Below are 99,847 nucleotides of genomic sequence, written 5' to 3' on the forward strand. Positions count from 1 at the left end.
GCTGAAAGCATCTAAGCGTGAAGCCCCCCTCAAGATGAGATTTCCCAGTATGTAAGACCCCTTGAAGACGACGAGGTTGATAGGTTCGAGGTGGAAGCGCAGCAATGCGTGGAGCTGACGAATACTAATCGGTCGAGGGCTTATCCTACAAGTTATCCCGTGGCTCAGCTAAGCAAGACACCTTTCGCAAGGTTCATATCCAGTTTTCAGGGTGTAAGCTGCCCGAGTTACATACCGTTCCCTGATAGCTCAGTTGGTAGAGCACTCGACTGTTAATCGAGTTGTCACAGGTTCGAGTCCTGTTCGGGGAGCCATTTCTGGAGAGCTGTCCGAGTGGTCGAAGGAGCACGATTGGAAATCGTGTATACGCTAACCGCGTATCGAGGGTTCGAATCCCTCGCTCTCCGCCAGATATGGCCCGTTGGTCAAGTGGTTAAGACACCTCCCTTTCACGGAGGTAACAGGGGTTCGAGTCCCCTACGGGTCACCATTTTCTTTAGAAATTCTTCAAAAAAAGACTTGCCATCAGGACAAGAAATAAGTTATATTATTACTTGTCGTTCTAACGCGGAGGCTTAGCTCAGCTGGGAGAGCATCTGCCTTACAAGCAGAGGGTCGGCGGTTCGATCCCGTCAGCCTCCACCATAATTGGATAGCAACATTTCTTAATGACGCGGGGTGGAGCAGCCCGGTAGCTCGTCGGGCTCATAACCCGAAGGCCGCAGGTTCAAATCCTGCCCCCGCAACCAATTACCTTCGGTATCATACCGAGACTATAATGTGGAGCCGTGGTGTAGTGGCCTAACATGCCTGCCTGTCACGCAGGAGACCGCGGGTTCGAATCCCGTCGGCTCCGCCATTATAACCAAGTAAGGCTCGGTAGCTCAGTCGGTAGAGCAGAGGACTGAAAATCCTCGTGTCGGCGGTTCGATTCCGTCCCGAGCCACCATTTCAGTCAAGCAATAGTTGTACAATGTGCCGGTGTAGCTCAGTTGGTAGAGCAACTGACTTGTAATCAGTAGGTCGTGGGTTCGACTCCTATCGCCGGCACCATCATGGAGGATTAGTGAAGTGGCTAAACACGGCAGACTGTAAATCTGCTCTCTCTGAGTTCGGTGGTTCGAATCCATCATCCTCCACCACTTTTTTACCTAGGGGCATAGTTTAAGGGTAGAACAGCGGTCTCCAAAACCGTTAGTGTGGGTTCAATTCCTGCTGCCCCTGCCAATTAAATTAGTTATATGGCGATCGTGGCGAAGTGGTTAACGCACCGGTTTGTGGATCCGGCATTCGTGGGTTCAATTCCCATCGGTCGCCCCATTTAACTAAAACAAACAACTAAATGTTGGGGATTAGCCAAGCGGTAAGGCAACGGACTTTGACTCCGTCATCCCTAGGTTCGAATCCTAGATCCCCAGCCATTTATGCGGAAGTGGCTCAGCGGTAGAGCATCGCCTTGCCAAGGCGAGGGTCGCGGGTTCGATTCCCGTCTTCCGCTCCATATTCAAATGGCGCCATAGCCAAGTGGTAAGGCAGAGCTCTGCAAAAGCTCTACCCCCAGTTCGAGTCTGGGTGGCGCCTCCACAAATTCATTACCTTGTGCCCTTAGCTCAGCTGGATAGAGCATTTGACTACGAATCAAAAGGTCAGGAGTTCGAATCTCTTAGGGCACGCCAAAAAGTTAGCCGGCGTGGCGGAATGGCAGACGCGCGCGACTCAAAATCGTGAGGGAAACCGTGGAGGTTCGAGTCCTCTCGCCGGCACCACAATTAAACATCAGTTCCAACCATATAAAACACTGTCTGGATCTTGTCCAGTCAGTGTTTTTGTCTATAGTCTACTTTGTCTTGAAGAACGAGTAGGATACGAACCGTGGAGAAGCCCGAATGCAGTCATACGACTATATTCGGGCTTTATTGATTAGAGATAGAGGTGTAGACGATACACGAGAACGTCGGATACAGTTGAGATGCGAGGATTTTGTCGCTTGTTCAGTCTTAGGGTCTGTGACTGCCCCGCCTGAGGTCTAGGTTCAAATACCGTCGCGGGTCCGTTTTGAAGAGAGCGAAAACAACCTACAATAAGGACATAAGCAAGAAACGAAACACAGCAAGCAAAAATACGTAATGAACGGTAAGAATGAACTTTAGAGAGGCGGTGACATACATGAACGGGAAAAATGCACTTGGCGCAGCATTGGTTGTTATTGGCGGATTGATGGTGATGAAGTTTCTAGGTATTCATCTTGGTTGGATCGTCGGACTATTGATGCCTTTTATCCTCATTGGTCTTGGCGTTGTTGGAGTTCGGAACAACAGCAAGGTGGTTGGAGCGATTCTGATCGTAGTTGGCGGATTGATGCTGCTTCCAAAACTTTTCGGACTGCTTTCTCTACTGATTGCACTCGCATTGATCGTTGCTGGCGTAGCAATGTTCAAAAATCGTCAGAACCGCGTGTAACGAATTGAAATTGGCAGCAATAAACGTATTCGAATGTTTGGAACGAAGGAGGATCGAGCAATGAGCATTATGCGAAGAGTAAGGGACATGACGGCTGCTACGCTAAACGAGCGGCTGGAGAAGGCCGAGGATCCCGTAAAGCTGATCGATCAGTTTCTGTGGTCGACACGAGAGGAAATCATTCAAGCCGAGAAGCTGTACCAACAATGCTCGGGTCATGGCAATCATCTGAAAATGCAATGGCAGCAAGCGGAGCAACTGAAAGAAAAGCGCGAGCAGCAAGCGATCATCGCGCTCAAAGCCGGCGAGGAGCATGTAGCGCGAATCGCCTTGATGGAGAAAGCATCCAGCGAAGAGCGGGCTGTGCAGTACCGCGAGCTATATGAACAAGCCGCACAAAGCATCAGAGAGCTGGAAGAACAGCTTCGCGAACTGCGCAGCGAGTATCAGAGCGTTTACGATAAGCGGGAGTATTTTGCGGCACGGATGGAGTCGTTACGACTGCAGCAGCGGTTGAACGAGCGATATGCGCAGAACGGCGTATTCAATTCGGCACCAGGCCAGCAATCTTCCGGTATCTTCCGCAGGCTGGATGACCGAATCAGCGACATGGAGCTGGAAGCCCGCAGTCTTCGCGATTTGCGCAAAGCAGGTCAAGAGTGGATTACCGGTGCAGGACAATCGGTGCAAAACGTCATCGAGCGCGAGATGGAGCAACTGAAGCGCAAACTGCAGCAGGAAGGATGGAAATCGCAATGAAGAAGCTGTATCGATCGCGACGCGACAAAAAATTGTTCGGCCTCTGCGGCGGTCTAGCCGAAATGCTGAACGTAGATGCGACGCTGGTTCGAATTCTGCTGATCGTCGTCACGGTCTTTACGAGCGGCGCATTGATTTTGGTTTATATATTGGCAGGGTTGGTCGTGCCGCAAAATCCGTATGATTTTGGCGGCGGCTACGGATCGGGCAAGAACGGTTTCGGCGGCGGATGGAACAACCCTAACAATGGACCGTTCGGCGGCGGCAGCAACTTCGGCGGCGGTCAAGGATTTGGCCCCGGCACTGGCGGGCCCTACGGAAGTTCGTATGGCGGCCAATCGCAGCCGGGTCCAACTTGGCAGAAACCGCCGGCACAAACGACAGCGCAGCCTGCCTCGAATATCGATGCGATGATGGAAGATCTGGAGAAACGCGCGCTGAAGAAGGAAATCGAAGAGCTTCGCGCAAAACTGGCTAAACACGAGAACGAGAAGGGAGATGTTTAAGAATGAGTATTTTCAAACGCATGAAAGACATGACGAAAGCGTCCGTTCACGAACTGCTCGACAAAATGGAAGATCCAGTCGTGATGTTGAATCAATATTTGCGGGACATGGAGGCTGAGATCCATGCGGCGGAACTGACGGTCGCGAAGCAGATGGCGAACGAGCGTCGTATGCTGCAGCGCCTGGAAGAAGCGACGAGAAGCGGCGCGGATCGCGAGGGTAAAGCGGAAACCGCTCTACGGGCCGGGCAAGAAGAGCTGGCACGCAAGCTGCTGGAGGAGAAAATTTTCTTCGATCAGAAGATCGTCGAATACACAGAGCTGCACGTAAATGCCAAAACGCAGGCTGAAGAACTGATGAGCCAATTGCACGGCATGAAGGATGAATACTACCAGCTTCGCAATAAACGCAACGAGCTGGCCGCCCGCGCCCAAATGGCGAAGGCGAAGAAGCAAATGGCGCAGGTTTCCTCGGTGCACACGATCGAAAGCGGCAATGCTTCCCGCGGCTTCAGCCGTATGGAAGAGAAGATCATGCAGTTGGAAGCAGAAGCTGACGTCATGCGCGTACCATTCGGGTCCTATAATGGACCGGCGGCGGCTGCGGGATCGGTCGATCCTTCGAAGCAATTGAAGGTCGAAGAGCAGCTGCAAGCGCTGAAAAGCCGTTTGAACCCGCCTGTCGTTGAATAACGTCGCAAGTTAGAATCATACACTATGCCATGGTCGATGCGCAGCGCTGGCATCGGCCACAGGTATGTTTTTGCGCGTTCATACATAGGGAGGAGGAACGGACTTGAGCGATCCATCGTCTTCGTCAAATCGCGATGAGCCGTTGAAGCCGTCCGAACGTCCGATGCCGCCGTCAGATCGGGGCGGACTACCGGCGGCTTATCGCAACGAAGCGCCGCCGGCGCTTGTCCAAGCTGCCGAGAAACGCAAAAACGCAGCAGAGACGGTTCTATGGCTGTTCGTCATCTTGGGCTTAAGCGTGCTTGTGCTTCAGGGAACCGGGTACGTGAAGCTCTTTGCCCTCCAAAGCAAGGCGGCGCTCATCGGGCTCTCGGTCATTGCTGCTGCATTGGTGCTCGCCGCGGTGTATAGTTATTTGCAAGGGGTAAAGCTGCGCGCCGCGCTCAAGCGGTTGTCCGACCAACAGCGACGCAAACGTCAACGCGTTACGCTGCCGGCGGAAGGGGACGCCCATGAGGCCGAGGAAACGATGTCCGAGGAGGATGAGGCTTGGACCGAGCAGGTTCGCTTTACGGCGGTCATCGAGGAGCGGCAGCGCCTGGCGCGCGAGCTGCATGATGCGGTCAGCCAGCAGTTATTCGCCATCTCCATGACGGCCACGGCGGTCAGCCGGACGATGGAGAAGGACTGGGAGCGCGCCAAACGCCAAGTGCAGCTCATTGAGGAAATGGCTTCGGTGGCGCAATCGGAAATGCGCGCGCTGCTGCTGCATCTGCGGCCGGTGCATTTGGACGGCAAACATTTGAGTCAGGCGCTGCATAGTCTCGTTGACGAGTTGAAGCAAAAGGTGCCGATGGTAATATCGTTAGAAGCCGATGTTACCGTTCAGCTCGGATCGGAGGCGGAAGATCATTTGTTCCGGATCGCGCAGGAGGCGCTCTCCAATTCGCTGCGGCATTCCAAGGCGGACCAGCTTAATATATACTTGCAGCAGGCAGGAGCTTTCGTGCGTTTGACGGTTCAGGATAACGGTGTCGGGTTTCATGCGGAGGAGAAGAAACAAACGTCGTACGGCTTGTTGACGATGGAAGAGCGCGTAAACGAGCTGGGCGGCTCAATGAAGTTGATTACTTCTCCGGGCAACGGGGTCGTCATCGATATTTGGGTGCCTTCGGCAACCCATGATGGGGGAGGAATTTTAGCGAATGGAAGCGATCGAACAAATGGACAGCATCGAACAGCCTATTAAAGTGCTGCTTGTCGACGATCATGAAATGGTGCGTATCGGCTTGGCCGCCGTGCTGAACACGGAAGACGGGATCGAGGTCGTCGGGGAGGCGAGCAACGGCCACGAAGGGATTCGTTTGGCGCAGGCGTATCGGCCGGACGTCGTGTTGATGGACCTCGTCATGGACGGCATGGACGGCGTAGAGACGACGCGGAGGCTGCTCGAGCTGTACCCGGATTGCAAAGTCATCGTTCTGACCAGCTATCTCGACGATAGCAAAATGTATCCGGTTATCGAAGCGGGCGCTTTCAGCTATCTGCTCAAAACGTCGCGGGCGAACGAAATCGCCGAAGCGATCCGTGCCGCATCCCGCGGGCAGTCGGTGCTGGAGTCGCAGGTGGCGGCCAAAATGATGAATCGTTTCCGCCAGCCGAAAGCCGAGTCCGTCAAGCCGCTGCATGATCAATTGACCGAACGGGAAATGGATGTCCTGAAATGCGTGGGTAAAGGGTTGTCCAATCAAGAAATCGCGGACGAGCTGTTCATCGGCATTAAGACGGTGAAGTTCCATGTGACGAATATCTTCGCGAAGCTGGGCGTGGAAGACCGGACGCAGGCGGCGATCTATGCGCATAAGCAGGGGCTTGCGGAGTAACAGCAAAGACTGCGGGAGCTGCAGATGAATACATGCAGATGGAAAGACGCTTGGGGCAAGCGTCTTTTGTTGTTTCTATGGGATTCAGGCGGTCGCGAATAGGTGGGGGAGGATTGCTTAAAGGCGCTAGAGCGTATCTGGCAGCTTAAGTAAATCGAAGATTACGGCAGCGATGCGCGCGTCGTCGTCGATGGAAAAGGCGGGAAGGACAATATTCGGGCGCAGCGCCTCTGCCTGCGGCCAGACCGCCGCAATCCAGGGATTCGGGAGCTGCAGCAGCTCTTTATCCTGCTCGTTGCGAAGAAGCATGATTTTGGGATAGGGCTCGTGCTTGAAGCCCTCCACGAGAACGATATCGGCATGCTGCATATAGGCGAGCAGTGCGGAGAGCGGCTCGGGACGATTGCTGATGATCGCGCTTCGGGCTGCCGAACTGATCGCGGTCATATCCGCCCCGGCTTCTTGATGCTTCCATGTATCCGTTCCTGGCGTGTCCATGTCGAAATCATGGGCATCATGCTTGACGGTACCCACGACAAGGTCGGCTTGTTTGAGGTGGTGGATGAGCTTGGCGATCAGCGTCGTTTTGCCGCTGTTCTTGTAGCCGACGACTTGGATCACGAGCGGAGCGGCGTTCGAGTGTTTACGGGATGCGAATTGCGATAGCATGGCATGCCCTCTTTCCGTGAAAGTGATCAATTGCGAGATTTTCGACAGGCATAAGTATATCATATGGCGTATCCCCGCATTTGCCGGATTCTGTTACAATGAAAGAAAAACGCGTCATGTCAGTGGAGGTACCATGAACGAGGGGACGTTGCAAGGAGAGGCGCGGTTTCGCAGGCGTGCGATCAAGGTAGACGAGGCCATGCGGCTCGTTATGGAAGCGCTCGAGCTAGGCCGGCAGGAATCCGTGCCGCTGTGGGAAGCCGCTGGCCGCAGGCTGGCGGAGGCGGTCAGCGCGACGACGGACTGGCCGCCTTTTGCGCGTTCCGGAATGGACGGGTTCGCCGTCCGCAGCGCGGACACGGCGCTGGCGTCGCCGGGGGCACCGGCGACGCTGCGCATCGCGGCCACGGTCGCCGCCGGCGCGCTCGCCTCGGCGGACGTGGCCCCGGGCACTGCCGTCCGCATCATGACGGGCGGTGCCGTGCCCCCTGGGGCGGATGCGGTCGTCATGCTGGAGCAGACGACCGACGCCGTGGTTGACGGGCAGCCGGCGGTGCTGGTGAAACGCACCGCCGAGCCCGGGCAGAACATCGCGCCGCGGGGCGAGGAGTTCCGCTGCGGCAGCGTGTTCGCTGGGCCCGGCGAGCTTCTGCGGCCGGGCCATGCGGCACTGCTCGGCACATTCGGCTATGCCCATGTGCCGGTCTATGCGCGGCCGCGCGTCGCGGTGCTCGCGACCGGCGCGGAGCTGCTGCCGGTCGAGGCGCCCCTCGCGCCGGGCCGCATCCGCGACAGCAACAGCGCGATGGTGGCCGCGCTTGTTGCGCAGCACGGGGGCGTGCCGGTCTTGCTCGGCCGTGTGCCGGACGAACCAGGCGCAGCCGCGCAGGCCATTGTGGATGCGCTGCAGCAATGCGATCTCATCATCACGACCGGCGGCGTGTCGGTCGGCGATTATGACGTGATGGCGAGCCTGCTCAGCTTCCTCGCGACGGATCATCCTGCCGGCAAGGAAGCCAGCGCGGCATCCTTCGCCTCTGCTGCGCAAACGGCAGCCAAGCCGGGCCTTCTCCCGCAGGACAGCCGCCTGCTGTTCAACAAAGCGGCCATGCGGCCGGGCGCGCCGACATCCGCCGCGGTCCTTTCCGGCAAGCTGCTGCTCGCGCTATCGGGCAACCCGGGCGCCTGCTTCGTAGGCTTCGAGCTGTTCGCAAAGCCCGCGCTGCAGCGCTTGCAGGGCGCAACGCCGGAGCAAGCCATGCCGAAGCAGGTAACCGCCCAGCTGGCCGGCAGCTTCACGAAAGGAAGCCCGCATGAGCGCTTCGTACGCGCGCGCCTCTATACGGAGAATGCCGTGCTTTGCGCAGCTCCGCTGGGCTTTGGCAAATCGAGCATGATGGCTTCCATTCCGGAGGCGGATGGCTTGATTCGCATTAAAGCCGGCTCCGAAGGAGCAGTGGAAGGCGACATCGTAGACGTCATCGTGCTCTAGAACGGCAGCGTTCTATAGGACGGTATCCATGCGGAATCCGCTCAGACCGACCCGAAGGCGCGGCTCGCTGCTGGCCGTGTAGGTCATGATCTTCTGGAAAACGCCAGCCTTCGCGTTAATGAGCGATCCCGTCGGAAGATCGGCCGTTCGAGAGAGCAAATCTCCGAACGTCGACGCAAATTCGTTCCAGCCTGTCAGCTGTTGTCTCAGGTCCTCAGATGAATTGCTCGCTGCGTTATGCAGTTTCTCTTCATCCAGCTGCCACAACCCGTCCGAGGTTCGGTAAAGACCGGCGGCCTGGGCACCTGGATGAGCCAGCGCAGCTTCAATGCGCTGCAGGGGCCTTGGATCCAAGCTTCCAGCCGCAAGACGATCCGACTCGTGGAGCGCATTCACGCCTTCGGCCAGCTGCCTCAACTGACGGATGAAAGAGGTATGATCCTGCTGCACCTTAACGGTTACAGCGGAGGGGATACGCAAAGCGGAGAGGTCGAGCTGAACCTGGCCGTTGCGTACGGTAATTTCATTGGACGGCGAAGACAGGCTTGGACCGCCGTCAATGGCATACACGGCATCCGAGGCAGGGTTCGCGATGCTGCCGATGCCGGTTGCCCGGACGAGACTGCTGCTTCCGTGGTCCTCCAGCCTGAACGCATGGCCGACGCCGTGGTACAGAGAGCGCAGTTCCAATCTATCCGTCCCCTCTGACGAATCCGTTACAACTTCCGCAGTCAGGCCTAAGGAACTAGCATAAACCGCATCGCGAATCCGCCGAAGAACGGAGCGATTCGTCTCGTTAGGCCGCAAAGTAATCGTGAGCATTGTCTCGCTTCCGGATGCCGTATGCAGGATCAAACGATGTTCGCCCGGCGAAGCGACGGAAGGCGCATTCGCCGTTAAAGCAAAGCTGATATTGCGCTGCGGCCGTGCGAGCGAGAAGGTTTGCACACGAAATGATCCGATGTCGGCGCCATCCTTGGCGCTGCCGGCTACTGCCGCTTCCGAGACTACGATCCGCTTCGCGAAAAGCGGGGCATGGCGGGGTATAAGCGCAGCGGCTGTCCCGCTAAGCGATCTGCAGGCTGCCTGCCAATCGGCAGCAGCGTCCGCGGCAGCCAGAAGCGCTTGTCTAGCATCCGCTGGCAGTGAAGCGGGACTTGCGGCGTAAGCAGGCTTGGGGGCGCGCGATTTCTGGCGTTCGGTCCTCCTGCGATTGTAATCATTTTGCTCGCTCATGTATGGATACATATTGTATCTTTCGACTGGCCAAATGGGCTCGTTCGTACGGCGAACGGTCCCGAATATGGCAGGAACGGAATACGGCATCACCACGACAATCGCCTCCGATCTCGGATTATGTTATTCTTAACATACCAAAAACACCTTTAAACCACTAGTCTTTTCTGACGTTACATTCTGATATGAAGAATCTTTGAACTGGAGCCGAACCAACTTCCCTGCGTTTCGCTTGGAGGATTCCCCTGATCCAATCTGTTACATCGTTTGTCTGGCAAATGGCTTGTCCGGCATGGACGGGTCAAAGTACAGACAAGCTATAGCCCGAGTCCCGCAGCAGCACGCAAGTCTCGGGCATCCGCAATGGTGATTAGATGAGCAGAAACAGAAACGCGATGGAAGCCAGATCGAAAGCGAGCGCTTCGCCGAAGCCGTACCCGCCATATCCGTACCCGCCGCCGTATCCATAAGGATCGCCGTAATAGGGATCGTAGGGGTAGTACGCTTGCGTTTGCGCGGTATCCTTCGTCTTGTTGTCGGCAGCCGATTTTCCCTTCTTCGACTTCTTGCTCTTCTGATTGGTGACTTTGCCCTGCTTGACGCCTGTCGTCGCGTTCGCGTTCGCGGTTACCTCGGGGCGTTCGTTCAACATGACGCGTCCTTCGTGGCAGCGGCTCAAGATTCCGACATGGCGCTTTCCTTCCGTCGTGACGACGCAAACGGGCATGCCGCAAAATTGTTTGATGTTCTCTTCATGTAATGGATAAACTTGTTCCATGATGGTAGTGACACCTCCCCTGGGTTATCTGGTGACAGTGTATTCACCCAGAGGCGGATGCGCATGGATATTTACCCAATTCGCCTTGCAAATGAAGCTGAAGCGAGGAGTGGATGTGCAATGTCATTGAAGTCTCTCGAGCCGGTTCCGATTCGGAAAACGAAGCATAAACGGTTTCCGCAGTTGGGCATCGTCGCGGCACTCGTGATCTTGATCGCTGCCATCGTCTGGGCGCTTACAGCCGGACGAAACGGGGGAGGAACGGGTGAGCAGCGACCGCTCAAAGCCGACTTCGAAACCGTCTGGGCATGGGCCGATGCGGAATACGCCGGCGGTTCGCAAAGCGCCGAATGGGCATTTCGCTGGGACGGTGCCGCAGGCGTGAAGGCCGTGAGAGCTCTCGCAGCCGATCTCGGCTTCAACCTGAGCGGCAAGCTGGCCGAAGGCGGCGGCACGATCGACGTGGTTGCCTCGAATCCCGAGTACGAGATGACGCTGTGGATTCGTTCGCGTCAGCCTTCGGGAGCCATTGCCGATCCTACCGAAGCAGCAAAGGACAAGGAGCTGTACGATATCGTGCTGTTGTTGAATGCGGCCGAGCATTCACGGAAACAGGCGGTAGCGAATGCCATCGCCAAAGTGGAGGACGAGGTTTCAAGGACGGGCCTGGACCTTCGCGGAGGAATGACAGTCAAGGGACTTTCAACCGGCGAAGGCGCGGGGAGCCGAATCGTGAAGGCAGCGGGAGCCTCGGAAACGGAGGCGTATGACGACGGTCATACGAGCAGCTTGACGTATTTCAGTGCAAAGCTCGGGAGCAAGGTTCAGAGCGGGTCGAATTCGGTTAATCTGCAAATTGCGGAGTCGTCTTCGGGTACCGGCGGGGCGCCTCAATTGATCGTCGGCGTGCCCCTTATTACTGGCGATTATGCGCTCCAGGATCCGTAATCCGATACGCGGGCTCATCGTTTTTTTATCCCCGTTTCAATAGCATCTGACGACTTGTTATGCTAAACTACATTAAAAAGCTAAACGCTTAACGCTGCATAAAAATACATACGAAAGAATGAGGGAATAACCTACGTGAGCATACACGATTCAATTGCCGCAGAGGGTGCGGTTTATTATTTATTCGGGGCTACCGGCGACTTGGCTCGCCGCAAGCTGTTCCCTGCGCTGTTCAGCCTATATAAGGAAGGCAAGCTGGCCGAGGACTTCGCCGTTGTCGGCCTTGCGCGCCGTCCGCGCACGGACGAGCAGTTCCGTGCGGACATCTACGAGTCGATCGGCGAGTTTTGCCGATATAAGGCCGACGAGGCGGGTCAGTGGGAACGCTTCGCGTCGCATTTCGTTTACATGTCCCTGGATATCAACAACGTCGACGGTTTCCGGGAGCTGGCTCGCAAATCGGTGGAGCTTGATGCGAAGTTCAACATTCCGGGCAACCGCTTGTTCTATCTGGCGCTGGCGCCGGAGCTGTTCGGTCCGGTATCGTTCAACCTGCGCGACGGCGGCATGCTGGAATCGACCGGCTGGAACCGTCTCGTGATCGAGAAACCGTTCGGCTACGACCTGGAGTCGGCTCGTAAGCTGAACGCGCAGCTCAGCCAGGTGTTCAAGGAAGAAGAGATTTATCGTATCGACCACTACTTGGGTAAGGAAATGGTCCAAAATATCGAGGTTCTGCGGTTCTCCAATGCCTTTTTCGAGCCGCTGTGGAACAATCAGCATATCGCGAACGTGCAGATCTCGCTCTCCGAGACGGTCGGCGTCGAAGAGCGCGGCGGGTACTACGACAAATCCGGCGCCCTGCGCGACATGGTTCAGAACCATATGATGCAGATGCTGGCGATGATCGCGATGGAGCCGCCGAGCCGCCTGCATCCCGAGGATATCCGCGACGAGAAGGTCAAAGCACTTCGGTCGCTGCGTCCGTTCGCATCGGCCGTCGAAGTCAATGCCAATGTCATTCGCGGCCAATACAGCGAAGGCGAGAGCAAGGGCAAGACGCTGGCGGGTTACCGGCAGGAAGATTCCGTCAACCCGCAGTCGTCGACGGAGACCTATTTCGCGGCACGCGTCTATTTGGACAATTTCCGCTGGGCCGGCGTTCCCTTCTATATCCGTACGGGCAAGCGACTGCCGGTCAAAACGACCGAGGTCGTCATCGAGTTCAAAAACGTGCCGGACAATATCCTGTTCGCGCAGAAGCATGATCTGGCGCCTAACCTGCTCGTGATTCGCGTGAATCCGATGGAAGGCATCTATATCAAGATCAATGCGAAAAAGCCGGGCGTCGACAATGTCGTGCAGCCCGTATCGATGGAGTTCTGCCAAAGCTGCATGATCGGCATCAATACGCCGGAAGCGTACGAGCGGCTCATCTACGATGCGGCACGCGGGGAGTCGACCTACTTCACCCGTTGGGACGAAGTGGCTCAAGCATGGTCCTTCGTGGACCGTATCGCCGAAGCATGGCGCGAGGACAACGGCAGCCTTCAATTCTATCCGGCCGGCTCCTGGGGTCCGGCGCGCACGGATGAATTGCTGGCACAAGACGGGTTCCACTGGTGGCCGGTCAACGGGCAGGCGGAAGACAACGTAATTTGGATTTCCGGCGGTCCCAAATAAGATTACGCAAGCGAATAGGCTGCTGCATATGCTGAAGGATGGATGGCGCAACGTTCGAAGGCGGTCATTCATCCTTCGCTGTTTCGCAGGCAGCGTGCTCGGCGCGTAAGGCGGCAGCGCTTGAAGGATGAAGGATGATCTTAAAGGCACTTTATATATTGTCATAGCGCCGCTTGAACAAGGGGAACCCCTGACGTACAGGTCCTCGCGTTCGTGCTCGGCGGCAATGGAAAAGAGAGACGAAGGGAACTATCATGAGTAAAACTATTACGGACGAAATTAAACGGGAAGTCGAGAAACGGCGCACGTTCGCCATCATTTCCCACCCGGATGCGGGTAAAACGACACTAACGGAGAAGCTACTCCTGTTCGGGGGCGCTATCCGCGAAGCGGGATCGGTCAAAGCGCGCAAAGCCAGCCGTCACGCGACGAGCGACTGGATGGAGATCGAGAAGCAGCGGGGGATTTCCGTTACGTCCTCCGTCATGCAATTCGATTACAGCGGCCACCGCGTCAATATTCTGGATACCCCTGGTCACCAGGATTTCAGTGAAGACACGTACCGGACGCTGACGGCCGCGGACAGCGCGGTCATGCTGATCGACGTCGCGAAAGGCGTCGAGGCGCAAACGATCAAGCTGTTCCAAGTTTGCAGCAAGCGCGGCATTCCGATCTTTACGTTCATCAACAAATTGGACCGCGAGGGCCAAAATCCGTTCGAGCTGATGGAAGAGCTGGAGCGGGTGCTGGGCATCCGGGCCGTTCCGATGAACTGGCCGATCGGCATGGGCCGCGAGCTGTGCGGCGTCTATGACCGGATGAAGAACCAAGTAGAGCTGTTCAAAGGGAACGATCACTCCACGATCGAGGTTCTGAAGGTCGAGGACTATAACGATCCCCATATTCGCGAGATGGCCGGCGATTATTTGACCGACCAATTGATCGCGGACTTGGAGCTGCTCGACGTTGCGGGCGATCCGTTCGACTACGAGAAGGTTCGCGCTGGCGAGCTGACGCCGCTCTTCTTCGGCAGCGCGGTCAATAATTTCGGCGTGCAGACGTTCCTCGAGAACTTTCTGCAGCTGGCGCCGGCACCGACCCAGCGCCAGAGCACGACCGGTCCCGTGGATCCGACGAGCGAGAAGTTCTCGGGCTACGTGTTCAAGATTCAAGCGAACATGAATCCGGCTCACCGCGACCGGATCGCGTTCCTGCGTATCTGCTCGGGGCGTTTCGAGCGGGGCATGAGCGTTCGCCATGTCCGTAACGGTAAAGACATCAAGCTGTCGCAGCCTCAGCAATTCCTGGCGCAGGACCGCGATATCGTCGAGAATGCGTATCCGGGCGACATCATCGGCTTGTTCGATCCCGGTATCTTCCGGATCGGCGATTCCCTCTCGCAGGGAAGCGAGATCGTCTTCGACGAGCTGCCGACGTTCTCTCCGGAGCTGTTCGCGAAAGTGACCGTCAAGAATGCGCTGAAGCATAAACAGTACCAGAAGGGCATCGATCAGCTGACCGAAGAAGGCACGATTCAGGTGTTCCATTCCACGGGCAATTTCGACGAAACCATTCTTGGCGTCGTCGGCCAGCTGCAGTTCGAGGTATTCGAGCATCGGATGCGTTCGGAGTACGGCGTGGAGATCATGCTGCACCGCATGCAATTCCAATTCGCGCGCTGGATCGTCGACGATAAGATCGACCCGTCCAAATACAGAATCAATTCAACGCTCGTCAAGGATAAGAAAGACAACTACGTCGCGCTGTTCGAGAACGAATACGCGATGCGCACCGCAATGGATAAGAATCCGACCTCCAAGTTTTTGGAGATGGCGCCTTAATGAACAAAGACCTCGCGACCGCAGCAATGCGGTACGCGAGGTCTTTCTTTTGACGTGAGCAGGTTTCAACCGTTAGGACGGAGATCAGCGGCAATTGTAGAGATCCGCTTCATGACGTGCGGATCAGCCGCGTCCGGCCAGCTGTTCCATGCGGCGGTGATGCACGATGGCGGCGATGATATCCTGCTCCACGGCGGCATTGTATGCGCGAAGCATGCTCGGCAGCAGGAAGAGATCGACGATGATCCAAACAAACAGCGCAAGTCCGGGCAGAATGCATAACGTCAAGGATACGATCATGAGCGAGGTAGAATCCGAAGCAGATGCGACGATGCTGATGAGGTAGAAGAAAAGGGCAGCGGCGAAGAGGGTCAGCTGAGCGGCACCCGAGCCTTTACGCTTCAGGTAGAAACGATGGAGTCCAAAATGGCCGCCCAGCAGCATCAGATAGGCGACGCCCGCCGATTTCTCCGCGCGCCGGAGCTCGGAGTTCAGGAGCATCAGCTCGTTCAAGGACAAGTCCTGTTTATTCAGCATGGACTAGCGGCTCATCGCATTATTGAAATGCTTTTGGGACAACAGGTCGTTCAGGATTCGGCCTTCCAGCTTATCATTCTCTTCTTTGACGATGCCGTGCAGCAGAAACGCGTCGATTAGCGCCCATATGCCGGTTACCACAGCCCCGACGATCGTCAGCGTCAGGATGAGCATAACGATGGCCGTTCCCGTTCGTTTTACATAGAAACGATGCGCGCCGAAGCCGCCCAGGAAGAACCATAGAATATAAGCCACAAGCATGCTCTTGCCCTGCGATCGTACTTCTTGGTCCAAAAGGAGCAGCTCGCGGGTATCCAATTGGCTCTTTTGCGCGATGTTATAATTCAAAACTACCATTCCCCTTTAAATGTAATCCTGATATTTTCGACTCACCTAGTATAAAGGAACCATTCGAATTCGACAAGGAATTACTAGTACAATTACTAAAATATAACACTCGCTGACGCGATTCGCCGTTGACAAGAGTAGGAGGCCATGAGAGAATGTACGCGTGTACATTTGAAGCATGACGCTGAACGGGAGGAAGGACTTATCCGTAAAAAAGTCGCTGCGCTCGCGGGCGTGTCGGAGGCGACGGTTTCGCGCGTGCTGAGCGGCGGCGGAGCAGTGAAGGAGGAAACGGCGAAACGGGTCATCGAGGCGGCGCAGCAGCTGAATTACGTGCCAAGCGCGCTCGCGCAGCGGTTTGCGCTCCGCAAGAGCGGGAACTTGGGCGTCATTCTGCCGATGCTGCCGAAGGTCAATCTGTTCTCGACGTATTATTTCTCCGAAGTGCTAAGCGGCATCGGCATGACGGCCAAACAGCGCGGGTATGACTTGCTGCTGCTCTTCCGCGAGCCCCATGAGCCGAGAGATTACGCCAATTTGTTCCGGACGCAGAAGATCGACGGCTGCGTCATCCTGGGCGCGCAGGACGTACCGTCCGAACGCGCCGCGCTGACAGAGCTGCAGGAAGGCGGCTATCCGTTCTGTCTCGTCAATCAGCGCTTCGAGGGCGAAGCCTACAATTCGGTGGATGCCGATCAGCAGGCCGGCAGCCGCGATGCAGCACGGCATTTGCTGACACAGGGCTTCCGCAGCATTTGTTTCCTGAACGGACCTTCAGTGTATTCAAACAGCCAGGATCGGCTGCAGGGATACCGGGATGCGCTGGAGGAAGCGGGGCTGGCATTCGATCCCGTGCAGGTGCTGACAGGCAATTACAGCCGGAAAAGCGGATACTTGCAAGCGAAAGCGGTTGCAGCGCTCGTGCGCGAACGTAAAATCGATGCCGTGATTGCCGCGAACGACCGTATGGCGATCGGGCTGCTGCAGGGACTCAAGGAGCTCGGCATTCGCGTCGGGGATGAGGTAGCCCTCATCGGCTGCGACGATTCCGATCTTGTGCGGATGACGGACCCGCCCCTGACGTCGATCCGCGTACCGTTCTTCGAAATCGGCTGCGAAGCGGCTTCGAGGCTGCTCGATCTCGTAACGAACGCCGAAGGATCGGGGTCCTTCGACGTGAAGCTGCCCGTGAAGCTGATTGAACGCGCTTCCTCGGCGCCGTAAGACTCGGAGCTCGTCCGAAATGGATGCGAGCATTTCTTATCAACCTAACTTAATGAGAGGTGGAACGAAACGATGAGCAATATTCGAGTAGGCATGATCGGTTATAAATTTATGGGGAAAGCGCACAGCAATGCCTATCGCGCGCTGCCGATGTTCTTTCCGAACGTGACTCGCCCGCAGATGGTGGCGATTTGCGGCCGCGACGCCGCCGGCGTTGAGCAAGCCCGCGCGCAGTTCGGTTGGGAAAGCGCGGAGACGGATTGGCGCAATCTTATCGTGCGCGACGATATCGACGTGGTCGACATCAATGCGCCAAGCGACGCGCACAAGGAAATCGCGATCGCGGCCGCGGCCGCAGGCAAGCATATCTTCTGCGAGAAGCCGCTGGCCCTCAACCTGGCGGATTCGATCGACATGCTGAACGCGGCGGAGAAGGCCGGCGTCAAGCACATGGTCGGCTTCAACTACCGTTTCGCACCGGCTGTCCAGCTCGCCAAGAAGCTTGTCTCGGAAGGCCGCCTCGGCAAAATCTTTCATTTCCGCGGCTTCTTCCTGCAGGACTGGATCGTCGATCCGCAATTCCCGCTCGTGTGGCGCCTGCAGAAGGAAATCGCCGGTTCCGGCTCCCACGGCGACCTTGGCGCGCATGTCATCGACATGGCTCGTTTCCTGGTCGGCGAATTCCAAGAAGTCATCGGCATGAGCGAGACGTTCGTCAAGGAGCGTCCGCTGCCGACGACGATGACGGGTCTCAGCGCAAAAGGCGACGCCGATGCGCCGAAAGGCCAAGTCACCGTCGACGACGCGACGCTGTTCCTGGCCCGGTTCGCGAACGGCGCCCTCGGCAGCATCGAAGCGACGCGCTTCGCGCCTGGACATCGCTGCACGAATTCGTTCGAGATCAACGGCAGCAAAGGCAGCATCAAGTTCGATTTTGAGCGCGTCAACGAACTGCAAGTATACTTTACGGACGACGCCGACGACGTGCAAGGCTTCCGCCGCGTCCTGGCAACGGATGCCGCGCATGCTTACAGCGAAAATTGGTGGCCTGCCGGTCACACGATCGGCTACGAGCACACGTTCACGCACGAGATGGTCGAATTCATGAACGCGATTGCCGAAGACCGCCAGCCGGTGCCGAACTTCGTGGACGGCGTGGAATGCCAAGCGGTCTTGGAAGCGGTCGACAAATCCATCGAGGAGCGCCGCTGGGTCGCGATCTCGGAGCTGCGTTAACCGTTCGATCATTCGTTAGCGTTCGCGTTTGCGTTCATTCATATAAACCTTCATTCAATTTCAGCAGGGTAAGCCTAATATGATATAGAGGATGGAACAGACATGAAAAAAGCATTGATCGTATGGGGCGGATGGGACGGCCATCAGCCGAAGGAAGTAGGGGAGATCTTCTCGGGCTTGCTGCGCGAGGAAGGCTTCGACGTCACGGTATCCGATACGCTCGCTTCGTTCGAGGACGCGGAACTGATGGCAAGCCTCGACCTGATCGTACCGGTATGGACGATGGGCCAGATTACGCAAGAACAGCTGCGTCCGCTGCTGGATGCCGTCAAAGCGGGATGCGGCATCGCCGGCTGTCATGGCGGCATGGGCGATTCCTTCCGCAACGAGACGGAATTCCAGTTCATGGTGGGCGGCCAGTGGGTTGCTCATCCGGGCAACGACGGCGTGCATTACGACGTGAACTTGGTTGACGCCAACGACCCGCTGACGAGCGGCATCGGCGACTTCGAGGTCGTCTCCGAGCAGTACTATATGCATGTCGATCCTGCGGTCAAGGTACATGCGACGACGAGCTTCGGCGACGTGAAGATGCCGGTCGTATGGACGAAGAATTGGGGACAAGGCCGGGTGTACTATAATTCGCTGGGCCATCAAGCAGATATCGTAGCAATGCCGCAGACGCTTGAACTGATGCGCCGCGGATTCCTATGGGCAGCCCGTTAATCATTCATTTTACATTCAACACTCAATCAATCATAGAACGTATCCACGTGGGAGGAACCGATCATGAAGCCAGTTAAAGCAGGCATTATCGGCTGCGGCAATATCAGCCACATTTATTTTACGAATCTGCAGAAATACCCCGAAATCGAGCTCGTCGCTGCTGCCGATATCGATATTGAACGCGCGAAAGCACGCGCTGTGGAGTTCAACCTGGCTAAGGCCTATACGGTCGAGCAGCTCTTGGCTGACCCGGAGATCGAAATCGTCGTGAACCTGACGATTCCGAAAGCCCATGCTTCCGTCTGCTTGCAGGCGCTGGAAGCCGGCAAGCATGTGTATGTCGAGAAGCCGATCGTCGTGACGCGCGAGGAAGGCAAGCAAGTGCTGGAGCTGGCTGCAGCGAAAGGACTGCGCGTTGCAAGCGCGCCGGAAACGTTCCTGGGCGGCGGCATCCAAACCTGCCGCAAGCTGATCGACGACGGCGCCATCGGCACGCCGGTCTCCGCGACGGGCTTCATGATCTGCGGCGGCCACGAGAGCTGGCATCCGGATCCGGAATTCTATTATGAAATCGGCGGCGGTCCGATGTTCGATATGGGCCCGTACTACTTGACGGCGTTCGTGACCCTGTTCGGCCCGATCGAACGCGTGACGGGTTCCGCGCGCATCTCGTATCCGGAGCGCACGATCACGAGCGAGAAGAAGCGCGGCAAGCAAATCGTCGTCGAGACTCCGACGAACATTACGGGCGTGCTTGATTTCGAGAACGGCTTGATCGGCACGCTGATCACGAGCTTCGATGCGAAAGCAGGCACCTCGCTGCCGAATATCGAAGTTCACGGCAGCGCCGGAACGCTGCTCGTACCGGATCCGAACGGCTTCGGCGGCACGGTCAAGCTGCGCCGCGCCGGCGGCGACTGGGAAGAGATCGAGCTGACACACGGCTTCACGGACAATAACCGCGGCATCGGCGTTGCGGATATGGCCCGCGCTATCCGCGAAGGCGGCCAGCACCGTGCGAACGGCGAAATGGCTTACCACGTCCTGGAAGCAATGCATGGCATTCACGACGCCTCCCGCGACGGCAAACATTACAACATGGAGAGCCGCTGCTCGCGTCCCGAGCCGATGCCGGCGCTGGAAACGCAGTCGAAATAAGAAGCGAATTGGTGTATATTGCAGGTAGGGTGAGAGCCTGCCCTTAACGGGCGGGCTGTTTCTTATATTCGGAGCCAAGGGAGATCATGAAGGATGAAGCCTGTTAAAGTCGGTGTTGTCGGCTGCGGCAATATCAGCCACATTTATTTTACGAATTTGAAAACCTATCCGGAACTCGAACTCGTGGCCGCGGCCGATATCGATCTGGAGCGCGCGAAGATGCGTGCCGAGGAATTCGGCTTGGCTAAAGCGTATACGGTGGAGCAGCTTATGGCGGATCCGGAGATCGAGATCGTCGTCAATTTGACCTTCCCGAAAGCGCATGCCAATGTCTGCCTGCAGGCCCTAGAAGCGGGCAAGCATGTCTACGTCGAGAAGCCGCTCGCCGTCACGCGCGAAGAAGGCAAGCGAGTGCTCGAGCTGGCCGCCGAGAAAGGGCTGCGCGTCGCGAGCGCGCCGGAGACGTTCCTGGGCGGCGGTATCCAAACCTGCCGCAAGCTGATCGATGACGGCGCGATCGGACAGCCGATCTCGATATCCGGTTTCATGATGGGCGGAGGACCGGAGGGTTGGCATCCGGATCCGGAGTTCTTCTACGAGATCGGCGGCGGTCCGATGTTCGATATGGGCCCGTATTACTTGACGGCTTACATCACGCTGCTGGGACCGATTCGCAGAGTGACGGGTTCGGCCGTCATCCCCTATCCGGAGCGGGTCATCACGAGCGAGAAGAAGCATGGCAAAGTCATGAAGGTCGAGACGCCGACGCATATCGCGGGCGTTATCGATTTCGAAAGCGGCGCCGTTGGCACGCTGATTACAAGCTTCGATACGAAGGCCGGAACTTCGCTGCCGAACATTGAAGTGCATGGCAGCGCGGGATCGCTGCTGGTGCCGGATCCGAATACATTCGGCGGCACGGTCAAGCTGCGCCGGCTGGGCGGCGAATGGGAAGAGATCGCGCTGACGCACGGCAGCACCGACAACAATCGCGGGATTGGCGTGGCCGACATGGCGCGCGCGATTCGCGAGGGCGGCGAGCACCGCGCGAACGGCGCGATGGCGTATCATGTCCTGGAAGCGATGCATGGCTTCCACGACGCGTCCCGTGACGGCAAGCATTATGAGATGGAGAGCACATGCCTGCGCCCTGCGCCGATGCCGGCGTTGGAGGAAACACCTGCCTCATAAGCCGCGGCAAATGCTGCGAGAGCAGACATTCACGCAGCTTAATCCGCAAACGCAAAGCAGCCTGTCCGCAATGGACAGGCTGCTTTGTTTGTACGTCAACCTTTACATGATTGCGGCTTGAATGAGAGACACTATTCGTAACAAAATACGCAAAGATACGCCGGACGCTGCATGCATCCGGCGTATCCGCAAACTATGAGGTACGCGCTGCGGCAGAATGACTTCCGCAGGGCATGGTTACGCAGGTTCTTGCGATTTGCCGACTAGCGCAGTGGCTGCTCCCGGCTAACTTGGACTTGGCGCAGTCTGTTCGGCATGGTGAAGATGGTTGTACAGGAGTTCGACCATTCGGTTTCGTTCGGGTCCTGGGCTGTCCTGCCAGATCATTTCGAACAGAACGCCTAAACCGGGAAGCGCCATTTCGTCGCTGCCGATGGAGCTTTCGATGACGTCGGTCAATTCCGCGCCGGATTTATCCTGGACCCGCCTAACGATCGCTTGCCGCAAATCGAGATTGTTCAAACCTGATCCCTCCATCACCTGATTTCCCGATTAATATCTCCCCCGTTGGGTGAATTCATGCCGCGCCGGGGCTGCGCCGCGTTCGGTTATCGCCGGAAGTTATGCTATAATAAGCTAACCAAGGCAGAGGTTACGGGAGGTATCGGTTTGGCGAAGAAGCAGTATGCCGTCATCGGCATGGGCAGGTTTGGATCCAGCGTGGCGCACGAGCTATCCGAGTTAGGCTTCGATGTGCTCGCCATCGACGCGGACGAGCATAAGATCCAGGACGTCTCCGACTGGGTGACCCACGCGGTCGCGGCGGATTCGACGGATGAAGACGCGCTGCGTTCGCTGGGACTGCGGAATTTCGACGTCGTGGTCGTGGCCATCGGAGAAGACATTCAGGCAAGCATCATGACGACGCTTATCCTGAAGGAGCTTGGCGTGCCCGAGATCATCGTTAAAGCGCAAAATGAATTGCATGGCAAGGTACTGAACAAAATCGGGGCGGACAAGGTCGTGTTTCCGGAGCGGGATATGGGACTGCGGGTCGCGCATCATCTCATTTCGCCGAACATCCTGGAATACATCGAGCTGTCGAACGACTACAGCATCGTGGAGATGAAGGCACCGGACTTTACGATCGGCAAGAATCTGCTAAAGCTCGATATCCGGGCCAGATATAAATGCAACGTGCTGGCCATCAAGAAGGGCTCCGAGCTGAACATCACCCCGAACGCGACGGACGTGATCGAACCGGACGACGTACTCGTCATCGTAGGCAAAACCGAGGATTTATCCGAATTAGAACTTTCGTATGCGGAAGGCTGAATAGAGGCGTGGGGAACATGAATACTAAACGTACGACGATGAGCATTACCTCGCTGCAAAACGAAAAAGTGAAAGCGATGGCCGCGCTGCTGGAGAAGAAGCACCGCGATCGCAGCGGACGTTTCCTGATCGAAGGCGTGCATCTCGTTCAGGAGGCGCTGCTTGCCGGTTCCGACGTTGAGACGATCGTCATCGACTCCGAGCGGGGCGTCCCCGGCGAGCTGCGGACGCTGCTGGGACAAACCGACTGCGAGCTGATCGAAGTCACGCCGGCGATCATGGCCAAGTGCACGGGGACGGATTCGCCGCCGCCCGTGTTCGGCGTTGTGGCCAAGACGGCGGCGGGTGACGCGCCGCTGTACCGGTCCGACTCGCTCGTCGTCGTACTGGACGGCGTTCGCGATCCAGGCAACGTCGGCACGATTATCCGCAGCGCGGACGCGGTCGGCGCGGATGCGGTGATCCTCGGCCGGGGCTGCGTGGACCTGTATAATCCGAAGACGGTACGCTCGACGATGGGATCGTTATTCCATATTCCCGTCGTCGAAGCCGATCTGACGGAGCTGCTCCCGGAAGCGAAGCGCCAAGGCATTCACCTCGTGGGGACAAGCCTCCAGGCTTCGGCTACCTGCTACAGCTACGATTGGCGCGGACCGACATGGCTGCTGCTCGGCAGCGAATCGAACGGATTGTCGGAGGCGGCACTCGCGCAAGTCGATACGCGGATGATTATTCCCATGCATGGGCGTTCGGAATCGCTGAACGTGGCGATGGCATCGACGGTGTTGTTGTATGAGGCCATGCGGCAGCGGCGATATGCGCCTTAAGGGGCGAAGCTGTTGTTGGGTTGTGGGTTATAACATCAATTGCGACTGTTTATATGATGATTTGAGACAAGTTATAACATCGTGAAGAATGTGAAACTCCCCGTGAATTAAGGCTTCTGGGGAGTTTTGCTTACGAATATGGTTTTACAGATTCTATTTTTAAGTATGAAATTGAGGGGTTCTTTTCTATACCGTATGATGAGACAAACCCGAACTAATTAGGTTTGGTGGAGGCGAGCGATGTGTATGATATTGGGGGAAGCATTAGACGTCTACGAAAGCTGAACATGCTTAATCAGAATGAATTCTCACGAAGGATAGGGATTTCACAGGGAAGCTTGAGTGATATTGAATCTGGGAAATGTAAGCCTTCAATAGATACTGTAGTATCCATTCATCAAACATTTAATTGTTCCCTAGAATTGCTTTTAACAGGTAATATGCAAATAGGAGATAAAGAACTCTCTGATATGGAATCTAGATTACTTCAAGTGTATCGGGAATTAGATTCTAAAGATAAAAGTGAAATTTTAGAGATTGCTTCACTTAAGCTCAGAATTCATTAATCTTATGCACAATATTTAATACATATCTCGGGATACGATAGTTCAATGATGATATCCGGCAGCCGGTCAAACGATCAGCAGCCGTTTTTATTGGACGGTGCAAGGGTGGTATATAGAAAAAGATGCGAACCGCCGTTACTGTTACGTTGTCTGGTGATAAGAATATTATCTCAGTAAAGGCCGCGAATATGGTCATACCAGTAAGTAGACAAATGAAAAAAGTTAAGCTGCCAACGCGCATCGATACTCAATCGGTGCGCGTTGTTTTAGTTTGGCTTGACGTCCGCGGGAGATTACGTTGCCGGAGCCGTACGGAACGGCAACGCAGTACATTATTCCGCATGCGGAGACGAAGACGCTCGCCAAGGCGCTGGCCGGCATCATGGACTGCATCTCCGCGTATTTGTATCAATCCAAGGAAGGCAAGGAAACCGAGATGTACGGGTATGCCCTGCATAGCGAGGTTACCGGGACAAAGGACGGCAAGCGCATGAAGCATACGCTGACGCATCCGGCTTCGGATGGCACAGTAGAAGGCTGGGAGGAGTTGCGGGCTTATACGCGCAACGTCGGTATTCCGCTCGCGGTCGCAACAGAGCTGATCGCTAAAGGGCATGTCGGGCAAACCGGCATCGTAACGCTGGAGGCCGCAGGTTATCTTCGAAGGACTGAAGAAAGCTGTTAATCCATGAGGAAGAGGAATCGCTGGAATCCTGACGAGGAAACGGCTTCAATACATGTACAACAGGAGGCGGCCGCGATGCCGCCTCTTTTCGAGAGATTTCCAAAGGACGGGGCGTTTGATTCATTTTACGAATAAAACATATTATCGATCAATACGGTTTTATCTATAAAACAGATCGGGAGAAGTTATAGGGTAAGGTTGGTCATTCCTATAGTTTGTACCTATAGATTGTATAGAAAGAATAGAATTGATCGATAGAGTTGCCTTTCAATATGATGTAGTCATGCGATGGGCTTCGAACGATTTGGAATGTCGTCGTAAAGACAATCGGAGAAAGCAGGGATTTTGCATGTTTGATGGTTAGCAAGGCATGTTCGCAATCATGGCGGAACGTAAAAGGGAAATCCGCGCAAAATCTCTACGCTAAAACCTATAAGGGAGTTAATCATCGTGGCAGCATGCCAGGTAAATGAATGGCTGGATGAATACAATGATTATATGTTGCTCTTTCATATGTTCGGAGACCGAACCTATCTGGATGAAGCGGAAGAAATAATGAAGAGCATGGAAATATATGTGGGACGAATGCTTAGAATTGAAAAATTAAACCTTGCCTCTGTACCTGTCATTTGGAGTTGATGGCCTTTATGATTTGGGCTTTTTTGCTGCTGTGCATAGGGTCAATCTGCATCACGCGCATGTTTGCGATCATGCCAATTACAAGGGATGATCTATTCCACAAGATTAATGAAGGCGTGCTCATTCTGGACAAATGCTATCGGCTGGCTGCATTTAATCGAGCAAGCGAAAATATGTTTGCCCACTTAAACCAAAAGATGGTAGGTTATCCTTTTGCGATCGTGTGGCGGGAGCTCTTCGGAGTGGAATTTCCGTTACAGTTTGAGATCGCTGCAGGTAATATGGTCGTGCAGCTGTCGGTATCGGATCATCCACCGCTGCGAACCTATCAAGTACGAACCTCAGTTTTGCAACATGACGAGGATAACAAAGGGTACTTGGTCTTATTTACGGATATTACGGAGCTCAGAAGATTGCATATAGAGCTGGAGCATGTAACGTATGATGGCGAGCGTATTGCTGCCGATATGACGAAGCTTAAGATCCGGCATACGGAACTGGAGCATCTCGCGTTCTGCGATGAGCTGACCGGAATATATAATCGCCGGGCATTTCTTCAACGAGGCAGTCAAATGCTTGCCGAAGCCAGGCAGGACTTCGAAGCATTTACCGTTGTAATGATGGACGTCGATTATTTTAAAAAAGTCAATGACACCTACGGACATTTGACAGGGGACCAGTTGCTAGTGCACGTAGTCCAGGCATGCCGGTCACAGTTGCAAGCAGGGGAGCTGTTTGCCCGATACGGCGGGGAGGAATTCGTATTCGCACGAAAGAGCTGCGGTGCAGTTGAAGGCGAGGCGTTTGCCGAACGAATGCGAATGGCGGCCGCGCAACCGTTTGCCGCATCAGTGGGGCATATTTCCATTACGGTCAGCCTTGGCGTTGCGGAAGCCGGCAACGGGGTGGAGGAGACGTTATCACAGCTGCTCAGCAAGGCCGATGAAGCTTTATACATTGCGAAGCAGCAGGGACGTAACCGCGTATGCGTCCATGGAGGAAGCTTCTATAAGGTGAATGGTTACTAAACGGCCCCTTTTGTGCAAACGGGGCTATTTGTCGTGAGGAGAAGATCCTATGGAATTCCAGTCGCTATGCATAAAATGCATAAGAAAACGCGATGATTCGTATAGAAATAACCTTATTGATGGACGAAATGTCTGCTTATAGACTGAAGTACAGAAGCGAATGCGTTGCTTCAAGACAGAAAAAACAAAGGAGAGCGATTAATGAAGAAGAAAATGAAAACAGCCGTCTTGATCGCGATGGCGCTGGGGATGACAATGTCCGGCGGAGTCGGCGTGTATGCCGGAAGCAAACTGCAGATGATCACGGCGTATTTGAACAGCGACATTCATTTCAAGGCCAATGGCGCAAATTACGTTCCTGCGGATGCGAAGGGCAATAAGGTCTTGCCGATCAGCTATCAGGACGCGACTTATCTGCCGGTTCGCGCCCTGGCGGATGCCATGCATGCTTCGATCGACTACGACGATCAGAAAAAACAGATATGGATCGGCCCCGCAGCGTCCGGACATAATACCGTCCCACTTTCAAACAAAGCGGTGCTTGAACCGGCTGCCCAGAAGTTCGTAGAAGATACGGCCAACCCTCCTTACTTATTCGATCTCGGCCCGGAGGCGGGAAGAAAAGCCGTGGATCAAGTGCAATCGGGCGACGTGGAGATGCCGGACGTCGATCTGCAGCATCTGACGATCCCGGGCGGTCCGAAAGGCAGCGTATCCCTTACGATCGTTCGTCCGAAGGACGTCAAGCAGGATCTGCCTGTCATCTTGTATACGCATGGAGCGGGTTGGGTATTCGGAGATGCTCTTACGCATGGGCGTCTAATTAGCGAGCTGGCCGTCGGTTCGCAATCAGCCGTGGTCTTTACGAATTACGATCTTTCTCCAGAAGCGAAATATCCGGTCGCTATCGAAGAAATTTATAATGCGCTATTGTGGGTAGCGAGCGATGGGAAAAACTTTGGACTCGATTCGAAGGAAATTACAGTCGCTGGAGATAGTGTGGGAGGAAATATGTCGGCGGCAATCACATTGATGGCCAAAGACCGCAATGGGCCCAAGATTAGCAAACAACTGCTCTTCTACCCCGTTACCGATGCTAGTTTCGATACGCCTTCTTACCAGCAGTTCGCTACGGGGTATTTCCTGCGTCAGGACGCCATGAAATGGTTCTGGAATCAATATACGACGGATCCGAAACAAAGGAACGAAATTTACGCTTCGCCGCTCCGGGCAACGATCGATCAGTTAAAGGGACTTCCGGAAGCGCTTATTATCACCGCCGAGGCCGATGTCCTGCGAGATGAAGGCGAAGCCTACGCAAACAAGCTCAGAGAAGCCGGCGTGCCCGTGACGGCCGTGCGTTTTCAAGGGATTATCCATGACTTTGTCATGTTGAATGCATTAAAGGATACGAATGCCGCGCGCGGAGCGATGCTGCTGGCTAATTCTTGGCTATCGCAGTAAGGGAAATCTCGGTATCGAAACCTCATTATTCGTGACCTCTAACACAGGTTGAAGCCGCTATTCGTCCGGTATCCCCTTCAAGTCGTCACTCGAATTACCGCCATGCTGCCATGGAGGTTCGAGCGAGGCTTTGGAGGGGATATTTTTGATTCCGTTTTACGAATCTGCATGAAATCGCACGCGCCGAACCTAAAATCCGGCAACCTTAACCTGAAATCCAGCGGATTTATTACCAGGCAGATTCCTTCATATAATACGTATATAGGTGTAAGACTCTAAAAACCAAGGGTGAAACATATGGAATTGCGCCAGCTGGAATATTTCGTTCAAATTTGTAAATCCGGGAGTTTCACGAAAGCCAAGGAAGCGTTAGGGGTGACGCAGCCGACGCTAAGCCAACAAATGCGGGTGTTGGAAGACGAGTATAATAGTCCATTGTTCGATCGGGTTTGCAGAGGAGTCGAAGTAACGGAAGCGGGAAAAATTTTATTGAATAAGGGCACCGCCATCTTGAATCTTCTTGATGAGGCGAGAAATGAAATTCGCGGCCGTAACAGCAGGGCCAGAGAAACAATTTCTATCGGATGTTGTCCCGCTGAACTTGAATATCTTGCTCCTTACTTTATGCGATTTCACCAACAGTACCCGCATATTTCATTGAGCATAACGGATGCGGAGGATGCCGAGAAAGAAGTTTTGGACCAGAGGATAGACGTCGGGATCGCTGCACATGCCGTTTCGGATGCTTCCGTCAAGTCGAACCATTTGTACCGACAAGAAATGTCGCTGTTGGTTCGCGCGGATCATCCTTTAGCGAATCAATTTGCAATCCCCTTTCAATCTTTGAAGCAAATGAATTCAATCATGTTCCGAGAGCAAAACAAAATGCTGATTGACATGTATTGTTTCTCTTGCGGGTTTAATTTGAAGTCGATCATAGAAACGTCCTCCACGTCGGTATTGGTTCATTGGGTTCGTCGCGGACTTGGCGCTTCTCTCGTACCTGCATCTTTGCTTGAAAATGTTCGGGATGATTCCTTGCGCATGGTGAGATTGGAAGGCCATGTTCCTTGTTGGGATATATCGCTAATTTATTTGAATTCAGTGGCCATGAAGTCTACGGCACGCTTATTCGTACAAGCAATGAATGCATACCTAAACGAGGCTGAGGTGAATCTTTTGTGTTCAGGCAATTAGAATGTTTTATTCAAATTTGCAAAGAAGGAAGCTTTACGAAGGCTGCGGAAGTTTTGATGGTTTCTCAACCTACCTTAAGTCAACAGATTCGATATTTAGAGGCAGAAGTCGAAACCCCTTTGTTCGAGCGATTCGGCAGAGGAGTGAAAATAACGGCCGACGGGGAAATACTTTACGAAAAAGCGCTCTCCGTGATGAGGCTCATCGATGAATCGAAGAAAGAAACTCGCGAGCTGCGCAGCGCTTTGGCTCGGACAACTAAACTTACGATAGGCATCTCGCCTATGGATTTCTTTTGTTTAATCCCTCGCTTCTCGAATTTCCATGAACAGTATCCCGATATTAAATTGAAATTTACCAGCGTTGAAAATATAGCGCAGCAATTATTGAATGGCAGTATCGATATCGGAATTACGGATAATCATGATCCCCACAAAGAAATTCATATGATGCATCTATATAAAGAGGAACAGGCATTGTTCGTTTATGCCGATCATCCATGGGCAGGTCGAAGCTTCGTCTCTCTTCAAGACTTGGAACAGTTAGAAACATCCTTGCTGGTAGGGGATATCCAATTAATTGAGTACTTTCATTCTTTCAGTTCTAAGATAAGCAAGTCCTTGCAATCGGTGTTCGAATCGACATCCACGGAAATTCTCCTTTCTATGGTATTGCAGAAGATGGGAGTAGCCATTTTTCCTGTTTCTTCATTCGATCACGTTTCTGGCCGGCAATTGAAAATGATTCGTCTCGTAGATCCAACGCCGGTTCGCGAGATGAAGCTTGTTTATAAAAAACGCCATTACGGAAATGCTTCCGTTCAGAAATGGATCGATTATTTTTTTCTTAACCAATGAATTTGCGAGTCAAGACGAAGGGTCACCTCTTGTCATGCTCGCTTTTTTTAGTTGGCGGCGCTGCCGAAATGTAGTTGCGTTCTCTTGTCGTTTGCTACTAAACATTTTATACTATCAATTAAGTCAGACTTAGAGCTATCAAGCTGGCTTATATGGTATTTTATTCCATAGATTGTATATTATGCTTATAACAACACGTACGAGGGAGAATTATGAATGATTAACATGCATAAGTTAGCAATGCTATTATTAGCTACGATGACATGCTGGACATTAACAGCTTGTTCCGGGAACACGGGCACGTCAAGCGGTGACACGCCTGAAAATGATTCGAGGTCCAATGACAGAGTCGCGAAGGCAACCGTTTCTCGAACGGAGCCTTCTTCCAAGGATGAGCCTGCTTGGAAATCGGATACGACACCGATAACGTTCGACTGGTATATCAATTTCGATTGGTTTACCAGCAAGTGGGGAGGAAACACCGTTTCGGACTACATAACGAAGAAGACGGGCGTCAGCTTGAATTTTATCGTACCTGCCGGCGACGCCGGCGAGAGACTCAATACCATGATGGCCGCAAAGGCACTCCCTGATTTCATCACGCTAGGCTGGTACGAGGACTCCGTGCTGAAGATGATCAAGGACGACATGGTCCTTCCATTGAATAAGCTGGCGGACCAGTACGATCCTTATTTCTTTAAAGTGGCAGACCCCACAAAGTTGAGCTGGTATACGCAGGCCGACGGAAATGTATACGGCTACCCGAACGCGTCATCATCGCCTGCGGATTACCAAAAATACGGCCAGCTTTATACGTCTAATCAGACCCTTGTTGTTCGGAAAGATATGTATGAAGCGCTTGGAAAGCCGGATATGAGCACGCCGGAGGGGTTTCTCGGCGCATTGAAGGCCGCGAAGAAGAAGTTTCCGGAAGTAGGCGGGCAGCCGCTCATTCCGATCGGCCTGCATGAATTTACGGAAACCGGCAACTATTCGCTGGATGCTTATCTTCAAAACTTTTTAGCCATTCCGCAGCAAAAAAACGGCCAGCTTTACGACCGTCGAAGCGACCCGACTTATTTGAAATGGCTGAAAATGTTTCGCCAAGCGAACGAGGACGGGCTGATGCCGACAAATGTTTATATCGATGAAAAACGACTCGAGAAGGATGAGAAAATAGCGCAAGGGCGTTATTTCGCGATGTTATATCAATGGTCCGATTTTACGGAGATTAACCAGGCTTTGTACCAAAAGGATCCGAATAAAGTGTATATCGCAATCGATGGTCCGGCGAATGATGCGCATGAGGCGCCGACGCTTGCGGGAAATGGCATTTCGGGTTGGACGGTCACGCTTATCTCGAAGAACGTCAAGGATAAGAAACGGGCACTTGCCTTCCTCAGCTATTTGCTCAGCGAAGAGGGAAACAAAGATCTGTTCTTGGGAGAAAAGGGCGTGACTTACGATACGATAAATGGTAAAGATCAGTTTCTGCCTGAGGTCAAGCATTTACTTACCACCGACCGTCAAGCCTTTAATAACAAATATGGTGCATCCTATATGTATTGGATGCTCATGGATACGAACATGAACCTAGCATGGCAGACCGGAATGGAGGCTGAGCCCGCCAAACAAATTGCCGATTGGACGAAAGGGAAGACGATCAGCATGTCCGAGTTCGATAACTTGGATCTGGATCCGACGTCGAAGGAAGGTATAGCGGAAGACAAAAACGTGCGGCTGTGGGCCGAGACGCTGCCAAAACTGCTGATGTCCAAATCGGATGCTGAATTTGACAAATTGTTCTCCGAGTACATGAACGCCATAAAAAAAGCTCCCGAGTATGAAGCCATTCTCTCGAAGCGACAAGAAGCTTATGAACAAAACGTAAAGAAGCTGGAGTCGGTGTTCGCTCCATAGAACTTGAGTACGCAGCAGGATGTGAAGCAGGAAATGGGATTTGCGGTTATCCGATGGTTTTTAAGGATACGTGCATTTACGTATAAACTTTCGCTTCAAGTCAAACTGATTTTGTCATTTATGATCGTTATCTTTATACCGGTTATTCTTTTCTCCTGGTATGCGCTTAATGAAGAGTCCGCCAAGGCTATGAAAGAATTGACGAAGAACAACGAGAATGTATTGGCGGTCGAGAAGGCGAACATTGACAATAGCATGGAGCTGATGGGCTGGACCGGTCAGCTTGCGTTATCCAATCGGAATATGAACAATTATTTGCAAGTCGATACGATTCAAGATGCAGCCCATGTTCTTCATATTAAGAGTGATGTGGTAAACAGTTTTCAATACTTTCTGTTTAACAATCCACGTATCGAGAATGTCCGGTTGTTCACGGACAACCAGTATGTGAATGAGATTTGGCCGATTATCCTACAGGAATCGCGTATTCAAAACAAGCCCTGGCATGATGGAGTAACAAAGCAGAGAGGTTTGCCGCTATGGGAAATCGATACGGATGACATCGTTCCTACCGGTTTGCCGTCCGAACCATCGTCGAATGAGCCCGTCATCATGTATCTGCAGGAATTTAAATATCCGGATAACGTAACGCATAACGGAACTTTAGAGATATCGATGAAGCTGTCGAATTTCTTCTCTCAGACGTTCAGCAGCGTGCAGAATGCGAATTCTCAGCTAATCGTAATAGCAAAGAACGGACAAGTCATGAGTTTGGCGTCTTCACCTGTGTTTAAGCAGCACAGCATGGAGCAATTGATGAACAACGTGAAGCTGACGAATAACACGTTAGATGAGAAGGTACAGTTTAAAGTTGACGGAAAGTCCTACCTGGCACTTCAAATGTATATTCCATCGATAGACGTACATCTAGTTAATATGGTTAGCCTTGAAGACACGATGGTCGGCATTCACCATTCGAGAGTTCGATATATTGTACTTATTCTGTTATTAGCGGCATTTCTCGTGCTGCTGTCTTATTCGATGCAGGCCATGATTTTGCGTAGGCTTAACGCTTTAAAAGAATCGATGGATCAGGTAAGAAGCGGTAACTTTGACATCGTATTGCCGCCGATAACCGGCACCGATGAGGTAGGGCAGCTGGGCTTTCATTACTACAAACTCATTCTGAAGATCAACGAGCTCATTCAAGAGCAAGCGGCTAGGCAAGCTGCAGGCAAAGAAGCCGAACTTCGAGCGATGAAGAATCAAATCGATTCGCACTTTCTTTACAATACGCTAGAGAATGTAAAGATGCTTGCAGAGATCGAAGGCCAATTCCTTATATCGGACATTATGACGTCGCTGGGCGGCATGATGCGGTATTCGATGGAGTGGAAGCAGGACCATGTGATGCTCAGCGACGAGATTCAGCACGTGCAGCATTATATTTCCGTCATGAATATCCGTTATGATGGAAGACTTGATCTCCGATTGTCGATTGCGCCGGAATGCCTCCCGCAGGAATCGCTCAAAATGTCGCTGCAGCCCGCAGTCGAGAATGCAATCAAGCATGGGATGAGTCGTATGCATTCTAGGGACGGGAATCTTGTTATTACAATCTCCGCAGTCCAATGCGATCAAACTTGCGTTATAGAGATCACCGACAGCGGTTGCGGCATATCAATAGAGAAGTTGGACTTATTGAATCGGATGCTCCGGATGGAAGAGTCCTCTTACCAAGATGCCCGGATCTTATTCGTACACAAAGATAACCCCGATAGCAATGGAATCGGTCTGCGTAATGTCGATCAACGCTTAGTCATGAGCTACGGGACCGAGTATGGGATACAGATCGAGAGTCAGGAAGGAAGCTATACACGCATAATAATGACGCTGCCTAATCGGGTCATGGGAGGGGAATTGGACAACTATGATTAACTTGCTGATTGTCGACGACGAGAAAATTATTCGCAAGGGCTTGCACTCGGTGATCGAGAGGCAGTTTCCATGTCTGTTCAATTACCGCTTCGCAGAGAATGGACAAGAGGCGTTGGAAATCCTGAGCCAGGAGCCGGCGGATATTATGTTCATCGATATCCGAATGCCCATTATGGATGGGCTTGAATTGCTCGAGCAATTGCAAGAGCATGCCGTAAGGCCCGAGATTGTCTTGCTCTCCGGCTATAATCAATTCGTATATGCGCAGAAAGCGATTCGCTACAGCGTGAAGGATTATCTCGTGAAGCCTGTGGTACGCGAAGAATTGTTTGCTGTCCTGGAGCGATTAATAAGGGATATCAGGATGAGAGAAGACGAAGCAGACAAGGCGAGCGAAAATGCAAGCCTTGTTGCTGCCGAGCTCGTTACCCAGCATTTGACCCAAAGGGTCCTGGGCGATGCGATAACGCAAGACAAACTTGAGCAATTCGGCGTGGGCTGGTTGGACGCAAGATATACGGTGGGCTTGATTACGCGGCGCGGCGCGGCATCCGAGACTATTAGTACCGCCGCTTCTTCTTCTCTCAGGATTCAGATTTCGGAGCTGTTACAAGGACATGTGGATTGGATGCTCACGCATGACGGTGAAGGCGGAACGATTTTGATCGCGCACGATCCAGGCCTATTCCACCACCTGGCAGAAGCGTGGAGATCGAGTCTATTGGAAGCGAGACTGAGAATCACGGTAAGCGAGTCGGTTCAAGGCATAGAGCAGATCAGGTGGGCGTACAGCCAAGCGAAACAAACCTTGAAATATAGCATCGTGCTTCCAGAGCTCGACGTACTGGCTTATGCCAGCATAAGCGAGCGTAATGAGCGGCATGTCGTCCCCGTGGAATTAATCGGGCGCTTATTGAACCTCATCGGCTTGGGACGCGGGGATGAAATCAAGCAGCTTCTTGATCAAATCCTCGATGCCCGCCTGATTAGCAGCTGCGAGATCGGCTATCTGGAACGCATTAGCCAGCTACTGAACGAGGAGCTGTTCGACAAGCTGTTTCGCATCTACGGGTATAAGGTACTCGACATATTGAGTATGCACGCCCGTGTCGGTCACATTGGGAACTTCGATCGATTCGAAGCGTATTACAGCGCAATCGAGCAGCTTCTCGACCGTCTGGATCGGTTTATTCAAGATCAGAGGGAGCAGGCGCCAACCGATCAAAGTACAATGCAAAAAGTTATCGCCTATTTGCAGGAGCATTATACCGACGATCTAAATATGGCGGTCGTGTCTAACCATTTTTCGCTTAATTACTCTTATTTCAGCCATGCCTTTCAAGAATACAGCGGCGAGAGCTTCTCGAATTATGTTCGTCGGTTAAGGTTGGACAAGGCTAAGGAGTTGTTGGTGCATTCCGAATTGAAGGTTTACGAAATCAGTGAACACGTCGGATTCGAGAACGTCAAGCATTTCTCGAGAAGATTCAAGGAAGCCGAAGGCATTACACCGTTGGAATACCGAAGCCAGCGGAGACGATTCGAAACGCAAGTGCTGTGACAAAAAGCGACATTTCCCCCTTATATGCGGGGTGAATGTCGCTTTTTATCTATCTATTATCCGCCATGCCCGCCGAACATCGATTGCGCATAAAAAATGCCCGAACCGTAAGCGCCGGTATTTTGAAGCGCTACGCTCATCACCGCATCATAGGTTTCTTGACGGGCCCAGTCGCGCTGGTATTCGAGCAGGACGGAGATCCAGGTCACTGGAATAGCGCCGGCTTGGATCATGCGCTGCACGGCCATGTCATGGGCTTCCGTCGTCGTTCCTCCGGAAGCGTCCGTCACGATATAGACTTCGTATCCGTCTTTAATCGCCGAAATCGTCGGGAATGCCAGACAAACCTCCGTCCATAAAGCGGCCATAATGAGTTTTTTTCTGCCTGTTTCTTTTACGGCCTTTAAGAAATTTTCGTCCTCCCACGAGTTCATCGACGTACGATCGATCGGTTGTTGATCGGGAAATACCTCTTGAATGTGCGGGTGAAGCGGTCCGGAGAAGGATTCGGCTGCAACGGTCGTCAGAATGATCGGGGCATTGAATACTTTGGCTGTCTTCGCCAAGCCCACCGTGTTGTTAATGATCGTTTGGCGATCGGCGCTTTGCGTGCCGAACAACATCTGAGGCTGATGATCGATAAGAATAATCGCCGAGTTTTCCGGTGTAAGCAAATCCTGATTTTCTTTAAACATATTCTAGTCCCTACTCTCGTTCGTTTTTTTGATACAACAGCAACAGTAAAGCATCTAAGTTGCTACGGCCTGTTCCGTTGTATGTCATTCATACTAGAAAAAGATAGAAGCTCAATCAATTCCGTTTTTTCTATACGAACCATAGCAAGAAGTTATAGCGATTGCGGCAGCCGATACGTATAAGCGTTCATTATAAGAGGTATAGATAGCGCCTTATTGATGGTATATGGAGCCGTTTAATAAAATGGCATTATCCATTCACCGGCAAGGAGGTGTTTCAGCATGTGGGGATCCATGTTTTTGGCATTGGGGACGGGGATTATAATCGGAATCGTGTTCCAGACGCTTCGCATACCATCTCCGGCGCCGCCATTCTTGGGTTTGCTAGGTTTAGCGGGCATGTTTTTAGGACAGCGATTAATTCCATGGATCAAGCTTTGGTTATCGAGCAAGTAATACGGTCGAACATAAAGGAGACGATACGATGTCCGAGCATACGAGCGTTACAGAGGCAGAATTGATCATTTATAATGCGAACGTCATTACCATGGATGAGGCCAATCCAGCGGCTTCGGCAGTAGCGATCAAAGACGGCCGGTTCCTGGCCGTCGGCGAAGAAGCAGAGGTATTGAAACATAAGGGGACGGCGACCCGCGTCGTGGACGGTCATAAACGAATGCTGATTCCGGGCTTGAACGACTCTCATATCCACCTCATTCGCGGCGGGCTGAATTACAATTTGGAGCTTCGCTGGGACGGGGTTCCGTCAGTGGCTGATGCGCTACGGATGTTAAAGGCTCAAGTCGATCGCACGCCGGCGCCGCACTGGGTCAGGGTTGTCGGCGGTTGGACGGAGTTTCAATTCAAGGAACGCAGAATGCCGACGCTGGACGAAATTAACCGCATTGCGCCGGATACGCCGGTGTTTATTCTTAATTTATATCGGCAAGCGTTCTTGAATAAAGCCGCGCTCAGGGTTGTCGGTTATACGAAAGACACGCCGAATCCTCCAGGCGGCGAGATCCAGCGGGACAGCAAAGGCAATCCGACAGGGATGCTGATCGCAAGGCCGAATGCTACGATCCTGTACGCCACCCTGGCTCGAGGTCCGAAACTCGGCTATGAAGATCAATTGAATTCCACGCGTTTGTTTATGCGCGAGTTGAATCGTTTCGGCGTTACAAGCGTGATTGATGCTGGCGGAGGTTTCCAAAATTACCCCGACGACTATCAAGTATTCGAGGAATTAGACCGTCGAGGTGAAATCACCGTACGCACGGCCTACAATCTGTTTACGCAGCACCCGAATAACGAGCTGGCCGATTTTCAAAAATGGACAGCCTCATCGGTTCCTTACACGGGAAGTCCGTTTTACAGGCACAACGGAGCGGGTGAAATGCTCGTATACAGCGCGGCAGATTTTGAGGATTTCGTCGAACCTCGACCGGAGCTGCCGGCAGTATTGGAAAATGATCTGTATGGCGTTACGCAGCATCTTGTTCAACAGCGTTGGCCATTTCGGCTGCATGCTACTTATGGAGAGTCGATATCCCGATTTTTGGACGTATTCGAGCGTGTCAATAAAGAGGTGCCTTTTAAAGACTTACGCTGGATTTTGGATCATGCCGAGACGATTCATGAGCGAGACTTGGAACGCGTCGTAGCATTGGGCGGATCCATAGCCGTTCAAAGCCGCATGGCGTTCCAAGGGGAATATTTTGTAGACCGTTACGGTGCCGAGGCGGCAGAGAATGCACCTCCGATTACCAAAATGCTTACGGCTGGCTTGCGCGTAGGAGTCGGAACGGACGCGACACGGGTGGCCAGTTACAATCCATGGGTAGCCTTGTATTGGCTCGTGACAGGGAAAACACTTGGCGGCCTTTCTTTGTACCCGGCTTCTAACCGTGTTGGGCGTCACGAAGCACTTCGTATGTATACAGCGGGAAATGCATGGTTTTCAAAGGAAGAGGATGTCAAAGGACAAATTAAGACCGGGTACTACGCTGACCTGTCGTTGCTTTCGGACAACTTCTTAAACGTCCCGGAGGAGGACATAAAAAAGATCGAATCGGTATTCACTGTCGTGGGAGGGAAGATCGTCTATGGTACCGGCGAGTTCCAGCATTTATCACCTCCGGCTCCTAAAGCAAGCCCTGACTGGTCCCCGCATAACTTCTTCGGCGGGTATTACAAATCGCCTATTTACGGAGGCGGCAATGGCCAGCCTATTTCACATCAAGAGCATCATCACCATCATCACCATCAGGGATGCAATCACCATCATGGCGGCGGTTTCTGCGACTTGGATTGTTTTGTATTCTAAAACCGTCAGGCTGCCGTTCGTAGGCAGCCTTTCATGTATCTGTACGTACTATCATTTGGAGGTTTAATAATGGCTAAAAAAACCGCAGGCATTCATCACATCACATCGTTTGTCAGTAATCCGCAGATTAATGTCGATTTCTACGCAGGGGTACTAGGGCTTCGCCTCGTAAAGAAGACGATTAACTTCGACGCTCAAAAGGTTTATCATCTTTATTTCGGAAACGAGGTAGGGAGTCCCGGAACCGCCATGACCTTCTTTCCTTCCGAAGGAGCGCGTCGCGGCAATGTCGGAGGAGGCCAAGTCGGATTTACGACTTTCGTCGTTCCGAATGGAGCACTGACGTTTTGGGAAGAGCGGCTGGTTAAACTCGGCGTCGAATTCAAGCACGCGCATCGTTTTAATGAAACCTTCTTGCAGTTCAATGATAAGGACGGGTTGCAGCTTGAGATCGTAGAGAGAGAGGGCGGACCATTAAGCAAATGGGCTTTCGGAGGTGTCCCTGCGGATAAAGCGATCAAAGGTTTCGGAGGAGCCATTCTGTACAGTATAGCTCCGGATCAAACCCAAGATACCCTGAAAAACGTTTTGGGTTTGGAAAAGATCGGCGAGGAGGGCGGCCTGGTACGGTATCGTTCCTCTGGCGATCTTGGAAACATCATTGACATCAATGCTGAACCGATGGCATGGGGAATCGCGGGAGCAGGTACCGTTCATCATATTGCATGGCGGGCCCAGAATGATGAAGATCATGTAAATTGGCGTGAACATGTTGCGCAACATGGTTTTCAAGTGACATCCATCATTGACCGTCAGTATTTTCATGCCATCTACTTCCGAGAACATGGCGGTATCTTGTTTGAAGTCGCCACGGACACCCCAGGATTTGTAACGGATGAACCGTTTGAAAGCCTGGGAGAAAAGCTTCAACTTCCGCCATGGCTCGAGTCGAAGCGAGACGTTGTCGAGGGAAATCTCCTCCCGGTCACGGTTCGGGTATTGGAGGACGATAAGTAATGAAGCATATTTACCAAGCAGGTTCCGATCCTGATGCGCCGGTATTGCTGCTCTTGCACGGTACGGGAGGGACGGAAAAGGATCTGCTTCCATTGGCGCCGCTCATTGATGCAGGCGCTTCTGTGCTCAGCGTGCGAGGGAATGTAAGCGAGAACGGAATGACAAGGTTTTTCCGGAGGATTTCGGAAGGGATCTTCGATGAGGAAGATCTGAAATTCCGATCTAGGGAATTAAACGAATACCTCGATGAAGCTGCGGGAATGTATTCGTTCGACCGACGGAAAGTCATCGCGGTGGGATACTCCAACGGAGCGAATATAGCCGCAAGTTTACTGTTCCATTTCAATCATTCCTTGATGGGAGCCATTCTTCATCATCCGATGGTGCCGTTACGGGGGATACGACTGCCGGATTTGACTGGAATTCCGGTCTTTATCGGTGCCGGTACGAATGACCCGATTTGCTCTTCCCTAGAAACTGAAGAATTGTCTTCGCTCTTAGAAGGTGGCGGCGCGGGGGTAAAGGTTCACTGGGAGCATTCCGGTCACCAGCTGACGATGGCCGAAGTACAAGCTGCGGCTGCATGGTACAATGATACGTTTCATGCAATGCGGCGTCAGGATGGTCTCGACTGATCCTTTACGCCGATCTATAGGAGGATACTTTATGATTTCGATCCTAGCTCGAATTAACGAGTTGAGCAGAAAACAACACATCATTGGCTTGTCCGTGGAGGAAGAGCAAGAGCAGACAGCGTTGAGACAGGATTATTTAAAGATTATTCGCGGCCAATTACGATCTACGCTATTGAGCGTGTCTGTTGTAGACGCGGATGGCAATGATGTCACTCCGGAGAAACTGACGCATGAAAAAGAAATCAATTACAAGGATAATGATGGAAAATATTAATCCATCCCTAACTTTAAGCGTAATTAATAAGTTTCACAACACAGGAGGATACCATGGGGAAAATCGCTATATATGGTTTCGGTCGAATTGGAAGACAATTGCTTCGCGCGGCCTTGCAAAACGGTTTATTCGTTCCTTATTCAATCTCGGATAAATTAAAGATGAAGCCGCCTTGGCCGCGTTGTACGAGGTTGACACAAACTATAAGCGTTGGCATGAGCCTGTTCAAGGGGACGAGGGATGCATTACAATCGGTGACCGACAAATCCGCTACTTGAATGCCGCGAAGGAAATTCCAAACTGGGGGGAGCTCGGCGTCGACCTTGTCATTGATTGCACGGGCCGTGCGGTTACGCGTTCCATTGCGCAGCTTCATCTCGACCGGGGGGCTAACCGGGTGCTGGTGAGCGGACCAAGCAAGAGCTTGGAAGATTGCGATGCTGTTCTCCTGAAAGGGATTAACCTGACCAGCTTCGATTCGAAAAAGCATAAAATTATCAGCATGGCCAGTTGTACGACCAATGCATTGGCTGCTGTTGTCAAATTGGTCCAAGAGAATTACGGGATCAAATACGGGCTGTTCTCTACCGTCCATTCGTATATGAATACGCAATCGTTGACGGATCAGCCGATGAAAGACCGCAGGGATTCATGGGCAGCGGCAGAGAACATTATTCCTTCCTCTTCCGGAGCGGCCAAAGCACTCAAATTTATATGGCCAGATCTTCAAATCACTGGTAAGGCGTATCGAATCCCAACTCGCACCGGCAGTATCGCGGAGCTGAATCTGATTACGGAGAAAGCTTGCACGGTTCAGGATATAAACGATATGTTTCGCAAAGCGGCTCATGAAGGAGAGCTTAAAGGGGTTCTAGACGTATTAGAAGGGGAGTGGGCTTCGTCGCGTATTGTCGCGGATCCGCATTCTTCAATTATCGACCTTCCACTGACACAGGTGCAGGGAGAGCTCCTTTCCGTTGCAGCCTGGTACGATAATGAATGGGGTTATGCTTCGCGTCTAGCAGAAGTAGCTGCCTTTCTTACAAGAGAGCGTTAGGCGTAACAGGCGTAACTAATGGCATAAAACATGCGGTGGTAGCATCTCGAGCGTTACCGCTGCATGTTTTTTTGGTGTCGACAATAGCCTTCCAGCCTGGACTTCTTTGCCTCTGTAACCTTAATTAGACTGCAAATGGAAAGGGCATTCGCGGGTTCCAACCTTTCCATAACTCAAGTTCAGTCCTGCCGGCTATAGTCCATATAGCAAAAATAGAGCGCTCGCCATAGTAGGCAAGGACGCTCCATTTAAGGATTTATGGCAATCGATTATACCGAATGGGCCGGTTCCTGACCCTTCGTGCCGGAGGATTCCCGAAGAGGAATAAACAAAGGAACAATGGCGCTTATACAGAGTAATCCAACCAGGATTTCGAATGTAAACAGATGGCCTCCGATATCGACGAGATAGATCGAAAGCATCGGGCCAAGAGAAGCGCCTATAAATAACATGAACATGTGGAAAGAAACTGCAATCGCTCTAACCTCTCCCGCAAGCTGGCCGATCAATGAAATGAGAGCGGGGAGGGCAATGGCGACACCCGTTGTGAATATGACGCTCATAATGATTAGAAAGGCTAAGTTTTCCCAAACGCCCAATAATCCCAAGCCGATGGCAGCTAGAATCAATCCGCTCCACAACACGCTTTTGACCCCGTATTTCGCGACTAGTTTTCCGTCAAACGGAGAAATGAGCATTCCTATGATACCCGCTGCTCGAACCCAAAGAATATCCTCATGACTCAAATTAAATAGCGAGCTCGTTAAGTAACTGCCAAGTGTCGTGAAATAGCCAACGAGCGCGGTAAAAAGGATAGCGGAAATGATATAGCAAAGCGGGAGTCTCTTTTTTTGAAAGAGCATGCCTATTCGCGCAAGCGGGGCAAAGATGCTGCCTTGCGGCCGATCGGTTTTGTCGCTTGGAATCCCGAAGGCGATCATCAGAGAAGATAATAAATAGGCACCGAACAGAATATAGAACACATAGGACCAGTCAAACGTCAATACGATAAAACTGCTATAAATTTGTCCGACGATACTGGCCATAAGAAAAGCGGTACTTATAAAACCAATCATCGTTACTCTTCTATTTGTTGGAAACATCTCCATGGCATAGGCTAGCACGGAAGGCGGAAACATAGAAGCTGCCAAGCCTTGAAGGCAGCGTAAAGCGATAAGCCAAGAAAAGGCATGAACCGTCCCGATCAACAACGTTGTCAGGGTCAGAAGCAACAGCCCGGTCATCATCATTTTTTTCCGTCCAAAGCGATCGGAAAGTGCACCGAAGAGCAAGCCTCCACCTGCAAATGCAAACGAGAATGCACTGCCGGCCCAAGTGGCTTGGGAGGAAGAAACATGGAAAACTTCCGCGAATAATGAGATTAGAGGCAGGGTAACGTAGACAGCCGAAACGACAATCAATGAACACCAGAACAAGATCAACGTAACGAATGGATTAAGACTACTCTCTAATGCGGGGCGGTTCAATGTCTAACCTCCTTCGAGTCGCCGTTTCGTACGGGAACGACGAATTCCTCTTCGTTGATGTTCTTGAAAACATTGATACCGAAAATAAAAACGCCTGTGCCGGCAAGGGTTTCGCCCACGCGTTTCAGTATCGTGACCCATTCGTAAGTATAATCGTTCGCCATCATCGTAAGCATGATAAGCATGAGAGGAAGTCCAATCGCATGCAGCCAAAAATGCCATTTGGCCAGCGGAGACTCCGCGGCTTTTGGAAATCGCAGGTAAATCAGCCCGCAAATCGCCAAAGTCGCCCAGCCAAGAAGGTTGGCATGCGTATGCACGCTCGTTAACGCGAAGTTAAGAGAAATGCCCATGTAGATGCCGATGCAGATGCCAGCGACGATATAAACGACGGCCATTTTTAAAAATCTAATCCCCATGTAAATTCTCCTTTGCAAGTAATAAAGCCCATTTTATAAGCTGTTCATATTGCCATCAATATGGAATTAACTATAGCTCGTATAGCGTAAAGTTATAGGATTGCCGGATAAAATCTTTACTAAATTGGGGATATGCAAGCAATAAATGGGTGTGATATAGTGATCCCTGCAAAATCACTTACATTTTGGAAGGGGATTATTCTGTGTCTAGTCAATTGCCTGCATTGTTGAATACTCAAATTGCGAACTGGAATCTTTTGTTTACGAAATTACATAACTATCATTGGTATGTAAAAGGACCGCAGTTTTTTACGTTGCATGCGAAGTTCGAGGAACTGTACACGGAAGCAGCTCTTCATGTGGATAATTTGGCGGAGCGGCTGCTTGCATTGGATGGGAGCCCGGTTGCGACTTTGCATGAAGTGCTGGAAATTTCGACGGTCAAAGATGCCATTGGTCATGAAACGGCAGAAGCGATGGTACGCACCATTACGGATGATTTTGGCCGTATGGTGGTTGAACTTAAGGAAGGAATGCGTATTGCGGACGTTGAGGGAGATGAGACTACAGGGGACATGCTCTTGGCCATCCACAGCTCGCTCGAAAAGCATATTTGGATGCTGAAATCATTCCTAGGATAATCGCAATGGCGCAGGATCGTCTTAGCTAGTTTGTGAGGCGGGCAAGCATCTCTAAAAAAGAAAGGCCATCGGATTCGGACGTTTACCTCCACTCGGGTATTGTTCGAATTTGATGGTCTTTTTTGTTACGGCAGCTAAAAGCGGCGTAGCGAGGGGACTCGTACATATAGTTATTTATTATCGTTGATATAGAAAATTCATAAAATACAACCGGAATATAAAACGATATGATGAAGCAGCGATGCATTGCAAATACACCAAACCTGTTAAGACCATTTAGAACCATTCGAAAGGAAGTATGAACATGCCTAAAGTAATTGTAGGAACTGAAAACGGACAACCGGTTGAACTGCATTTTGAGGATCTTGGTTCAGGGAAGCCCGTCATTCTAATTCATGGTTGGCCGCTCAGTGGTCGCTCCTGGGAGAATCAAGTTCCGGCGCTCATTGAAGCGGGATACCGTGTCATTACCTATGACCGTCGCGGGTTTGGACAATCCTCTCAACCGTATAACGGTTACGATTACGATACGTTTGCTGCGGATCTTGATAAGTTGATCGAACATTTAAACCTGAACAATGTAACGCTGGTCGGTTTTTCGATGGGCGGAGGAGAAGTTGCCCGTTATGTTGGTACGTATGGAACAAGCCGCGTCCGAAAAGCCGTATTAGCCGGTGCGGTTACGCCCTTCTTTTACAAATCCGCGGAGCACTCGGAAGGCGGTTTAGATGAAGCGGGTATTCAAAGTTTCCAAGATGGCTTGAAAAAAGACCGGATTCAATTCCTTGACGATTTTACGCATAACTTCTTTCAAGCAGGGGAAAGAAGCGACTTGGTGAGCGAGTCCTTCCGTGCCTATAACTTTCATATCGCGTCTTTCGCTTCCCCAAAAGGAACGTTGGATTGCGTCGCTGCCTTCGGTCGAACCGACTTCCGCGGCGATCTGGCTAAATTCGATATTCCATTGCTTGTCATTCATGGCGATTCCGATGCGATTGTTCCGCTAGAAGTAAGCGGTCAGCTCTCGCACGAAGCGGTTAAAGGCAGTGTGCTTGTGGTCATCGAAGGTGGACCGCATGGCTTGAATGCCACTCACCCCGAACAATTCAATGAGGCTTTGATTAACTTCCTGAACAACTGATCTTTGGACGAAAGCCGGGACAGCCAGCTGAGAGCATGTCTCTTGAGCTGCCCGGCGTCTTTTTCATCCTTTCGTGCACTATGCAACGATCCTTACGATAGAAAAGGAGCTTTCCGATGAACAGACTCACCACGAATCAGGGCGTCCCGATTGGAGACAATCAAAATTCGAGAACTGCCGGACAGAACGGTCCGACGCTGCTCGATGATTACCAGCTGCTTGAGAAGTTGGCTCACTTCGATCGGGAACGCATCCCTGAGCGCGTTGTCCATGCCCGCGGCGCAGGAGCTCACGGAGTGTTTCGAACAGCGGCCAGCATGAAGCGCTGGACGAAAGCGAAATTCCTTCAAGATGAGGGAATCGAGACACCGGTATTCGTCCGTTTCTCCACCGTTATTCACGGACAGCATTCGCCTGAGACGCTTCGCGATCCGCGCGGGTTTTCTGTGAAGTTCTACACTACCGAGGGCAATTACGACTTCGTCGGTAATAATCTGCCGGTTTTCTTCATTCGCGATGCAATGAAATTTCCTGATATGGTCCATTCCCTGAAGCCGGATCCTAGAACGAATATCCAATCTGCTGATCGCTACTGGGATTTTATGTCTCTGACGCCGGAGTCAACGAATATGATGGTGCATGTGTTCTCCGACGAGGGCATTCCGGCCAATTATCGCGAGATGCGCGGATCCGGCGTACATGCCTTCAAGTGGATAAACGAGCACGGCAATCGCGTCTATACAAAGCTTCGTTGGGTGCCGAAGCAGGGCGTGCGCAACTTGAGCGCCGGGCAGGCTGCCGAGATTCAAGGTAAAGATTTCAATCATGCCTCGCGTGATCTGTTCGAAGCAATTGACCGCGGGGACTTTCCGGAATGGGATCTGTACGTGCAGATTCTCGACCCGGCCGATCTGGATGCCTTTGATTACTATCCGTTGGACCCGACGAAAGATTGGTTTGAAGAGGATATCCCTTACGTGCATATAGGTACGATGCAGCTAAACCGCAATCCCGATCATGTATTTTCCGAGACCGAGCAGGTCGGCTTTAATCCGGGTGTCGTCGTCCCAGGCATAGAACCATCCGAAGATAAGCTGCTGCAGGGCCGACTGTTCTCCTACTCCGATACGCAGCGATACCGAATTGGAGCGAATTATTTACAACTTCCCATCAACTGCCCGTTCGCGAAGGTAAGCAACAATCAACGCGACGGCGCTATGCAGCATGCTAACTTTAGCGGCTCCGTCAATTACGAGCCCAGTCGGCATACGGAATCCCCGCAGCAGGATCCCGTTTATATTGAGCTTCCTGTACCGTTGGAAGCAGGAGCTTCGACCGGACGCCAGCGTATTTTAAAAACGAACGATTTCGGTCAGGCTGGCCAAGTTTATCGTCGCTATTCACCTATTCAACAGGATATCCTTGTGGGCAACCTATCCACCGATCTGGCCCAGGTCGAGGCATCGACCCAACTGCGGGCGATCTGCAACTTCTACCGCGCCGATTCCGATCTCGGCATGCGGTTGTCGGTCGAGCTCGGCGTCGACCTGACGCCTTATCTCCAGCATCTTAGTTGATATATGGACGGTCTTATCCCGTAATTGCAGCCGCAAAGGTGGTTGAGTTTGAATTTGATGAACCTGAGTTGAATCGTGTATATGCTGCAGCCATGACTCGAAATCTTGCTTCGTATAAGGTTATGGAGGAATTCGGAATGAAGTATTAGGGGGGCGTAATCATTCTCGCAAGGGAGACGTCCATGAGGACTTGAGGTGCTATGGACTTCTGCGAAGGGGCGAGTATCGCTCCTTTTTTCTTTTTGCACGCTGTTCTACGTAGTCTCGGAGGCTTTTAGAGTTGCGGGTCTGTGCCCTCTTGTTTAACGCAATTCGGTACCCATGCAGTCTTGAGATCCCACGTATACATATGCCAGTAGTATAGGTTGCCGTATTCCATTTAGGAGATATAATAACAGCGCACCTGATGCGAATCGGTCTCGCTGAGACACGGCAAATGCATTGAAAGGACGCGAATTATAGAGAGTTAGTTCGAAAACACCTTAGTTTCTCGAGTAATTAAAAAGAGAGAAACTCGTCGTTTTGGTAAACGCAAGTTTCTCTTTACCAGTTTACAGGCAGAACAAAATCAGGCAGTTTCAAGATTATTCTTCTTCGTCCGGCAAAACAGTCAGATCTGCAAAGGCCGATATCGGTCCTGTTTGATCAGAGGTAACGATGGTCTCATTCCGAATGATACCTTCATTTGCTGCCTCCGGGATCTTGAACGGAATGGAGAGTGATCCAGATACGCCGGTGGCCAGTCCTCCACTTCGGAGTTGAACGATATTGAAACGACCCAAAATTGGATCATCGATAGTGACTGGCGACAACGGAACGTTACCGGTATTGGCGACTTCAATGAAGAAAGTAACTGTTTCTCCTGGTGTGGCTACAGAAGGCGAAACGTTTTTTTTGACGGCAAGCCCAGGTACAGGAAGCACTTTAACGGTTGCCGTAACTCGTTGCGGAGGCGTTTGATCCGAGAAGATGAGCAGCGTATTTACAATCTCGCTTCCAGCTCCAGCGTTGGTTGGAATGATGAACGGAAAAACGAATTCAATGCGAGCCCTTGCCGGCAGCAGTGTGACTATCTCTCGAATTCGTATGATGGTATCTATAAATCTCACGTTGGTGACATCTACATCTGAATCATTAATAATAACAATTCGATACAGTACCTGATCTCCCGGTTTCGCCGACGGTTTATCGACCGTTTTTTCCAAATCAAGTGTAACCTGAGCCGAGGGGATGGCGGAAGATCAGAGACAACCGTAAAGAACGCAGTATCTTCTGTTGTTGCCGTTTGGTCGGAAGTGGCTGTGACGATATTGGACACCACCAGGCCAGCAGGGGCTGTTGCCGGTACGTTTACCGTGACGTTAAAACGCCTGATTTCTCCGACTTCAAGCACCGGTATTATGTCATGGAGTGACAATAACCGATCGGTAACCTCGACATTGGTCAAGCGCACATCGCCGAGATTAACTACGCTAATCGTATAAGTGACACTCTGGCCCGGGCTTATCTCCGACTGATCCACTCGCTTGTCAATCGCTAGCGCGGGAGCGGGGATAATGCTAAGCAAGGCCGAATCAGAAGCGGTGACTGCGCCTCCGGAAGCCGTCCCTTCCGCAACGGCGATATTCGGAATTTGGGTACCGGGTACTGCGTCTTCATCAACCATGAATGGGATGTTGAGTGTTAATGATTCACCGGGATTTAAATCTCCTACCACTGCATCGAGTGCGAGTGCCGTATCGCTTAATCGTATTCCGGTCACAGGAACATCGCCAGTATTCGTCAGCAGCAATGTATACAGAACCGTTTCTCTTGGTCTAGCGGCAACAGGGAAGACTGATTTCTGCAAGCTAAGACCGACGGCTGACGGAATAATCCTGACCGTAAATTGATCTTGGGCTTCCGGCGTCTCGTTGCTCGTTACGGCTGCTATATTCCTTATCAGGCCGTTCTTGATAATACTTCCCTGTGCCAATGTCGAGAACGTGAACGAACGTTCTTCTCCGACCGCAAGAGTGAAAGGAGGAATGCTGAGTACGCTGAGCGAGTCTATGAGTATGACATTCGTAAGCGTAATATTGCCCGTATTACGAACTGAAATGGTATAGAGAATGGACTCCCCAATGCTTGCAACTGTCCTGTCCGCGGTTTTGTTAATGGCGATACCCGGTACAGAACTAACCGTAATCTCAGCTGTTGCGAAGGCCGAAATCTCATCGGTTCGAACGTCGACTCGATTCGGAATAACGGAGCCGCCGAGGGCGTCGAGCGGAACTGTGAAAGGCAGTGTAAATACGACTTCTTGCAATGAATCAAGAATTTGAACAGTTTCGCGAAGACCAATAAGCAAATCTTCGATAATTAGGTTGTGAAGCGGAACAGTACCCGAATTTACTACTCGGAACGTGTACACAACTTGTTCGCCAGGTGCAGCTTCGTTACGGTTGACTGTCTTAACTATATCAATATCCAAAATCGTATCAATTTGCAACCCGAATAAAGGTAACGCGTAGGATTCATCAAACGTCCTGAGTGATACAAAGGCGCTGCTTTGATTATTTGTCAGTAGACCGTCCAGACTCACATTCGTGATGTCCCAACCTTGTCTACCGCCTACGATTTGTCTACCCGGATCTCCGTTAACGGCATTTCGGTTACCAAACGTGCCCGAAGTGTCCAGAAGTCCGAAATCATTGTTGATTTGACTGGCGAAGAAATTGCCCGCAAAGTTGTTCGGTCCCGATAAGGCGGTTAGCGTTGAGGCGTTCGGCCCGAAGAAAACTTGATCACCACTTTGCCCGGAATCCCCGTCTATCGCGCTTATAAGAATTCTACCGCTTACCGCACCTGTACTTGGGTTAGAAATCCTTCAAGGATGGTGTTGGTAGGGTTGGATAATGAAACGACGCTGTCATTTACAAATAAAGTTAAGTTCCGCCTTGGAAGCGTAGGATTTGCATAAATAACCGCAAGCGTCCAGCCGGCAGAGTTCACATTGGCATTACCTCGTTCTCCGGTAGAGATCGTTCCCGGAATGGAGCCTGCGGTATAAAAACCTGTACCGGCGGCTTTTACCTGTTCCGTAACCTGCGCGATTCGAATATATCCTCTAGTTAAAGGGTCTTGAACTGGTGTGAAAGGAAAATATACCCGGTAAAACGGAAGAAAACAATGCAAACGCATAGATAATTAGTTGACTGTTCGACAGCCTCAAAGACAACACATTGAAATTGTCCGTGCAGGTCGGGCGAGCTAAAGCATTACAGAAACACCTATAATGAAAATCAAGGCGCCTACCCACATATACATTTTCAAAAGTCATCTTATCAACTAGCCACCCCCATAGAACGGTGAGAACCACAAATACGCCACCGTAAGCCGCATAAACACGCCCATAAGAAGGGAAGTTTTGAAGCGTGGAATGATTACATACGTAATGAGAATAATACTGTCGACAATGCCGTACTAGAGTGGTTTCGATTCCCATCAGCCAAACCAGACAACCTCCAATAATTTCAGCAAGTCCAGCAACATTGGTAGTGAGGTGCGAAGCTGTTATAACGAGAAATGGGCACTCAGAAATTATACAAGGTACATTATTGATATATAAACCCCAAAAAGAGATGATGCTAATACACATCATCTCTTTTTGAAGTCACCTATTGCGTTTATGAATAAATGCGAAGTAGATAATTGCGAATAATAACGTCACAATGAATATTGAATAGAGTAACCGTCCAATTTGCAATTCATAAATAGGATGATAACCATTAATATCTTGACGTTTATCAACTAGCTTCCAAAGTGGGGAGTACGATACTTCTTGAATGTTTAAATCTTTTGCCGGCCCCCAAACTTTCTTTACGGGAACAAGTAGAACACCAATTATTAATACAATCAGCCCATATACGACAAATAAGATGTTTTTTTGGTTACTCATCCAATCTCTCCCTTCAATATATCTAATGTCTATTATACATTAGGAACACCTGTAGGGGGAGTAGGAGTAGTTGCCGTTAAGCTTTGTGTAGTATTAGTACGCGACCAGTACTCATTGGACTTAGTGATTAGTGTTTTGTTTGATCCAGTTACCGGACCTTCGATTGTTTGAACGATTCCACCCGTCGAATCGATGTAATAATAAATACCTTCCCACTCATCAAGGTGATATTTGATATATGGTCTGTAACCCCATGCTGTCCAACCAGGAACTGTTGCACCTTGAGCAATGGTAGAAGTTTGAGTTACACCGAAAGATGCTGTGAATCCTAACTTGCTCTTAATGAGACCCGATCCCGAGAACCCAAGCGTTGCATTAGTAGATAAGGTTTTTGTATAAGTCACTGTAATCGGCACACTAGATCTGTAATTATCTTCTGTGACCCAAGATGTCGAGTATGTAACTCTATCTTGGGACAGTGTAATATGAGGTTCAGTTGACCAGCCTTCGAATACAATTGTGTACGGAGTGACTTCACCGTCAAGCGTAGAGGCTTGTGCAACACTCCCGCTGTTAGCGTTCTGATTTAAATTTTTATTTTTAATGTTACCGACAATAGCATCGATATCCTCGATACTTTTAGCATATTTCTGAGGGTTTGTATTGAAAAATTTTAATAAAGACTTCTTAAACTGTGATTCATCAGTAATTTCTCCTGATTCTTTATCTATTCCACTAACGTCAATTGTGGTGACTTTGGTAGCCTGATTCGCTACGGAAGGTTTATAGATGGTTGTAGACTCAGCAACATCCACAGATTTAGCTGGTTGTACAATGACTTTTTCAGAACTGTCGGTATTGTCTGCATTAACTACGCTGGAATAGGTTAGTGTCATTGCGGCGATTGTGAGTAGGCTTAGGAACCTTCTTTTCATAAACTCGTAATCACTCCTCGATTTACCATTATAGCTGGCCAGCTTACATCTATAACTGAATTGAAAGGCTGTTTGTGACAGGTCATAAATAAATATTTTAAGTAGTTAGGGCGAAGATGAAACGAGGCTTAATGACATGCAGCAAGGAGTTATTCTGAGATAAAGGATTGTTTCTATAGGACGTGAATTTCAACTTATGAGCTGACCTTGACTGATATAAGGTTATTGGAGTGCTTCAACCTTCGAAGAGGTGCTAACCCGACAACAAGAGAGTAATTTAACGGCTTCAGAACTAGAGGAAGCTGAGCGCCTTTTGTCGTAAACCGTAATGAAGACGATGTGCCTTTTGTTAATAAATAAATCAACGCACTGTTACGTTAACATAAGACAATAGTTGGATGGTGACTTAAGTGCTGCCGACCTCACGATAGGCAGCAGTTTACGCACGTCTCCACTTCGCCTTAGCGATTCTCGCTCCATGACGGGTCATAGCCCTTTCATTCCTTCGTCACATCTAACTAAGGGGTGGAGGTCGGTTTTTCTAACGGAACGGGTCCAAGCCCTTTGCCTCCAACGTTCGAATAGCCTGAATCCTTCACGACTGAAGAAGAATCGAAGGCAGATTTAAAACGGCTTATTGAAGAATTTGAGCTCGTTACCACCATGCTTGAACAGATTGAAAAGGACATTGATGCCCTGCTTTCTGAGATGCCTATGGCGCAACAGCTTCGCACCATAAAAGGTCTCGGGAAGATCTTCACCTCGGCCATTTTAGCTGGGACAGGAGATTTAAGGCAGTATGCACATGGGCGACAGGTATTGCGGAAGGCAGGCTTGAATCTAGCTGAAAGTACATCTGGAAAGCGAAAAGGACGCATTGTTTTATCGAAGCGAGGAGACTCTGCCTTGCGAAAATATCTCTATCTTGCAACGGTTCAACTCGTTTGGAATAACCCCGTGTTCCGCCATCTGCATGAGCACAATGTGCAAGAAAAGAAGATGAAAAAGCAGCAATCCATATTTAAGTTAATTGGGAAGCTTGCTCGAATTCTAGTCGGTATTGTTCAACGCGGAGAAAAGTTCACGCCAGAGAAGACCGTCCTAGCCTGGACAGAAGCAGCATAAATGAAGAAGTATCACGTATATTGACTCATTCGCGGGATTCACAAAGAAAGCAAGGAGGACCGAGTTCGTTTCCCATAAGGGCTCTGACCCATCCGCTAAACGATATCGGTCTCCACACCTTGGACAGGTATAACGAAGGAATGTAAGGGCATTGACCCGTTGAGTTGTGGGAGGGTGAACCTCTAAGGTTAATGTGGAGTATCGTGCAGTAGAAGACATTTGGGCAATAATTCCTGAGCATTCATCTATTCCCGCATACCCAAGACCAAGCCCGCCAGCATGAGTGTCTACATTCCTTTAGATTCTTCTGAATCCAAGGAGATGAAATCCTGCGAATGAGTGAGTATGTGTGATAAACCCTTAAAACCGAGGGACGGGAGACGTTTGCTCAATAAAATCGAAGGCGTTCGTCCCCGCGGAACGCCGTGGTTGGCTTCTCATGACTCGTCATTTCTTGATTTCAGGCAACATGCCCGTTATTGTCAATTCGTTTCCGTCTGGATCAATGATCGTAAAATAAATCATATTGCCGCGCAGCTCAATTCTCCCTACCGCAGCGCCGTCGCTAACCATCGACTGGTACGAGCGATAGATTGCATAAGGGTCTGAACGGCGGAAGCCGTCTACGAATGCTTCAAACACTTCGATTCTAAGCCCGTGACGAGGGGCCGTCAGCACAGCGTCATGCCAATACTCAGGGTTCCGCTCTACGGCCGACTTCAACCTTGCCCTCGCCCGGTGGAGCGCAGCTTTCACCGCACCTTCAGTTTGGCTGAACAGACTTGCTGCCTCTTTGGCGGTGAAGGCGAACACGTCGATCAGCAAAATGAGCACGACCTGTTTCGGCTCCAGCCGATCCGACAACAGCTCTAGCGCTTCTCGAACATCCCAGTAGTTCCATTCATTATAAGAGCCGAACTGATCTTCCTTCAGATGTCCGGGCTGCGGCTGCAGTTTATGACTGCGGCAATAATCAACCCAAACGTTGGCCGCTATCCGAAATAAGAACGGCTTTGTGATCTCCCTTTCCGGAAATCGGACATGCCATCGATATGCTTTAACCAGCGTCTCCTGGAACAAATCGTCCGTATCCCACGCCGATCCTGACTTGGACATACAATAGCGCTTAAGGTCGGCATGCATCGAAAGCGTCATTTCCGTAAACGAATCATACCCGTCGTCCGATCTTTCAACCTTCATTCGCTAAATCCGTCTTTGCTTCTATCCGAAATTTCAGCTTATGTGCATAGTAAGGCGAATCCTCAAACGTTTCGACTATATTGACCACGTTACCGTCCGGATCGTATGTTTCGAAATACCGAATCCCGTCATGTTCGTGAATTTCGCTCAATGTCGCTCCTTTTGCCGCAAGCTCCCGATAGGACCGGTTAATATCGTACGAAGTAAAATTGTAATAGTGCAGCTTTAATTCTCCCGTATCGAAATGTACAGGCTGCGGCTTCGCTACCTTCCATAAGACAATGAACGTTTCCCTGTTTGGAAATGCGATTCCCGCCTTTCGCTCTCCAAACTCGATCATTTCCATCTCGAACATCCCGATATACCAGTCCGCAGATCTCTTCAGATCCGTTACCGGTATGAAGATGTTGCTGATTTTAGCAATGATTTTTTCCACTGTCGTTCACTCCTTATCATGATTTTAACCTAATAACGTTTAAAATTCGCGAATAGGTACGGGTCTACGAAAAAATAACGAAGTGAACCATGAGTTCATTGAAGTAACGGGCAGGAGAATTCAACAGCCAAAGATATCCAAGTGCATGTAACTTACCATTATTCTATAATTTTGAGCAGTTCAATAATGTCCTGTTAATGTTCCAAGCAACAATACTTTTATTTACATCGTTTATCTATATAGTTTTGAATTTTTGGGGGGAACAAAATGCAATGAAGAGAATCATAATAATTTTTCTTGCTTTAATAACGATGCTGGGTGTTGTCGGATGTTCAAATAATGAAAAGATAGACGCAACTTCAGCTATTCGAGAAGTAGCATGGAATGATCTTACTGAAAACCAAAAGAAAACAGTGGTTGGTAATTGGAAATCTGCAAATGTTGAAGAGGCATCATTAAGGGAGATTACCGCCGTCGACCCTGACAACGGAGAGCTACCAACAAAAGTGGACCATTTATACAAGGTGATTTTTAAAACGAAAGGGGACGCAATGTTAGGACCAATTGTCGCATATCGCTGGTGATATAAAAGAAGTCCTTGGTTACCGAGCACGAGATTAACAAATGTTTCACCCCCACGCTTTTTTTCTTGAGCTCCCTCGGTAAAATGTAGTTTTCTCACGAATGCTCGCTTATTCGCAGGATCTCTCCAATGGAATAATGGCTATCCGGATAGAAGAGGGGACGTACTGTCAAGTTCGGTAACCAAAGCGCATGCGGGAACAGAAGGGGCGAGTTTTCGCTCCTCTTTGTACTGCGCTGCTGCACGCTGCTCCACGTACCTCCGGAGGCTTTCACTCCCATTTCTCGACGGGTCGATGCCCTTTCATTCCTTCGTTACGCATATCCGGTGGATGGAGGCCGGTTATCCTAACGGTACGGGTCTGTGCCCTTTTGTTGAACGCTATCCGGTACTCCGTGCAATCTTGGGATCCCGCGAATAAGCCAGTATTCGTGCTAGTTGAGAAGTGGTTAAGCAGCTTGTTTCATAGCAAGAACTCGATCCGGTTCGTAAGCTTCGCCACTCTGTGCCATGGCAACCAGAAGGCGAGCCAGCTTGCCGCAAAGCTTCATCACGGAGCGCATGGGCTTTATGCTTTTCGTCTTCACATTCATTTCGTGCTGTCGTTTAAACGTTACATCGTTCTTGCCTGAACTCGCTTCAGCCAGGTTGAGGCCGGCATGCCGTAGTAATGCATTGCCGTGTGAATAGCCGCTGAGGTCGCCAGCTTCACCGAGAATGCCGGCGACAGACAAGATGCTCATGCCCTTGATGGCCAGCAGCGGCTTGGCTAGTGGGATCCGAGCCAGAGTAGCCGCCATTTCACCTTCGATGACCTGCAGCTGCTTCGTAGCCAGATCATATTCAGCAAGGAGCTTTGCAGATGAAGCTTGTAGGCTTTTTCGGCATGCTTGGCGCCAACTGAGTGTGCTGCTAGAGCTAGTAGTTCACCAGCTCTTCGTTCACCGCTGTACCGCTTCATGACCGTTTTCCAACCGTCGACGACTTGACGAACAGTGGGCTTTTGAGATCGGCAGGCGTTGGAAAGAGACGCAAGGTTGCTAGACCCAGCGATGGATCTGGTTCTTGACGCTGACGAGACGATGGACAATGGTCTCCCGGTTCGCCATGAGGACGCGCAGTTCCATGAACACTTCACTGTTTTCTTTGATGATGGTGTAGTAGCCGTTCTTCACCATGTCGGCGATAACAAAGGCATCTTTAATGTCGCTTTTGGATGGGGAATTGTCGCGGTTTTCTTTGTTCTTTTTGACGAGATGAGGGTTTACCAGCACGACCTCGAGTTTGCGGTCTTTGAGCCAGGCAGCGAGGCTGTGCCAATAGTGGCCGGTTGATTCCATGCTGATGATGGTGTCGTTTAGTGTTTGCGTTTCCTGCAAATCTTTCATCCATTGCAGCAGTAGGCTGAAGCCGGCATCGTCGTTGGAGAAGTGAAGCGGAATACCGAGCAGAATGCCACGGAAGTTGACGGCACGTGCAACGTGCGTTTGCTGGGCGATGTCGATACCGACGACAAGATGCTGGGTTGAAATGCGTTCCGTATCCTCTAACCCAAAAGACATTGGAAACCGAGATGAAAGCATTGACTTTGGGACGGAAATCGTATATCTTTAATTTAAGATAATTAATTTAAAGATATAATCAGCAATTCGATTAGAAGAAGCCACTTCGTTATTTTAAGCACAATCAATACGAGTGACCGTGAGGAGGCCCCGTACATGCGTACCCTACTAAAAAGAATAAATGAGCTTTCGAACATGGAAAAAAATCATGGCCTGAGTGAAATGGAGAAAACAGAGCAAGCTGATCTTCGTCGGGAATATCTCCAGCAATTTCGAGGCTCTATAAACAGCGTGCTGTTGAATGTGACCATTTATGATCCGAATGGAGATGACGTGACTCCTGAAAAATTAAAAAGGGAGCAGGCTCGGCTCGATTGATGCAGGCGTAAGAGAAAAATGCACAATAAAGATGAGTGGAGGAATACAAAATGGCGCCTGATGCTGGAACAAAAAAGGTCGGATTGATCGTAGGAAGTTTAAGGGAACACTCGTTCAACCGCATCATTGCCGCAGCGATACCTGAGCTGGAGGAATCTATTTCCTTCGAGCCGATATCCATAGCGGATCTCCCCTTGTATAACGAAGATTTGGACCATGGAGACGGCCCAGAGCCCGTCCAGCGCTACCGCGAAGCGATTAAACGGGTGGACGGCATCATTATTGTTAGCCCCGAATACAACTCGGGTATTCCCGGCGTGCTGAAGAACGCGCTGGATTGGGCTTCGACTCCGTCCAAAACCGCCGCACTGCGCAAAAAGCCGGTCGGTCTGGTAGGCGCAACTCCGGGAGTCAAGGGTACGATCCAATCGCAGCAGCAGATCAGACAGACGTTGGAGGCCATTCAAGCATACGTGCTTCCTTTTCAAAAAATGTACATCTCTCAAGTGATGGATAAGGTGGATGTGGAACGCCGCGTATTGACGGACGAAACTACTCGGAAGTATTTGAAGCGCTACGTGCAGCAATTCATCCTGTGGATCGATCAAGTCCATACGCTGGATTGAGGAAACGAATCTGGCTAAGCGATGAATGGATTTAACCCGTACGTTATTAAATGGAGAGCGTTAGGTGAAAGACAAAGGGCTGCCACATGGCAGCTCTTTTTGTTTTCAATGCATCATTTGTTTTTCGTTATCGGTAATCGGCAGTCTACCGGGATGGTACCCGTCCACGGCTTGTTACTTTACGGGCTTCGCGAGCTGCAGCGAGAGCTCATACGCGCTCAACCCAGTTGTGGGCGAGCTTACCATCGCGAACCTCCCATACCGCGATCCCGGAGAGCTGAATCGGGCGATCGTCGGGCGCGGAACCGAGTACGTCTTGGTTGAACCTCGTGACTGCCCATTGCTCAGTTTGTGAGTGTTGAGCATATCTTGAATCCAACGTTCGAATAGCCTGAATGCTTCACGATGGTTAACGAACTCGAGTGGAGCACCCAAAGCAATGCCTCGATCTTCTGCGGCGACGTGCACTTCGCGCATGCCGACGCCATCGGCAAGGGCGCCTGTCAGTACGTCACGCAGCCAGCTTCTCGGGCGGCTACCGCGTGATCCACCTGCTGCCGATGAATTGAAGAGAATGTTGGCCGACGCCTGATCGGAAGCCGACCCGCCCGGAAGGGGGAGTCGGCTTTTTGGTCGTTCCGCCTGTCGCCGGCCTTCAATCGAACGTTATATGGTCCGCGCGCAGCGTCCCGCGACCGGTACGGAACCGTCCCGGCGTAACGCCGACCCACTGCCGGAAGGTACGGTTGAAATAATTGACGCTGGAGAAGCCGGTCTGCTCCGCGATCGCCGCCAACGACAGCTCCGTATCGCGCAGCAGCCCGACCGCTTTCTCCATCCGGATGCGGGTGAGGTACTGCACGGTAGTCATGCCGGTCGCCTGGCGAAACAGCCGGATGAAGTGGTACGTCGACAGACCGACCGCCCGGGCGAGCTCCTCGGGACCGTGAATCGACGCGAAGCCTTCGCGGATCAGGCCGACGGCCTCCAAGACGGCATCCGGCCAGTCGCCCTCATGTCGCTCGCGCATCCTGGCGGCGCGGAGGAGCTCCGTCATGAACAGATAGGCCAAGCCCGAAGCTTGGCAAGCATCCGTAATCCGCCTCTTCTCGGCTTCCCGGTAGATCGAATCCAGCATGCGAATCGCGGGGCAATCCTTGCTCAGCATGGGGGACGAACCCAGCGCGTCCACGATGTCGCGCCACAGTCCCGCCGCGGCGGGCCCGTACAGCGTGATGAAGGTGAAGGACCAGCCGGTTCCGGACGGGGGCAAGTAATGCCGGCTGTCGCCGGGGTAGTGGATCAGGAAGGCCTGGCCCTCCGTCAACCGATGCGTGCGTTCGCCGATCTCCACGGCTCCTTCGCCGGACCAGGTATATTGGAAGACATAGTTAACCGGCTTGCCCGGACGCCTCCGGTTGTCCCAATCGTACGAAGCGCCCGGGGGCAGCTCCTCGTGCCCGACGGAATTCAGCTGAACGGGCAGCACGGGGGAAGAATCCTGAAACAGATAGCCATAGACGCTCAATGCATGCCACGCTCCTTTCTTTCCTTTACTTTCTCTTCTCTTGTTTTCTCTTCTTTTTTTCTTTCTTCCGTCTTAGCGCAATATTTTGAACATTCCTCGCGATATTTACGATTGCCTCTCCTAATATTACACAATTACTATAGAAATAGTAAGAATTAATCCATAGGGAACGATGAGGAGGCACAACGGCATGCAAAAGCGAGGTAGGAGAACGGCCTTCGGCTCCATCTGCGTCGGGCTGTTCGTATGGCTGTGCTGCAGGTGCTGGGCGGCGTCGGGAACATGTGGACGAGCGACCCGTATACGGCCGACGCGCAATTCAGCAACAACGGTGGGGATGTCTCGATCGTCGCGGCGACGAACGGGCAGACGAATCCGGGCGCAAGCAATTATGGCAACTACTTCGCGAATATCGTTTCCGACGCGAATCTCGGCAGTGCCGTTCCGTGGAGCGCGCTGCCGCTGCGCATCAACCCGCTCTATCCGGGAAGCGGGCACAGCATCGTGCTGCCGCTGTACAACCACTACGATTCGGCCAACGTGCCGTAAGTTCGAGAGGAGTGAACGATGTTGACTTCGTCCCGCAGCCGGATGGCAGCCGTCCTGCGCAATTGGCAGCTGTACGCGTTAATCGCGCCGGTGCTTGCTTACTATGTCGTTTTTCACTACATGCCGATGTACGGGCTGCAAATCGCGTTCAAGGATTTTATGGCGTCCAAGGGCATTGGGGGCAGCGAATGGGTCGGATTGAAGTATTTCAAGCAGTTCTTCGATTCGTTTTACGCCGGCCGCATCCTGAAGAACACCCTGGGCCTGAGCGCGCTGCAGCTGCTCGTCGGCTTCCCCATGCCGATCCTGCTGGCACTCATGATCAGCGAGCTTCGGGAGGGCCGGTTCAAGCGGACGGTGCAGAGCGTGACCTACGCGCCGCATTTTTTGTCCGCGGTCGTGCTGGTGGGCATGATGATGACGCTGTTGTCTCCCGGCAACGGGCTCGTCGGCCGGCTGCTGGCCTTATTCGGCGCGGAGCCGATCCATTTCTTCGGGTCGCCGGGGTGGTTCAAGCCGCTTTACGCGCTGTCCGACGTCTGGCAGAACATGGGGTGGGCGTCGATCATCTATCTGGCCGCGCTGGCGGGCATCGATCCGCAGCTCTATGAAGCCGCCGTCATGGACGGGGCCGGCAAGCTGCGGAAGATGCTGCATATCACGCTGCCGGGGCTCGTGCCGACGATCGTCGTCCTGCTCATCCTGAACCTCGGCACGCTCATGAGCGTTGGATTCGAGAAGGCGTTCCTGATGCAAAACGACCTCAATCTCGATTCGTCCGAGGTGGTGTCGACGTATGTCTACAAGAAAGGCTTGATCGGCGCCCAGATCAGCTTCGGCGCGGCGGTCGGGCTGTTCAATTCCGTCATTAATTTCACGCTGCTCGTCCTCGTGAACGGCCTCTCCCGGCGGTGCTCCGAGACCAGTCTTTGGTAAAGGTGGTGCCGTAAGATGGCAAAGGCAATCGGCTCTTCGCCGCCCGCAAGCCGCGGCGACCGGCTCTTCGACGCCGCGAACAAGCTGCTGCTCGGCTTGCTGCTCGTGCTGATCGCGTATCCGCTGTATTTCGTCGTCATCGCCTCGTTCAGCGACTCGACGCAGGTGCTCATGGGGCATGTGTTCCTCCTGCCGGAGGGCTTCTCGCTCGATGCCTATGCGCGGGTGCTGCGCAACCACGACCTGGCGCTCGGGTACCGGAACGTCCTGCTGTATTGCGCGGTCGGGACGCTCGTGAACGTCGCCATGACGGTTGCGGGCGCGTATCCCTTGTCGCGCAGGGACTTCGCCGGGCGCCGGATCATCATGCTGCTGATCGCGTTCACGATGTTCTTCGGCGGGGGGATCATCCCGACCTATATCGTGGTCAAGAGTCTCGGGCTGGTCAACTCCATGTGGGCGCTGATCCTGCCCGGCGCGGTATCGGCATGGAATCTGATCATCATGCGCACGTTCTTCCAGCACGCGATTCCGATCGAATTGCAGGAGTCCGCGCTGCTGGACGGCTGCTCGAACATCAGGCTACTGCTGAGGATCGTCCTGCCGCTCTCGCTGCCCGTCGTCGCGGTCGTGGCGCTCTATTACGCGGTCGGCCACTGGAATTCGTATTTCCCGGCGCTGATCTATCTCTCGGACCGAAGCAAGTATCCGCTGCAGATGTTCCTGCGCGAGCTGCTCGTGCAGAATCAGCTGCAGACGATGATGGAGACCGATTCGGAGACGATGGCCCAGCAGGCCAAGGTCGCCGAGGGGCTCAAATACGCCGTCATCGTGGTGTCCAGCCTGCCGATGCTGTGTCTCTACCCGCTGCTGCAGCGGTACTTCGTCAAGGGCGTCATGGTCGGCGCCGTCAAGGGCTGAGCGTCATGCGCCCGTGCATAACCCATTCAAAGGAGACCGAAAACATGAACAAGACCATTCATCCCGATTCCGTTCCTTCCAAAGCAAACGCAAAAGCGAAAGCAAAAGCAAAAACAAACCCCGCAACGAATATCCGTTCCAAGGCGAAGACGAGGGCCAAAGCCGCGTCGCTGCTGCTCGGCACGGCCGCCCTGCTCGCGGCGCTGAGCGCCTGCGCGTCGAACAATAACGAACCGGCGGGCGACAGCGCCGGGAAGGATGCGGGGAAGGATGCCGCGCCGGCCGGCTCGACCCAAGAGGCAGCCGCGCCGGCCGGCTCGGCCCAGGAAGTCGCCGCCGCAGGCTTCCCGATCGTCGGCACGCCCGTCACCCTGACCGCGCTCGGCGCCAAAGCCGCCTCGCACGGCGAATGGAAGGACATGAAGGTGCTGAACGAATACGCGAAAAAAACGAATATCGCGATCGATTGGCAGACCGTGCCGGACGCGGGCTTCGAGGAGAAGCGGAACATCGTCCTCTCGGGAGGCGACCTGCCGGATATCCTGTACCGCGCCAAGCTCACGCCGTACGACGAGGTCAACTACGGCTCGCAGGGCATCCTGATCCCGCTGAACCAGCTGATCGACCAATACGCGCCGAACATCAAGGCGATGTTCGAGAAGTATCCGGAGGTGAAGAAGAGCATCACCGCGCCGGACGGCAATATCTACTCGCTGCCGCAAGTGGCGGATTATCTCGCCCCCCGCATCGGCAACAAGCAATTCATCAACAAGAAGTGGCTGGAGAAACTGAAGCTCGCCATCCCGACGACGACGGAGGAGTATTATCGGGTCCTGAAGGCGTTCAAGGAACAAGATCCGAACGGCAACGGCAAAGCCGACGACATCCCTTGGTCCGGCGAGAAGACGTCGTTCAACATCTGGGCGGGCCTGCGCGGATCCTGGGGACTGGGGACGACCGGGGACAAGAACCCGAATATCGATCTCGGGCCGGACGGCAAGATCCGTTTCTACACGATCGATCCGAATTACAAGGGTTTGCTCGAATACTTGCATAAGCTCTATCAGGAAGGGCTGATCGACAACGAGGTGTTCACGCAGGAGACGCCGCAATTTCTGGCGAAAGGCACGGAAGGGCTCGTCGGCAGCCTCAACGTGTCGAACCCGAACGTCGTCGGGCCGAAGCTGATGGATGATTACGTGGCGGTGCCGGCCTTGAAGGGACCGAACGGCGATCATCTGTACTCGCCGGTCAATCCGACGACGCAGGCGCAAGGGACGTTCGCGATCACGAAGCACGACAAGCATCCGGAGGCGACGATCCGCTGGGTCGATTATTTTTACGGCGAAGAAGGCGTCAAGTTCTTCCGCATGGGGATCGAGGGCGAGACCTACGAGACGCTGGCCGACGGCAGCGTGCAGTACAAGGAAGCGATCGCGAAGAACCCGGACGGCCTCTCGCTCGACCAGGCGATCGGCCAGTATTCGCCATGGCCGGGAGGCGGGGTGCCGCAGCTGATCGAAGAGAAGGTCGACCGGACCGGCAACAGCCTGCCGTCCGCGCTTGCCGCCGCCAAGCTGCTCGAGCCGGATATACCGCGGGAAATTCTGCCGAGCTTCCTGTTCTCGAAGGAGGACCAGGATCGCCTCAACGCGCTGTCGGGCGACATCACGACGTACGTCAACGAATCGCGCGTCAAATTCGTCACGGGCGCCCTCCCGCTCAACCGGTACGACAGCTACGTCAGCACGCTAAAGAAGATGGGCGTCGACGAGCTGACGGCGATCTATCAGCAGGCCTATGACCATTACAAGCAGTGAGGTGTCCGAGATGAATATCGTCTATATCCATACGCATGACACCGGACGGTACATCCAGCCGTACGGGCATGCCGTGCCGACCCCTAACCTGCAGGCGCTGGCCGAGGAGGGCGTGCTGTTCCGCCAGGCCTTCAGCGCGGCGCCGACCTGCTCGCCCAGCCGCACCGGCCTGCTGACGGGCATGGCTCCCCATTCGGCGGGCATGATCGGTCTGGCGCAGCGCGGCTTCCGGCTGAACGATGCCTCCCGGCATTTGGCCTCGTATCTCGCCAGCAACGGCTACGAGACCGTGCTGTGCGGCGTCCAGCACGAGGCGCCGGAGGCGGAGGTCGGCCAGCTGGGCTATACGCTGAACCTCGCGGCGCGCAATACCGGCGCGGGGCATGCGGAGCGGGACTTGCAGGCGGCCAGGCTGGCGGCGGATTATATCCGGCAGGCGGACGACCGGCCGTTCTTCGCCTCCGTGGGCTTTTTCAACACGCACCGCCATCGCACGGTCTTCCCGGCGACGGGGCATGCGGTGGATGACCGGTACGTCCTGCCGCCGTTCCCGCTGTACGACCATCCGGCGAACCGGACGGACATGGCGGACTTCATCGCCTCGGCCGCGCTCGTCGACCAGGGGGTCGGCATCGTCGTCGAGGCGCTTCGGGAATCGGGCCGCTGGGACGACACGATCCTCCTCTTCACGACGGATCACGGCATCGCGTTCCCGCGGATGAAATGCAATCTCTACGATACCGGCATCGGCGTCTCGCTGCTGATGCATATCCCGGGCGTCGCGAAGGGGCAGGTCGTCGACGCGCTGGTCTCCCAGCTCGATCTGTTCCCGACGCTCTGCGAGCTGGCGGAGCTCGAGCGGCCGTCATGGCTGCAGGGAAAATCGCTCCTCCCGCTGTTGAACGGCGGCGCGGCGGAGGTGCGGGGCGAGCTGTTCGCCGAGGTGACGTATCATGCCGCCTACGAACCGATGCGGTGCATCCGCACGCCGCGCTATAAGCTGATTCGGCGCTTCGGCGCGTACGACAAGCACGTCATGCCGAACATCGACGACGGGTACGGCAAGCGATTCCTCGTCGAGCACGGCATCCGGGAGCGCAGACGGAGTCAGGAAGAGCTGTTCGATCTCTTCCTGGATCCCGTCGAGCGCGAGAATCTGATCGGCGACCCGGCCTATGCGGCGATCGAAGCGGAATTGAAGGCCAAGCTGCTGGCGTGGATGGCGGAGACGGGGGATCCGCTGCTGGAGACCGACGAGGTTCCCCTGCCCGAAGGGGCGAGAACGAATGGGGTCGACGAATTGAATCCGACGTAAGGAGCGGAGTTAGCAGCCTTTGGCTTAAGGGAGGAGGAAGAGATATGAATAGGAGCGAACAGCGACCGAATATCCTTGTGGCGATCGCGGACGATGCTTCCCATATGAGCGCGTACGGGCACCGGTTCGTGCACACGCCCCATTTCGACCGGGTGGCCGCGGAGGGCATCCGGTTCACGCAGGCGTTCACGACCAACCCGAAGTGCGCGCCTTCGCGGGCGAGCCTGCTGACCGGGCGGCATACCTGGGAGCTCGAGGAGGCGTGCAACCATTTCGGCCTCTTCAACGCCAAGTTCGCCGTATACCCGACCCTGCTCGAATCGGCGGGCTATCTCGTCGGGTATACGGGCAAGGGCTGGGGGCCGGGCGATTGGAAGCGGGGCGGCTTCGCCCGCAACCCGGCAGGCGCGGAATACAACCGTCGCAAGCTGACGCCTCCGGACCGCACGAAGATCAGCGACAAGGATTATGCCGCGAATTTCGACGATTTCCTGAATGATCGCAAGGACGGCCAGCCGTTCTGCTTCTGGTACGGCGGCCACGAGCCGCATCGCGCCTACGAGCCCGGCGAGGGGCTGCGCGCGGGCAAGCGGCTCGAGGATGTGGAAGTCCCGGCCTATCTGCCGGACGATCCGAGCGTGCGGGGCGACCTGCTCGACTACGCGTACGAGCTGGAATGGTTCGACCGGCAGCTGGGCCGCATGCTGGCGCGTCTGGAGGCGCTTGGCGAGCTGGACCGGACGCTCGTCATCGTCACTTCGGATAACGGCATGCCGTTTCCGAGGGTGAAGGGACAGATGTACGAGCAGGACTTTCGCCTGCCGCTCGCGGTCCGCTGGCGGGATCGGGTCCGGGGCGGGCGCGTCGTCGACGACCTGATCAGCTTCGTCGACCTGGCGCCGACGATCCTGGAGGCGGCGGGCGTTCCCGTTCCGCCCGAGATGGCGGGCGCCGGACTGCGCGGGATTCTCGAATCCGCGGGCTCGGGCAAGGTCGACCCCGCGCGGCGCCGCGTCTATATGGGCAAAGAGCGGCATGACGTCGGCACCGAGGGCGACGTCGGTTATCCCGTCCGCTGCATCCGTACCGACCGGTACCTGTACGTGCGCAATTTCAAGCCGGAGCTGTGGCCGGCCGGCAATCCCGAGACCGGCTTCACGAACGTGGACAGCTCACCGACGAAGTCGCTCATCCTGGAGCAGCATGCGCGCGGCGAGGATTATTATTACGCGTTGTCCTTCGGCAAACGGCCCGCGGAAGAATTGTACGACATTCGGCGGGATCCCGATTGCCTATGTAACCTCGCGGATGATGTTTCGTTTGCAGAGCTCAAGGAAGCGCTGTGGCGGGAGCTGGCCGACGAGCTTGCGCGGACGGGCGATCCGCGAATGCGGGGCCAGGGCGACGTATTCGATGCTTACGAATACGTCGGGCAGGGCAAGCATTCGTGGAAGGCATACGTCGAGGGGTATTTCGAGAAACAGAAGTATTAACCTATTAACTGGAGTCACATGCACATCAGGCAGGCAAACCGCTGTGGTTTAAACCGGTCTTCTAGATGCGGGACGATGAAGCGGATTGCCCGCTTCGTTCGGCTGTCGAGCGCGCTCGGCAGCCGTTTTTTTTGCCTGGATGATCCTTCGTCCGCGAACGTTCCCCCTACGGGTTGTCGGGTGACAAGAACATTTTCTCATTAAAGGCCGCGATAATCGCGGCTTTTTGTATTTATGGGATCAAGTTCTTGTCAAAACCAAATGGCAAGAACTTGATCCCATTTCCGAAATTGACAAGAACTTGATCTCATGCCCGACGGTTGGCAGGGATGACTGCAGCCATCCTAGGTACTACAAGGGCGTCGGCTGCAATGATGAATGTCCGAGGACATAAAAGAGGGACATACTCACCTCGAGAACGTGCACTCCCACGTCGTGGATCTGAGTCCCCGTCAGTCGAGATCTGAATCGAGGGCAAGTGGAAAGACGACCGGCTCCTGCTGACGATCCGCGACAATTGCCCGGGCAATCGTTTTTCTCATCGGTGACAAGTACGTGTTCCGGTTTCCAAGAAGAACGATTGCAGTTGGCTCGATTCGTATGGAAGGGAAGCTGCTGCCGAATCTGGAGGCATTATGACCATCCCCTCTCCAAGACCGTTGTTTTATGGCGAAGCAAGTGACGAATACCCAGCACCATTTCTTGGCTATACCTACGTGCCAGGAGAGTTCCCCATCGGTTTGACGGAAGAACGCCGGGCTTTATCGGCAGAGACGCTGGCGAAATTTTTGCGGAGATTGCATGAGTTTCCGGTGCAGGCGGCACTGAAGTGCGGAGATCAGCAAGATCATCGAAGCTTGACGGACATAGCATCGCGCAAAGTGAAATTGGAGGGCTTTCTATCGAAGGTGGTTGAACACTTGTCGCCGGAGGAGTCCGGTGTGATCGAAGCGTATATTAGCCGGCTGCAAACGGACCGTGTCGAGGCGGTGAATGCACTGCTACATGGCGATCTTCATTTCAAAAATATGCTTGTGAATGAGAACGGGATCATTTCCGGCATCATTGATTGGGGCGATCTGAGCGTAGGCCATCCGGCTTGCGATTTGAGCGCTGCTTACAGCTTTTTACCACCTTACGCTCGCGGCGTGTTTTTCGAAACTTACGGAGGAGCGGATGAGGAAACGAAGCAGCTGGCCCGACTGATCGCGGTATACATCCCCGTACTGATCTTGATGCAAGCGGTCGATGACGGGAATGAAGCGATTGCGGCAGAGGCGAAATCCAACATCATGCGGGCACTGTCGGATTAGGCTCATTATTTCGTTGCGGCTATGGGGCTATGGCTATCGGCACCATGTCGTTTAAAGGCCGCGATAAGGTACGACTCGCCTTCTCTGATGCCGCATTATGTTGTGGAGCATGAAATTCAACAGGGTAAGTCGTTGCGCTAACGGGCAACGATAGTTCAATGACTCAGGAGCAGTTTGCCGCCGCGGTAGCCGCTCCTTTTCATTAAACTAAAAGGCAGTTTAAGATCGTTCGCTTTTTTTTGAAAGCCTCATGGAATCTATTGACAGACATTGGTTATCGTTATAATATTTGATTGACTGGTACAGTCAATCAAATAAAGGGGGAGTAAATATGTCAATACCAATGGATATTCCCAATAAACAAGATTCGTTTCAGCAACGCAAGGTTTTTTCGATTGACGGAACAAGGATCGGCTACAGATCGATTGGCGAGGGTCCCGGGATCATACTTGTTCATGGTGCATTAAGGGATTCCGAGGATTACACCTGCTTAGCCATTGCCCTTTCACGCTCTTTTACCGTCCACCTCATGGATCGAAGGGGCCGAGGCTTGAGCGGTCCTCAAGGTCCGGGGTATGCGATGAATAAAGAATGCGAAGATGTTCAAGCCATCCGAGTAGCGACAGGCGCCGACTATTTGATTGGACACAGTTTTGGAGGACTTGTCTCGCTGGAGTTAGCTAGGATAGACGCTTCTATCACCAAGGTAGCTTTGTATGAACCTGGCGTATTGATTAATCCGATGGACGAAGCTTGGATGCGCTCCTACGAGAAAGCTATGCAAAAGAATGATCGACGCGGTGCCTTTGCACATTTCGTGAAGGGGATGGGCCAAACCCCTTTGACGCAGCTCCCCTACTGGTATGCGAAACTTATCTTAAGGATCATGATACGCGGACACCATTGGACTAAAACCGCTCATTTGCTTCCTCAGAATTTATGCGAGCACCGTGAGGTTCAGCGACTTGCCTCTTCATATCGAAATTACAACAGTATCAAAGCAGATGTTATATTGATTCAAGGGGACAAAAGTTCAGATTCCACGAAAGAAATGATGGAGCAATTAAACCGGACGATCACGCGATCGAAAGTGGAAACCATGAACAAGCTTGACCATTTTGGACCAGAGAACAGCGGCGGGCCTGACCGGATCGCGGGACTGCTAACCCATTTTTTTCTCAATCGCAAAGGAGTTTGAATACATGCCACGGTTAAAAGAAGAGCAGCTTCAAAAAATCTATGAAGAACGCAAACAACAAATTACGTTAGCCGCAGTCAAAATTTTTGCACAGCGCGGCCTCCCAGGGACAAAAATAAGCATGATCACCTCAAAGGCGGGCGTTAGCCATGGACTTTTCTACCATTATTTTAAAACGAAAGAAGAACTGTTTATCTCTTTAGTCCGCGAAGCAGTTGAAACATCCATGCAGGAAATCGGAAATTTGAGCCATTTGACTGCATCGCCGATCGAAAAGATTAGAATCTTAACGCAAGGCATGCTCGACGAGAGCGGAGCTCCGTATTTTATGCTGCTCCATCGGGCGCGAAATTTTGAAGAGGTTCCTGAAGAAGTCAGCCAGCTGATTCAAAATTACCCGATAGAAATTTACGTCGAACGCTTGCTGCCCATATTTCAGGAGGGACAACAAAGAGGGGAAGTAGCAGGCGGGAATCTGACTGAAATGATCGCAAATTACCTTACGGTCATTTCCGGCGTGATGGTTTTGGGAAGTGGATATCCGACTCCCCAAATAGATTGGCTGATGAGATTAGTTGAAAAGAAATGATTGAAAATAGATCAGATCACCTTCGTGGAAATGACCTGTTAGACTCCCTATGATCTGCGCTATGCTTTCTGTTTCTCGCCGGACGAGCTGACGATGCCCGTACTGCAACAAGCAATGCGCGAGGCGGAAACCATAGAAGATACCGACAGACGGGAGCTAGTCGGGGATATGCTCGTAGCCCTGTACAGCCGATTAACTATATGCCTTAGATATCATCCTGAGGATTTCTCCACGTATTTCCAGTCCTGGTCTTATTGGACATTACTCTGGAAGAACTTGTAGCTGTACGTATTGAACTACCCCGAAAATTACACTTAGCCGAGACCCAAAAATGGCAGCAGGAAACTAAGCCCAGCTTAAATGGTTTTTAAACACTGTGCTTGTTGAGATGTATGAGAAATCCGAACCTTAAGAGGTCTCGGAAGCAGATAGCGCAACCTGGAAGCCAAGTCTTTTATCAGGCGTACGGCTCAGATTGGAAGGGGAACAATTTCCGAGCGCACTCGATAAAGGTTTTAACCGCAATGGTACAGTCCTCCACGGGGCCGGATGCAATGTGAATATCCCTGTAGGCCGAGGGCGAAATGCGTTTTAGGATGATCCCGGGAGGAAGGTCCAGTAATGACAGCTCGGACATGACGGCCAAGCCCTCGCCTGCAAGAATCATTTGGAGCGCAGTTCTATAGTTGTAGAGAAGGTATTTGATATTGGGCTCTTCCCCGGCACTTTCGAACCATTGAAGGACAGGAGGTTCGTAACCGGCTTTGCAGATCAGCATAGGCTCTTCCCGCAAATCTTCCGGTCGGATCATACTCTTTTCACTTAAAGGATGATCATCTCTCATAACGGCATAAATGGCTTCCCTGTAGAGCGGGTGAGAGTGAGTCGTCTTATCCGAAGGGATAAGCAATCCTACATCGATTTCCCGATTATCCAGCCATTCCTGTATATCCGCAACGGTACCTTCAAGAATGCTGAATTCGAGCTTTGGATATTGTTGTTTGATATGGCTGATGAGCTTGGGAACAAAATAGGAAGCTGCAACCGGAAAGGCGCCGATTCGGACGCTGCCGGTTTCCATTCCTTTTTCGTAGGCGATTTCCTGGTCGATCTTGTCATACCCTTGAAGAATTTCCCGGAAAATCCGTACGATTCGTTCTCCAATGGGCGTAAGGGCAACACCGAGACGCCGGTCTCGAATAAGCAGCGTTACTCCAAGCTCGCGTTCGAGCGAGGTGACTGCACGGCTGACGGCAGGCTGTGTCATATGCATTATTTCCCCGGCGGCTGTAAAGCTACGGGTCTCCGAGATAGCGACTATCAACTGAAGGAGTGATTTGTTCATACCTAATTTGGTATCTCCTTAATGATTTATATTCATTTTATTTATGGACTTGTTTATTGTACCATGATAATAGAACAAGAGAAAGATGGATCTGGAATAGCGTGGGTGGAGGTGTTTGACGATGAAAGTGAAAGCATGGATTTTTCTAGTAGCAGCTAATCTGTTCTGGGCGGGGAATCTGATCTTCGGCAAAGCGGTAACGGCTGATTTCCCTCCGGTCTGGGCTTCCTTCCTGCGTTGGGCGATTGCGGCTGTCGTATTAATTCCGATGGCCCAGCTGGTGGAGAAGCCAAATTGGCTGAAGGTGTGGAGAAACAATTGGGGTCTTTTATTATTCCTTTCGATCGTGGGAGTTATGTTCTACACGCTTCTTACCTATACAGCACTCGAGCATACCTCATCGACAAACGGGAGTCTGATTAACAGTTTGACTCCGGCGGTTATGATCGTGTTGTCTCTGCTGTTCTTGAAGGACAAAATTTCGGCGTGGCAGGGAGGGGGACTGGTCTTATCTTTCCTGGGAGTATTAACGGTATTGACGAAGGGGCATCTTCTGGGCGTCTTCAGTACGCATTACAACCGAGGAGATGGCATTCTGCTCGTAGCCGTATTCCTGTGGGCAACCTATTCTATTATCAGCAAAAGAGTGCAGCATCTGCCTCCAATTACTTTTGTGGCATTTACAGCCTTACTCGGCGTTATTTGCATGGCACCGCTGCTGTTTATTCAACCCCTGCAAACCGAGCATATCACTGCAATCGGCATTACGGGAGTCCTCTATCTGGGTTTGTTTCCATCCATCGGTTCATTCTTGTTCTGGAATCAAGGAGTCAAGATGCTTGGACCGGGCAAAGCCAGCATAACTATGAATCTGATGCCGATTTTCACGGCTATCTTGTCTGTGATTACAGGCCAGGCATTACTGGTCTCCCAAATTGTCGGTGGCGTTATCGTTATTGCGGGCATGCTGATGTCTGCTAACTTGATGGTTCGATCGGGAAAAGCCGGAACGAAACGGGTGAGCAAGAAGCATACAGGCATACAAAGAAAAGGGCAGCCCTCAAAGCCGTTAGAACTGTGACTGAAAATGATTTAAATGGACGATTGATAACGAGGCACGATAGTTGAATAGCTAAACTGATGGAGCTGCCGGTTATACACCGGCGGCTTTGTTGTTTTATACGGACAGTCAAAAAATCATTGATTTAAAAAATTCCTTACGGAGCACCAAACAACGCAAAAATCATTATTCGTGATGCCAAGCAACAAGATATTTGGTTGAAAACTTGTCGCCGGAGGAGTCCGGTGTGATCGAAGCGTATATTAGCCGGCTGCAAACGGACCGTGTCGAGGCGGTGAATGCACTGCTACATGGCGATCTTCATTTCAAAAATATGCTTGTGAATGAGAACGGGATCGTTTCCGGCATCATTGATAGGGGCGATCTGAGCGTAGGCCATCCGGCTTGCGATTTGAGCGTTGCTTACAGCTTTTTACCACCTTACGCTCGCGGCGTGTTTTTCGAAACTTATGGAGTAGCGAACGAGGAAACGAAGCTGCTGGCGCGGCTGATCGCGGTATACATCCCCGTGCTGATCTTGATGCAAGCGGTCGATGACGGGAATGAAGCGATTGCGGCAGAGGCGAAATCCAACATCATGCGAGCACTGTCGGATTGGGTTCATTATTTCGTTGCAGCTATGGGGCTATGGCTATCGGCACCATGTCGTTTAAAAGCCGCGATAAGGTACGATTCGCCTTCTCTGATGCCGCTTTATGTTGAGGAACACGAAATTCAACAGAATAAGCCGTTGCGCTAACGGGGAACGTTAGTTCAATAAAACAGCAACAGTCTAGGACTTTATTTTCTCAGTCCATGGCTGCTGCTGTTTTATTTTTGAGGTTAGTCTAATACTTAATTTTCGAATGTAACGGTTTGTAAATCCAATAAACCGCGCGAAGACAATACATTCAGTCTAATTATTTTCTCAATACATCGGAAACGCGTGTTTTTGGGATTAGGCGGCCTGGGGAGCGGGTCTTTCTGCTAAATGCCCACATTTTCCTCGCGGTTATGCCGAATAAGCGCTCCGGTGTCCGCCAAAATTCAAATACGCCAATTCTGGGAAAAATAACCGTTTTTCCTGTCCGCTTACGGAAGCGATTCGATCCCCGGCGCTCGGCTCTCCCGTTCGATCCTCTCAACTTCCGGCCAGCTGCCGGATACGCGACTCGACGCGTTCGCCGAGCGCTGCTGACGCTTGGCACAGATAGTCAAGCACGACGCGCTGCGATTCGGCGGTTGCAAGGCTCAGAGCGTCGGAGAGATTGTCGACCAGATGCGTCTGCTGCATGGCATCGAGGGCGCGATAAAATTGGCCCGCCTGGGCGAAATTATCGGTTTTGGGCAGCTCGGCGCGCACGAGCTGGCCCTCCACGTACCGGCCTTCCCCGCTCGTGATCTGGGATTCCGGCGTCCAGTCGGCTTGCCGATTGACCGGGACGTTGCGGAAGTCCGGCCCGATGCGCCGGCGCTGCGAGTCGGTGTAGATGTTCGCGCGTCCTTGCAAGATTTTATCGTCCGACAGTTCGGCGCCGTCTAGCAGGTTGGATACCGAGAAAGCGAGTTTCTCCACTTGCTCCATGTAATTATCCGGATTGCGGTTCAGGTAGAGGCGTCCGACAGGCTGCAGTGGGTAGAAGTTCTCGTCCCACACTTTCGTAGGGTCGAGCGGATCGTACGAAAGGACGGCGGCGTCATCGGGGTTCATGAGCTGCACGCAAAGCTCGTATTCTACCGTGCCGCCGGCGGCTATCGCGTCGTAGAGGTCTTGACCGGCGAAGTCCGGATTCTCGCAGCCGAGGCGCGCCGACTCGACGGCATCGATGTACTGCAGGCCGGCTAGCGGAATCCAGCGGTACTTCACGTACTTACGCACGCCTTCGGCATTGCGCCAGACATAGGTATTCACGCTGTGGCCGGATAGATGCCGATAACTCTTGACGGTGCCCGCGTCGGAGAAGAGCCATAATAGAAAATGGGTCATTTCCGGCGCCCGGGCGACGAAGCTCCACAGAAGCTGGGGATCGGCCAAGTTGTTTACCGGGGAGGGCGAGAGCGCTCGGATGGATTCCGGGAAACGGATCGGATCTCGGATGGTAAAGACGGGAATGTGGTTGAAGATGAAATCGAGCACCCCTTGCTCGGAGTAGAATTTGGTCGCAAACCCGCGAATGCCGCGGGACGTATCGGGCGTTCCTTTATTGCCGCCGGCAAGCGAGAAGCGCACCGCGACGGGCACTTCCTGACCCGGCGTTTGCAAGAAGCAGAGCTTCGTATGCGCCGACATGTCGTGCGTGGTGCGGAAGTAGCCGAACGCGGCGTTGCCTTTGACGTGCACGGGTCTCTCGATGATTTTGCTATGTATGAACGTCTCGAGCGTCTCATGCAGCTTGCTGTCTTGCTCCAGTATGGGGCCGCGCGGGCCGACGGTCTGCGAATGAAGAGCTGCGGAGTTGTCGCCGGTTCCTTTCGCGGCAGCTTGTGTGTGATGGTGGTATACGTCATGCGTTTCCGTGGATTGCGCTTGCTGCGACGGCTGTGTCTGCTGCGCCTCTGATCTCAGGTTGGTTTCGTTCACGTCGTCCATGCTTTAACCTCCTATGACAATCCTCCTCGATACAATACTGTTTATGCGGAGCATCAGGGCAACTATGACTGCTTGTCGCGAATTGGTGATCGATACCTTGCAATTCGCAAGGAAGAAGCAGAAAGCTGCTACCCTCTCGGATAACAGCTCTCGTTCCAATGCTGTCGATGCCGACGACAAGATGCTGGGTTGAAATACGTTCGAGCAGTTGATTTTGTTTGGCTTGGGCTTTAAACTTCAAGATAGAGCGACCTCCTTAAGATGGCTAAAGGGCTATGACCCGTGATGAACCCATCGTACCGGAGGCGCTCGTTTTTGTGCAAAGCGCAAAATTAACGCTCTACAGGAATCCTAACGGGAAACGCTAGCTGAAGCATTGGAGGTGACATGAATTTGGAAAAAGCTAATTTCCTTGATCCTTGGCAACCCTCTCTATTAGAAGAATTCATATTGGAACTTAGAAAAGAAGTCTGCGAAGATCATGTATTGTACAATAAAGACCTTAAAATTGTAGCGCGTAGGAGAGACAGGGATGAGTACCTGTTTTGGCTTATCAATGAAGGGAACTTCGCACAAGTTCATTTAACTTGGCGAGGATCAGTTGAGCCCGATCCGTTTTGGCCAGTAACTGAGTTGTTTGACTCATTTGAAATCTGGGCGGATACGGTGATGAAACAAGATAATTTAAAATATGGTGATCGTTAAACTAACTGGGAACGATAGTTCAGCGATCCAGGGAGCAGTTTGTCGCAGCGGCAACTGCTCCTTTTGTCGTTAAGCTAAATGGCAGGATACTTCCAATATCTGTAGAATTATTATTGGAGTGCTGGAAGAACTTTCTCATGGGGATGAAGATAAAAAATGAGTTTTAATGAGTCATTTCAAGAGTTTCCTATTATTGAAACAGAACGTTAATTATTGCGCGAACTTCAATCCGAGGATGCAGAAGATTACTTTAATTATTTTTCTAACAAGGAAGTAACAATGTTTTGGGGATATGATTGTCCAAAAGATGTAAAGACAGTTGCAAGCACCTTTGTACGCTTTAGTAATGCGTTTAAGAGAAAAGAAATGATTGTCTGGGGAATATCTGAAAAGGGAACTGATAAGATTATCGGTACGTGTATATTAGGCAACTTTGTAAGAGGGTCAATGGCAAATATCAGTTATAATCTATCGCAAGAACAATGGTAAAGAGGCTTCATGTTAGAGGCATTAGGCGCCATAATACCTTTTGGTTTTAAAAATTTAGGATTGCATCGTATTCAAGCAATGGTAATGCCCGAAAATAATGCGTCAATAAGTTTATTGGAAAAATGTAATTTTAAAAATGAAGGTCTGTTAAGGGCATACTCTTTTGGCACTTTATTTACCGATACCCTCATATATTCACTCCTAGCTGAGGAGCTCAATTAAATAAAAGGTAATAGATCGATACTTTGTTAACCTAACGGGAAATGATAGTTCAATGATCCAGGAGCAGATTACCGTCTCGTCAGTTGCTCCCTATTTCATTAAGTTAAAGGGCCGATTAGTTTAATCGTTGCCACTGTACAATATCCCTATTTCCTGATAATGTATATCCAATAGTAAAAGGCGATGAAGAGGGAAGTAAATAAACGGATTCTTTAACAGAGAGCTCCAGCAGCTGAAAAGGAGCAAGCATCCCTTATTGAAAAAAGCCTTAGAGCTGCGCAAAGGATCCACATCTGTGGTAATGGTGTGACAGTAGCTCCTGTTATAGAGCTAAAGTATAATGCACGGCTCAACAAGCTGTGCCGTACTTCAAAAGGCAGATAGGGTGACCTGTAGGCGAACCTGGGTGGTACCACGAGAAGGATAAACTCGTCCCTGAGACAAATGTCTTGGAGGTGGGTTTTTTATTTTGTTCGACTCGTTAGGATCTATCAAAAACCCAGGAGGGATAACATGGACAGTGTGGATGTTGTAAGAAAATTTTATGATGAGACAGTGAACTATGAGTGGCAACGGCTTGAACGACACCAAGTCGAATTTGAACTTAGCAAGCGTTATATTACTCGCTATGTCGGGCCGAATGATAAGGTGCTGGATCTTGGCGGTGGACCAGGCAAGTATTCTCTACACCTCTCACAACTTGGTAGTGAAATGACGTTGGCGGACCTTTCCCAAAATAACGTAAATTTTGCATTGAATAAAGCACAGGAACTTGGACTACCGCTGAACGGATTACAAGCGGATTGCCGCGATTTATCAGCATTCAAAGATGAACAATTCGATCACGTTCTCTGCATGGGTCCGATGTATCACCTAATGGAAGAGAACGACAGGATTACAACGATTAATGAATGTTTGAGGGTATTAAAACCTAATGGTACACTTATTGTATCGTTTGTGTCTTCTTACTCTTTCGTGTGGGATTATTTAATTCGTAATCCAAGCAAAATCTTAGAAGAAGAGAGTCGTTCTCAACTTAATGCAATAGTGGAAGATAAGAATTTTATCGGATTAGGTTTTTCCGAAAATTTCTTCATACGGCCCAAAGATGTGCTTTCTTTTTTCAAGCCCTTCAGACTGGAAAGGCTGCATCTGCTGAATTGCGAAAGCTTTTTGTATTTACGTGAGACGGAGTTGTTAAGTCAACCCCCCGAAGTTGTAAGGGCATGGCTAGACTTGGCAGAGCAAGTGTGCGAGCGTGAGGATATACTGAGTCTTGCAGAACATTTCATGTTCATAGGACGTAAACAGAAAGAAGATTAGAAAATAGTTTCGTTACGCTAACTGGGAACGACGCGCTCCGCGACCTGTCATGCTGCGGCGGGACTGGTCGAATTGACAGTACTCGCGGTCATCGCCCATGCAACGTGTACATGCAAAAAGGGAAGCAGCCTGCCTTAACGGCAATGTTTGCTTCCCTTTTTGTCGTCTTATTGTCGTCTTGGCTCTCAACCACTCGTCCTAGCTTTGATTTTACCGAAACGGAATCTCCGTCAAAGCATGATACTCGAGATGCTCCCAGTCGTCCCGATACGTATCGTCGCCCAGCATGCCATAAGGGCTTCGGCCCACTCCCGAAAGCTTCCCGTCCGAACCGAGGAACAACGATATCCCATTTTCCGCAAACACATGAGCAACCGGCGATAAATCGCTGACAGCCGCAGGCTTCGTTACTTCCTCGCCAAGGGAAAGCATGCCGAGTTCGCCGAAATAATTGCTGCCCCAACCGAATAACGTCCCTTTCGCGTCGACTGCGAAGAAGTGATAACTGCCCGCGGCGATTTCCTTGATATCATGTAATCCTTCAATTAAACGAGGCGTAGTCGTGAAGGAATCGTTACCCGTACCGAAGTACGAGTCCCTAAGTTCGTCCCATCCCCACACCGTCCCGTCCTTCTTCAGCGCTAGCGCGGCCGTATTGCTCAAGGACACGCTCGCGACGTCGGACAATTGCTTGAATCGGTCGATCTCCGTGTCGTCCTTCTGCGTTTTCCAGAGCGTGCCGTCGTTCTTCAACACCAAGGTGTATTCGAATCCGATCTGGACATCCTTCACGTTCTTCCAATTCAATTTCACAATGTCCAAATGCAAGGGATCCCACGAGTCGCGCTCCAGTCCCAGTTTACCGGAATAATTGGACCCCCAGGCGTATACGTCGCCGCTATTGCTTATTGCCATGACTGCCATTTCGTCGGCCCGAACGGTAGCGATGAACGGAAGATTCTCGACGCGGCGCGGCGTTTCGGCAACTTCGTATTCCTGCGTGCCGTTCCCCCATGCGCCGGCATTATTGAACCCCCACACCCACACCGTCCCATCTTTCTTTACCGCGAACCCGACATCCCCTTCTACTTCGACTTGCACGACGTCATCCATCAGCTTCGTCGGCTTGTCGTAGAACTGTCCCCAAGTCCACAGTTGGCCGTCTTCGGTAACGACCGCGATTTGTCCGGATTCGACGCTGGCCGTTCGGATCGGACGCTCGATAAACGAATCATGCTTGGACCAGATGCCCAGGTTGCGGGATTGGGCTTGTTCTTGATAAGGAGCCAGCATGCGTTTCAGATACGGATTATCATTGACGACGCTCGTCTTCGCGTAACCTTCGGCGACGAGTTTTTGATTCAACAACGTGCCATCCTTTAGATAGACGGCCGCCCACAAGTTCCGATTTCGATCTCGCCCGCCCCAGAACGTTACGCCCACTTTCGTCCCAACGGGCACCAGCGACCTGAGATAAGACGTTGCTTCCATGCCGTTTCGAATCGGCGAGATGCCCGCCAGCCGCATGTGCTCGGATTGGTTGTTATAGTTTATCACGACATAATTGCCGTCCTGAACGCCTTCGATCGTGGCCTCGATCGGGGAGGCCGATTGAATGCGAACGGCATTAGCCGCCGTATCCCAGCGAACGTCGAAACCGAATGTTTCGGCCACGAAACGAAGCGGCATCAGGATTGACCCGTCCGCGTATACGCCAGGTATTGGCAGGGAAATTTCCTCTTCGTCCACATATGCGATCTTTTTGCCTAGCTGGTAACTCAGTTCCTGATCCCCCTTCGCCGCATGGACGATTTCGGAATCGCCATACCACTCGACTTCCGCGCCTAATTGCTCGAAGATAGCTCGCATGGGGACGAGAACGGAACCTTGCTTGCGAATCGGAGCCGTGTCGAACGAAACCGGCTTGCCGTCGATCGTGACGGAGATAGGCGCCGGATGACCGGTAGCGTAAGAAGGTGAGGCTGTAAGGATGGCAAGCAAGAAACTCATGAGCAAACAAATCGTTTTCTTCATTCAGGAATCCTCCGGTGTTAGTGATAATGATGTCGAATATCGTATTTATCGACAGTTTGTGGAAGATTTAAAGAAAAGACTAAAGTAATCGGTAGCCCGGGACAACGAAAAGGACTTCAGCGCCATCGTTCAATTTGCGTTACTTGTTACTTGTTTTGCTTCAACGCCCCTCCCGGTTACTTTCACCCTGATCTTCCATATGTCTGAGAATGGCAACGGCCAGCAGATGCGCCATCTGGTCCATGCCGTAGTCGGCGGGATGTGAGATCCGTCGACAAGCCCGTCGCGCTAGGCATGAGCATCAAGTTACAGCGAGCTCCTGTCGTTAATAGATGTAGTTACGATTATAGTTTTGTCGACTAGGTAAACAAAAGACAAGAAAGGTCGTGAAAGTCCAATTACTCCATTAAGAATGTTCACAGGGGAAACTCACGGTAACAACGAAATATTAATATACTTAAATTCTTTCACAAAAAGGAAGATGAATGAAAAATATGCGACTATTCGGATGGATGAAGAGATTGACGATTTTCCCGAAATTAATGTTGTTGTTCCTTATCGGGGTAATTCCTTCTTTCTTGGTTTCGTTACAATTTTTCCAGAATGGAGCCATGAGCGTTCGTAAAGAAATCTGGGGGTCTATGGAGACTAGGGTTCGATATAATATTAGTTCTTTTGAAGCAGAAATGAATCGTTTGGTTCGGCTTCATGAGCTTTATGCATTGGACGACGATATCACGAAACTGAGCAGCATGTCTTCCATTCTTCCTTATTACGACGTCATGCAGATGCAGAAACGGGTACAGAACAAACTGTGGATCTTGGAAACGTCGAGTTTGTACGTTGCCCATGCAAAAGCATTTATTCCTCAACTAAATAAAACATTGTTACCGCTGACCGACATCGCTCCTATGACGGGCAACGAGGTAGAACAATTAAAAAACCTGAACAAGACCCAACAATCCCCCATCGCATTTTGGGAAGGAAAACTGCTGATCAATACGATTAATCCAAACCCGAACTACGTCTCTTCCAAGAATGTTCTTTACATCCTGCAGTCTGAACTCGATCAGTATAAATTAAATGTTTTTTTACGACAGATGCTCGGAGAGAGCGACGAAGGAGCGCTGCTATTTACCGATAAGCAGGATTGGTATTCGAACGCCGGGTCATTGGAGGATTCGGCGCTCGACAAGGAGATCATGGAAAACGCCGTTTTGCAAGCTGAACCAACGGGCGTAGGAAGAAGTATCGTGAGGAGCGAGGGTCGCACTTTTTATATCGCATACGAGAGATCGGAATTATTGAAAATGACGCTTGCTTTATATGTTCCGGAAGAAAAAGTGCTTGGGCCTTTGCACCGATACCGCGCATGGTTCAGAAGCTTGTTCGGCGCGGCGCTGGTCGCGGTGTTCGGGTTCTCGTATTCCATCTTTCGATCCATCCACTCTCCGATTCGGCGGATGGTTCAAGCGTTCCGAAAAGTCGAGAACGGGGATCTGAACCTTAATATCAAGCACAAAAACAATGACGAATTTCAATACATGTACGGACAGTTCAATATTATGGTGGGAAGGCTTAGACAATCGGTGCAGGACGTTTATCATTCTAAAATCATGGCTCAGCAATCGGAGCTTAAGCAGCTTCAATCGCAAATCAATCCGCATTTTCTGTACAACACCTATTACATGGTGCATCGGATGGCGGGAATGCACGATTTTGAAAATGTCGAAAGGGCGACTAAATTTTTAGGCGACTATTTCATCTACATTACCCGCAATGCGGTTAATGATGCGAATCTCGAGCAGGAGTGGAATCATACGCTGTCTTACTTGGAAATTCAGCAAATGAGATTTCAAAGCCGGATCGAAGCCGACGTCTTCTATCAATGCGAAGAGCTGGGCACGCTTCGCATTCCCAGACTCATTTTTCAACCTTTAGTGGAGAACGCTTACCAACACGGTCTTCACTCCAAAACGGAGAACGGTCGTATCGTACTCACCCTGGTCAATCGATTGGAAGAAAATGCAGTTGTTTTCTCGGTGGAGGATAACGGCGAGACGTTGTCAGAGGAAAAAATAAAGGCTTTAGAGAAAAAACTCGAAGATTCTTCCTTCGGGGGATTGGAAAGCACGGGGATGATTAACGTGCATAGGCGTATTCGCCTTCGCTTCGGAGAGAAATGGGGAGTTCGTTTGGAGAAGAGCGTCTTGGGAGGACTTAAAGTGTCTTTATATTTGCCGGACCTATTTCATGAAGCCGAAGGAGAATAGCTATGCGTCGAATTCTGATCGTCGATGATGAAATGTTTATACTTAACGGGCTATGCGCGATGGTGAAAGAAGCGAATTTCGAAGATCTCGAAGTCTATAAGGCGCCATCTTCCGGCGATGCGCTAGATTGGTTGCAAAGAACCACAATCGATATCGTATTGACCGATATTTGCATGCCGGGAATGGATGGTTTGGAATTGCAACGGCATATCAAGCAGCGGTGGCCGCGATGTAAAGTCATTTTCTTGACCGGACATGATGATTTTAGATTTGCCAAGGAAGCCATCCATTTTCAAGCCACGGATTACATTCTCAAGACTGAAGGGGATGCACCCGTATTGGAGGCGATTCGGAGGGCTCTTAGCGAAATCGAGGTGGAGTTCGTTAAAGATGTTCAATTCGAACAAGCTCAAGCTCGTTTTCAGAACGCGCTGCCTTTTTTGCAAAACGATTTTCTGGAAGAAGTATTGTTGGGAGAAGTGGAGTCGGGGCAGCAGTTCAAGCGGCAATTCGTGGATCTGAAGCTTCCATTAATGACGACTCATCCTATTCTGCTAGCTATTGCCCGAGTAGACGAATGGATGCAATACACCTCATCGGACAAAGCGCTTCTTCTCTTTGCCGTGCAGAATATAGCGGATGAATACTTGAATGACGCTGTCATTGTTAAATCCTTCATCTATCAGAAAACGCGTATCGCGTGGATGATTCAACCGGTCTTATACGAGGAAGGCGCACTGATCGACGTATTAGGATATGCCCGCGGGGCTTTTGAAAGAATCCAGCAAACATGCAGGGAATTGCTCAAGCTCAATCTGTCTTTCGCATTATCGAGCGGGTTTTGCGATTGGCCATCCGTGCCTGCCCGTCACGAGGCGCTTAGAAGAGCGATGAGTAGAAGTTACGGCGGGAAAGGCGAATTGCTATTGACCGATGAAGGTTTCGGCGGGTTGCCCGATGCCGCGCTTAAGGAAGACAGCGTGCGAAGAATCGGTAAAATTATCGATGACCTATTCGTTCTAATAGAAAGCGGACAGAAGGATGAGTTCAGCAGGAAGCTGAAAGAATTACTGGATGTTGACATTCTTGAAAACGATACGGAGTTAAAATTGACCGCAGCATACCGCCTGATCTCGATGTTTGTTACTTTTTTGGCCAATGAAGGCTTGCTTAAGACCATGATGGGCTCGGACGTGATGGACCGCTTCATGAAGTTAGAAACGCATAAGAATTGGGAACACACGGTTGCGCTCGTCGCGGAGCTTGGCGAAAATGTGTTTTCGAGAAAAGAAACCATGTATAAGCAATACGGAAAAAGCGTCATTCAACGGCTGAAGCAGTATATCGATACCCATTTATCCGGGGACCTGTCGCTGGTCAGGCTTGGGGAAGTCGTTGCGCTGAATCCTTCTTACTTATCGCGGGTGTACAAGCAAGCTGCGGGAGAAAGTTTATCCGACACCATCATGACCGCGCGACTGGCTTCCGCTACGGAATGGCTCAAAAAAACGGACGATAAAGTTCAGGATATCGCCGCGAAAGTCGGGTTCGAGTCCGCAGCCTATTTTAACAGGTTTTTCAAGAAGGCTGTCGGACTGACTCCCCAAGAGTACCGGGAACAGTCTCGAATGTAAGTTGACGACGTGGGGACAAGCAATGGAAATTAGGCAAAGTCGTAAAAAGAGAGCAAGAATAGTCGAAATCGTCTAATTTCGGACCGAACCGAAGCGAAGCTATACTAATGAATGAGAAGAGAAATCTTCCACAAACAATCTTTGGGGGGAAGCATGCGTGAAAAAAACAAAAATCATGTCTCTTGGTCTTGCGTCGGCAATTATGCTCGTCTCAGTCCTGACTGGGTGCAGTTCCAAGAATGACGGTAATGCAAAACCGAATGAAAATGCATCACCGGCGGCCAACAGTGAAGCGCCAACGGCAAACGAGCCGGCAAACGAACCGGCAAACGCGTCGACTCCGCCTGCGGATCCGCTCGGTAAATACGATCCGCCAATTACGGTATCGGTCATCCGTCCTTATGACGAGAACGTTAAGTTCGTCGAAGGCGAATCGGCAACGGACAATTTGTGGACGCGAAAATACGAAGAAGGTCTCGGAATCAAAGTTAATTATGATTGGACGCTTCAAGCGCCGATCGATCAATATTATCAGAAGTTGAACGTTGCGATCGCGAGTAACGATTTGGCAGACATTATGGTTGTCAGCAGCGGCCAATTGAAGCAGCTGGCCGAAGCAGGCCAAATCGCCGATTTGACCGACGTATATCAAAACTACGCTTCCGATTTCACTAAAAAAATATTCACCGATGACGGTGGCTTGGCGCTGAATTCTGCAACCTTTGGCGGTAAATTGCTTGGATTGCCTCGACTAGGTTCCGATATCGATGAAGTTCCATTACTCTGGATCCGCAAAGATTGGCTTAAAAAGCTTAACCTTCCCGATCCGAAAACGATGGCCGACGTGGATAAAATCGCCGAGGCATTCGCGACGCAAGATCCGGACGGCAACGGAAAAGCCGACACGAGCGGTCTTGGATTATCAAAAGACTTAAACGGCGGGTTCCCGGGCTTCGAAGGATACCTGAACGGATACCATGCGTACTACAATACATGGTTGAAGGATGCATCCGGTCAATTGGTAAACAGCAATATTCAACCAGAGATGAAAACTGCCCTTGCTGCGTTGCAAAAGTTATATGCAAACAAAGCCATCGATAAGGAGTTCGGTACAAAAGACGGAGGCAAAGCTGCCGAAGCAGTGACTAACGGCAAGCTGGGCATGTATTACGGCGCAATGTGGACTCCGATTTGGCCGATTCAAGACGGTAGGAATCTTGACAAAACAATGGAATGGGAACCGTTCGCGCTTCCTTCCGCTGACGGACAACCGACTAAAGGACAAGTGCCGTTCGATGTGCCGAGCAATCAATACTATGTCGTGAAAAAAAATGCGGAGCATCCTGAAGCGGCGCTCAAAATGATGAACTTCTACTATGATTCCAACTATATTAAAGGCGAGAAGGCGGATACTGCGAAGTACGATGGCATTGAAACGTTTAAATACGTTATTCTCGCTGGAGCGCCGACGACAGAAAACCTGGACGTTTACAAGAAGGCGAAAACGCTGTTCGAAGCTAACGACGTCGAGAGCATGAAAAATGCGAAAGAGGGTCAATTGCCGATCGTCGCCAAATATTTGGAAGGCGATGAGAAGAGCTGGGGCTACTATAAAGTATTCGGACCCGATGGCAGTTATAAAGTAATCGAGCAAATGTTGAATCAAAATCTTTTCATGCGGAGCGAATATTTCGGACCTCCGACCCCGACGATGGGCGAGAAGAGCAGCACCTTGGATACGTTACTCAAAGAGACGTTCACGAAAATCATTATGGGTGCCGCGTCGATCGACGAATTCGATAAATTCGTGGAAAACTGGAAGCAGCTCGGCGGCGACCAAATTACGAAAGAAGTCAACGAATGGGCAGCCTCTAGATAAGACGATATCAAATAAAGGGGGAGAAGAACGTTACAACGCTTCTCCCTCTTCCATTGCGAGGATGTGAAAACGTAATGTCAAAAAAAACAATTCGCCAGTTGCCGCTTCATTTCATGCTTCTGCCGGGCCTGCTCTTGGTGTTGATCTACAGTTATGTGCCTTTCTTCGGGCTGTCGTTGGCATTCGTGAAGTTTTTGCCGGGACGTCCTTTTACGGAGAATCCGTGGGTCGGCTTTGAGCACTTCAGATACGTGTGGGAGATGCCTAACTCGTTACGCGTACTGGGCAATACGTTTTACATTGCCTTTTTTAAAATCGTCGTCGGTCAGATCGTGCCGATCATCGTAGCCTTGCTTCTGAATGAGTTGCGTAAAAATTGGCTGAAGCGTGGCGTGCAGACGCTCATCTATTTACCGCATTTTTTATCTTGGATCATCCTGGGGGGGATTTTGATCGACATTCTGTCCCCTTCGCAAGGCATTGTCAACCAATTGCTCGGTATGTTGGGCATAAAGCCGATCTATTTTCTCGGGGATAACAATTGGTTCCCCTTCACGATCATCGTAACCGATGTATGGAAAGAGTTCGGATTCAATACGGTCGTATACTTGGCGGCGTTGACGTCCATTAATCCGGCCTTGTACGAAGCGGCGCTAATCGATGGCGCGAATCGCTGGAAGCAGACGCTGCATATCACGCTGCCCGGCATGCTGCCGATTATTGTGCTTTTGGCAACGCTAAGTCTCGGTAACGTGCTGAACGCCGGTTTTGATCAAATTTTCAATCTGTACAGTCCTTCCGTCTATCAAACGGGGGATATCATCGATACGCTGGTCTATCGGACAGGACTCGAACAGGCGCAATATAGCGTTGCTACGGCAATCGGCCTATTCAAATCCGTCGTATCGTTCTTCATGGTATCTTTGTCCTATTTTCTGGCTTATCGGTTGGCGAATTACCGGATTTTCTAGCAGTGGAGGGATGTAAATATGAAAGCAAGCGTCAGTTACCGACTGTTTAATGGGTTAAACATCACGTTCTTGTCATTACTGTCACTTATATGCATTTTGCCGCTGGTACATGTCCTTGCTTTATCGTTCAGCAACAACAGCTCGGCGGCGGCCGGACTGGTCAAGCTGTGGCCGGTCGGTTTCACGACGGATGCTTACAGATTCATTCTCAGCAAACCGGCTTTTTTGGACTCCATCGTTGTTACCTTGCAGCGGGTAGGATTGGGGACCGTCGTTAATTTGTTGCTGACACTGCTTGTCGCTTATCCCTTGTCCAAGGAAAGCTCGGATTTTCGGTTTAGAACGTTGTACGCGTGGATTTTCGTCTTTACGATTTTGTTTAATGGCGGACTTATTCCTTGGTATATGACAATTAAGTGGACCGGCATTATGGACACCATATGGGCGCTTATTCTGCCCGGTGCTGTTCCCGTGTTCAATATCATTTTGCTTCTTAATTTTTTCCGGGGATTGCCGAAGGAGTTGGATGAATCGGCATCTATCGACGGCGGAGGCCACTGGACGATTTTATGGAAAATTTATGTTCCATTGTCAACGCCGGCGCTAGCGACCATCACGCTGTTCACGATCGTATGGCACTGGAACTCGTGGTTCGACGGTTTGATTCTTATGAAAGTGCCCGAGCACTTTCCGTTGTCGACCTACATGCAGACGATTCTCGTCCACATCGATTTGACCTCGATGTCGGGCAAAGATTTCGAAGTTTTAAAGGATGTGTCGGATCGTACGGCAAAAGCTTCCCAAATCTTTCTTGGCGCACTGCCGATTATTCTCGCGTATCCATTCCTGCAGCGTTACTTCGTAAAAGGAATCGTGCTCGGCAGCGTGAAAGGATAGCAAATATGCAAGCAAGCGGAGTGAATCGGCATGAGTGAGAAAGCGATCGTGTTTCAAGCGCGCAATGAGGTTCGTTTAATTGAGGTTGACGTGCCGTTGCCTATGCATGATGAAGTTCAGGTACGGACCATCAAGTCCATGATTAGCGCGGGTACGGAAAGATGGATTTTGTCCGACCGATTCTCTCGCGCCGGAACGCCCTTTCCTTGCATTCCGGGTTATCAGAGAGTAGGCGTCGTCGAAAAAGTCGGCAAAGACGTTCGGGATATCAATATCGGCGACAGGGTCATCGCAACAAGCGGAATGAGCGTCCCGGGAATTGCCTCCAATTGGGGGGCGCATCTATCGTTGGGCAACACGAAAAGCGGAGAAATCTATCGTATTCCCGATAATGTCGGAGATGAAGATGCCTCAGGTATCGTCGTTGTGCAAGTCGGATACAATGCGGCTTCCCGTCTCCTTATGAAAGAAAAGGACTGGGTCGTCATTTATGGCGATGGAATCATAGGCCAGTGCGCTTCGCAGGCCGCTAGAGCAAGAGGGGCTCGCACGATTCTGGTCGGCAGGCGGACAGAGCGACTGGCGATCGGCGGCAAGCATAGCGCAGACTTTGTCGTTAACGCTGCGGAAGGCTCGGTTGCAAAGCGCGTACAAGAAATAACAAAGACGGCGTTTGTGACTGGCGTCCTCGACACGGTACAGAACGAAGAGGCTGGGCAATCTTATATGCCGCTGTTGGAACCCGGTTACGGCCAAATCGTGTATTGCGGGCATTCGACGGATCGGGCATGGGTGGATATGGCTTTGCTGCAAGCGCATGGATTTACGTGCCACTTTGTTTCGGACTGGACGCGGACGCGAATTGAAGCGACGCTTTCTCTTATGAACGAAGGAGCGATTCGTCTGGCCCCGCTTATCACGCATCGAGGGAATTGCGAGGAAGCGCCGCTCTTATATCAAATGCTGATAGACAATAAGGAACCATTCTTGGGAATGACTATTGATTGGAGCGTGAAAGCATGAAGGTTGTCATCACCGGAGCTTGCGGATTCGTAGGAAGAAAGTTGATACAGGAATTAGAAGAACGTGGTCATGAACTCGTTCTTATCGATCGTCAGCGTCCCGAGGAAGCGACGATGTTCGTTCCCGGCGGTCGCGTCAGCTCCCCTTTTCAAACGGATTGGCCGTTTTACCAAGCAGACATCATGGATACGGCTGCCATGCAAGCTATCATTCGCGATGTAGACGCGGTCGTGCACTTGGCCGCGATTCCTTCCGGATTGCCCGAAACAGGGCAAGAAACGTTTTATTTCAACGCCAGTGGAACGTATGCATTGCTGGACGCGGCGAGATTGGCCGGCGTAAACCGCTTTATTGCCGCATCGAGCATCAATGCTTTCGGTACGTTCTATTGGCGCATCCGGCAATCGCCGATCGCCTATACGCATTTCCCGCTGACAGAGGCTTTCCATCCTGAGCCTCAAGATCCTTATAGTTTAAGCAAGTTGGTTAACGAACTGACATGCGAATCGTTCCATCGCGCGTACGGTATCCGTACCGCAGCTCTTCGATTCGGTGGGGTATGGAGCGATGAGGTTTATGATCGCGCAATGGAGCAAGGGTTGTCGCAGACCGAGGAGTGGCCAATGGACCTGTTCACTTGGGTACATGTAAGGGATATTGCAATCGCGATAAGACAGGCACTGGAGGAATCCGATTTGCCGGGATTCGGCGCTTATACCATTAATGCTTCAGATACGAATCGTCCAGAGTCAACGATGGAACTCTTGCATAAGTTCCGGCCGGAATACTTACCGCTTCTGAATGCGAACATCGAAGGCAGAGGAGCCCTGATTTCTTCAGAAAGAGCAAATTTGGCTTTTGGCTATAAACCGAAATATTCTCTTGATGCTGCAGTAAATCGGTAAGGCTGGTTTTGTAAGGTAGCTTAGAATGATGAGACCGCGCCTGGTTCGTCTCGCGCGGTTTCAAGCAAATGAAGCGAATACGGGAGTGGCTGACGAATGAGCGATAGTCGAAGCACCAAAGATCGCACTCTGTTCCAGGTTCAGGAGGAAGAATCCTTCGTTTTCGTAGGAGAAGAGAAACAGATTATGAGGTACTTGCCAAGGAAGTCAGGGGAGGTATCGATGAGAGCGCATGCCGAAGATACGATGTACGTAGAAGGAATCGACTTTAAGGTCGATTACGAGAACGGTCGAATATATCGTACGCTGGAGAGTCGGATCCCGGATTGGTCCATGCACCCGCTGTGCGGTATTCGGGAGTTTGACCATACCCAATATAGTGACTATAGCAATCTAAGTTATACGATGTATGTCAAATATGAATACGAATCAGAATCCTTCAAGAAAGTCGCTTCCCCTAACCGCCTGCAATACGCCGAATTGGAGCTGTTTTTGACCAAGCTCCGGTACGGCAAAGAGGTCGCCATCATGATATTCGGTGATTCGATCAGTACGGGCGCCGATACAAGCGTCGAGAACAAATCTTATTTCGAAAGGTTAAGTTCGGACCTCCGAAGCCGTTATCCCGGGTGCCGAATTCACATCGACAATCGTTCTATCGGAGGAGAAACAAGCGAAGACGGCATTGCGAGAATTCATAACGAGCTTGAAAATATCCAACCCGACCTGGCCATCGTCGGTTTCGGCATGAACGATCAAAACAAATACGCCCACGGTAACGGCGTTCCGCTTGCGCGATACGAGAGCAATATGATCGCTATAGTGAATGCGATGCGAGAAAAACATGCGGCTGCCCTTATTCTTCTAACGCCTTGCGAGCCGAATCCGGAATGGCAGCATACGAGCGGAGACCTTGCCAGATATGCGGAAACGCTGAGAAGAATAGGCAAGGAACGAAACGTTCCGATAGCTGACGTTCATCGTTTATGGATGAGCGAGTTAGAGGCTGGCAAGTCTCCGGAAAGCTTATTGCTAAACAACATTAACCATCCGAATGATTACGGTCATTGGATTTATTACGAAGCATTGCGAGACTTGTTCTTTCCTTGCAGCGAGTAAAGATTCGATTAGGGTGGAGGACTCAAATGGTTAGCGACATGAAACCGATGTGGATATGGAGATCGAGAAGGATCTGCAAAAATGACTTTGCGTATTTCCGCAAAGAATTCGTCGTCAAGAAAGAGCCGGTTTCGGCAATCTTGCGGGTATCCGCTCACAATACGGTTCAAGCGTACTTGAACGGCGAACGGCTGGGCGGGTGGGTATCTCCTGCGCCGACCGATCCCCGAGCGAGAAAATATTATACGGAATATGACATCACTGCTTTTTTTCGAGAGAGCGGCGAGCGGCATTGCTTGACGGCGGACGCCCACTATTTAGGGGGAGGCGGACAGAATTACGCCGACGGGTTACCCGGGTTTTGGCTTGAGTTGGCTCTAGTATATAAAGACGGCTCGCATTCCGTCATCGCAAGCGGGAAGTCATGGGAAGTATTAATAGAGTCGCCGCATGCAATCGGGACCCCTTATCAGCAGAACCGAAGCGTGTCCGCGATTGAAGATTTCGACGCTTCCAAGTTGGAAACGAATTGGCGTTTGCCGGGGCGGCATGCTTTACGCGTTTCCAAAGCGAAAATAGCGCATGCCGAAAGCGCGAACTGGAGGCTTGAACGACAGCGTATACCGGAAGGGGAAGTCGAATGCGAGATACTCCCTGAGGAGATTTACCGACAGCATACCGATAACGGATACGTGCAAGTGTTCGATACGGGGAGAATCGTAAGCGGTTGGCCCAAGTTGAAACTGAAAGGCTATCGGGGTTCTACGGTCAGGCTAAGGTATGCCGAAAACCTAGATGAGCACGGCCGAGTCGCGCATCGCGTCTGCAATGAGGATTCCGCGTTCTATTACGATCAATATCGTATGCGCGGGGATGAGGAAGAAGAATGGCAGCCTTCGTTCTCTTACAAAGCCTTCCGATACGTGGAGGTGACCGGATATCCGGAGCGAATCGAGCCAGGTACGGGTCTTAGGGTCTGTCATGTTCACACCGCGCTCGCCCAGGCTGGAAATTTCCGTTGCTCGGATCCGTTTTTGAACCGAATGTACGATGCCTGCATCGCGACCCAGAAAAACAACGTGCTGGGCCAAGTGGTCGACTGTCCTCACCGAGAACAGGCGCAATATTTAGCCGATGCGGATTTGCAAGCCGAGACGCTATTTTACAACTTCGATGGCGTTCAGATCATTCGGAAGACTTTAGAAGACTTCGAAGACGCTCAATTGGAGGACGGCACGTTCCCTTTCGTGGCTCCGGGAAACTATCGCGAACTGTTTCGTATTCGAATACCGGAATGGGATTTGCATTTCGCGACGCTATTATGGAAGCTGTACGAGGCAACGGGCGACGAAGAGGCGTTGTCTGCCCATTGCGGCTCGCTATTCCGTATGTTGGCCGGCTATATGGAGCGTCTGGACGAGGTTACTGGACTGCTGCCAAAAGGTGGCGGCTGGAACATCAGCGATTGGCCTTACCCTACGGTGGACGATTCGGGAAATTATCTGACCGTGCAACAATTAAAGTTGGCGAATGCGCTTCGCATTGCGGCGAAAGTTGCTGATTTAATCGGAAGGAAGCGCGAAAAAGCTATTTGGACGGAAAGGGCGGAAACATTGGTCAAGAACATCGAACAAGCGTTGTTCGATCCTTCCAGAAGCGCTTATCGCGATAGTTTCGGATCCCTCTACGCGCACCAGGGCGTTACGGCTTATGCGCTGTATGCGAATCTAATACCGGAGGAACATCGCAGCCAAGCGCTCATTTATGCGGCCTCAAGAGAATGGGAATGTAAGACCGTGTTGTCGTTGCCGCTGTTGCGCGCTTTCTTTGAACAGGGAGAAGCCGCAAGAGCATACGGGATTTTGAGCAGCCGGGAATATCCTGGTTGGGGGTACATGATCAATCAAGGCGCAAGCACGATGTGGGAAGGATGGGAGGATGTCGAAAGCCACTCGCATGCTTGGAACGGTTATCCCGCGAGGCTGCTCCAAGAATATATTGTGGGCATTCGCTCTACTGCGCCCGGTTTCAAATCGGCGTTGATTAAGCCTTATTTGCCTCCGGATCTTGATTTTGCCGAGGCGAGCGTGTGGACGCCGTACGGAAAGTTGTCGTTTGGTTGGCGTAGAGAGGTTGACGGTATAAGATGCCATGCGAATGTTCCTAAAGGAATAGAGGTGCTTCTCGAGATGTCTGATGGAGGGGACAGCCAACTCGTGATCGGCCCAGGAGAACAGGAGTGGTCGTTGAACGGGGCTGGGCTATAAATTCGACCTGATCGTATTAAGCCGCCTAGTACGGGGGGAGGTGCTGCCGCAGTCTCATGCAATCCGCCATGGAAACGTTAATTCGCTAGAAGGTGGAAGGGTAGAAGAGATTTCCTATGAAAAGCTGCAGAGGACTGGAACGATGAAAATGAATATCGGAAAAGGGCGGTGAAATTAAAGCAACCTAGGCAAAGATAACCGGCATTGTAGTTGATCTGCATGAGTTCCACGCACAATTGAAAGCACTTACAGGGAGGTTCGTTATGGGGAATATAAGATATTACATAGGGGCGGGATTAATCGCTCTGTTAGTGGTCTGGTTCGGCGTTGGCTTGCCGCAGCCCGCATACGCCAACGGGACGGTTTATTATGTGGATTCGGCCTCGGGCAACGATTCGAACAGCGGAACCGGTACGAGCTCGGCTTGGCAGTCGCTCGCCAAAGTAAACAGTCAAACGTTTCAACCGGGAGATCAAATCCTATTCAAGGCAGGCGGCTCGTGGACGGGAACGCTTGAACCGAAAGGAAACGGAGACAGTACGGGACAGATTACGATCAGCAAGTACGGTACCGGCAACAAACCTCATATTGAAGGCAACGGCGCCGAGCAAACGGTCTATTTGACGAATGCGGAGTATTGGACGATCTCGAACCTGGACATTTCCAATAACGCTTCGAACCTTGCCAAAAGATCCGGGATCGTGATTACGACGACATCCACCGGAATCGCCCGTAAAATATACGTGCAAGATAATGATATTCACGATATCGACGGGGACTATCGAAGAAACGTGGCTATGTATAGCAATCAAGCGATTTCTATTTGTTATCCCGGGAACACGACCGCCACGAATCATATGGACGATGTTCGGATCGAAGGCAATTACATTCACGATATTAAAGTAATCGGGATAGCGGTCGGGCAAACCAACGGCATTCCCAATTCATCGCCTTACAATACGAACGTGCTTATACAAAACAATACGATCGCCAGAACCGGCGCCGACGGCATGATCATTGGACATACCACGAACGCCATCATTCAATACAACCAGGTGTTGGACGCGGGAGCGAACGGTACCTATAACGATACGGTGCTCATCGCGGGCATATGGTCGACCGCTTCGATCGACCCCGTATGGCAATATAACGAAGTCGGCAGAACCCGGTTGTTCCAAGGCGACGGGACGGCATTTGATACCGACTGGGGCGCGGCGGGCACGCATACGTTCCAATATAATTACACCCATGAGAATCAGGGCGGATTCTTCTTGAACTGCATCAAATGCGCTACAGCGACGCCGTTACCGGTTTTTAACAAAACCATCTTGCGGTATAACGTAAGCGTCAACGATGTCGGCGCCATGCTTCACTTCTCGGATGAAAACCTAGGCATCGAGTTATACAATAATACGTTCTATAAGTCATCAGGCAATCTGACGGTCAATAACAGGAGCAATCCCGTTAATTCCGCGGTTAAAATCTATAACAACATCTTTAACTTCCAAACGAGTCCGACGGATTGGGGAAATGCGGACGTTAATTCCAACCTCTACTATCCGATTCCGAAGTACGCCGGCGATACTCGCGGGATCTCGGCGAATCCCAAATTCGTTAACCCGGGAGCGGCGGGCGACGGCATGAGCTATGCGGCCAATTACAAGCTGCAGCCTTCATCGCCGGCGATCGATAATGGCATTAACATCGCCAATAACGGCGGCCAGGATCTCTGGGGCAATCCGGTCGGCTATAATGGTTTCATCGATATTGGCGCCCACGAGTCGCAGTCCCCGAATAGCGTGCAGAATGGCAGCTTTGATGCGGCCGCACCGACACAAACTCCGCAAGGTTGGTCGGAGTGGAACGACGTGAATGCCAGCTCCAGCAGCACGTCCGGGCCGAACCCCGGACTGGGCAGCACGGCGAAGCTGGCTCACAACAATGGCGGCGCGGCGTTCAAGGTTTCAACGTTCCAAGATCTTTACGTTCAGAATGGAACGTATAAGGTGTCTTTCTACACAAGCAGAAGCGCGAATGCGAACAGTTCATTAGTGCTCAAGGGCTGGGGCGGCAGCGATACTTACGTCGCTACGCAAAACAATGGCTCGTGGCATAAGGAAAGTTATACGGTTAAGGTCACTACGGGCTACCTGCAAGTCGGATTCTATACGGATACGGGAGCGAATACGGGCCAATGGGCCGACTTCGACGACGTATCGGTCACGAGAACCTTAGATCCCCTGAATGCCAGCTTCGACGTAGGCGCGCCGACGCAAGCGCCGCAAGGCTGGTCGGAGTGGAACGACGTGACCGCCAGCTCTACCAGCACGTCCGGACCGAACCCGGGACTGGGAAGCACGGCCAAGCTGTATCATTACAATGCCGGCGCCGCGTTTAAAGTTTCTACGTTTCAAGATATATATCTTCCGAACGGAGTCTATACGATCTCCTACTATACGAGCAGAACCGCGAATGCGAACAGCTCGCTAGTGCTCAAAGGTTGGGGCGGCAGCGATAAATACGTTACGACGCAAAACAATAGCTCATGGCATAAGGAAAGCTATACGGTTAACGTCACCACGGGCTACCTGCAAATCGCCTTCTTGACGGATACGGGAGCGAATACGGGCCAATGGGCAGCCTTTGACGATGTATCAATAGCGAGAACCTTGGAGGCGCAAAATAACGGCAGCTTCGACGCGGGCGCGCCGACGCAGACGCCGCAAGGCTGGTCGGAGTGGAACGACGTGAATGCCAGCTCCACCAGTACGTCCGGGCCTAATTCGGGGCTGGGCAGCACGGCCAAGTTGGCTCATAACAACGGCGGAGCGGCGTTTAAAGTGTCGACGTTCCAGGATATTGCTCTTCCGAACGGATCCTACACGGTGTCTTTCTACACGAAAAGAACCGCTAACGTAAGCACTTCGTTAGTGCTCAAGGGTTGGGGCGGCAGCGATATTTACGCTGCGACGCAAAATAATAGCGCGTGGCATAAGGAGAGTTATACGGTAACGGTCAGTACGGGCTATCTGCAAATCGGATTATATTCGGACACAGGAACGAATACGGGCCAATGGGCCGACTTTGACGATCTGACGGTCACACAAAATTAAGAGGAAGTTGCTCGGCGTGAAGAGAAATCGATATGATTTCTCTTCTGCACGGGATGACTGAAATCAAATAGGGGAGGGAGCATTACGGTGGCTTTAAGAAAATGGGTTTATGTCGCTTCCATTCTGTTGACGTTGACATTGGCTATAATCCTGTATGCAAGGACGGTCTCCTCTTCCGAGACGGATTCGAATGAATCCATCGTTTTCTACGTTAACAAAGAACCCGTTACTCGGGCGGAATTTCAACTGGTGTTATCCGAGCTGAGACCGTCCGTATATTCGTATTTCACCCAAAAGTACGGCGTGACCGACAGTCCCGAATTTTGGTCTGCCGACCACGGCGGAGAAGTGCCCGCGAGAATGCTAAAGCAATCCGCAATCGATTATCTAATTCGCTTAAAGGTTGAAAGCCTTTCCATGAAGGCAAACGGGATGATAGAAGACATCTCCTATGAAAAGCTGCAAAAGGATTGGACTAACGAAAATGAAAAACGGAAAGAAGCGGTGAAATTAAAACAACCCATATATGGACCTCAACAATTTACTTTGCCGATTTATTATCGTTACATTCAAGCCGAGAGAGTAGAGCACTTGAAGAAAAAGCTTAATGAGGCTGCCGTGAGCGAAGAAGAGATTCAATCCTATTATCAGGATAACAAGGATAGCTTCAGCGCCGATCAGTCCGCAAACGAGCTGAAGGATAAAATAAGAACGGATCTTCGGGATGCAAAGTACAGCCGGTTGCTGGATCGTCTGGTTAAAGCGGCAGATGTCGAAATAATCAATAAGTCCTATGTCCAGGACGACACCGACATTTGAAAAGCGTTTCGAAGCGTTCCGAATGGGTTTCGCTCTTCTATTGAAAGTAAATAAGGAGGTTCGTTATGGGAAATGTAAGAAATAGTATTGGGGCAGGATTGATCGCGCTGTTGTTGGTTTGGCTCGGCGTAAGTTTCCCGCAGCCCGCACTCGCCAACGGGACGGTTTATTATGTGGATTCGGCCTCGGGCAACGATTCGAACAGCGGAACCGCTACGAGTTCTGCCTGGAAGTCGCTTGCCAAAGTAAATAGTCAAACGTTCCAACCCGGAGATCAAATCCTGTTCAAGGCAGGCGGCTCGTGGACGGGAACGCTTCAACCGAATGGAAACGGAGATAGTACGGGACAGATTACGATCAGCATGTACGGTACCGGCAATAAACCTCATATTGAAGGCAACGGCGCGATGCAAACGGTCTATCTGACGAATGCGGCGTACTGGACAATCTCGAATTTGGACATTTCCAATAATGCTTCGAACGTTGCCCGAAGATACGGGATCAGGATAACGGCGCAATCCCCTGGAATTGCTTCTAAAATATACGTGCAAAACAACGATATTCATGATATTGACGGCGATTATCGCAGAGGCGTCGATATGTATGTCAATCAAGCGATTTGGATCGGGTATCCTGGGACGACAACCGCCGCGAATCATATGGACGATGTTCGTATCGAAGGCAATTACATTCACGATATCAAAGTAATCGGGATTGGGATCGGGCAAGGCGACGACGCGCCGAATTCGGCTCATTACAATACCAATGTGCTCGTTCAAAATAATACGATCGTAAGAACCGGCGCCGACGCCATTATCGTCGGACATTCGACAAAGCCCCTTATTCAATACAACCAGGTGCTGGATGCGGGAGCGAACGGTACTTATAACGATACCGTACTCATCGCAGGGATATGGTCCACATCTTCATTGGATCCTACCTGGCAATATAATGAAGTAGGCAGAACTCGAATGTTCCAAGGGGACGGGACGGCGTTCGATACCGACTGGGGAGCAGGCGGCACGCATACTTATCAATACAATTACACCCATGAGAATCAGGGCGGTTTCTTCCTTAACTGCGTCAGATGCGTGGCGGCGGTACCGCTGCCGAATTATAACAAATCTATCTTGCGTTATAACGTAAGCGTCAACGATGTCGGCGCAATGGTTCACTTTTCGGATGAAAATCTTGCGGTCGAGGTATACAATAATACGTTTTATAATTCATCCGGCAAGATGACGGTCAATAACAGGAGCAATGTCGTCAATTCCGCGGTTAAATTCTATAACAATATCTTTAACTTCCAAACGAGTCCGACGGATTGGGGAAATGCCGATGTTAATTCCAACCTCTACTATCCGATTCCGAAATACTCCGGAGATACTCGCGGAATCTCGGCGAATCCCAAATTCGTGAACCCGGGATCGGCGGGCGACGGCATGAGCTATGCGGCCAATTACAAGCTGCAGCCTTCATCGCCGGCGATCGATAACGGCATTACCATTGACAATAACGGCGGCCAGGATCTCTGGGGCAATCCGGTCGGGTATAATGGTTTCATCGATATTGGCGCCCACGAGTCGCAGTCCGCGAACAGCGTGCAGAATGGCAGTTTTGATGCGGCCGCACCGACACAAACTCCGCAAGGTTGGTCGGAGTGGAACGACGTGAATGCCAGCTCCAGCAGCACGTCCGGGCCTAACCCCGGACTAGGCAGCACGGCCAAGCTGTCTCACAACAACGGCGGCGCGGCGTTCAAGGTTTCAACGTTCCAAGATCTTTACGTTCAGAATGGAACGTACAAGGTGTCGTTCTACACAAGCAGAAGCGCAAATGCGGGCAGTTCATTAGTGCTCAAGGGCTGGGGCGGCAGCGATACTTACGTCGCGACCCAAAACAGTAGCTCATGGCATAAGGAAAGTTATACGGTTAAGGTCACTACGGGCTACCTGCAAATCGGCTTCTATACGGATACGGGAGCGAATACGGGCCAATGGGCCGACTTCGACGACGTATCGGTCACGAGAACCTTGGATCCCCTGAATGCCAGCTTCGACGCGGGCGCACCGACGCAAACGCCGCAAGGCTGGTCGGAGTGGAACGACGTTAACGCCAGTTCTGCCAGCACGTCCGGACCGAACCCGGGACTGGGCAGCACGGCCAAGCTGTATCATTACAATGCCGGCGCTGCGTTTAAGGTATCTACGTTCCAAGATATTTATCTTCCGAACGGCATCTATAAGGTGTCCTTTTACACGAATAGAAGCGCGAATGCTAACAGCGCATTAGTGCTTAAGGGTTGGGGCGGCGCCGATATCGTCGAGAATACGGAAAACAATAGCGCGTGGCATAAGGAAAGCTATACGGTTGCGGTCAGTACGGGCTATCTGCAAATCGCCTTCTTTACGGATACGGGAGCGAATACGGGCCAATGGGCCGCCTTTGACGACGTATCGATAGAGAAAACCTTAGAGGTGCAGAATAATGGCGGTTTCGACGAGAGCGCTCCGACGCAGACGCCGCAAAACTGGTCGGAGTGGAACGACGTGAATGCCAGCTCTACCAGCACGACCGGGCCCAATTCGGGACTGGGCAGCACGGCCAAGTTGGCTCATAACAACAGCGGGGCAGCGTTTAAAGTGTCGACGTTCCAAAATATCACTCTTCCGAACGGATCCTATACGGTGTCTTTCTACACGAAAAGAAGCGCAAATATAAGCACTTCTTTAGTGCTCAAGGGTTGGGGCGGAAGCGATACGTATGTTGCGACGCAAAATAATAGCGCGTGGCATAAGGAGAGTTATACGGTTACCATCAGTACGGGCTACCTGCAAATCGGATTATATTCGGATACAGGATCAAATACGGGCCAGTGGGCCGACTTCGACGATGTGACTGTAACGCAAAATCCATAACACCTCATCACTCCTCGCCGTTAATAGCTTGCAGTTAATAGCTTAAGGTAGCCGCTCGTCTTCCCGTCGGGAAACGAGCGGCTATTTCTTATGTACGCTGTGAAACCCAATACCGGCCGTATTGGCGAACAAGAGCGACCTCCTTATAATGGCTAAAGGGCTATGGCCCGTGACTAACCCATCGTACCGGAGGCGCTCGTTTTTGCGGCTAGTCTAACGATCGGCTGCCTTTTTCCATTGAAGTAACGGGCAGTATAGTTACAATATATGGTACTATAGTAGCAAAAGAATGGAGTAGTCTTTTTAAAGGTGGGATATGTATGATGTCATTACTTGATCGGTATCTTAACAAAGAATTCCCAGGACTGAAATTGGAATCTCCTCTATTTTATAATGCGAATGTCGGTATTCGATATGAAATCGGGGACCCGAATCCTTTAGTTTCAGATGAGAAATACAGAGAACAAGTTCATTTTCGTTCTTTCGATCTATTTAAGCATGCACATAGTGATAGTGACGAATTATTTATTGTCTTATTCCTCGATTTTCGAAAGAAGAGAAAGCCATTCAAAATTAATGTGTTTAAACGAGGAGTCAAAAGCAAGGATGTTTTAAAAAATCTTAGCTGTGAAAGTATTACGCTATCTAATGAAGATGAGGAGGACGAGGGATGGGAGTCCTACCGTTATGTAATGAACTGTAAGACATCAGATATTAGGCCAGTACCCTTCCTCTTCTCGGATTATAGAATTTTTTTCGTGAATAAAACGCGTAATACTATCTTTTATTTTTATGACAGCAGAGGATTGGATATTGTTTCAAGTTCAAAGGAATCCCTAAGAGAGCTTTACCTTAAATATAATCACTGGATTTTAAATTACGACAGAGAGAAGATCGACTCTATATTTAACTCATAAGTCAACATCAGCTCTTAAGCTAACGGAGAACGATAGTTTAAAGATCCAGGAGAAGTTAGCCGCCACGATAGCTGCTCCTTATTTCATTAAACTAAAGGGCAGCATTCCTATTATGAAGAAATACGAGGTTTGAGAAATGAAAAGACTCCTTGGTATGATGTTTATGGGTCCCAGATGCTCGCCAGCGACCGGATCCAAAAACAAACCAAGGAGACTACATCATGAATTCTAATCAAAATGAGCG

The 99,847-nt window shown here is 51.4% G+C and carries 84 protein-coding genes, 16 tRNA genes, 1 rRNA gene and 4 pseudogenes; 85 read left to right on the forward strand and 20 right to left on the reverse strand.

Annotated features, from left to right (window positions below):
• The 23 genes from GT003_RS28530 to GT003_RS28640 form a co-directional block, all read left to right on the forward strand.
• Positions 1-148: ribosomal RNA gene (locus tag GT003_RS28530) — 23S ribosomal RNA — on the forward strand; the annotation flags it as partial.
• Between the two features lie 90 nt (positions 149-238).
• A tRNA-Asn gene (locus tag GT003_RS28535) sits at positions 239-314 on the forward strand.
• Positions 315-319: 5 nt separating this feature from the next.
• Positions 320-410: transfer RNA gene (locus tag GT003_RS28540), tRNA-Ser, on the forward strand.
• Between the two features lie 5 nt (positions 411-415).
• A tRNA-Glu gene (locus GT003_RS28545) sits at positions 416-490 on the forward strand.
• A gap of 79 nt (positions 491-569) precedes the next feature.
• A tRNA-Val gene (locus GT003_RS28550) sits at positions 570-645 on the forward strand.
• Positions 646-672: 27 nt separating this feature from the next.
• Positions 673-749: transfer RNA gene (locus tag GT003_RS28555), tRNA-Met, on the forward strand.
• Between the two features lie 33 nt (positions 750-782).
• Positions 783-859 (forward strand) — tRNA-Asp (locus GT003_RS28560).
• 14 nt (positions 860-873) lie between these two features.
• Positions 874-949: transfer RNA gene (locus GT003_RS28565), tRNA-Phe, on the forward strand.
• A 28-nt stretch (positions 950-977) separates the two neighbouring features.
• Positions 978-1,053 (forward strand) — tRNA-Thr (locus tag GT003_RS28570).
• Positions 1,054-1,057: 4 nt separating this feature from the next.
• A tRNA-Tyr gene (locus GT003_RS28575) sits at positions 1,058-1,142 on the forward strand.
• 11 nt (positions 1,143-1,153) lie between these two features.
• Positions 1,154-1,227 (forward strand) — tRNA-Trp (locus tag GT003_RS28580).
• Positions 1,228-1,244: 17 nt separating this feature from the next.
• Positions 1,245-1,320, forward strand: a tRNA-His gene (locus tag GT003_RS28585).
• Positions 1,321-1,346: 26 nt separating this feature from the next.
• Positions 1,347-1,421 (forward strand) — tRNA-Gln (locus GT003_RS28590).
• A gap of 5 nt (positions 1,422-1,426) precedes the next feature.
• A tRNA-Gly gene (locus GT003_RS28595) sits at positions 1,427-1,501 on the forward strand.
• Between the two features lie 9 nt (positions 1,502-1,510).
• A tRNA-Cys gene (locus GT003_RS28600) sits at positions 1,511-1,584 on the forward strand.
• A gap of 15 nt (positions 1,585-1,599) precedes the next feature.
• Positions 1,600-1,676, forward strand: a tRNA-Arg gene (locus GT003_RS28605).
• 8 nt (positions 1,677-1,684) lie between these two features.
• A tRNA-Leu gene (locus tag GT003_RS28610) sits at positions 1,685-1,766 on the forward strand.
• 400 nt (positions 1,767-2,166) lie between these two features.
• Complete coding sequence (locus GT003_RS28615; RefSeq protein WP_161704436.1) at positions 2,167-2,460, forward strand: LiaF transmembrane domain-containing protein; 294 nt, start codon at positions 2,167-2,169, stop codon at positions 2,458-2,460.
• A gap of 60 nt (positions 2,461-2,520) precedes the next feature.
• Complete coding sequence (locus GT003_RS28620) at positions 2,521-3,219, forward strand: PspA/IM30 family protein (protein WP_161704438.1); 699 nt, start codon at positions 2,521-2,523, stop codon at positions 3,217-3,219.
• On the forward strand, positions 3,216-3,725 hold the full coding sequence (locus tag GT003_RS28625; protein WP_161704440.1) for a PspC domain-containing protein: 510 nt from the start codon (positions 3,216-3,218) through the stop codon (positions 3,723-3,725). The genes GT003_RS28620 and GT003_RS28625 overlap by 4 nt, the downstream gene beginning before the upstream one ends.
• Positions 3,726-3,727: 2 nt before the next feature.
• Positions 3,728-4,417, forward strand: coding sequence for a PspA/IM30 family protein (locus GT003_RS28630; RefSeq protein ID WP_161704442.1), 690 nt, complete (start codon positions 3,728-3,730; stop codon positions 4,415-4,417).
• A 103-nt stretch (positions 4,418-4,520) separates the two neighbouring features.
• On the forward strand, positions 4,521-5,666 hold the full coding sequence (locus GT003_RS28635) for a sensor histidine kinase (protein ID WP_239566148.1): 1,146 nt from the start codon (positions 4,521-4,523) through the stop codon (positions 5,664-5,666).
• Positions 5,623-6,300, forward strand: coding sequence for a response regulator (locus GT003_RS28640; protein WP_161704445.1), 678 nt, complete (start codon positions 5,623-5,625; stop codon positions 6,298-6,300). The genes GT003_RS28635 and GT003_RS28640 overlap by 44 nt, the downstream gene beginning before the upstream one ends.
• Positions 6,301-6,426: 126 nt before the next feature.
• On the opposite strand, the gene mobB is transcribed toward GT003_RS28640, so the two are convergent.
• Positions 6,427-6,969: a molybdopterin-guanine dinucleotide biosynthesis protein B gene (gene mobB, locus GT003_RS28645; protein ID WP_161704447.1), complete on the reverse strand. Its 543-nt coding sequence runs from the start codon at positions 6,967-6,969 to the stop codon at positions 6,427-6,429.
• 133 nt (positions 6,970-7,102) lie between these two features.
• Between mobB and GT003_RS28650 the strand changes: the two genes are divergently transcribed.
• A complete protein-coding gene (locus GT003_RS28650; RefSeq protein ID WP_161704449.1) occupies positions 7,103-8,461 on the forward strand; it encodes a molybdopterin molybdotransferase MoeA in 1,359 nt (452 codons plus the stop codon).
• 12 nt (positions 8,462-8,473) lie between these two features.
• On the opposite strand, the gene GT003_RS28655 is transcribed toward GT003_RS28650, so the two are convergent.
• Entirely contained in the window at positions 8,474-9,697 is a 1,224-nt protein-coding gene (locus GT003_RS28655; RefSeq protein ID WP_161704451.1) for a hypothetical protein, read from the reverse strand.
• Positions 9,698-10,067: 370 nt separating this feature from the next.
• A complete protein-coding gene (locus tag GT003_RS28660; RefSeq protein WP_161704453.1) occupies positions 10,068-10,475 on the reverse strand; it encodes a hypothetical protein in 408 nt (135 codons plus the stop codon).
• A 120-nt stretch (positions 10,476-10,595) separates the two neighbouring features.
• On the opposite strand from GT003_RS28660, the gene GT003_RS28665 reads away from it, so the two are divergent.
• The 3 genes from GT003_RS28665 to GT003_RS28675 all read left to right on the forward strand — a co-directional run bounded on the left by GT003_RS28665 (position 10,596) and on the right by GT003_RS28675 (position 14,947).
• Complete coding sequence (locus GT003_RS28665) at positions 10,596-11,423, forward strand: YwmB family TATA-box binding protein (protein WP_161704455.1); 828 nt, start codon at positions 10,596-10,598, stop codon at positions 11,421-11,423.
• A gap of 135 nt (positions 11,424-11,558) precedes the next feature.
• A complete protein-coding gene (gene zwf, locus GT003_RS28670) occupies positions 11,559-13,106 on the forward strand; it encodes a glucose-6-phosphate dehydrogenase (protein WP_338046035.1) in 1,548 nt (515 codons plus the stop codon).
• Between the two features lie 254 nt (positions 13,107-13,360).
• Positions 13,361-14,947 carry a peptide chain release factor 3 gene (locus tag GT003_RS28675; protein ID WP_161704457.1) on the forward strand — a complete coding sequence of 529 codons (1,587 nt, stop codon included), beginning with the start codon at positions 13,361-13,363 and terminating at the stop codon, positions 14,945-14,947.
• Positions 14,948-15,070: 123 nt separating this feature from the next.
• Here GT003_RS28675 and GT003_RS28680 read toward each other — a convergent pair whose 3' ends face one another.
• Complete coding sequence (locus tag GT003_RS28680; RefSeq protein WP_161704459.1) at positions 15,071-15,484, reverse strand: TM2 domain-containing protein; 414 nt, start codon at positions 15,482-15,484, stop codon at positions 15,071-15,073.
• Positions 15,485-15,487: 3 nt separating this feature from the next.
• Positions 15,488-15,832, reverse strand: a complete 345-nt coding sequence (locus GT003_RS28685; protein WP_161704461.1) for a TM2 domain-containing protein — start codon at positions 15,830-15,832, stop codon at positions 15,488-15,490.
• Positions 15,833-15,979: 147 nt separating this feature from the next.
• On the opposite strand from GT003_RS28685, the gene GT003_RS28690 reads away from it, so the two are divergent.
• From GT003_RS28690 to GT003_RS28710, 5 genes are all read left to right on the forward strand, one after another.
• On the forward strand, positions 15,980-17,056 hold the full coding sequence (locus GT003_RS28690; protein WP_161704463.1) for a LacI family DNA-binding transcriptional regulator: 1,077 nt from the start codon (positions 15,980-15,982) through the stop codon (positions 17,054-17,056).
• Between the two features lie 72 nt (positions 17,057-17,128).
• On the forward strand, positions 17,129-18,292 hold the full coding sequence (locus GT003_RS28695) for a Gfo/Idh/MocA family protein (RefSeq protein ID WP_161704465.1): 1,164 nt from the start codon (positions 17,129-17,131) through the stop codon (positions 18,290-18,292).
• A 102-nt stretch (positions 18,293-18,394) separates the two neighbouring features.
• Positions 18,395-19,018: a ThuA domain-containing protein gene (locus tag GT003_RS28700; protein WP_161704467.1), complete on the forward strand. Its 624-nt coding sequence runs from the start codon at positions 18,395-18,397 to the stop codon at positions 19,016-19,018.
• A 63-nt stretch (positions 19,019-19,081) separates the two neighbouring features.
• On the forward strand, positions 19,082-20,176 hold the full coding sequence (locus GT003_RS28705) for a Gfo/Idh/MocA family protein (protein WP_170312370.1): 1,095 nt from the start codon (positions 19,082-19,084) through the stop codon (positions 20,174-20,176).
• 93 nt (positions 20,177-20,269) lie between these two features.
• Positions 20,270-21,367 carry a Gfo/Idh/MocA family protein gene (locus GT003_RS28710; protein WP_161704469.1) on the forward strand — a complete coding sequence of 366 codons (1,098 nt, stop codon included), beginning with the start codon at positions 20,270-20,272 and terminating at the stop codon, positions 21,365-21,367.
• Positions 21,368-21,652: 285 nt separating this feature from the next.
• Here the strand turns inward: GT003_RS28710 and sspI are convergent, their stop codons facing one another.
• Positions 21,653-21,889, reverse strand: a complete 237-nt coding sequence (sspI, locus tag GT003_RS28715; RefSeq protein WP_161704471.1) for a small acid-soluble spore protein SspI — start codon at positions 21,887-21,889, stop codon at positions 21,653-21,655.
• 147 nt (positions 21,890-22,036) lie between these two features.
• Here sspI and GT003_RS28720 point away from each other — a divergent pair, with 147 nt between their 5' ends.
• The 12 genes and pseudogenes from GT003_RS28720 (at position 22,037) to GT003_RS28775 (ending at position 35,384) form a co-directional block, all read left to right on the forward strand.
• A complete protein-coding gene (locus tag GT003_RS28720; RefSeq protein ID WP_161704473.1) occupies positions 22,037-22,702 on the forward strand; it encodes a potassium channel family protein in 666 nt (221 codons plus the stop codon).
• A 17-nt stretch (positions 22,703-22,719) separates the two neighbouring features.
• Entirely contained in the window at positions 22,720-23,529 is an 810-nt protein-coding gene (locus GT003_RS28725; protein WP_239566149.1) for a TrmH family RNA methyltransferase, read from the forward strand.
• 242 nt (positions 23,530-23,771) lie between these two features.
• Positions 23,772-24,095 (forward strand): helix-turn-helix domain-containing protein, encoded by a 324-nt coding sequence (locus GT003_RS28730; protein ID WP_161704475.1) that lies wholly within the window; start codon positions 23,772-23,774, stop codon positions 24,093-24,095.
• Positions 24,096-24,375: 280 nt separating this feature from the next.
• Positions 24,376-24,747 (forward strand): annotated as a pseudogene (locus GT003_RS28735) (saccharopine dehydrogenase C-terminal domain-containing protein); the annotation flags it as partial.
• A 483-nt stretch (positions 24,748-25,230) separates the two neighbouring features.
• A complete protein-coding gene (locus GT003_RS28740; RefSeq protein WP_161704477.1) occupies positions 25,231-25,419 on the forward strand; it encodes a hypothetical protein in 189 nt (62 codons plus the stop codon).
• A gap of 8 nt (positions 25,420-25,427) precedes the next feature.
• Positions 25,428-26,447, forward strand: coding sequence for a GGDEF domain-containing protein (locus GT003_RS28745; protein WP_161704479.1), 1,020 nt, complete (start codon positions 25,428-25,430; stop codon positions 26,445-26,447).
• Positions 26,448-26,933: 486 nt separating this feature from the next.
• Positions 26,934-27,911: an alpha/beta hydrolase gene (locus GT003_RS28750; RefSeq protein ID WP_338046038.1), complete on the forward strand. Its 978-nt coding sequence runs from the start codon at positions 26,934-26,936 to the stop codon at positions 27,909-27,911.
• A gap of 297 nt (positions 27,912-28,208) precedes the next feature.
• Entirely contained in the window at positions 28,209-29,108 is a 900-nt protein-coding gene (locus tag GT003_RS28755; protein ID WP_161704481.1) for a LysR family transcriptional regulator, read from the forward strand.
• Positions 29,093-29,965, forward strand: coding sequence for a LysR substrate-binding domain-containing protein (locus GT003_RS28760; RefSeq protein ID WP_161704483.1), 873 nt, complete (start codon positions 29,093-29,095; stop codon positions 29,963-29,965). Before GT003_RS28755 ends, GT003_RS28760 begins: the two co-directional genes overlap by 16 nt.
• Positions 29,966-30,223: 258 nt before the next feature.
• Positions 30,224-31,885, forward strand: a complete 1,662-nt coding sequence (locus tag GT003_RS28765) for a type 2 periplasmic-binding domain-containing protein (RefSeq protein ID WP_161704596.1) — start codon at positions 30,224-30,226, stop codon at positions 31,883-31,885.
• Between the two features lie 33 nt (positions 31,886-31,918).
• Positions 31,919-33,823 carry a sensor histidine kinase gene (locus tag GT003_RS28770; protein WP_161704485.1) on the forward strand — a complete coding sequence of 635 codons (1,905 nt, stop codon included), beginning with the start codon at positions 31,919-31,921 and terminating at the stop codon, positions 33,821-33,823.
• Positions 33,816-35,384: a response regulator gene (locus GT003_RS28775; RefSeq protein ID WP_161704487.1), complete on the forward strand. Its 1,569-nt coding sequence runs from the start codon at positions 33,816-33,818 to the stop codon at positions 35,382-35,384. Before GT003_RS28770 ends, GT003_RS28775 begins: the two co-directional genes overlap by 8 nt.
• A 56-nt stretch (positions 35,385-35,440) precedes the next feature.
• On the opposite strand, the gene GT003_RS28780 is transcribed toward GT003_RS28775, so the two are convergent.
• Positions 35,441-36,079 (reverse strand): hydrolase, encoded by a 639-nt coding sequence (locus GT003_RS28780; RefSeq protein WP_161704489.1) that lies wholly within the window; start codon positions 36,077-36,079, stop codon positions 35,441-35,443.
• 294 nt (positions 36,080-36,373) lie between these two features.
• On the opposite strand from GT003_RS28780, the gene GT003_RS28785 reads away from it, so the two are divergent.
• The 6 genes from GT003_RS28785 (at position 36,374) to GT003_RS28810 (ending at position 41,388) form a co-directional block, all read left to right on the forward strand.
• A complete protein-coding gene (locus tag GT003_RS28785; RefSeq protein ID WP_239566158.1) occupies positions 36,374-36,535 on the forward strand; it encodes a XapX domain-containing protein in 162 nt (53 codons plus the stop codon).
• Between the two features lie 28 nt (positions 36,536-36,563).
• The gene (locus tag GT003_RS28790; RefSeq protein ID WP_161704493.1) at positions 36,564-38,405 is read left to right on the forward strand and encodes an amidohydrolase; all 1,842 of its coding nucleotides are present in this window, start codon (positions 36,564-36,566) and stop codon (positions 38,403-38,405) included.
• A 69-nt stretch (positions 38,406-38,474) separates the two neighbouring features.
• A complete protein-coding gene (locus GT003_RS28795) occupies positions 38,475-39,422 on the forward strand; it encodes a ring-cleaving dioxygenase (RefSeq protein WP_161704495.1) in 948 nt (315 codons plus the stop codon).
• Positions 39,422-40,057, forward strand: a complete 636-nt coding sequence (locus tag GT003_RS28800; RefSeq protein ID WP_161704497.1) for an alpha/beta hydrolase — start codon at positions 39,422-39,424, stop codon at positions 40,055-40,057. The genes GT003_RS28795 and GT003_RS28800 overlap by 1 nt, the downstream gene beginning before the upstream one ends.
• A 31-nt stretch (positions 40,058-40,088) precedes the next feature.
• On the forward strand, positions 40,089-40,331 hold the full coding sequence (locus GT003_RS28805) for a DUF896 domain-containing protein (RefSeq protein WP_161704499.1): 243 nt from the start codon (positions 40,089-40,091) through the stop codon (positions 40,329-40,331).
• 172 nt (positions 40,332-40,503) lie between these two features.
• Positions 40,504-41,388 (forward strand): type I glyceraldehyde-3-phosphate dehydrogenase, encoded by an 885-nt coding sequence (locus tag GT003_RS28810; RefSeq protein ID WP_239566150.1) that lies wholly within the window; start codon positions 40,504-40,506, stop codon positions 41,386-41,388.
• A 269-nt stretch (positions 41,389-41,657) separates the two neighbouring features.
• On the opposite strand, the gene GT003_RS28815 is transcribed toward GT003_RS28810, so the two are convergent.
• Both GT003_RS28815 and GT003_RS28820 read right to left on the reverse strand, forming a co-directional pair.
• Complete coding sequence (locus GT003_RS28815; protein ID WP_161704501.1) at positions 41,658-42,875, reverse strand: MFS transporter; 1,218 nt, start codon at positions 42,873-42,875, stop codon at positions 41,658-41,660.
• Positions 42,872-43,294 (reverse strand): hypothetical protein, encoded by a 423-nt coding sequence (locus GT003_RS28820; protein WP_161704503.1) that lies wholly within the window; start codon positions 43,292-43,294, stop codon positions 42,872-42,874. Before GT003_RS28820 ends, GT003_RS28815 begins: the two co-directional genes overlap by 4 nt.
• A 203-nt stretch (positions 43,295-43,497) precedes the next feature.
• Here GT003_RS28820 and GT003_RS28825 point away from each other — a divergent pair, with 203 nt between their 5' ends.
• From GT003_RS28825 to GT003_RS32750, 4 genes are all read left to right on the forward strand, one after another.
• Positions 43,498-43,935: a ferritin-like domain-containing protein gene (locus GT003_RS28825; protein ID WP_161704506.1), complete on the forward strand. Its 438-nt coding sequence runs from the start codon at positions 43,498-43,500 to the stop codon at positions 43,933-43,935.
• Positions 43,936-44,239: 304 nt separating this feature from the next.
• Positions 44,240-45,076 (forward strand): alpha/beta fold hydrolase, encoded by an 837-nt coding sequence (locus GT003_RS28830; protein WP_161704508.1) that lies wholly within the window; start codon positions 44,240-44,242, stop codon positions 45,074-45,076.
• Positions 45,077-45,192: 116 nt separating this feature from the next.
• Entirely contained in the window at positions 45,193-46,653 is a 1,461-nt protein-coding gene (locus GT003_RS28835; protein ID WP_161704510.1) for a catalase, read from the forward strand.
• A 38-nt stretch (positions 46,654-46,691) separates the two neighbouring features.
• Entirely contained in the window at positions 46,692-46,802 is a 111-nt protein-coding gene (locus GT003_RS32750) for a GNAT family protein (protein WP_338046036.1), read from the forward strand.
• Between the two features lie 435 nt (positions 46,803-47,237).
• Here GT003_RS32750 and GT003_RS28845 read toward each other — a convergent pair whose 3' ends face one another.
• The 4 genes from GT003_RS28845 to GT003_RS28860 all read right to left on the reverse strand — a co-directional run bounded on the left by GT003_RS28845 (position 47,238) and on the right by GT003_RS28860 (position 51,528).
• The gene (locus tag GT003_RS28845) at positions 47,238-47,858 is read right to left on the reverse strand and encodes a DUF7507 domain-containing protein (RefSeq protein WP_161704598.1); all 621 of its coding nucleotides are present in this window, start codon (positions 47,856-47,858) and stop codon (positions 47,238-47,240) included.
• Positions 47,774-49,237 (reverse strand): DUF7507 domain-containing protein, encoded by a 1,464-nt coding sequence (locus tag GT003_RS28850; protein WP_161704512.1) that lies wholly within the window; start codon positions 49,235-49,237, stop codon positions 47,774-47,776. Before GT003_RS28850 ends, GT003_RS28845 begins: the two co-directional genes overlap by 85 nt.
• A gap of 525 nt (positions 49,238-49,762) precedes the next feature.
• Positions 49,763-50,296: a YnfA family protein gene (locus GT003_RS32755; RefSeq protein ID WP_338046037.1), complete on the reverse strand. Its 534-nt coding sequence runs from the start codon at positions 50,294-50,296 to the stop codon at positions 49,763-49,765.
• A gap of 329 nt (positions 50,297-50,625) precedes the next feature.
• Complete coding sequence (locus GT003_RS28860) at positions 50,626-51,528, reverse strand: hypothetical protein (protein ID WP_161704514.1); 903 nt, start codon at positions 51,526-51,528, stop codon at positions 50,626-50,628.
• A gap of 663 nt (positions 51,529-52,191) precedes the next feature.
• On the opposite strand from GT003_RS28860, the gene GT003_RS28865 reads away from it, so the two are divergent.
• A complete protein-coding gene (locus GT003_RS28865) occupies positions 52,192-52,653 on the forward strand; it encodes a transposase (protein WP_239566153.1) in 462 nt (153 codons plus the stop codon).
• Positions 52,654-53,100: 447 nt separating this feature from the next.
• Here the strand turns inward: GT003_RS28865 and GT003_RS28870 are convergent, their stop codons facing one another.
• Positions 53,101-53,853 (reverse strand): RNA polymerase sigma factor, encoded by a 753-nt coding sequence (locus GT003_RS28870; protein ID WP_161704516.1) that lies wholly within the window; start codon positions 53,851-53,853, stop codon positions 53,101-53,103.
• Positions 53,843-54,289 carry a VOC family protein gene (locus GT003_RS28875; RefSeq protein WP_161704518.1) on the reverse strand — a complete coding sequence of 149 codons (447 nt, stop codon included), beginning with the start codon at positions 54,287-54,289 and terminating at the stop codon, positions 53,843-53,845. The genes GT003_RS28870 and GT003_RS28875 overlap by 11 nt, the downstream gene beginning before the upstream one ends.
• A 272-nt stretch (positions 54,290-54,561) precedes the next feature.
• Here GT003_RS28875 and GT003_RS28880 point away from each other — a divergent pair, with 272 nt between their 5' ends.
• Entirely contained in the window at positions 54,562-54,873 is a 312-nt protein-coding gene (locus tag GT003_RS28880) for a hypothetical protein (protein ID WP_161704520.1), read from the forward strand.
• A 448-nt stretch (positions 54,874-55,321) separates the two neighbouring features.
• On the opposite strand, the pseudogene GT003_RS28885 reads toward GT003_RS28880, so the two are convergent.
• A pseudogene (locus tag GT003_RS28885) lies at positions 55,322-56,434 on the reverse strand (IS110 family RNA-guided transposase).
• Between the two features lie 156 nt (positions 56,435-56,590).
• Here GT003_RS28885 and GT003_RS28890 point away from each other — a divergent pair.
• Complete coding sequence (locus GT003_RS28890; protein WP_161704522.1) at positions 56,591-56,812, forward strand: DUF896 domain-containing protein; 222 nt, start codon at positions 56,591-56,593, stop codon at positions 56,810-56,812.
• Between the two features lie 50 nt (positions 56,813-56,862).
• Positions 56,863-57,438, forward strand: a complete 576-nt coding sequence (locus GT003_RS28895; protein ID WP_161704524.1) for an NADPH-dependent FMN reductase — start codon at positions 56,863-56,865, stop codon at positions 57,436-57,438.
• Positions 57,439-58,093: 655 nt separating this feature from the next.
• Here the strand turns inward: GT003_RS28895 and GT003_RS28900 are convergent.
• On the reverse strand, positions 58,094-58,966 hold the full coding sequence (locus GT003_RS28900; protein WP_161704526.1) for an AraC family transcriptional regulator: 873 nt from the start codon (positions 58,964-58,966) through the stop codon (positions 58,094-58,096).
• Positions 58,967-59,212: 246 nt separating this feature from the next.
• On the opposite strand from GT003_RS28900, the gene GT003_RS28905 reads away from it, so the two are divergent.
• From GT003_RS28905 to GT003_RS28945, 9 genes are all read left to right on the forward strand, one after another.
• Positions 59,213-59,515, forward strand: coding sequence for a hypothetical protein (locus tag GT003_RS28905; protein WP_161704528.1), 303 nt, complete (start codon positions 59,213-59,215; stop codon positions 59,513-59,515).
• A gap of 18 nt (positions 59,516-59,533) precedes the next feature.
• Entirely contained in the window at positions 59,534-60,451 is a 918-nt protein-coding gene (locus tag GT003_RS28910) for an ABC transporter permease (protein WP_239566154.1), read from the forward strand.
• A 15-nt stretch (positions 60,452-60,466) separates the two neighbouring features.
• Positions 60,467-61,372: a carbohydrate ABC transporter permease gene (locus GT003_RS28915; protein WP_161704530.1), complete on the forward strand. Its 906-nt coding sequence runs from the start codon at positions 60,467-60,469 to the stop codon at positions 61,370-61,372.
• A gap of 44 nt (positions 61,373-61,416) precedes the next feature.
• Complete coding sequence (locus tag GT003_RS28920; protein WP_161704532.1) at positions 61,417-63,192, forward strand: type 2 periplasmic-binding domain-containing protein; 1,776 nt, start codon at positions 61,417-61,419, stop codon at positions 63,190-63,192.
• Positions 63,193-63,202: 10 nt separating this feature from the next.
• Positions 63,203-64,507 (forward strand): sulfatase family protein, encoded by a 1,305-nt coding sequence (locus GT003_RS28925; protein ID WP_161704534.1) that lies wholly within the window; start codon positions 63,203-63,205, stop codon positions 64,505-64,507.
• Positions 64,508-64,551: 44 nt separating this feature from the next.
• Positions 64,552-66,000, forward strand: a complete 1,449-nt coding sequence (locus GT003_RS28930) for a sulfatase family protein (RefSeq protein WP_161704536.1) — start codon at positions 64,552-64,554, stop codon at positions 65,998-66,000.
• 635 nt (positions 66,001-66,635) lie between these two features.
• On the forward strand, positions 66,636-67,313 hold the full coding sequence (locus tag GT003_RS28935; protein ID WP_239566155.1) for a phosphotransferase: 678 nt from the start codon (positions 66,636-66,638) through the stop codon (positions 67,311-67,313).
• A gap of 331 nt (positions 67,314-67,644) precedes the next feature.
• Positions 67,645-68,511, forward strand: coding sequence for an alpha/beta fold hydrolase (locus GT003_RS28940; protein WP_161704538.1), 867 nt, complete (start codon positions 67,645-67,647; stop codon positions 68,509-68,511).
• A gap of 4 nt (positions 68,512-68,515) precedes the next feature.
• Entirely contained in the window at positions 68,516-69,100 is a 585-nt protein-coding gene (locus GT003_RS28945; protein WP_161704540.1) for a TetR/AcrR family transcriptional regulator, read from the forward strand.
• A gap of 457 nt (positions 69,101-69,557) precedes the next feature.
• On the opposite strand, the gene GT003_RS28950 is transcribed toward GT003_RS28945, so the two are convergent.
• Positions 69,558-70,445, reverse strand: coding sequence for a LysR family transcriptional regulator (locus GT003_RS28950; protein ID WP_161704542.1), 888 nt, complete (start codon positions 70,443-70,445; stop codon positions 69,558-69,560).
• Between the two features lie 121 nt (positions 70,446-70,566).
• On the opposite strand from GT003_RS28950, the gene GT003_RS28955 reads away from it, so the two are divergent.
• Both GT003_RS28955 and GT003_RS28960 read left to right on the forward strand, forming a co-directional pair.
• Positions 70,567-71,526: a DMT family transporter gene (locus tag GT003_RS28955; RefSeq protein ID WP_161704544.1), complete on the forward strand. Its 960-nt coding sequence runs from the start codon at positions 70,567-70,569 to the stop codon at positions 71,524-71,526.
• A gap of 193 nt (positions 71,527-71,719) precedes the next feature.
• A pseudogene (locus GT003_RS28960) lies at positions 71,720-72,121 on the forward strand (phosphotransferase); the annotation flags it as partial.
• A gap of 525 nt (positions 72,122-72,646) precedes the next feature.
• Here GT003_RS28960 and GT003_RS28965 read toward each other — a convergent pair.
• Positions 72,647-74,095, reverse strand: a complete 1,449-nt coding sequence (locus GT003_RS28965; RefSeq protein ID WP_161704546.1) for a catalase — start codon at positions 74,093-74,095, stop codon at positions 72,647-72,649.
• 387 nt (positions 74,096-74,482) lie between these two features.
• On the opposite strand from GT003_RS28965, the gene GT003_RS28970 reads away from it, so the two are divergent.
• The 3 genes and pseudogenes from GT003_RS28970 (at position 74,483) to GT003_RS28985 (ending at position 76,834) form a co-directional block, all read left to right on the forward strand.
• Positions 74,483-74,800, forward strand: coding sequence for a hypothetical protein (locus GT003_RS28970; protein ID WP_161704548.1), 318 nt, complete (start codon positions 74,483-74,485; stop codon positions 74,798-74,800).
• A 213-nt stretch (positions 74,801-75,013) separates the two neighbouring features.
• Positions 75,014-75,511: pseudogene (locus GT003_RS32760) on the forward strand (GNAT family N-acetyltransferase).
• A gap of 513 nt (positions 75,512-76,024) precedes the next feature.
• Positions 76,025-76,834 carry a class I SAM-dependent methyltransferase gene (locus GT003_RS28985; protein WP_161704554.1) on the forward strand — a complete coding sequence of 270 codons (810 nt, stop codon included), beginning with the start codon at positions 76,025-76,027 and terminating at the stop codon, positions 76,832-76,834.
• A gap of 210 nt (positions 76,835-77,044) precedes the next feature.
• On the opposite strand, the gene GT003_RS28990 is transcribed toward GT003_RS28985, so the two are convergent.
• The gene (locus tag GT003_RS28990; protein WP_161704556.1) at positions 77,045-78,868 is read right to left on the reverse strand and encodes a stalk domain-containing protein; all 1,824 of its coding nucleotides are present in this window, start codon (positions 78,866-78,868) and stop codon (positions 77,045-77,047) included.
• Positions 78,869-79,353: 485 nt separating this feature from the next.
• Here GT003_RS28990 and GT003_RS28995 point away from each other — a divergent pair, with 485 nt between their 5' ends.
• The 13 genes from GT003_RS28995 (at position 79,354) to GT003_RS29055 (ending at position 99,603) form a co-directional block, all read left to right on the forward strand.
• Entirely contained in the window at positions 79,354-81,141 is a 1,788-nt protein-coding gene (locus tag GT003_RS28995) for a sensor histidine kinase (protein WP_161704558.1), read from the forward strand.
• 2 nt (positions 81,142-81,143) lie between these two features.
• Positions 81,144-82,775: a response regulator transcription factor gene (locus tag GT003_RS29000; RefSeq protein ID WP_161704560.1), complete on the forward strand. Its 1,632-nt coding sequence runs from the start codon at positions 81,144-81,146 to the stop codon at positions 82,773-82,775.
• Between the two features lie 202 nt (positions 82,776-82,977).
• Complete coding sequence (locus tag GT003_RS29005) at positions 82,978-84,654, forward strand: extracellular solute-binding protein (RefSeq protein WP_239566161.1); 1,677 nt, start codon at positions 82,978-82,980, stop codon at positions 84,652-84,654.
• 74 nt (positions 84,655-84,728) lie between these two features.
• Positions 84,729-85,625, forward strand: coding sequence for an ABC transporter permease (locus tag GT003_RS29010; RefSeq protein WP_161704564.1), 897 nt, complete (start codon positions 84,729-84,731; stop codon positions 85,623-85,625).
• An 18-nt stretch (positions 85,626-85,643) separates the two neighbouring features.
• Positions 85,644-86,522, forward strand: a complete 879-nt coding sequence (locus GT003_RS29015; protein ID WP_161704566.1) for a carbohydrate ABC transporter permease — start codon at positions 85,644-85,646, stop codon at positions 86,520-86,522.
• 30 nt (positions 86,523-86,552) lie between these two features.
• Complete coding sequence (locus GT003_RS29020) at positions 86,553-87,545, forward strand: zinc-binding dehydrogenase (protein ID WP_161704568.1); 993 nt, start codon at positions 86,553-86,555, stop codon at positions 87,543-87,545.
• Entirely contained in the window at positions 87,542-88,450 is a 909-nt protein-coding gene (locus GT003_RS29025; protein WP_161704570.1) for an NAD-dependent epimerase/dehydratase family protein, read from the forward strand. Before GT003_RS29020 ends, GT003_RS29025 begins: the two co-directional genes overlap by 4 nt.
• Before the next feature lie 222 nt (positions 88,451-88,672).
• Positions 88,673-89,569 (forward strand): SGNH/GDSL hydrolase family protein, encoded by an 897-nt coding sequence (locus tag GT003_RS29030; protein WP_161704572.1) that lies wholly within the window; start codon positions 88,673-88,675, stop codon positions 89,567-89,569.
• Entirely contained in the window at positions 89,518-91,836 is a 2,319-nt protein-coding gene (locus tag GT003_RS29035) for an alpha-L-rhamnosidase (RefSeq protein WP_161704575.1), read from the forward strand. The genes GT003_RS29030 and GT003_RS29035 overlap by 52 nt, the downstream gene beginning before the upstream one ends.
• A gap of 263 nt (positions 91,837-92,099) precedes the next feature.
• Entirely contained in the window at positions 92,100-94,949 is a 2,850-nt protein-coding gene (locus GT003_RS29040; RefSeq protein ID WP_161704577.1) for a right-handed parallel beta-helix repeat-containing protein, read from the forward strand.
• Between the two features lie 87 nt (positions 94,950-95,036).
• Complete coding sequence (locus tag GT003_RS29045) at positions 95,037-95,768, forward strand: hypothetical protein (RefSeq protein WP_161704579.1); 732 nt, start codon at positions 95,037-95,039, stop codon at positions 95,766-95,768.
• A 65-nt stretch (positions 95,769-95,833) separates the two neighbouring features.
• Positions 95,834-98,686: a right-handed parallel beta-helix repeat-containing protein gene (locus GT003_RS29050; protein ID WP_161704581.1), complete on the forward strand. Its 2,853-nt coding sequence runs from the start codon at positions 95,834-95,836 to the stop codon at positions 98,684-98,686.
• Positions 98,687-99,006: 320 nt separating this feature from the next.
• Positions 99,007-99,603, forward strand: a complete 597-nt coding sequence (locus tag GT003_RS29055) for a DUF3885 domain-containing protein (protein WP_161704583.1) — start codon at positions 99,007-99,009, stop codon at positions 99,601-99,603.
• Positions 99,604-99,847 lie beyond the last annotated feature (244 nt).

The sequence above is a fragment of the Paenibacillus sacheonensis genome (assembly GCF_009909195.1).
In the GTDB taxonomy this organism is placed as follows: domain Bacteria; phylum Bacillota; class Bacilli; order Paenibacillales; family Paenibacillaceae; genus Paenibacillus_Z; species Paenibacillus_Z sacheonensis.

Excerpts from the sequence above, each read along its gene's own strand:
- GT003_RS28860 (WP_161704514.1), bottom strand. The coding sequence starts at position 51,528 with ATGAAAAGAAGGTTCCTAAGCCTACTCACAATCGCCGCAATGACACTA.
- GT003_RS28820 (WP_161704503.1), bottom strand. The coding sequence starts at position 43,294 with ATGGGGATTAGATTTTTAAAAATGGCCGTCGTTTATATCGTCGCTGGC.
- GT003_RS28705 (WP_170312370.1), top strand. The coding sequence starts at position 19,082 with ATGAAGCCAGTTAAAGCAGGCATTATCGGCTGCGGCAATATCAGCCAC.
- GT003_RS28755 (WP_161704481.1), top strand. The coding sequence starts at position 28,209 with ATGGAATTGCGCCAGCTGGAATATTTCGTTCAAATTTGTAAATCCGGG.
- GT003_RS29005 (WP_239566161.1), top strand. The coding sequence starts at position 82,978 with ATGCTCGTCTCAGTCCTGACTGGGTGCAGTTCCAAGAATGACGGTAAT.
- GT003_RS28905 (WP_161704528.1), top strand. The coding sequence starts at position 59,213 with ATGGCTGTGCTGCAGGTGCTGGGCGGCGTCGGGAACATGTGGACGAGC.
- GT003_RS28710 (WP_161704469.1), top strand. The coding sequence starts at position 20,270 with ATGAAGCCTGTTAAAGTCGGTGTTGTCGGCTGCGGCAATATCAGCCAC.
- GT003_RS28880 (WP_161704520.1), top strand. The coding sequence starts at position 54,562 with ATGAAGAGAATCATAATAATTTTTCTTGCTTTAATAACGATGCTGGGT.
- GT003_RS28790 (WP_161704493.1), top strand. The coding sequence starts at position 36,564 with ATGTCCGAGCATACGAGCGTTACAGAGGCAGAATTGATCATTTATAAT.
- GT003_RS28630 (WP_161704442.1), top strand. The coding sequence starts at position 3,728 with ATGAGTATTTTCAAACGCATGAAAGACATGACGAAAGCGTCCGTTCAC.
- GT003_RS29030 (WP_161704572.1), top strand. The coding sequence starts at position 88,673 with ATGAGAGCGCATGCCGAAGATACGATGTACGTAGAAGGAATCGACTTT.
- GT003_RS28985 (WP_161704554.1), top strand. The coding sequence starts at position 76,025 with ATGGACAGTGTGGATGTTGTAAGAAAATTTTATGATGAGACAGTGAAC.
- GT003_RS28620 (WP_161704438.1), top strand. The coding sequence starts at position 2,521 with ATGAGCATTATGCGAAGAGTAAGGGACATGACGGCTGCTACGCTAAAC.
- GT003_RS28770 (WP_161704485.1), top strand. The coding sequence starts at position 31,919 with ATGGGATTTGCGGTTATCCGATGGTTTTTAAGGATACGTGCATTTACG.
- GT003_RS28800 (WP_161704497.1), top strand. The coding sequence starts at position 39,422 with ATGAAGCATATTTACCAAGCAGGTTCCGATCCTGATGCGCCGGTATTG.
- GT003_RS28830 (WP_161704508.1), top strand. The coding sequence starts at position 44,240 with ATGCCTAAAGTAATTGTAGGAACTGAAAACGGACAACCGGTTGAACTG.
- GT003_RS28785 (WP_239566158.1), top strand. The coding sequence starts at position 36,374 with ATGTTTTTGGCATTGGGGACGGGGATTATAATCGGAATCGTGTTCCAG.
- GT003_RS29040 (WP_161704577.1), top strand. The coding sequence starts at position 92,100 with ATGGGGAATATAAGATATTACATAGGGGCGGGATTAATCGCTCTGTTA.
- GT003_RS28940 (WP_161704538.1), top strand. The coding sequence starts at position 67,645 with ATGTCAATACCAATGGATATTCCCAATAAACAAGATTCGTTTCAGCAA.
- GT003_RS28665 (WP_161704455.1), top strand. The coding sequence starts at position 10,596 with ATGTCATTGAAGTCTCTCGAGCCGGTTCCGATTCGGAAAACGAAGCAT.
- GT003_RS28690 (WP_161704463.1), top strand. The coding sequence starts at position 15,980 with ATGAGAGAATGTACGCGTGTACATTTGAAGCATGACGCTGAACGGGAG.
- GT003_RS28950 (WP_161704542.1), bottom strand. The coding sequence starts at position 70,445 with ATGAACAAATCACTCCTTCAGTTGATAGTCGCTATCTCGGAGACCCGT.
- GT003_RS32755 (WP_338046037.1), bottom strand. The coding sequence starts at position 50,296 with ATGATGTGTATTAGCATCATCTCTTTTTGGGGTTTATATATCAATAAT.
- GT003_RS29010 (WP_161704564.1), top strand. The coding sequence starts at position 84,729 with ATGTCAAAAAAAACAATTCGCCAGTTGCCGCTTCATTTCATGCTTCTG.
- GT003_RS28780 (WP_161704489.1), bottom strand. The coding sequence starts at position 36,079 with ATGTTTAAAGAAAATCAGGATTTGCTTACACCGGAAAACTCGGCGATT.
- GT003_RS28995 (WP_161704558.1), top strand. The coding sequence starts at position 79,354 with ATGAAAAATATGCGACTATTCGGATGGATGAAGAGATTGACGATTTTC.
- GT003_RS28925 (WP_161704534.1), top strand. The coding sequence starts at position 63,203 with ATGAATATCGTCTATATCCATACGCATGACACCGGACGGTACATCCAG.
- GT003_RS28805 (WP_161704499.1), top strand. The coding sequence starts at position 40,089 with ATGATTTCGATCCTAGCTCGAATTAACGAGTTGAGCAGAAAACAACAC.
- GT003_RS28615 (WP_161704436.1), top strand. The coding sequence starts at position 2,167 with ATGAACGGGAAAAATGCACTTGGCGCAGCATTGGTTGTTATTGGCGGA.
- GT003_RS28655 (WP_161704451.1), bottom strand. The coding sequence starts at position 9,697 with ATGAGCGAGCAAAATGATTACAATCGCAGGAGGACCGAACGCCAGAAA.
- GT003_RS28795 (WP_161704495.1), top strand. The coding sequence starts at position 38,475 with ATGGCTAAAAAAACCGCAGGCATTCATCACATCACATCGTTTGTCAGT.
- GT003_RS28865 (WP_239566153.1), top strand. The coding sequence starts at position 52,192 with ATGCTTGAACAGATTGAAAAGGACATTGATGCCCTGCTTTCTGAGATG.
- GT003_RS28895 (WP_161704524.1), top strand. The coding sequence starts at position 56,863 with ATGGCGCCTGATGCTGGAACAAAAAAGGTCGGATTGATCGTAGGAAGT.
- GT003_RS29000 (WP_161704560.1), top strand. The coding sequence starts at position 81,144 with ATGCGTCGAATTCTGATCGTCGATGATGAAATGTTTATACTTAACGGG.
- GT003_RS28915 (WP_161704530.1), top strand. The coding sequence starts at position 60,467 with ATGGCAAAGGCAATCGGCTCTTCGCCGCCCGCAAGCCGCGGCGACCGG.
- GT003_RS28990 (WP_161704556.1), bottom strand. The coding sequence starts at position 78,868 with ATGAAGAAAACGATTTGTTTGCTCATGAGTTTCTTGCTTGCCATCCTT.
- GT003_RS28700 (WP_161704467.1), top strand. The coding sequence starts at position 18,395 with ATGAAAAAAGCATTGATCGTATGGGGCGGATGGGACGGCCATCAGCCG.
- GT003_RS28930 (WP_161704536.1), top strand. The coding sequence starts at position 64,552 with ATGAATAGGAGCGAACAGCGACCGAATATCCTTGTGGCGATCGCGGAC.
- GT003_RS28640 (WP_161704445.1), top strand. The coding sequence starts at position 5,623 with ATGGAAGCGATCGAACAAATGGACAGCATCGAACAGCCTATTAAAGTG.
- GT003_RS29055 (WP_161704583.1), top strand. The coding sequence starts at position 99,007 with ATGATGTCATTACTTGATCGGTATCTTAACAAAGAATTCCCAGGACTG.
- GT003_RS29015 (WP_161704566.1), top strand. The coding sequence starts at position 85,644 with ATGAAAGCAAGCGTCAGTTACCGACTGTTTAATGGGTTAAACATCACG.
- mobB (WP_161704447.1), bottom strand. The coding sequence starts at position 6,969 with ATGCTATCGCAATTCGCATCCCGTAAACACTCGAACGCCGCTCCGCTC.
- GT003_RS28775 (WP_161704487.1), top strand. The coding sequence starts at position 33,816 with ATGATTAACTTGCTGATTGTCGACGACGAGAAAATTATTCGCAAGGGC.
- GT003_RS28680 (WP_161704459.1), bottom strand. The coding sequence starts at position 15,484 with ATGCTGAATAAACAGGACTTGTCCTTGAACGAGCTGATGCTCCTGAAC.
- GT003_RS28725 (WP_239566149.1), top strand. The coding sequence starts at position 22,720 with ATGAATACTAAACGTACGACGATGAGCATTACCTCGCTGCAAAACGAA.
- GT003_RS28660 (WP_161704453.1), bottom strand. The coding sequence starts at position 10,475 with ATGGAACAAGTTTATCCATTACATGAAGAGAACATCAAACAATTTTGC.
- GT003_RS28695 (WP_161704465.1), top strand. The coding sequence starts at position 17,129 with ATGAGCAATATTCGAGTAGGCATGATCGGTTATAAATTTATGGGGAAA.
- GT003_RS28650 (WP_161704449.1), top strand. The coding sequence starts at position 7,103 with ATGAACGAGGGGACGTTGCAAGGAGAGGCGCGGTTTCGCAGGCGTGCG.
- GT003_RS28965 (WP_161704546.1), bottom strand. The coding sequence starts at position 74,095 with ATGGACGACGTGAACGAAACCAACCTGAGATCAGAGGCGCAGCAGACA.
- GT003_RS28920 (WP_161704532.1), top strand. The coding sequence starts at position 61,417 with ATGAACAAGACCATTCATCCCGATTCCGTTCCTTCCAAAGCAAACGCA.
- GT003_RS29050 (WP_161704581.1), top strand. The coding sequence starts at position 95,834 with ATGGGAAATGTAAGAAATAGTATTGGGGCAGGATTGATCGCGCTGTTG.
- GT003_RS28870 (WP_161704516.1), bottom strand. The coding sequence starts at position 53,853 with ATGAAGGTTGAAAGATCGGACGACGGGTATGATTCGTTTACGGAAATG.
- GT003_RS28675 (WP_161704457.1), top strand. The coding sequence starts at position 13,361 with ATGAGTAAAACTATTACGGACGAAATTAAACGGGAAGTCGAGAAACGG.
- GT003_RS29020 (WP_161704568.1), top strand. The coding sequence starts at position 86,553 with ATGAGTGAGAAAGCGATCGTGTTTCAAGCGCGCAATGAGGTTCGTTTA.
- GT003_RS28765 (WP_161704596.1), top strand. The coding sequence starts at position 30,224 with ATGACATGCTGGACATTAACAGCTTGTTCCGGGAACACGGGCACGTCA.
- GT003_RS28910 (WP_239566154.1), top strand. The coding sequence starts at position 59,534 with ATGTTGACTTCGTCCCGCAGCCGGATGGCAGCCGTCCTGCGCAATTGG.
- GT003_RS28625 (WP_161704440.1), top strand. The coding sequence starts at position 3,216 with ATGAAGAAGCTGTATCGATCGCGACGCGACAAAAAATTGTTCGGCCTC.
- GT003_RS28970 (WP_161704548.1), top strand. The coding sequence starts at position 74,483 with ATGAATTTGGAAAAAGCTAATTTCCTTGATCCTTGGCAACCCTCTCTA.
- GT003_RS29025 (WP_161704570.1), top strand. The coding sequence starts at position 87,542 with ATGAAGGTTGTCATCACCGGAGCTTGCGGATTCGTAGGAAGAAAGTTG.
- GT003_RS28745 (WP_161704479.1), top strand. The coding sequence starts at position 25,428 with ATGATTTGGGCTTTTTTGCTGCTGTGCATAGGGTCAATCTGCATCACG.
- GT003_RS28835 (WP_161704510.1), top strand. The coding sequence starts at position 45,193 with ATGAACAGACTCACCACGAATCAGGGCGTCCCGATTGGAGACAATCAA.
- GT003_RS28890 (WP_161704522.1), top strand. The coding sequence starts at position 56,591 with ATGCGTACCCTACTAAAAAGAATAAATGAGCTTTCGAACATGGAAAAA.
- GT003_RS28955 (WP_161704544.1), top strand. The coding sequence starts at position 70,567 with ATGAAAGTGAAAGCATGGATTTTTCTAGTAGCAGCTAATCTGTTCTGG.
- GT003_RS28935 (WP_239566155.1), top strand. The coding sequence starts at position 66,636 with ATGACCATCCCCTCTCCAAGACCGTTGTTTTATGGCGAAGCAAGTGAC.
- GT003_RS28945 (WP_161704540.1), top strand. The coding sequence starts at position 68,516 with ATGCCACGGTTAAAAGAAGAGCAGCTTCAAAAAATCTATGAAGAACGC.